This window comes from Solirubrobacter ginsenosidimutans (assembly GCF_027587205.1).
In genome coordinates, this window is the sequence record NZ_JAPDOD010000005.1 from 169537 (window position 1) to 284879 (window position 115343).

Annotated in this window: 101 protein-coding genes, 2 tRNA genes, 2 pseudogenes and 1 riboswitch (2 of these 106 only partly in view); of the genes and pseudogenes, 52 read left to right on the forward strand and 53 right to left on the reverse strand. The window is 69.6% G+C overall.

Going from position 1 to position 115343, the window contains the following annotated elements; all coding sequences use genetic code 11:
• The 3 genes from OM076_RS09015 to OM076_RS09025 all read right to left on the reverse strand — a co-directional run.
• Positions 1 to 132, reverse strand: partial view of a hypothetical protein gene (locus OM076_RS09015; RefSeq protein WP_270039233.1) — the 5' portion only. It extends 12 nt beyond the left edge of the window; only the first 132 of its 144 coding nucleotides appear in the window; its start codon is at positions 130 to 132; its stop codon lies off the left edge, out of view.
• Between the two features lie 39 nt (positions 133 to 171).
• Entirely contained in the window at positions 172 to 528 is a 357-nt protein-coding gene (locus OM076_RS09020) for a hypothetical protein (protein WP_270039235.1), read from the reverse strand.
• A gap of 112 nt (positions 529 to 640) precedes the next feature.
• Complete coding sequence (locus tag OM076_RS09025; RefSeq protein ID WP_270039236.1) at positions 641 to 2320, reverse strand: SulP family inorganic anion transporter; 1680 nt, start codon at positions 2318 to 2320, stop codon at positions 641 to 643.
• Between the two features lie 143 nt (positions 2321 to 2463).
• Between OM076_RS09025 and OM076_RS09030 the strand changes: the two genes are divergently transcribed.
• From OM076_RS09030 to cydB, 12 genes are all read left to right on the forward strand, one after another.
• Positions 2464 to 3696 (forward strand): DUF2254 domain-containing protein, encoded by a 1233-nt coding sequence (locus OM076_RS09030; protein ID WP_270039238.1) that lies wholly within the window; start codon positions 2464 to 2466, stop codon positions 3694 to 3696.
• A 273-nt stretch (positions 3697 to 3969) separates the two neighbouring features.
• Complete coding sequence (locus tag OM076_RS09035) at positions 3970 to 4935, forward strand: aldose 1-epimerase (protein WP_270039239.1); 966 nt, start codon at positions 3970 to 3972, stop codon at positions 4933 to 4935.
• A 33-nt stretch (positions 4936 to 4968) separates the two neighbouring features.
• Entirely contained in the window at positions 4969 to 5520 is a 552-nt protein-coding gene (locus tag OM076_RS09040) for a DUF1269 domain-containing protein (RefSeq protein ID WP_270039241.1), read from the forward strand.
• A 9-nt stretch (positions 5521 to 5529) separates the two neighbouring features.
• Positions 5530 to 6519: a PrsW family intramembrane metalloprotease gene (locus OM076_RS09045; protein WP_270039243.1), complete on the forward strand. Its 990-nt coding sequence runs from the start codon at positions 5530 to 5532 to the stop codon at positions 6517 to 6519.
• 48 nt (positions 6520 to 6567) lie between these two features.
• Positions 6568 to 7206: a helix-turn-helix transcriptional regulator gene (locus tag OM076_RS09050; RefSeq protein ID WP_270039244.1), complete on the forward strand. Its 639-nt coding sequence runs from the start codon at positions 6568 to 6570 to the stop codon at positions 7204 to 7206.
• Positions 7207 to 7267: 61 nt separating this feature from the next.
• Positions 7268 to 8890, forward strand: coding sequence for an MFS transporter (locus OM076_RS09055; protein WP_270039245.1), 1623 nt, complete (start codon positions 7268 to 7270; stop codon positions 8888 to 8890).
• Positions 8887 to 10317, forward strand: a complete 1431-nt coding sequence (gene zwf, locus OM076_RS09060) for a glucose-6-phosphate dehydrogenase (RefSeq protein WP_270039247.1) — start codon at positions 8887 to 8889, stop codon at positions 10315 to 10317. The genes OM076_RS09055 and zwf overlap by 4 nt, the downstream gene beginning before the upstream one ends.
• Positions 10314 to 12221, forward strand: coding sequence for a glycoside hydrolase family 15 protein (locus tag OM076_RS09065; protein ID WP_270039248.1), 1908 nt, complete (start codon positions 10314 to 10316; stop codon positions 12219 to 12221). Before zwf ends, OM076_RS09065 begins: the two co-directional genes overlap by 4 nt.
• Positions 12218 to 13798 carry a GMC family oxidoreductase gene (locus tag OM076_RS09070; protein WP_270039249.1) on the forward strand — a complete coding sequence of 527 codons (1581 nt, stop codon included), beginning with the start codon at positions 12218 to 12220 and terminating at the stop codon, positions 13796 to 13798. The genes OM076_RS09065 and OM076_RS09070 overlap by 4 nt, the downstream gene beginning before the upstream one ends.
• Positions 13788 to 15080: an NAD(P)/FAD-dependent oxidoreductase gene (locus OM076_RS09075; RefSeq protein WP_270039251.1), complete on the forward strand. Its 1293-nt coding sequence runs from the start codon at positions 13788 to 13790 to the stop codon at positions 15078 to 15080. The genes OM076_RS09070 and OM076_RS09075 overlap by 11 nt, the downstream gene beginning before the upstream one ends.
• A 7-nt stretch (positions 15081 to 15087) precedes the next feature.
• Positions 15088 to 16458, forward strand: a complete 1371-nt coding sequence (locus tag OM076_RS09080; protein WP_270039252.1) for a cytochrome ubiquinol oxidase subunit I — start codon at positions 15088 to 15090, stop codon at positions 16456 to 16458.
• A 1-nt stretch (position 16459) separates the two neighbouring features.
• Positions 16460 to 17422 (forward strand): cytochrome d ubiquinol oxidase subunit II, encoded by a 963-nt coding sequence (cydB, locus tag OM076_RS09085; RefSeq protein WP_270039254.1) that lies wholly within the window; start codon positions 16460 to 16462, stop codon positions 17420 to 17422.
• On the opposite strand, the pseudogene cydD reads toward cydB, so the two are convergent.
• From cydD to OM076_RS09100, 3 genes and pseudogenes are all read right to left on the reverse strand, one after another.
• A pseudogene (cydD, locus tag OM076_RS47110) lies at positions 17383 to 20678 on the reverse strand (thiol reductant ABC exporter subunit CydD). The gene cydB and the pseudogene cydD overlap by 40 nt on opposite strands.
• Before the next feature lie 166 nt (positions 20679 to 20844).
• Positions 20845 to 21477, reverse strand: a pseudogene (locus tag OM076_RS46800) (YqjF family protein); the annotation flags it as partial.
• Positions 21478 to 21736: 259 nt separating this feature from the next.
• Positions 21737 to 22120, reverse strand: a complete 384-nt coding sequence (locus OM076_RS09100) for a winged helix-turn-helix transcriptional regulator (RefSeq protein ID WP_270039257.1) — start codon at positions 22118 to 22120, stop codon at positions 21737 to 21739.
• 89 nt (positions 22121 to 22209) lie between these two features.
• Here OM076_RS09100 and OM076_RS09105 point away from each other — a divergent pair, with 89 nt between their 5' ends.
• Positions 22210 to 23193: a zinc-dependent alcohol dehydrogenase family protein gene (locus OM076_RS09105; RefSeq protein WP_270039258.1), complete on the forward strand. Its 984-nt coding sequence runs from the start codon at positions 22210 to 22212 to the stop codon at positions 23191 to 23193.
• On the opposite strand, the gene OM076_RS09110 is transcribed toward OM076_RS09105, so the two are convergent.
• Positions 23183 to 23620 carry an Lrp/AsnC family transcriptional regulator gene (locus OM076_RS09110; RefSeq protein ID WP_270039259.1) on the reverse strand — a complete coding sequence of 146 codons (438 nt, stop codon included), beginning with the start codon at positions 23618 to 23620 and terminating at the stop codon, positions 23183 to 23185. The genes OM076_RS09105 and OM076_RS09110 overlap by 11 nt on opposite strands.
• Before the next feature lie 61 nt (positions 23621 to 23681).
• Between OM076_RS09110 and OM076_RS09115 the strand changes: the two genes are divergently transcribed.
• A complete protein-coding gene (locus OM076_RS09115) occupies positions 23682 to 25760 on the forward strand; it encodes a DUF6421 family protein (RefSeq protein ID WP_270039261.1) in 2079 nt (692 codons plus the stop codon).
• The gene (locus tag OM076_RS09120) at positions 25757 to 26419 is read left to right on the forward strand and encodes an SDR family oxidoreductase (RefSeq protein ID WP_270039262.1); all 663 of its coding nucleotides are present in this window, start codon (positions 25757 to 25759) and stop codon (positions 26417 to 26419) included. Before OM076_RS09115 ends, OM076_RS09120 begins: the two co-directional genes overlap by 4 nt.
• Positions 26420 to 26451: 32 nt before the next feature.
• Here OM076_RS09120 and OM076_RS09125 read toward each other — a convergent pair whose 3' ends face one another.
• Positions 26452 to 29637: a BTAD domain-containing putative transcriptional regulator gene (locus OM076_RS09125; RefSeq protein ID WP_270039264.1), complete on the reverse strand. Its 3186-nt coding sequence runs from the start codon at positions 29635 to 29637 to the stop codon at positions 26452 to 26454.
• A gap of 149 nt (positions 29638 to 29786) precedes the next feature.
• Here OM076_RS09125 and OM076_RS09130 point away from each other — a divergent pair, with 149 nt between their 5' ends.
• A complete protein-coding gene (locus OM076_RS09130; protein ID WP_270039266.1) occupies positions 29787 to 30974 on the forward strand; it encodes a NosD domain-containing protein in 1188 nt (395 codons plus the stop codon).
• 50 nt (positions 30975 to 31024) lie between these two features.
• On the opposite strand, the gene OM076_RS09135 is transcribed toward OM076_RS09130, so the two are convergent.
• The 4 genes from OM076_RS09135 to OM076_RS09150 all read right to left on the reverse strand — a co-directional run bounded on the left by OM076_RS09135 (position 31025) and on the right by OM076_RS09150 (position 34271).
• On the reverse strand, positions 31025 to 31231 hold the full coding sequence (locus OM076_RS09135; RefSeq protein ID WP_270039267.1) for a hypothetical protein: 207 nt from the start codon (positions 31229 to 31231) through the stop codon (positions 31025 to 31027).
• Positions 31232 to 31407: 176 nt separating this feature from the next.
• On the reverse strand, positions 31408 to 32127 hold the full coding sequence (locus tag OM076_RS09140) for a hypothetical protein (protein ID WP_270039269.1): 720 nt from the start codon (positions 32125 to 32127) through the stop codon (positions 31408 to 31410).
• A gap of 6 nt (positions 32128 to 32133) precedes the next feature.
• Positions 32134 to 33558 carry a sensor histidine kinase gene (locus tag OM076_RS09145; RefSeq protein WP_270039271.1) on the reverse strand — a complete coding sequence of 475 codons (1425 nt, stop codon included), beginning with the start codon at positions 33556 to 33558 and terminating at the stop codon, positions 32134 to 32136.
• A gap of 20 nt (positions 33559 to 33578) precedes the next feature.
• A complete protein-coding gene (locus OM076_RS09150) occupies positions 33579 to 34271 on the reverse strand; it encodes a response regulator transcription factor (protein ID WP_270039273.1) in 693 nt (230 codons plus the stop codon).
• A 126-nt stretch (positions 34272 to 34397) separates the two neighbouring features.
• On the opposite strand from OM076_RS09150, the gene OM076_RS09155 reads away from it, so the two are divergent.
• Positions 34398 to 34583 carry a hypothetical protein gene (locus tag OM076_RS09155; protein ID WP_270039274.1) on the forward strand — a complete coding sequence of 62 codons (186 nt, stop codon included), beginning with the start codon at positions 34398 to 34400 and terminating at the stop codon, positions 34581 to 34583.
• Here the strand turns inward: OM076_RS09155 and OM076_RS09160 are convergent.
• The 10 genes from OM076_RS09160 to OM076_RS09205 all read right to left on the reverse strand — a co-directional run bounded on the left by OM076_RS09160 (position 34557) and on the right by OM076_RS09205 (position 50164).
• Positions 34557 to 35447 carry a hypothetical protein gene (locus OM076_RS09160; protein WP_270039275.1) on the reverse strand — a complete coding sequence of 297 codons (891 nt, stop codon included), beginning with the start codon at positions 35445 to 35447 and terminating at the stop codon, positions 34557 to 34559. The genes OM076_RS09155 and OM076_RS09160 overlap by 27 nt on opposite strands.
• Before the next feature lie 15 nt (positions 35448 to 35462).
• Positions 35463 to 38633: an efflux RND transporter permease subunit gene (locus OM076_RS09165; RefSeq protein ID WP_270039276.1), complete on the reverse strand. Its 3171-nt coding sequence runs from the start codon at positions 38631 to 38633 to the stop codon at positions 35463 to 35465.
• A complete protein-coding gene (locus OM076_RS09170; RefSeq protein ID WP_270039277.1) occupies positions 38630 to 39016 on the reverse strand; it encodes a hypothetical protein in 387 nt (128 codons plus the stop codon). The genes OM076_RS09165 and OM076_RS09170 overlap by 4 nt, the downstream gene beginning before the upstream one ends.
• A 56-nt stretch (positions 39017 to 39072) precedes the next feature.
• Entirely contained in the window at positions 39073 to 42327 is a 3255-nt protein-coding gene (locus OM076_RS09175) for an efflux RND transporter permease subunit (RefSeq protein ID WP_270039278.1), read from the reverse strand.
• Positions 42328 to 42684: 357 nt separating this feature from the next.
• Positions 42685 to 44571, reverse strand: coding sequence for a lytic murein transglycosylase (locus OM076_RS09180; protein ID WP_270039280.1), 1887 nt, complete (start codon positions 44569 to 44571; stop codon positions 42685 to 42687).
• Positions 44572 to 44637: 66 nt separating this feature from the next.
• A complete protein-coding gene (locus OM076_RS09185; protein ID WP_270039281.1) occupies positions 44638 to 44838 on the reverse strand; it encodes a hypothetical protein in 201 nt (66 codons plus the stop codon).
• A gap of 73 nt (positions 44839 to 44911) precedes the next feature.
• The gene (locus OM076_RS09190) at positions 44912 to 47986 is read right to left on the reverse strand and encodes an ABC transporter permease (protein ID WP_270039283.1); all 3075 of its coding nucleotides are present in this window, start codon (positions 47984 to 47986) and stop codon (positions 44912 to 44914) included.
• Positions 47979 to 48662 carry an ABC transporter ATP-binding protein gene (locus OM076_RS09195; protein WP_270039285.1) on the reverse strand — a complete coding sequence of 228 codons (684 nt, stop codon included), beginning with the start codon at positions 48660 to 48662 and terminating at the stop codon, positions 47979 to 47981. Before OM076_RS09195 ends, OM076_RS09190 begins: the two co-directional genes overlap by 8 nt.
• A complete protein-coding gene (locus OM076_RS09200; RefSeq protein ID WP_270039287.1) occupies positions 48659 to 49330 on the reverse strand; it encodes an ABC transporter ATP-binding protein in 672 nt (223 codons plus the stop codon). The genes OM076_RS09195 and OM076_RS09200 overlap by 4 nt, the downstream gene beginning before the upstream one ends.
• A gap of 6 nt (positions 49331 to 49336) precedes the next feature.
• On the reverse strand, positions 49337 to 50164 hold the full coding sequence (locus tag OM076_RS09205) for a hypothetical protein (protein WP_270039288.1): 828 nt from the start codon (positions 50162 to 50164) through the stop codon (positions 49337 to 49339).
• 87 nt (positions 50165 to 50251) lie between these two features.
• On the opposite strand from OM076_RS09205, the gene OM076_RS09210 reads away from it, so the two are divergent.
• The 6 genes from OM076_RS09210 to OM076_RS09235 all read left to right on the forward strand — a co-directional run bounded on the left by OM076_RS09210 (position 50252) and on the right by OM076_RS09235 (position 57929).
• Positions 50252 to 52102 carry a hypothetical protein gene (locus OM076_RS09210; protein ID WP_270039289.1) on the forward strand — a complete coding sequence of 617 codons (1851 nt, stop codon included), beginning with the start codon at positions 50252 to 50254 and terminating at the stop codon, positions 52100 to 52102.
• Positions 52089 to 52814, forward strand: coding sequence for a hypothetical protein (locus tag OM076_RS09215; protein ID WP_270039290.1), 726 nt, complete (start codon positions 52089 to 52091; stop codon positions 52812 to 52814). The genes OM076_RS09210 and OM076_RS09215 overlap by 14 nt, the downstream gene beginning before the upstream one ends.
• 139 nt (positions 52815 to 52953) lie before the next feature.
• Positions 52954 to 55029 carry a peptidoglycan-binding protein gene (locus OM076_RS09220; RefSeq protein WP_270039291.1) on the forward strand — a complete coding sequence of 692 codons (2076 nt, stop codon included), beginning with the start codon at positions 52954 to 52956 and terminating at the stop codon, positions 55027 to 55029.
• Between the two features lie 37 nt (positions 55030 to 55066).
• Entirely contained in the window at positions 55067 to 55750 is a 684-nt protein-coding gene (locus OM076_RS09225; RefSeq protein WP_270039292.1) for an ABC transporter ATP-binding protein, read from the forward strand.
• Positions 55747 to 56970, forward strand: coding sequence for an ABC transporter permease (locus OM076_RS09230; RefSeq protein WP_270039293.1), 1224 nt, complete (start codon positions 55747 to 55749; stop codon positions 56968 to 56970). The genes OM076_RS09225 and OM076_RS09230 overlap by 4 nt, the downstream gene beginning before the upstream one ends.
• A gap of 29 nt (positions 56971 to 56999) precedes the next feature.
• Positions 57000 to 57929, forward strand: coding sequence for a hypothetical protein (locus OM076_RS09235; RefSeq protein WP_270039295.1), 930 nt, complete (start codon positions 57000 to 57002; stop codon positions 57927 to 57929).
• Between the two features lie 110 nt (positions 57930 to 58039).
• Here OM076_RS09235 and OM076_RS09240 read toward each other — a convergent pair whose 3' ends face one another.
• The gene (locus OM076_RS09240) at positions 58040 to 60163 is read right to left on the reverse strand and encodes a discoidin domain-containing protein (protein WP_270039296.1); all 2124 of its coding nucleotides are present in this window, start codon (positions 60161 to 60163) and stop codon (positions 58040 to 58042) included.
• A gap of 496 nt (positions 60164 to 60659) precedes the next feature.
• On the opposite strand from OM076_RS09240, the gene OM076_RS09245 reads away from it, so the two are divergent.
• Entirely contained in the window at positions 60660 to 60797 is a 138-nt protein-coding gene (locus OM076_RS09245) for a hypothetical protein (RefSeq protein ID WP_270039426.1), read from the forward strand.
• Between the two features lie 1198 nt (positions 60798 to 61995).
• On the opposite strand, the gene OM076_RS09250 is transcribed toward OM076_RS09245, so the two are convergent.
• Together OM076_RS09250 and OM076_RS09255 are read right to left on the reverse strand one after the other, a co-directional pair.
• Positions 61996 to 62793: a potassium channel family protein gene (locus OM076_RS09250; protein ID WP_270039309.1), complete on the reverse strand. Its 798-nt coding sequence runs from the start codon at positions 62791 to 62793 to the stop codon at positions 61996 to 61998.
• Between the two features lie 775 nt (positions 62794 to 63568).
• Positions 63569 to 69364: a beta strand repeat-containing protein gene (locus OM076_RS09255; RefSeq protein ID WP_270039310.1), complete on the reverse strand. Its 5796-nt coding sequence runs from the start codon at positions 69362 to 69364 to the stop codon at positions 63569 to 63571.
• Here OM076_RS09255 and OM076_RS09260 point away from each other — a divergent pair.
• Both OM076_RS09260 and OM076_RS09265 read left to right on the forward strand, forming a co-directional pair.
• A complete protein-coding gene (locus tag OM076_RS09260) occupies positions 69348 to 69647 on the forward strand; it encodes a hypothetical protein (RefSeq protein WP_270039311.1) in 300 nt (99 codons plus the stop codon). The genes OM076_RS09255 and OM076_RS09260 overlap by 17 nt on opposite strands.
• 163 nt (positions 69648 to 69810) lie before the next feature.
• Positions 69811 to 70260: a hypothetical protein gene (locus OM076_RS09265; protein ID WP_270039312.1), complete on the forward strand. Its 450-nt coding sequence runs from the start codon at positions 69811 to 69813 to the stop codon at positions 70258 to 70260.
• Positions 70261 to 70432: 172 nt separating this feature from the next.
• Here OM076_RS09265 and OM076_RS09270 read toward each other — a convergent pair whose 3' ends face one another.
• Both OM076_RS09270 and OM076_RS09275 read right to left on the reverse strand, forming a co-directional pair.
• Complete coding sequence (locus OM076_RS09270; RefSeq protein ID WP_372518012.1) at positions 70433 to 70894, reverse strand: cupin domain-containing protein; 462 nt, start codon at positions 70892 to 70894, stop codon at positions 70433 to 70435.
• Positions 70895 to 70994: 100 nt separating this feature from the next.
• Positions 70995 to 71408 carry a VOC family protein gene (locus OM076_RS09275; protein ID WP_270039315.1) on the reverse strand — a complete coding sequence of 138 codons (414 nt, stop codon included), beginning with the start codon at positions 71406 to 71408 and terminating at the stop codon, positions 70995 to 70997.
• Between the two features lie 89 nt (positions 71409 to 71497).
• Here OM076_RS09275 and OM076_RS09280 point away from each other — a divergent pair, with 89 nt between their 5' ends.
• Positions 71498 to 71911 (forward strand): MmcQ/YjbR family DNA-binding protein, encoded by a 414-nt coding sequence (locus OM076_RS09280; protein ID WP_270039317.1) that lies wholly within the window; start codon positions 71498 to 71500, stop codon positions 71909 to 71911.
• 213 nt (positions 71912 to 72124) lie between these two features.
• On the opposite strand, the gene OM076_RS09285 is transcribed toward OM076_RS09280, so the two are convergent.
• The 3 genes from OM076_RS09285 to OM076_RS09295 form a co-directional block, all read right to left on the reverse strand.
• Complete coding sequence (locus OM076_RS09285; protein ID WP_270039318.1) at positions 72125 to 73156, reverse strand: GTP pyrophosphokinase; 1032 nt, start codon at positions 73154 to 73156, stop codon at positions 72125 to 72127.
• Between the two features lie 263 nt (positions 73157 to 73419).
• Positions 73420 to 74652, reverse strand: a complete 1233-nt coding sequence (locus tag OM076_RS09290; protein ID WP_270039320.1) for a RusA family crossover junction endodeoxyribonuclease — start codon at positions 74650 to 74652, stop codon at positions 73420 to 73422.
• A gap of 100 nt (positions 74653 to 74752) precedes the next feature.
• Positions 74753 to 75184: a hypothetical protein gene (locus OM076_RS09295; protein ID WP_270039322.1), complete on the reverse strand. Its 432-nt coding sequence runs from the start codon at positions 75182 to 75184 to the stop codon at positions 74753 to 74755.
• A gap of 210 nt (positions 75185 to 75394) precedes the next feature.
• Here OM076_RS09295 and OM076_RS09300 point away from each other — a divergent pair, with 210 nt between their 5' ends.
• Positions 75395 to 76183: an SMI1/KNR4 family protein gene (locus OM076_RS09300; protein ID WP_270039323.1), complete on the forward strand. Its 789-nt coding sequence runs from the start codon at positions 75395 to 75397 to the stop codon at positions 76181 to 76183.
• 273 nt (positions 76184 to 76456) lie between these two features.
• Here the strand turns inward: OM076_RS09300 and OM076_RS47115 are convergent, their stop codons facing one another.
• Both OM076_RS47115 and OM076_RS09305 read right to left on the reverse strand, forming a co-directional pair.
• Positions 76457 to 76993 (reverse strand): zinc finger domain-containing protein, encoded by a 537-nt coding sequence (locus OM076_RS47115; RefSeq protein WP_443732130.1) that lies wholly within the window; start codon positions 76991 to 76993, stop codon positions 76457 to 76459.
• 321 nt (positions 76994 to 77314) lie between these two features.
• Positions 77315 to 78145 carry a hypothetical protein gene (locus OM076_RS09305; protein WP_270039325.1) on the reverse strand — a complete coding sequence of 277 codons (831 nt, stop codon included), beginning with the start codon at positions 78143 to 78145 and terminating at the stop codon, positions 77315 to 77317.
• 415 nt (positions 78146 to 78560) lie between these two features.
• On the opposite strand from OM076_RS09305, the gene OM076_RS09310 reads away from it, so the two are divergent.
• A complete protein-coding gene (locus OM076_RS09310; protein WP_270039327.1) occupies positions 78561 to 79133 on the forward strand; it encodes a tyrosine-type recombinase/integrase in 573 nt (190 codons plus the stop codon).
• Between the two features lie 346 nt (positions 79134 to 79479).
• On the opposite strand, the gene OM076_RS09315 is transcribed toward OM076_RS09310, so the two are convergent.
• Positions 79480 to 80430, reverse strand: coding sequence for a hypothetical protein (locus tag OM076_RS09315; protein WP_270039329.1), 951 nt, complete (start codon positions 80428 to 80430; stop codon positions 79480 to 79482).
• Positions 80431 to 80582: 152 nt separating this feature from the next.
• Between OM076_RS09315 and OM076_RS09320 the strand changes: the two genes are divergently transcribed.
• Positions 80583 to 80825 carry a hypothetical protein gene (locus OM076_RS09320; RefSeq protein ID WP_270039331.1) on the forward strand — a complete coding sequence of 81 codons (243 nt, stop codon included), beginning with the start codon at positions 80583 to 80585 and terminating at the stop codon, positions 80823 to 80825.
• Positions 80826 to 80944: 119 nt separating this feature from the next.
• Here the strand turns inward: OM076_RS09320 and OM076_RS09325 are convergent, their stop codons facing one another.
• From OM076_RS09325 to OM076_RS09360, 8 genes are all read right to left on the reverse strand, one after another.
• Positions 80945 to 81145 (reverse strand): hypothetical protein, encoded by a 201-nt coding sequence (locus OM076_RS09325; RefSeq protein ID WP_270039332.1) that lies wholly within the window; start codon positions 81143 to 81145, stop codon positions 80945 to 80947.
• Positions 81146 to 81152: 7 nt separating this feature from the next.
• Positions 81153 to 82667: a tyrosine-type recombinase/integrase gene (locus OM076_RS09330; RefSeq protein ID WP_270039334.1), complete on the reverse strand. Its 1515-nt coding sequence runs from the start codon at positions 82665 to 82667 to the stop codon at positions 81153 to 81155.
• Positions 82644 to 82717: transfer RNA gene (locus OM076_RS09335), tRNA-Arg, on the reverse strand. The genes OM076_RS09330 and OM076_RS09335 overlap by 24 nt, the downstream gene beginning before the upstream one ends.
• 44 nt (positions 82718 to 82761) lie before the next feature.
• Complete coding sequence (locus OM076_RS09340; RefSeq protein WP_270039336.1) at positions 82762 to 83058, reverse strand: hypothetical protein; 297 nt, start codon at positions 83056 to 83058, stop codon at positions 82762 to 82764.
• Positions 83055 to 84305 (reverse strand): hypothetical protein, encoded by a 1251-nt coding sequence (locus OM076_RS09345; RefSeq protein WP_270039337.1) that lies wholly within the window; start codon positions 84303 to 84305, stop codon positions 83055 to 83057. The genes OM076_RS09340 and OM076_RS09345 overlap by 4 nt, the downstream gene beginning before the upstream one ends.
• 88 nt (positions 84306 to 84393) lie before the next feature.
• Positions 84394 to 85854 carry a putative metal-binding motif-containing protein gene (locus OM076_RS09350; protein WP_270039339.1) on the reverse strand — a complete coding sequence of 487 codons (1461 nt, stop codon included), beginning with the start codon at positions 85852 to 85854 and terminating at the stop codon, positions 84394 to 84396.
• Between the two features lie 36 nt (positions 85855 to 85890).
• Entirely contained in the window at positions 85891 to 86940 is a 1050-nt protein-coding gene (locus OM076_RS09355; protein ID WP_270039341.1) for an Ig-like domain-containing protein, read from the reverse strand.
• 55 nt (positions 86941 to 86995) lie between these two features.
• The gene (locus OM076_RS09360) at positions 86996 to 87664 is read right to left on the reverse strand and encodes an NUDIX hydrolase (RefSeq protein WP_270039342.1); all 669 of its coding nucleotides are present in this window, start codon (positions 87662 to 87664) and stop codon (positions 86996 to 86998) included.
• Positions 87665 to 87681: 17 nt separating this feature from the next.
• On the opposite strand from OM076_RS09360, the gene OM076_RS09365 reads away from it, so the two are divergent.
• A complete protein-coding gene (locus OM076_RS09365) occupies positions 87682 to 88071 on the forward strand; it encodes a DUF1801 domain-containing protein (RefSeq protein ID WP_270039343.1) in 390 nt (129 codons plus the stop codon).
• Here the strand turns inward: OM076_RS09365 and OM076_RS09370 are convergent.
• Complete coding sequence (locus tag OM076_RS09370; RefSeq protein WP_270039344.1) at positions 88053 to 89081, reverse strand: threonine aldolase family protein; 1029 nt, start codon at positions 89079 to 89081, stop codon at positions 88053 to 88055. The two genes, OM076_RS09365 and OM076_RS09370, sit on opposite strands and share 19 nt — an antisense overlap.
• A 17-nt stretch (positions 89082 to 89098) precedes the next feature.
• On the opposite strand from OM076_RS09370, the gene OM076_RS09375 reads away from it, so the two are divergent.
• Positions 89099 to 89671, forward strand: coding sequence for a hypothetical protein (locus OM076_RS09375; protein ID WP_270039345.1), 573 nt, complete (start codon positions 89099 to 89101; stop codon positions 89669 to 89671).
• 31 nt (positions 89672 to 89702) lie between these two features.
• On the opposite strand, the gene OM076_RS09380 is transcribed toward OM076_RS09375, so the two are convergent.
• From OM076_RS09380 to OM076_RS09390, 3 genes are all read right to left on the reverse strand, one after another.
• Complete coding sequence (locus OM076_RS09380) at positions 89703 to 90035, reverse strand: hypothetical protein (RefSeq protein WP_270039347.1); 333 nt, start codon at positions 90033 to 90035, stop codon at positions 89703 to 89705.
• A gap of 276 nt (positions 90036 to 90311) precedes the next feature.
• Positions 90312 to 90719: a type II toxin-antitoxin system VapC family toxin gene (locus OM076_RS09385; RefSeq protein WP_270039349.1), complete on the reverse strand. Its 408-nt coding sequence runs from the start codon at positions 90717 to 90719 to the stop codon at positions 90312 to 90314.
• A gap of 310 nt (positions 90720 to 91029) precedes the next feature.
• Positions 91030 to 91103: transfer RNA gene (locus OM076_RS09390), tRNA-Pro, on the reverse strand.
• 85 nt (positions 91104 to 91188) lie between these two features.
• Positions 91189 to 91263: riboswitch (cyclic di-GMP riboswitch) on the forward strand.
• An 84-nt stretch (positions 91264 to 91347) separates the two neighbouring features.
• Between OM076_RS09390 and OM076_RS09395 the strand changes: the two genes are divergently transcribed.
• From OM076_RS09395 to OM076_RS09410, 4 genes are read left to right on the forward strand one after another with little or no spacing between them, the layout of a single operon-like run.
• Positions 91348 to 92013 carry a CAP domain-containing protein gene (locus OM076_RS09395; protein WP_270039351.1) on the forward strand — a complete coding sequence of 222 codons (666 nt, stop codon included), beginning with the start codon at positions 91348 to 91350 and terminating at the stop codon, positions 92011 to 92013.
• 17 nt (positions 92014 to 92030) lie between these two features.
• Positions 92031 to 93254: a DUF1015 domain-containing protein gene (locus OM076_RS09400; protein WP_270039352.1), complete on the forward strand. Its 1224-nt coding sequence runs from the start codon at positions 92031 to 92033 to the stop codon at positions 93252 to 93254.
• Positions 93255 to 93283: 29 nt separating this feature from the next.
• The gene (locus OM076_RS09405; protein ID WP_270039354.1) at positions 93284 to 93676 is read left to right on the forward strand and encodes an OsmC family protein; all 393 of its coding nucleotides are present in this window, start codon (positions 93284 to 93286) and stop codon (positions 93674 to 93676) included.
• A gap of 53 nt (positions 93677 to 93729) precedes the next feature.
• Positions 93730 to 94260: an NUDIX hydrolase gene (locus OM076_RS09410; RefSeq protein ID WP_270039356.1), complete on the forward strand. Its 531-nt coding sequence runs from the start codon at positions 93730 to 93732 to the stop codon at positions 94258 to 94260.
• Here the strand turns inward: OM076_RS09410 and OM076_RS09415 are convergent.
• Entirely contained in the window at positions 94220 to 94666 is a 447-nt protein-coding gene (locus OM076_RS09415; RefSeq protein WP_270039358.1) for a Rossmann-fold NAD(P)-binding domain-containing protein, read from the reverse strand. The two genes, OM076_RS09410 and OM076_RS09415, sit on opposite strands and share 41 nt — an antisense overlap.
• Positions 94651 to 94905, reverse strand: coding sequence for a hypothetical protein (locus OM076_RS09420; RefSeq protein ID WP_270039360.1), 255 nt, complete (start codon positions 94903 to 94905; stop codon positions 94651 to 94653). Before OM076_RS09420 ends, OM076_RS09415 begins: the two co-directional genes overlap by 16 nt.
• 65 nt (positions 94906 to 94970) lie before the next feature.
• Between OM076_RS09420 and OM076_RS09425 the strand changes: the two genes are divergently transcribed.
• The gene (locus OM076_RS09425) at positions 94971 to 96599 is read left to right on the forward strand and encodes a S8 family peptidase (protein ID WP_270039362.1); all 1629 of its coding nucleotides are present in this window, start codon (positions 94971 to 94973) and stop codon (positions 96597 to 96599) included.
• On the opposite strand, the gene OM076_RS09430 is transcribed toward OM076_RS09425, so the two are convergent.
• The 5 genes from OM076_RS09430 to OM076_RS09450 form a co-directional block, all read right to left on the reverse strand.
• On the reverse strand, positions 96596 to 97132 hold the full coding sequence (locus OM076_RS09430) for a YbhB/YbcL family Raf kinase inhibitor-like protein (protein WP_270039364.1): 537 nt from the start codon (positions 97130 to 97132) through the stop codon (positions 96596 to 96598). The genes OM076_RS09425 and OM076_RS09430 overlap by 4 nt on opposite strands.
• A gap of 5 nt (positions 97133 to 97137) precedes the next feature.
• The gene (trxB, locus tag OM076_RS09435; RefSeq protein ID WP_270039366.1) at positions 97138 to 98151 is read right to left on the reverse strand and encodes a thioredoxin-disulfide reductase; all 1014 of its coding nucleotides are present in this window, start codon (positions 98149 to 98151) and stop codon (positions 97138 to 97140) included.
• A gap of 14 nt (positions 98152 to 98165) precedes the next feature.
• Positions 98166 to 99281 carry a lysylphosphatidylglycerol synthase transmembrane domain-containing protein gene (locus OM076_RS09440; protein ID WP_270039368.1) on the reverse strand — a complete coding sequence of 372 codons (1116 nt, stop codon included), beginning with the start codon at positions 99279 to 99281 and terminating at the stop codon, positions 98166 to 98168.
• Positions 99278 to 100213 carry a phosphatase PAP2 family protein gene (locus OM076_RS09445; protein ID WP_270039370.1) on the reverse strand — a complete coding sequence of 312 codons (936 nt, stop codon included), beginning with the start codon at positions 100211 to 100213 and terminating at the stop codon, positions 99278 to 99280. Before OM076_RS09445 ends, OM076_RS09440 begins: the two co-directional genes overlap by 4 nt.
• A 98-nt stretch (positions 100214 to 100311) precedes the next feature.
• Positions 100312 to 101052 (reverse strand): gamma-glutamyl-gamma-aminobutyrate hydrolase family protein, encoded by a 741-nt coding sequence (locus OM076_RS09450; RefSeq protein WP_270039372.1) that lies wholly within the window; start codon positions 101050 to 101052, stop codon positions 100312 to 100314.
• A gap of 132 nt (positions 101053 to 101184) precedes the next feature.
• Here OM076_RS09450 and OM076_RS09455 point away from each other — a divergent pair, with 132 nt between their 5' ends.
• The 15 genes from OM076_RS09455 (at position 101185) to OM076_RS09525 (ending at position 114834) form a co-directional block, all read left to right on the forward strand.
• The gene (locus OM076_RS09455; RefSeq protein ID WP_270039374.1) at positions 101185 to 101967 is read left to right on the forward strand and encodes an enoyl-CoA hydratase/isomerase family protein; all 783 of its coding nucleotides are present in this window, start codon (positions 101185 to 101187) and stop codon (positions 101965 to 101967) included.
• 50 nt (positions 101968 to 102017) lie between these two features.
• Complete coding sequence (gene coxB / locus OM076_RS09460) at positions 102018 to 102938, forward strand: cytochrome c oxidase subunit II (protein ID WP_270039376.1); 921 nt, start codon at positions 102018 to 102020, stop codon at positions 102936 to 102938.
• A gap of 25 nt (positions 102939 to 102963) precedes the next feature.
• The gene (gene ctaD / locus OM076_RS09465) at positions 102964 to 104673 is read left to right on the forward strand and encodes a cytochrome c oxidase subunit I (RefSeq protein WP_270039377.1); all 1710 of its coding nucleotides are present in this window, start codon (positions 102964 to 102966) and stop codon (positions 104671 to 104673) included.
• A 5-nt stretch (positions 104674 to 104678) separates the two neighbouring features.
• Positions 104679 to 105569, forward strand: a complete 891-nt coding sequence (locus OM076_RS09470; protein WP_270039379.1) for a heme o synthase — start codon at positions 104679 to 104681, stop codon at positions 105567 to 105569.
• A gap of 119 nt (positions 105570 to 105688) precedes the next feature.
• On the forward strand, positions 105689 to 105928 hold the full coding sequence (locus tag OM076_RS09475) for a hypothetical protein (protein WP_270039380.1): 240 nt from the start codon (positions 105689 to 105691) through the stop codon (positions 105926 to 105928).
• Positions 105929 to 106114: 186 nt separating this feature from the next.
• The gene (locus OM076_RS09480) at positions 106115 to 107545 is read left to right on the forward strand and encodes a PP2C family protein-serine/threonine phosphatase (RefSeq protein WP_270039382.1); all 1431 of its coding nucleotides are present in this window, start codon (positions 106115 to 106117) and stop codon (positions 107543 to 107545) included.
• Positions 107538 to 108434: an STAS domain-containing protein gene (locus OM076_RS09485; protein ID WP_270039383.1), complete on the forward strand. Its 897-nt coding sequence runs from the start codon at positions 107538 to 107540 to the stop codon at positions 108432 to 108434. Before OM076_RS09480 ends, OM076_RS09485 begins: the two co-directional genes overlap by 8 nt.
• A gap of 5 nt (positions 108435 to 108439) precedes the next feature.
• Positions 108440 to 108796: an STAS domain-containing protein gene (locus OM076_RS09490; RefSeq protein ID WP_270039385.1), complete on the forward strand. Its 357-nt coding sequence runs from the start codon at positions 108440 to 108442 to the stop codon at positions 108794 to 108796.
• Positions 108789 to 109211, forward strand: a complete 423-nt coding sequence (locus OM076_RS09495; protein WP_270039386.1) for an ATP-binding protein — start codon at positions 108789 to 108791, stop codon at positions 109209 to 109211. The genes OM076_RS09490 and OM076_RS09495 overlap by 8 nt, the downstream gene beginning before the upstream one ends.
• Positions 109204 to 109803 (forward strand): SpoIIE family protein phosphatase, encoded by a 600-nt coding sequence (locus OM076_RS09500; protein WP_270039388.1) that lies wholly within the window; start codon positions 109204 to 109206, stop codon positions 109801 to 109803. Before OM076_RS09495 ends, OM076_RS09500 begins: the two co-directional genes overlap by 8 nt.
• 98 nt (positions 109804 to 109901) lie before the next feature.
• Positions 109902 to 110312: a helix-turn-helix transcriptional regulator gene (locus OM076_RS09505; protein WP_270039390.1), complete on the forward strand. Its 411-nt coding sequence runs from the start codon at positions 109902 to 109904 to the stop codon at positions 110310 to 110312.
• Positions 110313 to 110441: 129 nt separating this feature from the next.
• Complete coding sequence (gene coxB, locus OM076_RS09510) at positions 110442 to 111461, forward strand: cytochrome c oxidase subunit II (protein WP_270039392.1); 1020 nt, start codon at positions 110442 to 110444, stop codon at positions 111459 to 111461.
• Entirely contained in the window at positions 111461 to 113395 is a 1935-nt protein-coding gene (ctaD, locus tag OM076_RS09515; RefSeq protein WP_270039394.1) for a cytochrome c oxidase subunit I, read from the forward strand. Before coxB (OM076_RS09510) ends, ctaD (OM076_RS09515) begins: the two co-directional genes overlap by 1 nt.
• Positions 113396 to 113398: 3 nt before the next feature.
• Positions 113399 to 114217: a hypothetical protein gene (locus tag OM076_RS09520; protein ID WP_270039396.1), complete on the forward strand. Its 819-nt coding sequence runs from the start codon at positions 113399 to 113401 to the stop codon at positions 114215 to 114217.
• On the forward strand, positions 114217 to 114834 hold the full coding sequence (locus OM076_RS09525; protein ID WP_270039397.1) for a cytochrome c oxidase subunit 3: 618 nt from the start codon (positions 114217 to 114219) through the stop codon (positions 114832 to 114834). The genes OM076_RS09520 and OM076_RS09525 overlap by 1 nt, the downstream gene beginning before the upstream one ends.
• A 120-nt stretch (positions 114835 to 114954) precedes the next feature.
• Here OM076_RS09525 and OM076_RS09530 read toward each other — a convergent pair whose 3' ends face one another.
• On the reverse strand, positions 114955 to 115343 hold the end of the coding sequence (locus OM076_RS09530; protein ID WP_270039400.1) for an endonuclease/exonuclease/phosphatase family protein. It continues 598 nt past the right edge of the window; 389 of the gene's 987 nt are visible here — the last part of the coding sequence; the start codon falls outside the window, past its right edge; its stop codon occupies positions 114955 to 114957.

The window sequence follows — 115343 nt, forward strand, 5'->3', positions numbered from 1 at the left end:
GGGCGCAGTGGGTGCCAGCCTTGCGTCCCGCTCCAGCGTCTCGAGCACGCCGCTTGGTTCCTCGGCCCGTTCGGGCTCGGGCTCGGCCGGCGCGTCGACGCGCACCTCCTCGGTCGGAGCGTCGGTGCCCACCGTCGGCCTCGTCGTCGCTTCGAGTCGCCGACGTAGAGGTCAATTGCAAGCGCGGCGCGAAGTCCAGCCTCGCCGGTCAGCGTCAGCACATCGAGCGCGAACATCCGCATCTTGACCGTGTCCGCAATGTCCTCGCGCAGTCGCAAGGCGCTCCACGGCCCGACGGCGGTCGACGGCCCGATCGACCGCATTCAACAGCGTGTCGAGCAGTGCACTCGGCCCCACACCGACGTCCTGGTTGCCGACTCGGGTCGTGAACAACGAACTGCGAAACCGCGCGGCGGCGGCCAGCCCGGCAACGATCACCTGCAGCGTGGCGACCGCGGTTTCCGAAGCCGTCGCGTCGAGGCCGAACCTCCAGCCGAAGGCTTGAATGACCCCGAATGCGGCAGCCATTGCTCCCGGGATGCGCGCCCGCCGCGCTGTAACGAGCCGGCCCTCGGAACGCCGAGAGAAAGCGCAGATACCACTCGCTGAAGGACGGTTCGGCCATTGCAATTCGACGGTCCTAAGGCAACGTGCGGGACTGCAACTGCGCCTCCACCGCCTCGTCGACATTGCCATGCAGGTGCTCCTCGCCGATCACGGCGAGCACCCCGTCGGCGGCGAGGACCACACGAATCCTCGGCTTCATGCGCGCCACGCGGAGCACGGCGCCGGATGCGCCGGTGAGTCGCTGGATCTCGCGCAGCTTCTCGGAGCCCTGGGAGTCGATGAAGTCCACGCCGGCGAAGTCCAGAACGACTGCGCGCAGCTCGTCCTCCAGGTCGATCAGCTCGCGGACGCGATCCTCGAGCGCTTCGGCGGTCGCGAAGGACAGGCCGAAGTCCAGGCGCAAGATGATGATTCCGGGGAACCGCTCGTCCTCGGGATGCTCTTTGGCGTCGCGGAACACCTGCGTGCCCGGCTGCCGGCTGAGCTTGGGGATGCTCGGCCGCGTGGCGACGCTGATGAGCCACAGCAACGAGAGCGCGACGCCGATGACGACGCCGGCGAGCACGCCCGCCGAGAGGACGCCGACGATGGCCGCGACCGCGATCCAGAAGTCGACTCTGGCGACACGGCGAAGACGACGGAGCTCTCCGATGTCGATCATCCCGAAGACCACCGCGTCGATGATCAAGGCGGCGAGCACGGCCTTCGGCAGATCGGAGAACAGCGGCGCCAGGACCAGGAGGGTCAGGAGCACCAGGCCCCCGGTCACGAGCGAGGCGATCGGCGTGCGGGCCCCGGAGGACTCGTTGAGCGAGCTGGCCGACAGGCTCGTCGAGACGGGCATCCCCTGGAACACGCCGGCGCCGGCGTTCGCCATGCCCTGGGCGATCGACTCCTGGTTGACATCGACGCGGTAGCGGTGACGGGCCGCGAACGCGCGCGCGTCTCCCGCCGTCTGGGAGAACCCGATCAACAGCAGCGCCATCGCGGCGATCCCGATCGTCGCCGCATGGTCCGCGAAGACGTCGGCGTCGGGCAGCGCCGGCGACGGCAGGCCGCTCGGGACGTCGCCGACCAACGCCACCCCGTGGCTGCCGAGGTCGAACAGTGCGGAAGCGAGCAGGCCGCCGACGACCAGCACGAGCGCTCCCGGAACCTTCGGCGCGACGAACCGCAACCCCAGGATCAGCGCCAGCGATGCGAGCCCGACGAGCAGCGTCGTGCCGTGGGTCTCGGCCAGACCGCCCACCCACGACCCGATCTCCTGCCATGCGTTGTCTCCCTCGGACGACGTACCCGTCAACTTCGGCAGCTCGCCGATCACGACATCGATCGCCGCGCCCGCGAGAAACCCGGTGATCACCGCCTTGGAGAGAAAGCGCGCGATCCATCCGAGCCGCAGCAGCGCCATCAGCAGGAACAGCGCCCCCGTCGCGAGCGTGATCGCGGCCACCAGCTGCGCCGCCTCCTGGTCGCCGGCGCCGACCACGAGCACGGCGCCGCCCGCGACGGCGGCCAGCGACGAGCTCGGTCCCGTGGAGATCTGCCGCGACGTGCCGAACAACGGATAGATCAACGCTCCCGCCGCGGCCGCATAGAGCCCGTTCTGCAGCGGGATCCCCGCGATGCCCGCATAGCCCAGGTTCTTCGGGACGACAAGCGCGGTCACCGCGATGCCGGCGATGAGATCGCCACGCAGCAGCTTGCCCGAGTATCGAGGCAACCATTCGAGGATCGGCAACCACTTCGCCACAGCGCGACGTTCTACGGGAGCCGCCGCGGCCGCATCGCCTCAAACGGGTGATGCGACCGCCACACGTGGCGGCGAGGCTACGTCGCATGGCGTCATGGGCCACGCGCTTCCGGCGGCGGCAGAGGCTGAAGGGAAGCCTTTGGATGGTGCCGCTGGTCTGTGCCGTGGCCGGCCCGCTGCTCGCGGAGCTGACGGTGGCGCTCGAGACGCACATCGACATCCCGAACGGCTGGATGTACTCCGAGTCGACGGCGAGCGCGGTCCTGGCCGCGATCGTCGGCGCGATGGTCGGACTCACCGGCTTCGTGGTCGCCTTCGGCGTCCTGATCGTGCAGATGGCGACGCAGACCCTCTCTCCCCGCTTCATGCGGCTGTGGTTCCGGGACGGGTTGCAGAAGACCGTGCTCGGCACGTTCGTCGGCACGTTGACGTTCGCGCTGGCGCTGCTGCGCCGCGTCGGTCCGGACACGGTCCCGGACATCGGCGTGACGATCGCCGGGATCGCGGTCACCGTGAGCGTCGTGCTCTTCCTGGTCTATCTCGACCGCTTCATCCACCGCCTGCGCCCGGTCGCGGTGGGGTGGATCGTCGCCCGCGCCGGAGCACGCGTGTTCCAGGAGATGCAACCGACCGGCCCGCACTCCGAGCTCGGCGACGCCAGGCCCGAGGGGCCGCCGTCGCTCGAGGTTCATAGCGGCGCGGCGGGTGCGATCCAGGCCATCGACCGGCGCGGGCTGCTGGAGACGGCGACCCGGCACGATTGCGTCCTGGAGCTCGCGCACGCGGTCGGCGACATCGTCCCGCACGGGAGCGTTCTGCTGCGGGTCTTCGGCGCCACCCCGCCCGACGCCGAGCATCTGCGCGGCCTGCTGGCGATCGGCGAGGAGCGCACGATCGAGCAGGATCCCGCCTTCGCGCTGCGGATCCTCGTCGACATCGCGATCCGGGCGCTGTCTCCCGCGGTCAACGATCCGACGACGGCCTGCCAGATCCTGGGGGCGATCGAGGACCTGCTGCTGGTGATCGGCGAGAGCGACCTGCGTGACCGCGACACGATCTGCGACGGCAGCGGGCGCCCGCGCGTGCTGATCGTGACGCGGCGCTGGGACGACCTGCTCGCCCTCGCGCTGACCGAGATCCGCGACTACGGCGCGACCTCGACCCAGACCACGCGCCGCCTGGCCGCGCTGCTCGACCACCTCGCCGCCCGCGTCCGCCCGGAGCATCGCGCGGCCGTCGAGGAGCAGGTCGCCGAACTGGCGGCCGCGCTGGAGCGGTTCGTCCCGGACCCGCGCGCTCGCGCGTTCGCGAGCCGGCCCGACGCCCAGGGCATCGGCGGCGCGTCCAGCGCGGAGGTGACCTTCAGTTCGTCGTGAAGCGGCAGGCGCGAGCCGACCCTCCTGTCGGCTCGCGCCACACCGAGCCCTCTGCGGCACGGCCCACACCTCGAGGAAAGCCGTTGCCGGGAGAGGTCCTTCCGTGCCACCGGCGCCGCGCGCACCCCGCCGGCGTCAGCTACCGCTCCTCCGCGACACGCCAACCATGGTGGCGCCGCTGGGCGCCGTGTTCCATCCCACGGTTGCGCGATCTCGAGGATCACCCCGATCGGACGATTCCGCCCGGCCGCGGCGGCTGGACGATGCGCTGACATGATCGGCGAACGGACGATCGAAGGCTTCACCGCGCTCACGCTGGCGACGCCCGACGGCGTACTCGAGGCCGCGTTCGTCCCGGACGCCGGCATGGTCGGCTGTTCGCTGCGCCATCGTGGCCAGGAGCTGCTCGGCCGGCGCGGCGGCCTCGCCGCGTACGTGGCCGAGCGCAAGACGATGGGCATTCCGCTGCTGTACCCGTGGGCGAACCGGTTGTCGGCGTGGCGCTGCGCGGTCGCCGGCCGCGAGATCGTCATTGACCCCGTCGCGACGCCGCTGCGCCGCGATGCGAACGGGCTGCCGATGCATGGCCTGCTGAGCGCGGCCGCGGGCTGGCGCGTCGAGCGCCACGAAGCCACCGCGGACGGCGCCGTGCTCACGTCGCGCTTCGACTTCTCCGCCGACGACGTGCTGATGGCGGCGTTCCCGTTCGCCCACGAGTTGGTGCTCGAGGCGACGCTGAGCGGCCCGACGCTGCGCGTCGCCACGACGGTGCACGCGTCGCGCGAGGCGCCCGTGCCGATCGCGTTCGGGTTCCATCCCTACCTCCGACTCGACGGGGTCGAGCGTGAGGATTGGCGCGTGGAGATCCCGGTCCGGGAGCGGTTGCGCCTCGGTCCGGACATGCTGCCGACCGGCGAGCGCGAGCCCGTGCGGATCGCGCCCGGGCGACTCGGCGCGCGGACGTACGACGATGCCTACGCCGCGCCACCCGACGGGGCCGCGTTCGTGCTCGAGGGCGGGGGCCGGCGGATCGAGCTGGCCTTCGAGGCCGGCTATCCGTACGCGCAGGTGTTCGCTCCCGCGGACGACGCCGTGATCGCGTTCGAGCCGATGACCGCGCCCGCCAACGCACTGGTGACGGCGGGGCCCGAGCTGACGCTGCTCGCGCCGGGCGACAGCTACCGGGCGGCGTTCTCGATCACCGTCCGAGAGCGCGACGCATCACCCGGATCGGAGTAAGCGGACCCGGACGGCGTCTGAGACGGTGCGCGCATGAGCCTCGATCTCGCACTTCTGGTCTTTGAACGCGTCGAGGGCGCCGAGCGGGCCTACGCCGGCATGCTGGAGACCTCCGGATCGCAACCGTGGGTCCACGAGGTCTCGTTCGTCGAGCACCACCGGCACGATCGCATCGTGGTGCGGGGCACGTTCGCGGGCCGCTACGTCGACCTCGACGAGCGCGGGGACGTGATCGGCAAGCGGACGGGCGAGGGTGCTCTCACCGGCGCACTGGTCGGCGTCCTCTTCGGGCCTGCCGGGTTGGCCGTCGGGCTCGTCGCCGGCGGCACCGTCGGCGGGCTGAAGGAGTCCGAGCACGCGCCGCATCTGCACGATGCGTTCCTGGACGAGCTCCGCGCGGAGGTGCCCGTGAAGTCCTCGGCCCTGCTCCTGCTCGCCGGGCCGGAGCACGTCGACGCGATGATCGCCGTGCTCGAAGGGAGCGGTGGGCGGCTCGTGCGCCACCACCTGACGCCCGACGCCGCGCTCGCGCTCGAGGCGGCCGTCGCCGGAGCCCCTCGCGTCACGCCGTGGACCGGCGAGTAGGCGCAGAGCATGGCGATCAAGCTGACCCGGGTCGCGCGGGCTGAGCGTACCGCCGAACCGCACGAGCACTTCGTGCATCTCCCGACGCGGCTGTGGAAGCTGCTGCTGGCGGGCGGCCTCGTCACGTGGCTGATCGCGGCGGTCGTCACGGAGGCCACCAACGACACGATCCTCGTGCCGACGGTGATCATCGTCGGCAGCTTCATGGTCCCGGTGACGATGGCCGCGTTCGCGCTCTCGCGCCGCCGCGAGGGCTACCTGACGACCGAGGAGGTCGTGCTCGGATTCCTGCTCGCGGGGACGCTCGGGGTCGTGGCCACGGCGCTGCTGGAGACCTACCTCCTCCCGTCCGCGAGCGGCACGTTCATCGCCGTCGGCTGGATCGAGGAGTTCGGCAAGGGCGCCGTGCTGCTCGTCGTAGCCCACCAGGTACATCACCGCGAGCCGCGCGACGGGATGGTGCTCGGCGCCGTCGTGGGCGCCGGGTTCGCCGCCTTCGAGAGTGCCGGCTACGCACTCCAGGTGGTGCTCGAGAACGCCGACCGCATCTCGGTCGTCGCCGTGCTCGAGATCGAGGCGTTCCGCGCCGTTCTCGCGCCGTTCGGCCACATCACCTGGACGGCCCTGATCGGTGGCGCCCTGTTCGCCAGCTCGCGTGGCGGTCGCTTCCACCTGACCCACGGGCTCGTCCTGACGATCGTCGGCGTCGTCACGCTGCACGCGCTCTGGGATCAGTCGTACGGGTGGGCCGTGATGCTCACGCGCGGCATCGTGATGGACGTCGGTTGGCAGCTGCTGTGGCCCAACGCGCAGTTCTGGGCGATCCCGCCGACCGGCTCCGACCTGTTCTGGTTCAACACGATCTACGACGTGCTGCTGGCGATCTGGTCCGTGATCGGCGCGACCTGGGTCGTCGTCGCCTGGCGCCGCTACGCCGCCAAGCGCGACGATCAGCCTTCGTCCTTGCCCTCCGGCGCCGAACGATCGATGACGGCATAGAGGTCGATGGCGAGCACCCCCCACGGCCGGCATCCTCCGCCTCGGACGATGTCACGGGCGGCGGCGTCCGTGACGGTCCCGCGCGTGTCGCTCGGCGATGGATGGCCGGCGCTGTTCGAGAGCGCGTTCCGTCAGTCGCGCAACGCGATGGTGCTGCTCGACGAGCGGCGGCGTGTGGTGGACGCCAACGCGGCCATGGTCGGGCTCGTCGGGCACTCGCGCGCCTGGCTCGTCCGCCGGCCGATGGCCGAGATCGTCGCCGACGGCCCACTGGTGACCGAGCCCGAATGGCAGCAGTGGCTGGCCGCCGGGCGCTTCGCGGGCGAGGCGACGTTGCTACACGCGGACGGCCACGCCGTGACCGTCCAGTGGGGCGCCACGACCGAGGCCGTCACCGGCCGCCGCCTCGTGCTCGTCGCGGCACTGCACACGTCGCGCTGGGGTCCGCGCTTCCGCCGGACGCCGGATGCTCGCCACGACCCGCGGGCGCTCTCGGCGCGTGAGGCCGAAGTGGTGCGCCTGGTCGCGCTGGGACAGACCGGGCCGGAGATCGCGGACGATCTCGGGATCGCTCATGACACCGTCCGCACCCACGTCCGCCACGCCATGGACAAGCTCGGAGCCCGGTCGCGCGCCCATCTCGTGGCCAAGGTGTTCGGCGGAGACCTGATCATGCGATCCGGGTGATGCCGACCACCGTGCGGCGCTGGATCCTCGTCCGCGAACGGGAACGAGGAGGTCGGTCTTCGTGACAAAGGTGGAGGGCGGCGAAGCGCCTGCGCGCGCAGGGCTGGTGCTCGCCGCGCTGATCCTCGTCGCGGGGGTCGCCAATCTGAACCTGTCGGTGGCGAACGTCGCGCTGCCCGACATCGGCAAGCACTTCGACTCGTCGCAGACGACGCTCGACCTGATCGCGGTCGGCTACTCGCTCGGCCTCGCCGCTTCGGTGCTCTACCTCGGTGCGCTCGGCGACCGGTATGGGCGCAAGCTGCTGTTGCTGCTCGGCATGGCGTTGTCGGTGCCTGCGTGCCTGCTCGCCGCGTTCGCCCCGACCGACGGGGTGCTGTTCGGAGCTCGTGTCCTGGGCGGGCTGTCCGCGGGCATGGCGTACCCGACGACGCTGGCGTTGATCGCGGCGCTGTGGTCGGGGCCGGGGCGCACGAAGTCGATCGCGCTGTGGTCGGCGCTCGGGGGCGCGATCGCGTCCCTCGGCCCGCTGGTCGCCGGCGCGCTGCTGGAGAGCTTCGACTGGGGATCGGTCTTCCTGATCACCCTCCCGCTCGTCGTCATCGCGTTCCCGATGGCCGCCAAGTTCGTCCCGGCGCACGTGAACGAGACGACCGAGCCGGTCGACAACCCCGGCGGAGTCCTGTCCGTGGTGCTGGTCGCGGCGCTGATCCTCGCGATCAACTTCGCCCCGGTTCCGAACAAAGGGACGCTGACGCTCGGGCTGACCGCGATCGCCGTCGCCGCGCTGATCGCGTTCCTCATCCGTCAGCGCCGCGCGGCCAACCCGCTCTACGACCTGCACGTCGCCTCGCGGCGGATCTTCTGGGTGGCGGCGCTCGCCGGGATCATCGTCTTCGGCTCGCTGATGGGCGCCGCGTTCGTCAGCCAGCAGTTCCTCCAGAACGTGCTCGGCTACTCGACGCTCGAAGCGGGCGCCGCGTTCCTGCCCACGATCGTGTTCATGGTGCTCGTCGCGCCGCGCTCGGCCAAGCTCGTCGAGACTCGCGGCGCTCGCTTCACGCTGCTGTGCGGCTACGTGTTCCTGCTGTTCGCGTTCGCGACGATGCTCCTGTTGTGGGAGCCGGGCATCCCCTACTGGAAGATCGGCCTGGCCTACGCGTTCATCGGGATCGGCGTGGGCTTCGCCGGCACGCCCGCGTCGCACTCGCTCACCGGCTCCGTGCCCGTGCGGCGCGCGGGTATGGCGTCCGGCACCGCCGACCTGCAGCGCGACCTCGGCGGCGCGATCATGCAGTCGATCTTCGGTGCGCTACTGACCGCGGGGTACGCTGCCGCCGCCACGGCGGCGATCGCCGCGGCGCCGAACAGCGCGCAGATCAACGGTGACGTCGAGAACCAGCTGACGAAGTCGTTCGCCGGGGCGGAGTCCGTCGCGCAGCAGTACCCGCAGTACGCGAGCCAGATCACCGCCGCGGCCAAGGAGTCCTTCCTCAACGGCGACCAGTGGGCGTACACGGCGGGCATCGTCGCGGTGGCGCTCGGCGCGGTGCTCGTGTTCTTCATGTTCCCGAGGAAGGACGAAGAGCAGCGGGCGCTCGCCGATTACCAACTCGAAGACTCCGCCTTTCACCCGGACCGGGTGACGACGGAGGCCGCATCCGAGAGGAGCTTGCGGGTATGAGCACGGCAGTCAGACCGCGCCCCGACGCGGGCGCGTCCTCCGATCAGACGACCGACGTCCTGGTGGTGTTCGGCATCAGCGGCGATCTGGCGCGGGTGATGACGTTCCACTCGCTCTACCGGCTCGAGCGCCGCGGATTGCTGCACTGTCCGATCCTCGGCGTCGCCGCCGATGATTGGACCGACGACGATCTGCGCGGGCACGCCCGGGCGGCGATCGCGGCGTGCGGCGAGACGATCGACGAGGCGACGTTCGCGCGCTTGGCGGCGCGGTTCTCCTACCTGGCCGGCAATTTCGCCGAGCCCGCGACCTTCGAGCGTGTGGCACGAGCGCTGGAGGGGAAGGAGCGCCCGGTCTTCTACCTCGAGATCCCTCCGTCGCTGTTCGGGATGGTGGTCGAGGGCCTGGCCGGCGCGGGCCTGACCGAGCACGCTCGCGTCGTGGTCGAGAAGCCGTTCGGCCACGACCTCGAGTCGGCGCGAGCGCTGCAGGCGGAGCTCGAGGTCCATCTGCGCGAGGAGCAGCTGTATCGGATCGATCACTTCCTCGGCAAGATGGGCCTCGCCGAGGTGCTCTATCTGCGGTTCGCGAACGCGATCTTCGAGCCGATCTGGAACCGCAACTACGTGTCATGCGTGCAGATCACGATGGCCGAGGACTTCGGCGTCGACGCCCGCGGCCACTTCTATGACCCGGTCGGCGCGCTGCGCGACGTCGTCGTCAACCACATCATGCAGGTGGTCGCTGCCGTCGCGATGGAACCGCCGGCGGGCGCCGACCCCAGCACCCTCAAGGACTCGATCGCGGGCGTGCTGCGCGCGATCCGCCCCGCGGACCCGGCCAACTACGTGCGCGGCCAGCACGAGGGCTACCGGTCGATCGACGGCGTGGCCCCGGATTCACAGACGGAGACCTACGCCGCGCTGCGCCTGGACATCGACAGCTGGCGCTGGTCCGGTGTGCCGTTCTTCATCCGCACGGGCAAATGGCTCCCGACGACCCAGACCGAGGCGCGGCTCGTGTTCCGTGAGCCGCCTCGGCTGGGGCTGCTTCCGGAAGAGACGCGCCGGCCCGAGCGAAACCAGATCGCCGTCAAGCTCGACCCGTCGACGGGCATCCGCATGGTCGTCGACGCCCGGCGCGGCAATGTGAGAGCGCCCGAGCGGATCACCATGGACATGGAGTTCGCCGACGAGGGCGGCGAGGACCCGACCCCGTACGAGGTCCTGCTCGATGCCGCGATGCGCGGCGACTCGATGCGCTTCAGGCGCCGGGACAGTGTCGAGCAGCAGTGGCGGATCATGCAGCCGCTGTTGGTCGACCCGCCGCCGGTGCATTCCTATGCCAAGGGCACCTGGGGTCCGGAGGCCGGTGACCGGCTGCCCGACGAATACGGCGGCTGGCACGGTCCGTGGGTGGCGTCATGACCGCCGTCGATGGAGCCCGTGCCGTCCCCGCCGCCGAGCCACAGAGCGCCGCCGCGCCCTCGCCCTTCCCCCCGATCGAGTCCTTCGGCTTCCTCTCGAACTGCCATACCTCGGCACTCGTCGCGCCCGACGGCGCGATCGCCTGGCTGTGCGTGCCGTCCTTCGACGCGCCGAGCGTGTTCGCGACGCTCCTGGATCGCCAGGCCGGCTACTTCCGCGTCGGGCCGTTCGGCCTCGGCGTCCCGGCCGCGCGCGCGTACGAGCCCGGCACCAACACGCTCGTGACCACCTGGCACACCTCGAGCGGCTGGGTCGTCGTGCGCGACGCGCTCACGATGGGCCCGCGCCGAGGCGAGGACACGGTGACGCCGCACACGCGCCCGCCGGCCGACGAGGACGGCGACCACCTGCTCGTGCGGACGATCGAGTGCATCGAGGGCAGCGTCGAGATGGAGCTCGTGTGCGAGCCCGTCTTCGACTACGGGCGCACCGCCGCCGAGTGGAGCCTCCATGACGGTCGCGGCATCGCCGACGCGAGCGGCGCGGGCGTGACGCTGCGCCTGTGCACCGACATGGCCATCGGGATCGAGGGCGGGCGCGCGCGTGCCCGCCACACGCTTCAGGCGGGCGAGCTCGCCTACTGCTCGCTGTCGTGGGCGGAGGAGCTGGCGTCGCCGGCCAACGACGAGGAGGCCCAGGAGCGGATGGCCGCGACCACCCGCTTCTGGCGGTCGTGGGTCGACGGGGCGCGGCTGCCCGACCATCAGTTCCGCGAGGCGATCGCGCGCTCGATCCTCGCCATCAAGGGTCTCACGTACATGCCGACCGGCGCGACCGTGGCCGCGGCGACGACCTCGCTGCCCGAGACGCCCGGCGGCGAGCGCAACTGGGACTACCGCTACGCGTGGATGCGCGACGCGACGTTCACCCTGCGAGCGCTGCACTGGCTCAACCTCGACTGGGAGGCCGAGGAGTTCATGCAGTACGTGGCCGACCTCGAGCCCAACGCCGACGGCGCGATGCAGATCATGTACGGGATCGACGGGCGCCGCGACCTGACGGAGTCCACGCGCGACGACCTCTCCGGCTACGCGGGCGCGCGGCCGGTGCGGATCGGCAACGGCGCCTTCGACCAGCGCCAGAACGACGTCTACGGCGCGGTCCTCGACTGCATCCTGCTGCAGACCCGCCGCAGCCAGCGGCTGTCCCGGCGCCTGTGGCCGATCGTCGAGAGCCAGGCCGAGTGTGCGACGCGCGTCTGGCGCGAGCCCGACCAGGGCATCTGGGAGGCGCGCGGCGCGCCCTGCCACTACGTCTCGTCCAAGCTCATGTCCTGGGTCGCGATGGACCGGGCGGCCAAGATCGCCAACATCCGCGGCGACGGGGACAAAGAAGTCCGCTGGCGCGCGGTGGCCGAGGAGATCCGCGCCGACATCCTCGAGCACGGGGTCGACTCGCGCGGGTCGCTGCGCCAGCACTATGAGACCGACGCGCTGGACGCCTCGAACCTGCTGGCCGCCGTCTTCGGGTTCTTCACGGACGACGATCCGCGGCTGCGCGCGACCGTGCTGGCGATCGCGGACGAGCTGACCGAGAACGGCTACGTCCTGCGCTACCGCACCGAGCAGACCGACGACGGCCTCGCCGGTCGCGAGGGAACGTTCCTGATCTGCTCGTTCTGGCTCGTCTCGGCACTGGCCGTGATCGGCGAGCTGCAGCGGGCACGCGACCTGATGGAGCGCCTGCTGCACAACGCGTCGTCGCTCGGCCTGTTCGCCGAGGAGCTCGACGCCACCACCGGGCGCCACCTCGGGAACTTCCCGCAGGCGTTCTCACACCTGGCGCTGATCGAGGCGGCGGCGCGCATCATCGTCGCCGAACGAGCGGAGGAGTACGCGGTATGAGCCACTACGACGTGATCGTGATCGGTAGCGGCGCCGGGGGCGGGACGCTCGTTCACCGGCTCGCGCCCTCCGGCAAGCAGGTGCTGCTCCTCGAGCGTGGCGACTGGCTGGCGCGCGAGCCGCAGAACTGGTCGGCGTCGGATGTCTTCATCGACAACCGCTACGTCTCCGAGGACACCTGGTACGACGAGGGCGGCAACGCCTTCCAGCCGCAGATCCACTACTTCGTCGGCGGTGCCACGAAGCTCTATGGCGCCGCGCTGTACCGGCTGCGCGAAGAGGACTTCGGCGAGCTCGCGCACCACGACGGCAGTTCTCCCGCGTGGCCGGTGGGCTATGACGAGTTCGAGCCCTACTACACGCAGGCCGAGCAGCTCTACCAGGTGCACGGCGCGCGCGGAGAGGACCCGACCGAGCCGCACGCGAGCGCTCCGTACCCACACCCGGCCGTCAGCCACGAGCCGCGCATCCAGCAGCTCGCCGACGACCTGCAGGCGGCCGGGCTGCACCCGTTCCACGCCCCCTGCGGCGTGATGCTCGACGAGGCCGACCCGCCCAATAGCCGCTGCGTGCGGTGCGCGACGTGCGACGGCTTCCCGTGCCTGGTGCACGCGAAGGCGGACGCCGAGGTGCTGGCGGTGCGCCCGGCGCTGACGCATCCGAACGTGACGCTGCTCACCCGCTCACGGGCGCTGCGGCTGGAGACGAACGCGACCGGGACCGCGGTCACCGGCGTGGTCGTCGAGCGCGACGGCGAGCAGGAGATGTTCACCGCCGACGTCGTCGTCGTCGCGTGCGGCGCCGCGAACTCGGCGGCGCTGCTGCTGTCCTCGGCGAACGCCGCGCACCCGCACGGCGTCGCGAACGCGTCCGGCCAACTCGGACGCAACTACATGTTCCACAACAGCCAGGCCGTGCTCGCGCTGTCGAAGGAAGAGAACCCGACGGTCTTCCAGAAGACGCTCGGGCTCAACGACTTCTACTTCGGCACCGACGACTTCGAGTTCCCGCTGGGGAACATCCAGATGGTGGGCAAGTCCTCCGCCGACATGTACCGCGGCGAGAAGCCCCTGCAGACCAGGCTGGCGCCGCAGCGGACGCTGGAGAACGTCGCCCGGCACGCGGTCGACTTCTGGCTCTCCACCGAGGACCTTCCGCGACCGGACAACCGGGTCACGCTGCGCCACGACGGGAGCCTCCAGCTCGCGTACGAGGCGACCAACCAGGTGCCGAAGGCCCGGCTGCTCGCCGAGCTCAAGGATCTGCTGAAGCACATCGGCCTCGACGAGCACCATCTGATCCCGCGCCACGCCTATCTCAAGAACGACATCCCCGTCGCCGGCGTCGCGCACCAGGCCGGGACGTGCCGGTTCGGCTCGGACCCGGCGACATCGGTGCTCAACACCGACTGCCGCGCCCACGAGGTCGACAACCTCTACGTCGTCGACACGAGCTTCTTCCCGAGCATCGGCGCCGTCAACCCGGCACTGACGGCGATGGCCAACGCGCTGCGCGTCGGCGATCACCTGCTCGCGCGGCTGGGCGTCACGAGCCACGAGGTCGCCGGTGTCCACTGAGCGCAGACGGGTCGCGATCGTCGGCGGCGGCTTCGGCGGGCTGGCCGCCGCGCAGGCGCTGAGCAAGGCCGACGTCGACGTCACGCTCGTCGACCGCACCAACCACCACCTGTTCCAGCCCCTGCTCTACCAGCTGGCCTCCGGCATGTTGTCGATGGGCGAATGCGCGGCACCGATCCGCGGCATGCTGCGCAAGCAGTCCAACGTGCGCGTGTCGATGGCCGAAGTGACCGAGGTCGACGCCGAGCGGCGCGAGCTGACGCTTGACCGCGGCGAGAAGGTCGGCTACGACAGCCTGATCGTCGCCTGCGGCGCCGACACGTCCTACTTCGGGCACGAAGAGTGGCAGGAGCCGTCGTTCGCGCTCAAGACACTGGCGGACGCGGTCGGGCTCCGCGATCAGGTCCTGTCGGCCTTCGAGGAGGCCGAACGGGCGACGGACGACGAGGCGCGCCGGCGCTTCCTGACGATCGTCGTGATCGGCGGCGGCCCGACGGGCGTCGAGGTCGCCGGGCAGCTCGCCGTGCTCGCGCGCCACCACCTGAGCCACCAGTTCAGCGGCTTCGATCCGAGCGACATCCGCGTCGTCCTGCTCGACGCCGGCGAACGCGTGCTCACCGCCTTCAGCACGAAGCTGTCGGCGAAGGCGGCACGTTCCCTGGCGTCGCTCAGCGTCGACGTGCGCGAGGGCGCGCGCGCCACCGCGATCGACGCCGCCGGCGTCACCTACGACCATGGCGGCGCCACACAGCGCATCGAGGCGGCCACGGTGATCTGGGCGGCCGGGGTGCACGCGGCGCCGTTCGCCGGCGCGCTCGCCGAAGCCACCGGCGCCGAGCACGACCGCGGCGGCCGCCTGCAGGTCCTGGCCGACTGCACGCTGCCCAGGCACCCGGAGATCTCGGTGATCGGAGATGCCGCATCGCATGCGGGATCCGACGGCAAGCCGCTGCCCGGGCTGGCGACGGTGGCGATCCAGCAGGCGCGCCACGTCGCCCGTGCAATCGCCGCCGGGGGCCCCGGGGCGACGGAGCCGTTTCGCTACTTCGACAAAGGGGCGCTGGCCGTCGTCGGCCGCGGGCGCGCGATCTGCGCCGTTCGTGGCCTCGAGCTGTCGGGGCCGATCGCGTTCGCGACCTATCTCGGCGTGCACCTCTTCTATCTCGGAGGCGTGCCCGGCCGGCGCGTGGCGGTGATCTCCGCGTGGGCGTCGACCGCGATGGGACGCGAGCAGAGCCGGGTGATCGAACGCGAGCTGCCGCGCCCGCGCGTCAACGTGTGAGCCGGTCGTGAACGTCGACCTGGCGCGAGCCCAGTTCGCGCTCACGAGCATCTACCACTTCCTGTTCGTACCGGTGACGATGGGGCTCTCGTTCCTCGTCGCAGTGATGCAGACCCTGTGGCATCGCTCCGGCGTGGAGGCCTGGCGGCGGCTGACGCGCTTCTTCGGCACGCTGCTGCTGATCAACGTCGCGGTCGGCGTCGTCACCGGGCTCGTGCAGGAGTTCGAGTTCGGCATGAACTGGTCGGCGTACTCGCGCTACGTCGGCGACGTGTTCGGCGGGCCGCTGGCGATGGAAGGGCTGGCGGCGTTCTTCCTGGAGTCCACGTTCCTCGGCCTGTGGGTGTTCGGCTGGGACCGGCTCTCGCCGCGCGTGCACCTGTTCTGCATCTGGATGGTCGCGCTCGGGTCGTCGCTCTCGGCGGCGTTCATCATGGCCGCGAACTCGTGGATGCAGCACCCGGTCGGTTACGCGGCCGGCAATCCTCCGCGGTTGGATGACATCGGCGCCGTGTTCGCGAACCCGGTCTTCCTGTGGGGCTACTTCCACGTGCTGCTGGCCGCGCTGGCCACCGGGACGCTCGTGCTGCTCTCGATCTCCGCGTGGCATCTGCGGCGGGCGGTCGAGGTCGAAGCGTTCCGGCGCAGCGCGGCGCTCGCCATCGCCATCCTCGTGCCGCTCAGCATCGCGCTGGTGCTGGTCGGCAGCCAGCTCGGGGTGATCGAGACCCGCTATCAGCCGATGAAGATCGCCGCCGCCGAGGCGCAGTGGGAGACCTGCCAACCGTGCTCGTTCTCGGCGTTCCAGGTCGGCGGCGGCAAGAACGACGAGGACCCCCAGAAGGTGATCGCGATCCCGCACCTGCTGTCGATCCTGGCCACGCTGTCCTGGAACGGAGAGGTCGTCGGGCTCAACGAGTTGCAGGCGCAGTACGAGCAGCAGTACGGGCCCGGGAACTACGTCCCGAACGTGTTCGTGCAGTACTGGTCGATGCGGGTGATGGCCTATCTGGCGACGGCGATCGTGCTGCTGTCGCTGTGGGGCGCGTGGCTGCTCCACCGGCGCCGTCTGGAGACCGCGAAGTGGTTCCTGCGCGCGTCCGTGTGGGCTGTGTTCACGCCGTTCATCATGAACACCGCCGGCTGGATGCTGACCGAGAACGGCCGCCAGCCGTGGATCGTCCAGGGGCTGATGAAGACCGCCGACGGCGTCTCGCCCTCGGTGAGCGCGACCGAGATCTGGATCAGCCTCGCCGTCTTCGCCTCGCTGTACCTCGCGCTCGGCGTGGCCGACCTCGTCCTGATGCTCCGCTACGGCCGGCGCGGTCTGCCCGAGGCCGAGACCGTGCGCGAGCCGATGCCGGCGCTGACCTACTGAGATGTCGCTCGAGACCTTCTGGTTCGTCGTCGTCGCGTTCTTCTGGACCGGGTTCTTCGTCCTGGAAGGCTTCGACTTCGGCGTCGGCGTGCTGCACACGGTCGTCGGTCGCGACGAGCGCGGACGTCGCACGGCGCTGGCCGCGATCGGCCCGTTCTGGGACGGCAACGAGGTCTGGCTGATCGTGGCGGGCGCGTCGATGTTCGCGGCGTTTCCCGCGTGGTACGCGACGCTCTTCTCGGGCCTGTATCTGGCGCTGCTCCTCGTCCTGGTGGCGCTGATCGCGCGCGGGGTCGCGTTCGAGTTCGGCGAGAAGGTCACGTCGCCGCGCTGGCGGCGGACGTGGACGTGGGCGGCCACCCTCGGCAGCGGCGCGATCCCGCTGCTGCTCGGGATCGGGCTGGGCGGCATGGTCGCCGGGTTCCCGATCGACGCCGACGGTGAGTTCACGGGCAACTTCGCCGACATCTTCACCGCGTACGGCGTCTGGACCGGGCTGACGCTGCTCTCGCTGTCCACGCTGCACGGCGCGGCGTTCCTCGCGCTGAAGACCCACGGCGCGGTGCGCGAGCGCTCGCGCGCCGTCGGCGTCCGCGTCTGGCTCGCGACGCTCGTCGCCTCGGTCGTCTTCGCCGCGTGGTCGCCGGCGGTGCTGAGCGTGCTCGCGGCCGTGGCCGTGCTCGCTGCGGGCGCGCTGCTGCGTGCGGGCCGCGAGGGCTGGGCGTTCTCCGCGACGGCCGCGGCCATGGCCGCGACGCTCAGCTCGCTGTTCGTCGACCTGTACCCGAACGTGCTGATCTCGAGCACCGACGCCGCGTACAACCTCACCGTCTCCGGTGCCGCGTCGGGCTCCTACGCGCTGAAGGTGATGACCGTCGCCGCCGCGGTGTTCGTGCCGCTCGTGCTGCTCTACCAGGGCTGGACCTACCGCGTGTTCCGCGCGCGCGTCCACGACTCGGCGTAGCGGCCGCCGCGGTCCAGCAGGTCGTCGTGGGTGCCGCGCTCGGCGACGCGGCCCGCTTCGAGCACGACGATCTCGTCCATCGCCTCGAGGCCGGTGAGCCGGTGCGTGATCAGCAGCGTGCCGTGGCCGCCTTCGAGCGCGTCGGCGACGACGGCATCGGCGGTCTTCGCGTCCAGGTGCTCACCGGGCTCGTCGAGGATCAGGAGCGGGAACCGGGCGAGGTCGGCGCGCGCGAGCGCGATCCGGCGGCGCTGGCCGCCGGAGTACCGGTGCCCGGCGGTGCCGCCCTCGGTCGCGAGGCCGTCCGGGAGGGTGTCCGTCCAGGCGAGCAGCCGGGCGCGGTCGAGCGCGTCGTGGAGGTCGGCCTCGCTCGCGTCGCGGCGAGCGAGGAGCAGGTTCTCGCGCAGCGTCGTGTCGAACACGTGCGCGTCCTGCGCCACGAGCCCGACGACCGTGCGGACGGCGTCGCCGTCGAACGCGTGGATCTCCGTGCCGCCGAGCGTCACCGAGCCCTCGTAGTCGAGGAAGCGCAGCAGCACCGCGGCGAGCGTCGACTTGCCCGCCCCGCTCGGGCCGACGACGGCGACACGCCGGCCGGGCGCGAGGTCGAGGTCGACGCCGTCGAGCACCCACGTGTCGCCGTAACGGGCCTTCAGTCCGCGGACGCGCAGCACCGGCGCTGGCGGGAGCGGGTGCGGTGTCGCGGGCTCGTGCACCGGGACCGGAGCGTCGAGCACGGCCTGGACGCGCTCGGCGCTGCGGCGCACCCGGGACAGGTCCGACGTCACCGCGGGAAGGCCGCCGACGAGCTCGAAGGTCGCGAGCGGGACGAGCGCGACGACTGCCAGCAGCACCGGGTCGAGGTTTGCATGGATGGCCACGAGGACGGTTCCCCACAACGCCAGGCCGGTCAGGAGCGTCACCAGGGCGCGCCCGCTGCCCATGGTGCGCGCGGCCGCGGCGTCGTCGCGGGTCAGCTCGGCGTCGAGGCGCGCGAGCGTGTGCAGACGTCCTGGCAACGCGCCGTTGACGAGCAGCTCCGGCGCGCCGTCGAGCATCTCGACCGTCACTGAGCTCAGGTTCGCCTGTGCCGGCGCGCGCCCGCTCTCGCGCGCCGTCAGCCACGGCACGACGGTCGCGGCGAGCAGCAGCGCGACGAGCACGATCGCGCCCGCGGCGGGCAGCAGCCACCACAGCAGCGCGACCGTGGCGGCGCCGGCGATCAGCGCGATCGCGAACGGCTGCAGGACCCGCAGCAGCAGGTCCTGCAAGGCGTCGACGTCGTGTACGAACCGCGCCAGCAGGTCGCCTTCGCGGAAGCCGGGCAGTGCGGCGGGCGACAGCGGCTCGAGGCGCTCGTAGACGCGGACGCGCAGCGCGGCCAGTGCCTCCAGTGCCGCGTCGTGGCCGGCGAGGCGCTCGGCGTAGCGGAGCAGACCGCGCGCGAGCGCGAAGAACTGGACGCCGGCGATCGCGACGCCGAGCGCCGACGCTCCCGGCTGCTGAGACGCGCGCGCGATCAGCCACGCCGACGTCGCGAGCAGGCCGACCGACGCGCATGCGGCCCCTGCGCCGAGCAGCGCGGAGAGCGCGACGCCGCCGGCCGCGGGCCGCACGAGCGTGAGGGTGCGGCGCACGTCGCCGCGGTCCGCCGAGGCGCGCCTCACGCCGCCACTCCAATCGGGTCCAGGTCGACGACGCGGTCGGCGAGCGCGAGCAGCGCCGGGCGGTGCGCGACGACCACGACGGTGCGACCGCGCACGAGCCGGCGGATCGCGCGCACGACCTCGGCCTCGGTGGCGCCGTCGAGGCCGGCGGTCGGCTCGTCGAGCAGCAGCAACGGCGCGTCGCGCAGGAACGCGCGGGCGAGTGCGAGGCGCTGGCGCTCCCCCGCCGACAGGCCGGCGCCGTGGTCGCCGAGCTGGGTCTGCAGGCCGTCCGGCCGCGCGGCGATCGCCTCCGTGAGCTGCGCGTCGGCGACCGCCCGCCTGACCGCCTCGGCGGGCGCGTCCGGGCGGCCGAGCCGGACGTTCTCGTCGATCGTCCCCGCGAACAGGTGCGGGCGCTGCGGAACCCAGGCCAGGTGGGCGTGCCAGGCCTCGAGGTCGAGCTCGCGCAGGTCCATGCCGCCGACGCGGACCGAGCCCGCCGTGGGCGTCGCGAGCCCGAGCAGTACCCGCAGCAGCGTCGACTTCCCGCATCCGCTGCGTCCGGCGATCGCCACCACCTCGCCCGGCTCGACGGTCAGCGACAGCCCGTCGAGCGCCGGGGCGAGCGAGAGACCGGCGACCTCGAGCGGGCCCGCGGGGATCTCGGTGCGTGTTCCGCGGACGGGCAGCGGCTCGTCCAGCACGTCGAGGATCTGGGTCGCCGCGGCGGCGCCCTCCGCTCCCGCGTGGTAGCTCTCGCCGAGCCGGCGCAGCGGCAGATAGGCCTCCGGGGCGAGCACCAGCACGAACAGCGCGGTCTCGAGGTCGAGCGAGCCGCTCAGCGCCCGCAGGCCGATCGCCACCGCGACGAGCGCCATCGCCAGGGTCGCCAGCAGCTCGAGCACGAGCGAGGAGAGGAACGCGATCCGCAGCGTCCCCATCGCGTGCTCCCGATACGCCGAGCCGACCGTCGCGATGGCCGCGGCCTGCGGCTTCGCGCGCCCGAACACCTTCAGCGTGGGCAGACCCGCGACCACGTCCAGGAAATGGCCGCCGAGCCGCTGCAGGCTGTGCACCTGCGCCTCCATCCGATCCCGTGTCGTCGCGCCGACCAGCGCCATCAGCAGCGGGACCAGCGGCAGCGTCACCAGGACGATCGCCGCCGAGATCCAGTCGCGGGCGAGCAGGACGGTCACCACGACCACGGGCACGATCGCGGCCAACACGACCTGCGGCAGGTAGCGAGCGAAGTAGCCGTCGAGCGAGTCGATCCCCCGCGTGGCCAGCGTCGCCAGCGCACCGGGCGGATGCTGCCGGCCGCCGGCGGTGGCGTGCGTCAGCAGCGCCGCGCGCAGCTCGGACTTCACCCGCGCGCAGCAGCGGGCAGCCACGGTCTCGCCGAGCCACGCGGTGGCGGTCCGGACGAGCACGACCGCCAGCAACGCCGCCAACGCGCCGCGCGAGCGATCCGTGCCCGAAATCAGCACCGCGAGCAGCCACGCCTGCGCGACCAGCGCCAGCGCGGCCACCATCCCGAGCGCCACGGCGGCCGCCACAGATGCCCGGACGGACCGTGCGCACCGGAGCAGCCTGCGGTCGAGGACCACGCAACAACGCTAAACGCGGTCCGCCCCAGCCGCATCCCCCGAAGCGGGTGATGGAGGGGCGGCTACGCCGTGGCCGGGCGCGAGACGGTGATCGACGAGCCGACCGCGAGCGACGAGTGGCTCGGTGTCGCGTCCTGCAGCCACGCCCACTGGGCCCGTAGAGCGCGCCGAAGTCCACCTCGAGCGCGAGGTCGTCGACGGCGCGCAGCGCCCACGCGGGATGCGCGACGTTGTAGAGCAGGGTGGTGCCGTCGCGACGCCGGCCGACGCCGAGCGAGTGATCCGTGAGCCAGTGGGCGGCGCTCCCGGGTTCGGGGACGGCGGCGTCGGCCGATCCCCGCACCGACATGGAGTAGCCGCGCCCGAACCGGTGCCGGACCAGCACGCCGCCATCCGCGGTCGCCTGCACGCCGCAGCTCATCGGCAAGCGTTGATACGGCTCGTTGTAGAGCAGCCGGGCGACCGTCGCGATCGCCCACCTCGGCACGAGCTCGCGGATGAACACGACACCGCGCTCACCCCGGTGGCGCACGTAGAAGCGCAGGTTGATCTCCGGGAACGCGATGTGGCGCGGGATCGCCAGCCCGAGCACACGCGTGCGCCGGAACTCGAACGCGACGAAGCTCACCCGCGGCGATCCCTCAAGCGTGTCGATCGTGACGCCACGCGGGAGGTACGGTCGCAGCCGTTCCTCCTCGACGGCGAACGTGATCACCGCCACGTTCAGCCACTCGGCGGTGAGAAACGGGCGATCGCGCACGCGGGCATCTTGCCAGCCGCGCCGAGGGCGCCGGCACACCGACAGGTACGGGCCACGGAGACAGAAAGTGCGTTCTCACGCGCGCCGATTGCCTCCCCGGCGAGGGGGTGTGTAACCAGAGCTGCCTGTGAGGCAGCTGTGGTTACGCACCCCCATCAACGCGCCAGATCGAACAGTGCGAACCTGATCGAAACCCGCGAACGGACCGGCAAACGCGCATGGTCGACCATGGCAACCGGGACGAAGCGCGCGTGAGACGTACGCAGCCTCGCTGCGGAACACAAGGCTCGCACCCCGGTCAACTCGCCGCGCGAGCCCGAGCCGTCGTAGCGGCTTCGGCCGCCTCTTGGAAGTCGACGATGGCGCCGCCGTTGTCTCTTGCCCAGTTCGTCAGGACTTCGATGGGTTCGACCAGCGTCTGGCCGAGGTCGGTGAGGCGGTACTCGATCTGCCGTGGTCCTTCGGCGTGGCGTTCGACCAGGCCGTACTGCTGGAGCCGGCGCAGCGTCTGGGTGAGGACCTTGCGCGAGATGCCGCCGATGAGGTCGACGAGCTCACCGTGCCTGCGGGGCTGCTGGCTGAGCCCGAAGAGCACGAGCACGGCCCATTTGTCGGAGATGATCTCGACCGCCAGGCGCGTGGGGCAGTCGGCGAGGAAGGCTGGTCCAGCCGTGTTCTGCATGCAAAATCGAAGGTACCAGGAGGTAACTCACGGCTCCGTAGCGTCCTTTGCAAGCAACGAAACCAGCACCAGATGCGAAGGAGTCACCCATGCCACGAGTCGTCGTGTTCGACGAGTTCGGCGGGCCGGATGTCATGCACGTCGTCGAAGAGCCGGTCGTCGAGCCCGCAGCGGGAGAGGTGCGGGTCAGGATCGAAGCGTTCGCGGTCAACCCGCTCGACCAGATGATGCGTTCGGGCGCCTCGCCCGCACCCGTCCCCCTGCCGCACGCTCGCCTCGGCGTCGAAGGGACCGGCGTCGTCGACGCGCTCGGCCCCGAGGTCACCGAAGTGGCGCTCGGCGATCCGGTCATCCTCACGGCCATTCCGGACGCGAGCGTCAGGGGCAGCTACGCCGAATACACCACGCTCCCCGCGAGCCGGGTCGTCGCCCGCCCGGCAGGGCTCGGGATCACGGAGGCGGCGGCGATCTGGGTCGCGTACTCGACCGCCTACGGCGCGCTCGTCGAGAAGGCGAGGATGCGGCCCGGCGACCACGTCCTGATCACTGCCGCATCCGGCGGCGTCGGCCGGGCGGCGATGCAGATCGCCAATCAGATCGGCGCCGTTCCGATCGCCGTCACCCGGCACACCGCGAAGCGGGACGAGCTGCTCTCCGCCGGTGCCGCCGCGGTCGTCGCCGTCGATGACAAGGGCTTCGTCGAGGCCGTCCGCCACCACACCGGCGGGACCGGCGCCGACATCGTCCTCGATGTCGTCATGGGCCCCGGCCAGCTGGACCTCCTGAAGGCCGCGCGCCCCGGCGGAACACTGGTCGCCGCGGGCTTCCTCGACCCTCGGCCGACGCCGTTCCCGAGCGGCCCGCCGCTGACGATCTTCAGCTACCGGAGCTTCGAGCACACCCTCGACGCCGTCGTGGTCAAGCGCATGGCGGCCTTCATGAACGCCGGCGTACGCCTCGGTGCACTGCGGCCCGCCATCGACACGGTGTTCGCCCTCGACGACGTCGTCGAGGCGCACCGCCACCTCGAGAACGGGCCCCGCGCCGGGAGGAAGATCGTCGTCACGCCTTAGCCGCTCGCAGCAGGTCGCTCATGATCACCTGCGAGCGCGTGCGGATTACCTGCCCGTCGAGCTGCAGGTCGGCGATGAAGCGCTCCAGGTCCGCGTTGTCGACGGTCCGTACGCGGGCGATCGCGTCGGCGTCGCCCGTCACGCTCCAGGCCTCGACGATCTCAGGGTGCCGGGAGAGCGAAGCCGCGACCTCGTGCAGCTGCGTCCCGGGTGCGTAGAAGAGCTCGACCAGCGCTTCGGTGCGCCAGCCGAACGCCTCCGGGTCGACGATCGCGGAGAAGCCGCGGATGGCGCCGTCGGCGCGCATGCGGTCGATCCGGCGCTTGACGGCGGGCGCGGACAAGGAGACGCGGCGAGCGATGTCGTCGTAGCTGCGGCGACCGTCCTCAGTCAGCAGCGCAAGGATCTGACGTCCAACGTCGTCCATCGTTGGATTCTTGCGCACAGACGCGGCAAATTGTCACTGATCGGCCCATACCGTATTTGGCATGACCCTGCTGCACCCGCGCAAGCCCGCCACGCTCCTGTTCGACGAGGCCCACAGCGAGGCCTGGACGATCCGACCCGACCTCGCCGCACGGATGCAGCCCGCGCATCCAGAGGACGTCTCCTACGCGGAGGCCGCGAAGCTCCTCACCCAGCGCGACTTCACGGTGTCTGCTCACGTCGACGGCTCATTGGTCGACGCGCTCGCGGAGACTGACGTGCTCGTCCTGGCTCATCCTGCCGACGCGCGCTGGGAGGTAACCACGGGCATCGGCAGCCCGCGCTTCAGCGACGCCGAGATCGAGGCGATCGATGCCTTCGTGCACCGCGGCGGTGGACTGATCGTGCTCGGCGAGTGCGACCACGACCGCCACGGCAACAACCTCAACGAGCTGCTCGGGCGCTTCGGCGTCGAGATCGAGACCGCGACGGTCCAGGACTACGAGGAGTCCGAGGCGGCGCCGACCTGGATCCGCCCGCGCCTGTTCTCCAACGGCCGCGGCCGCTCCGCCGACGTCCTGGCTCGCGTGAACGAGATCCGGCTCTATCGCGCCGGGACGCTCGCGCTCACCAATGGCGCGCGGGTGATCGCGCGGGCGTCCGCGTCGGCGACGAAGCCGAACGCGCCCCTCGCCGTCGTCACCGAGCACGGCGAGGGCCGCGTCGTCGTGCTCGCCGACTCCGATCTCTTCGGCGACGACGGCATCCACCAGCACGACCACGCCGACCTGTGGCAGAACCTCGTGTACTGGGTCGCCGGCGCCGCGTTCGCGCACGCCGAGGACGTCGCCGACTCACCCGCCGGCAACGATCCCGCGTGGGCGACGCTGAAGTCGGAGATCGAGGCGCTGCGCCTGCTGCAGGCCGCGGACGGCTCGATCGAAGGCGCGACGCCCGACCTGACGCCGATCCTCGATGCGCTCGCCGCGCTCGCGCCGCACTTCCCGCACCAGGCCGACTACCTGGAGGCGCTCCGGGGTGACCTGGACACCTGGGCCGACGGCGGGTTCGGGACGCCCGACTTCACCGCATCGCTCGAGGCCTTCCGGCCCGACCAGCACCGCGTCGACGGGATCGAGCACCTGGTGGTCTTCCCGATGTACAAGCAGAACGGCCCGTCCGAGCGGGTGTTCGAGGCGCTGATCGTGCGCGTGCCGTGGCCCGAGTGGCTCGCCGAGCTCGAGCGCACCCGTTTTGAGAACCCGAAGTTCGTCCCGGTGTGCTTCGTCGATCGCACGAGCGGCTACGAGTCCAACTCGGCCGTGCTCTTCCCTGAGACGGTCAGCGTCGCCGGCAAGCCCGCGAACCACTTCGGCGCGATCTTCTGCGACCGCGAGGCGGCTCGCCTGCGCGCCGTCGCCAAGGAAGCCGCGGATGTCCTGTCGCTCAATCTCGCCCCCGACGCCGCCGCGCTGCTGGCCTCCCCCGAGCTCTCGCGCCAGGCGTTCGCGCTCTGGGATCTGATCCACGACCGGGCGCACTCCCGCGGCGACCTGCCGTTCGACCCCTTCATGATCCGCCAGCGCGCGCCGTATTGGATGTACGCGCTCGAGGAGCTGCGCTGCGACCTGACCGCGTACGTGGAAGCGATGCAGCTCGAGCGCGAGGGCTTCGCGTTCGCGCGCTACGTCCAGCACGCGATCCTGCTCGACCGCCTCTTCCGCTTCCCGATCACCGGCCCGCGCGTCCGCAACTACGACGGGCTCGGCGGCCAGCTGCTGTTCGCCTACCTGCACCAGCGCGAGCTGCTGCACTGGACCAACAACGAGCTGACGATCGAGTGGGACCGCGTCGGGGAAGGGGTCGCGCAGCTTCGCGCGGACGTCGAGGAGCTCTACCGCTCGGGCATCGACACCACCAAGACGCAGTACTGGGCCGCCGCGCACGACCTCGTCTCGACCTACGTCAAGCCGGCGGCCGACTCGGCGTGGAGCCGCGACCGACGTGAGCTCTCCGACTCCGGGGACCCGCGCCGCTTCATCGACCTCGTCCAGCCCGACGAGTTCCCGCTCTCGCTGTTCTACACCTCGCTGCAGGCGAAGCTCGCGCCGACCGTCGAGGCTGCCGGAGTGGCGGCATGAGCGGCGTGGTGGCCATCGCGGGTGCCGGCGGCGGGCTCGGCCCGTCGGTCATCGCCCGCCTCGACGGCCCGCTCGCCGGCGCCGACGTGAGCGCGCAGCGGCTGTCCGACGGCCTCGACGACGCGCGCGCCGTCGACCTGCTCGACCCCGCCGCCACCACAGCGTGGGCGAACGATCTCGAGGCGCGGTTCGGCGAGGTGCGCGCGCTCGTGCACCTCGTGGGTGGGTGGCGTGGCGGCAAGCCGCTCGGCGAGGCCGACCCGTCGGACTGGACCGTCATGGAAGGCCTCTTGATCCGGTCGCTGCAGAACACCTCACGTGCCTTCCTCGACCCCCTGAAGCGCTCCGGCGGCCGGCTCGTGATGATCTCGGCGGCGGCCGCCAAGCGACCGACCTCCTCCAACGCCGCCTACGCGGCCGCCAAGGCGGCGGCCGAGGCCTGGACGCTCGCGGTGGCCGACGAGTTCACCGGAACCGGCGCGACCGCGAACATCCTCGCCGTCAACGCGATCCTCACGCCGGAGATGCGTGCCGCCAAGCCCGACGCCAAGTTCGCGACGTTCACCCGCGCCGAGGACATCGCGGACGGGATCGCGTTCCTGCTCTCAGACGCCGCCGCGAAGATGAACGGGCAGCGGATCGCGCTGCATCCTGCCTAAGGGCTGCACATCGGCACGACCGAACCAGCCGACTAGCGGAGGCACATGGCGACGAGGTCGACGCCGAAGCGTGGCGAGATGCGGCAGGACAGCCGGGCGGAGAAGCGCTGTCCCATCGCGGGGTGGCCGAGGGCGGCGACCGGCGCGTCGTGTTCGGCGAGTCGGGCGGCTACGTCGACCGCGGCGGCGTCGCGGGCAGGGCCCTGGAGGCGGCGCAGCCGGCGAACGGCGGCGCGCGTGCTGGCAGGTTGCCACGCACTCGGGATGGCGACGGTCAGCATGCGGGTGAGGAAGGTCGCGGCGTCTGGGTACTCGAGCGCCACGCTGGTCAGGAGCAGATCGAACGCGTGCGGCCGGCGACGGACTGCGGAAATGCCGGCGGTGCGCCGCCGGAGCGTGATCCCGACGCCGGCGAGCGCGGTGCGGGCGAGCTCGTAGGAGCGCCGGCACGTGGCGCAGCCAGGGGTCACCGCCATCACCGCGGTCGCGGACGGGAGGGGATGCGGCGGCGCGGAGAGCGTGACCGGTCGGCTCGTGGCAATGCCCGGCGGAACCAGGCTGCTGGAGGGAATCAAGTCCCAGACGGCGGCGAGCCCGCTGCGCGACAGCGCGTACGCGGCCGCCCGGCGCGTGCGCGCCGAGGCGAACGCGCCGCGGCGGGCGTTGAACGCCATGAAGCGGGTCTCGGGGAGCACCGCCGGGGTGTCCGCGCCGGCCGGCGCAAGCAGCGGGTCCGCGAGCGTGACCCCATCGAACGTGCCGTCCCGGACGCGCTGGATCGCGCGGGCGGCGTCGATGCCCTCTCGCAGCACGATCGCATCGAGCGCATGCGGGCGTGGCCCGCGGTAGTACGGATTGCGCTTGAGCAGCATGTACTCGCCGTTGATGAATTCCGCCGCGTAGTACGGGCCGGCCGCTGGTGGTGGATGATCGGGTGTGCCCCCGGCGACGTTCGCCACGCCCGCGGCCAGCGGCGCGAAGTAGGGCAGCGAGAGCCGTTTGAGGAAGTCCGGCGACGGCCGCGTCAGCGTGATCCGGAGCGTCGCGCCGTGGACGTGTAGCCCGCGGATGTGTGGAGCGCGACCCGCGATGTAGGCGCGTGCGCCGAGGACATCGCCGAGGACCCGGCGACCGGGGGCGCGGTCACCGAGCGCGGGCGAGAGGGCGTGCTCGATACTGCTGCGGAAGCTCTCTGCCGTGACCGGTTGGCCGGAGGGAGGCGAGAACCGGTAGCCCGGCCGGATAGTGAACGTGTAGGTGCGCCGGTCGGCCGTAAGCGCGGGCATCGTGGCGGCGATCTCGGGCTGCAGTCGCAGCCCCGCCGGCGCGGGAGCGTCCGGATAATTGAGCAGTCCGGCCAGCGTCGCCTGCTCGGCCTGGAGCGCAATCGGCTGGCGCGCGAGCGCCGGGTCTGGCCAGTCGAAGGAGTAGATCGGCACGACCAGCCTCGCCACGTCGCCCTTGAGCGCATCGAGGGCCTCGACGAACGAGCGCCGGTGATCGACGACGACAAGCACGCGCCCCGCTGCGGCGAACGCGGAGGAGACCGTGTGGTGCGTGGCCAGGTTGCGCTGCGCGCCGGTCGTCGCGTCGATCCGCGTCACGGTCCCGACGTCCTGGTTGGTCACCCAGGCCGCGCTGGCGGAGAAGCTGACATTGTGGGCGCCCTCGCCTGTGACGTACGTGGCCACGACGCGCCCCTGCTGGTCGACCTTGTACGCCTCGCCTCGCAACTCGTTGGCCACCCACGCGAACCCGCCGCCGACAGCAGCAACGAAGAGAGGCTGCGGCAGCGCGGCGGTGGCCGTCACCGTGTTGGACGCGGCGTCGATCCGCGAGAGGCCGGCCTTGCTCGACACCCACACGGCGCCGTCTGCGGTGGCGCCGCCCCACACGTCCGAAAGGCCACGGAACCGGTGCACCACGCGCCCGCTGGCGGGATCGATCCGGAGGATCAGGTCGTGGCGAGGTCGCGACACCCAGAGCGACCCATAGGCCACGCCGATCACGGTTGTGAGCTCCGTGTCGTGTGGGTCGGTGCTGACCCGCAGGCGGCGGACCACGCGCCCGGTGCGCGAGTCGACCTCGACGACCGTCGGGCCCAGGCCGTCCCCGACCCACAGCCGGTCACGCGAGACGGCCCAATAGCCGATGTCCTCCACCGGCGCGGCGAACTGACGGACCACACGCCCGCGACGAGGGTCGATGGCGACGAACGACGCCGGCGTCAGGTTGAGCACCCAGAACCGCCCGTCGCCAAACACGATGTCGGCAGGCTTGCGCAGCGAATCGACATGGCCGACGACACGGCCGTCGGCTGGATCGAGGAGGACCACCCCAGGGGCGATGCCGGCGCCGGGACCGCGCGTGCCGCCCGGAATCGCTGCGAACGCCGCCGCAACGACCAGCCCCAGTACCGCGAGCAGAACCGCTCGCGGGCCCCTCCGACGGCGACGATGGGGCGGGCCACGCTGCACGCGGCGCGTGGGAGCGAGCGCCGGGTCCTGGCGCAGGATCGCGCCCTCCAGCTCGCGCAGTCGCGGTCCGGGCTCCAGACCAAGCTGTCCCACGAGCTGGGCTCGCGTGTCGTGATAGACCGCGAGCGCCTCCTGCTGCCGCCCGGCGCGATACAGCGCGACCATCTGCTGGGCGCGGAGTCTCTCGCGCAGTGGATGCTCGCGCGCGAGGGCATCGAGCTCGGCCACCAGCTGGTCATGGCGGTCGAGGCTCAGCTCCGCCTCGACCCGCTCTTCGACGGCGCAGAGGCGCAGCTCCTCCAGCCGCTCGAGCGCGATCCGCGCGTGGCCGTCGAGCTCGACGTCGGCGAGCGCGCGTCCGCGCCACAGCGCCTCGGCTTCAAGCAAGCGCGTCGCCGCGAGTTGCGGATCACGGGCGATCCGGCCGGCGTCCAGCAGCGCCTCGAACCGATCGCAGTCCAGCTCGCCGGGATCGACCCGCAGCCGATAACCGGGTGCCTGCGTGAGCAGACGTCCCTCGCCGAGCACCTTGCGCAGGCGCGAGACCTGGTTGGTGAGCGCATGGCTCGCCGTCTCGGACGACTCCTCGCGCCCCAGCTCCTCAAGCAGCCGCTCGCGCGCGACGACGCGGTTGGCATGCAGCAGCAGGACGGCGAGCAGCGCGCGCTGGCGCGGTCCACCGACCAGGAGCCGCCGACCGTGCGCGCGCACCTCAAGTGGCCCCAGGATGAGAAATTCCACCGCTGCGCGAGCATCTCAGAATCCACCCCAGCCCGCGGGGGATCGAGCTGTGACCCGATTGTGACCCGCCAGACGCATGCTCAGAGCGTTCACCGAGCCAGAGCGAGGATCACGTGCCGGCACATACCAAGGTCGTGGCAGCAGCAGCGATGAGTTTCATCGCCATCGGCGCCCCGCCCGCGCAGTCCGCGGGGCCGGGATGCGGGGCCGTCGTGACGAAGTCCACCACGCTGCAGCGCAACCTCACGAACTGCCCAGGCGACGGGCTGGTGATCGGCGCCGACAACCTCACGCTCGACCTCGGCGGCCACACGATCGACGGCACCGCGGTGCCTGCCACGGCCGGCATCCGGCTCGCCGGCCATCACGACGTCACGGTCCGGCGCGGAACGCTGCAGGAGTTCGGCAACGGCGTGCTGCTCGACGCCGCCGACGGCAACGCCCTGGTCCGCCTGACCGTCGCGCGCAGCATCGGCCGCGGCGTCCAGTTGCAGAACGGCTCGGACGGCAACCGGCTCGAGTTCGACGTCTCCAGCGACAACGGCAGCTCGGGGTTCGTCCTGCTCGCGTCCGATCGCAACGTGATCACCCACGCGGCCGGTTCCGGCAACGCGTTCAGCGGCCTTCAGGGTTTCGGGGCCAGCGGCAACCGAGTTGTCGGCGGCACGTTCACCGCAAACAAGACCGGGATCGGTCTGGAGGAGGGCTCGAACGGCAACCTGGTGACCGGCAACGTGCTCTCGGGCAACCGGGAGCCCGCGGTGGGGATCGATGGCAACGACAACGTGGTCAGGGGCAATCGCGCGGACCACAATGGATGGGGCATCATCTTCGGCGGCGATCGCAATCAGATCGTGGCCAACGTCGTGACGGGCACGCTCGGCTGCAGTCCCGACGACTGCGGCACGGGGATCGAAACCCCGGGCGGAGCCGACAATCTGGTCGCCTTGAACCTGGTCACCGGCACGGCCGACCAGGGCATCCGCCTGCGCGAGTTCGAGGCCGACGGCGGTCCGCCGACGATCGGGAATGTGATCCGCGGAAACGTCGTGCGCGACGCCGGCTCGGACGGGATCGTGCTTCAGGACAAGACCAACGAGGTCACCGGCCACGGCACCGTCAAGGACAACCTCGTCGCGAACAACCTCGTGACCGGCTCGGGCCACGACGGCATCGCCGTCAACCGCCCCGCGAACACGGTCTCCGGCAACATCGCGCTGCGCAATCGAGCCTTCGGGATCGAGGCGGTGAACGGCGTGATCGACGGCGGCGGCAACCTCGCCTTCGGCAACGGCGATCCTCGCCAGTGCCTGCGCATCGCCTGTCACCGACGGTAGCCGCCCGTGCCGTGACGGCGTGCTCCCCGCGACTGGTCCTGCACCCGCGGCTAGTGGGCGAGGAAGTACCGGTTGTCGAAACGCAAAACGTCCGCGCCCGTGCGCCGCTCGACCCGCACGGCAAGCATGGCAATGCAGAGATGCAACAGACCGATGACGAGGAGGGCGACGGCGACGATCCAAGTACTCGGCGACGGGACCGTGGCGACGAAAACAGCCACGGCCGTGGACATCACGGCGCTCAGGAAGTGGCTCAAGCCGACGCCACAGTCGCGCGGGCAGCCTTCATCGCGCGAACCTTAGACGCGAGGCGCCAACCCGCCGGCACCCTTCGACGAATGGCTTAGTGAAGGTTTGCTTCTCGGGCAGACAGGGGTGACGGCTTCGTCGGAGCGAGCTGCGGCGGCGCGTCGGTGACCCGAGTCGTCGGGGTTCATCGGTTCGAGATGGAGACGAGTTCCCATCGCTCGTCGCCGCCCGTGACGGTCTCCTCGAGAACGGTCCCCTTGCCACGTACGTAGTATTTGGCGTCGCGTACGCCCGGCTCGAGCGGCGTCCATTCACGCGTGCGCATCGCTTGGTGAGAGGAGACGGCCGGCACCTTCACGGACGCGTGGAGGCTGACGATCTTGAAGTGGTCCTCGGCGTGGCCCTTGTAGTTCTCCTGGCGGAAAGTCTGGCCGACGCGCGGATCGGCGGGCATGAAGATCCCGGCTTCGGCGCCGTCGACGCCCGCGCGCCAGGTGCCCTCGCGGCTCTTGACGTTTCCCCGGCGATCGAGCTCCTTCGTGTCCTCTCCGAGGTACCACACGTTGCCGTCCTTGTCCTGCGCGTAGTAGTCGAGCGTGTCCTCCACTGTCCTGCCATGCAGGATCACGCGATCGTGGACGACGGTCGCGCGCACGCCCTGGATCGTCTTGGTGCGGTGGGTGACGGAGAAGACGTCGTGGCCCGGGGTGCCGTCGGTCTCGCCGCGGTAGCGCAGCGTCGTCCCCGGGCGCAGGGGGAACCACGGGTTGGTTACCTGACGGACGAAGTTCGCGGGATCGAGCGCGGCGGGCGGTTGGACGGGCGGTGCCGAGCCGTTCGCTTCGGCACCGAGCAGCGCCGCCGCTGCGGCGACCCCTATTGCGAGACCGGCGAAAGCGAACATGGCCGGCTACGCCCGCGGTCGCTCGTGCACGCTCTCGCGCGCGGTTTCGACGTCGTCTTGCAGGCGGGCTTCATCGGTGTCGTCCACCGGTAGGACGATCGACACCCTCGCCCCGCCGTCCGGGTCGTTGGTGGCGCGCGCCTCTCCCCCGTGCGCGTGGGCGATCGCCTGCACGATCGAGAGCCCGAGGCCGGCTCCCCCGCGTGAGCGCGCATGATCGGCGCGGGTGAAGCGCTCGAACGCCTGCGCGACGAACTCGGGCGGGAAGCCCGGTCCCTCGTCGCGCACGAACAGCGCGATCGTGTCGCCCGCGGCTGTCGCTCCGAGGTGGATGTCGCCGTCGCCGTAGCGCAGGGCGTTCTCGACGAGGTTGCCGAGCGCCTGCTCGAGGCGGTGCGGGTCGGCGATGATCTGCGCGCTCTGGCCCTGGTCGACCACGAGGCTTCGTCCGCTCGCCCGCACGCGCGCCCCGAACCGCACGCTCACCCCGTCGAGGAGGTCGGCGGTGTCGAGCTCGGCCGTGGCGAGGTGGAGTCTGCCGCCGTCCGCACGCGCGATCACGAGCAGCGCGTCGGCGAGCTCTGCGAGGCGGTCGGTCTCGTCGGAGGCGGACTGCAGCGCGTCGCGCAGCATCTCGCGTGGGCGGTCGCCCTTCAGCGCGAGTTCCAGCTCGGTCTTGAGGACCGCCAGCGGCATCCGGAACTCGTGGCTCGCGTCCGAGACGAACGCGCGCTCGCGTTCGACGGCGTGCTCGAGCCGCGCGAGCATGCCGTTGAGCGTCCTTCCGAGCCGTGCGATCTCGTCGTCCGCATCGCCGACGGGCAGGCGGTCGCCCGGGTGGTCCTCGGTGATCTCGTCGGCCTTGCGGCGCATCGCCTCGACCGGCCGCAACGCCGCCGAGGCGACCCCGTAGCCGGCGAGCGACGCGAGCAGGAGCGCGACCGGCCAGCTGACCGCCAGCAGGAGCCCGAGGCTGTGCAACTGCGAATTGCGGTCGTCGGCGCCGGCTCCGACCACGACGACGAGCTCGCGCCCGCGCGCCGTGACCGGGGTCACCAGCAAGCGCGCGGGCTCGCCCAGCTCGAACGGGTTGGGCCGCGTGAAGATGAACGTCTCGCGCGCGCCGCGGGCGAGCAGCGCGGGCGTCAGCAGCGACTCGGCTTTGAGCTTCGGGCTGCCGTCGACGACCGCCCCGTCGGAGGCCAGCAGGATCTGGGCGAAGCTCTCGCCCCGCTCGACGAGGACGCTGCCGCCCGGCGCGTCGAGCGCGCTGCCGCTGCGCTGGATCAGCGCGCTCACGTCGCCCGCGCGCGAGCGCAGGCCCTGGTTGAGCGTCTCATCCAGCTCGGACTCGAAACGCAGGTACAGGACGATCCCGACGAACGCGAGCACGACGGCCATCACGCCTGAGAACGCGAGGGTGACCTTCACGCGGATCGGGAGCCGGCGGATCAGGAGGGTTCGCTCACCCTGGCCGGTATTCGCATCCGGTAGCCGGCGCCGCGCACCGTCTCGATCGACCTCTCGCCGAACGGCCGATCGATCTTCTCGCGCAGATAGCGCACGTAGACGTCGACGATGTTCGAGCGATTCTCGTAGTCGTAGTCCCACACCTGCTCGAGCAGCTGGAAGCGCGACAGCACCTCCCCCGGCCGGCGCATGAACATCTCCAAGATCGCGAACTCCTTGGCGGAGAGGACGATCTCGGTGTCGTCACGCCATGTCTGGCGGGTCGCCGGGTCCAGCCGCAGGCTGCCGACGCTGAGCACGGACGGGCGCTGGACCACCTGGCGGCGCGACAGTGCGCGCAGGCGCGCGAGGAGCTCCGCGAATGAGAAGGGCTTGACCAGGTAGTCGTCCGCGCCGCCGTCGAGGCCCGCCACCCGGTCCTCGATGCCGTCGCGCGCGGTCAGCATCATCACGGGCGTCCAGACGCCGTCGGCGCGCAACCGTTTGCACGTCTCGATGCCGTTGATCCCTGGGAGCAGGACGTCCAGGACGATCGCGTTGTATTCGATCGAGCCGGCCATCCAGAGCGCGTCCTCGCCCTTGCTCGCCACGTCGGCCGCGAGTCCTTCTTCGCGGAGCCCGCGGCGGATGAGGCTCGCCATCTTGAGGTCATCCTCGACGATCAGCACACGCACGGCAATCAGACCCTTCCGTCCGTAAATGAAAACAGAATGAAACGTCCGGCACGCTGCACGGCCGGTTTTCGCGCCCTGCGTGCGGGGGTAAACTCGGCTGCGCCGGTTCTCGAAGGGGGATGTCGTATGACGCTGCCGATCTTGCTGTACGCGTTGATGGTCTGCTCGCTCTTGGCCGTCATCGGCCTGCTGGTGTTCGATGGCGCACAGCGCCGCCTGAAGCGCTCGCGCCCCGTGCCGGTCCGGCCCTGCGTGTCCGAGCGCACGCGCATCACCTGGCTCGGATCAGCCTCGAGCCTTCGCCGCCGCTGAGCGGGCCCACACGTTCTTGACGGTGCGGTACGCGCGCCGGTCGAGTCGCAGCGCCCACCGGTCGAGCTTCGCGAGCGTCTTCGGGCGCAACGTCTGAACCTTGACGAGCTCCAAGATCTCGCGCTCCTTGCCGCCTTTGCCCGGGGCCACGCTGATGTTCCCGACTCCGTCGGCGTAGTACTTGAACTGGTGGCCGTCGCCTGGATCGAGCGGGTTGTTCTCGTCCACCACGAGTACGTTCTCGAAGCAACCGACTGGCACGCAGTGCCTCGGCTCGTAGTGCACGACCCGCGCCGTGTCGCCGAAGCCGATCTTCGGCGCGCTGCCCTGCATGTACGGCGGGGTCCCGGGCTGGGGATCGCCGCGCATCAGGACGCCCGCCTGGGCGCCGAGGCGGCCGGACAGCCAGGTCGACGGCGCCCCGTCGAACGAGCCGTCCTCGGCGTACTCCTCCGGGTACTCGCCGAAGTTCCAGACGTTGCCGTCGTCGTCCTGCGCGAAGAACGTGATCTCGGCCTCCAGGAGCTTGTTGCGGTTGATGTCGCGATCGAAGAGCACGACCGCGTCGACGCCGTCCACCCGCTTCGTGAGCCCGGTGACGGTGAAGATCACCCGGTGCGGGCGCGGCCCGAGGCCGCGGTTGGAGCGGCCCTCGAACACGAACTGCGTACCCGGCGCGAGCGGGTGCCAGCGGTTGTCGACCCGGGTCGGCGCGGAGAAGTTGCCCTTCGGATCGAAGTCCTTCTCCGTCACCGTCCGGTTGTCCGGATCGGCCTCGGTGCCCGCCAGCTTCGCTCCTTCGACACCGCACGCGCCGAGAGCAAGACCCGCCAGGAGCAACGCGGCGACCGATCGAGGTGACATCAGCGTCCCGCCTTCCTAGACCGAGGCCGGGACGGTCTTGTCGCCGGCCATCGGGATCTCGGACGCCACCCGCTCCCGCCGCTTGCGGGGCGCGAAGCGCAGGTACAGCGACGGCATCACGAACAGGTTCAGCAGCGTCGAGGTCACGAGTCCGCCGAGGATCACGACCGCCATCGGATACTCGATCTCGTGGCCCGAGATCGGGCCGGCGAGCACGAGCGGGACGAGCGCGAGACCGGTCGCCGAAGCCGTCATGAGGATCGGCGCGAGCCGCTCGGTCGCACCGCGCATCACGAGCTCGGGACCGAAGGCCTCGCCCTCCTCGCGCTCGAGGTGCTGGAAGTGGCTGAGCATCAGGATGCTGTTGCGGGCGCAGATCCCGAACACCGTGAGGAACCCGACCAGCGAGCCGAGCGAGAGCTCGTCGCCGGACAGCTTCGCGGCCAGCACCCCGCCCACGAGTGCCATGGGCAGCGTGAGGAACGTCAGCACGGCCAGCCGCGCGCTCGAGAACACGGCCTGCAGCAGCAGGAAGATCACGAGCACCGCGGCGAGGCCGAACAGACCGAGGTTCGACTGAGCGGCCGCGAGCTCGGTCGACTCGCCCCCGACCTCCGCGTGGTAGCCCTGCGGGAACGACACCTTGGCGACGCGCGCCTGGATGTCGCTCACCACCGAGCTGAGGTCGCGCCCGGAGACGTTCGCCCCGACCTGGATCAGCCGCGACTCGGATTCGCGCTCGATCGTGTTCGGCGTCGGGGCGACCTTGATCGTGGCGACATCGGCGAGGCGCACGTGCCCGCCGCCCGGGATGTCGAGCGGCAGCCTGCGGACGTCGTCCACGCTGCGGCGCGCCGACGGGATGCTCCAGACGTGCACGTCGTAGGCGCGGCCGCCGCGGAAGATGTCACCGACCTCCTCCGACGCGAGCAGCGTCGCCGACTGGCGCCTGATGTCACCGGGCTTGAGCCCGTAGCGGTGGGCCTGCGGCAGCTTGACCTCGACCTGGATGTGCGGCACGTTCTCGTGCAACTCGGAGTGGGCGTCGACGACGCCGGGGATCGTGGAGATCGACTTGGCGACCTCCTTGGCCTTCTCGCCGATCACGTCGAGGTCCGGGCCGAAGATACGCACGACCACGGCGTTGCTCGTCCCGGTCAGCGACTCGCTGATGCGCTCGCGCAAGTAGGTCTGGACGTTGCGGTAGATGCCCGGATAGCTGTCGGCGGTCTTCTGGACGGCCGCGATCGTCTTGTCGTAGTCGGCGTCGGGCTTGATGCTGATCCAGTTCTCGCCGAAGTTGACCCCTTCGGTCTCCTCGGCCAGGAACGCCTGCCCGATGTGCGAGCCGCAGTTGCGCACGCCCGGCACCTTGCGCAGGTCGTTGCAGCCTCGGGCCACGATCCGGGCCTGCTCCGGCTGGGAGGTGCTGGGCTTGTTGATCCAGTGCAGGAGGAAGTCGCGTTCCTTGAACGAGGGGAACAGCGACGAGCCGAGCGTCGGCGCGACGAGCACGCCGGCGAGCAGCAGGATCGCCGTGCCGACGAGTGCCGGGCGCGGCGTCCGGATGACGCGCGACAGGATCGCGCCGTACGCGCGCTTGAGCCCGCCCAGCAGCGGCGACTGGCGCTTGAGCGGCGCGTTGCGCAGCAGGATGAAACACAGCGCCGGAGTGATCGTCAGCGCGACGAGCATCGAGACCAGCACCGCCAAGCCGTACGCGAGGATCAGCGGCCGGAAGAACGAGCCCGACAGCCCGCTGAGCAGGAGCACCGGGACGACGGCGACGAGGATGATCAGCGTCGCGTAGGTGATCGAGCTCCGCACTTCCAGCGACGCCTTCAGAATCACCTGCGCGACCGAGCCCTCACCGCCCTTCGCGCGGTGCTCGCGCAGCCGGCGCGTGACGTTCTCCACGTCGATGATCGCGTCGTCGACGACCACGCCGACGGCAACCACCAGCCCCGCCAACAGCATGACGTTGATCGTGGTTCCGTAGAGGTCCAGGAAGACGATCGCCGCGACCAGTGACAGCGGGATCGCGATCAGGCTGATCATCGCCGTGCGCCACTCGAAGAGGAACGCGGCGAGGATCGCGACGACGAGCAGACAGCCGAGCAGCAGCGTCGTCGTCAGGTTGTGGATCGCGGTCTCGATGAACGTCGCGGGCCGGAAGATCGTCGTGTCGATCTTCACGTCCGGCAGACCGGGGCGCATCGCGTCCATCGCGTCCTCGAGGCCCTTGGTGAGCTCCAGCGTGTTGGCGCCCGGATACTTCTGGACGACCAGCAGCAGCCCGGGCCCGCTGTTGACGACCGCGTCACCGCCGAGCGGCTGGTGGTCCTCCTTGAGGGTCGCGACGTCGGAGACGCGCAGGCGCTTGCCGTCGCGGCGCTCGATGACGATCGTGCCGAGGTCGGCGGGCGTGTCGATGCCGATCTTGTTGCGCACGTTCAGCCGCACGCCGCCCGTCTCGACGAAGCCGCCCTTGCCGATGAACGCGCCGTCGGAGAAGCGCAACAGCCCGGAGTCCAGCGAATCACTGGTGGCGTTCATGACTTCATCGAGCGTGACGCCGTTGCGAGCGAGCTTCTTCGGATCGACCTGGATGTGCTCCTGTTGCAGGCGCTCGCCCCAGATCGCGACGTTCGCGACGCCGGGCACGCGCAGCAGGCGCTGACGGATCTTCCAGTAGGCGATCGTCGAGAGCTCGATCGGCGAGACCGTGTCGGAGGTCAGCCCGATCTTCATCACGCGGCTGGCCGCCGAGACGGCCGGCATCATGAAGGGCGGCGCCGCGAAGGTGGGCAGCGAAGGCGTGACGGCGGCGATCCGCTCCTGCACGAGCTGGCGGGCGCGGACCTCGTTGGTGCCGCGCTTGAAGATCAGCTCGATCGCGGAGAGGTCGGCGATCGACTTCGAGCGCAGCTCGGCGAGTCCCTCGATGCCGTTGAGCTGCTCCTCGAGCGGGATCGTGATCAGCTCTTCGACCTGCGAGGACGAGTTGCCGGTCGCCAGTGTCTGGATCTCGACGCGCGGCGGGGCGAACTCGGGGAACACGTCCACCTGGGCGCTGCGGATCTGCGCGGCGCCCGCGATCAGCAGCGCGATCGCGGCGAACAGGACGAGCCAGCGGAACCGCAGGCTCGCGGCGACGATCCATCGCATCACACCGGAAGAGGTCATTCTTCGACTCCGAACTCGGCGCTGTACACCTCGGGCGCGCCGGTCGTGACGACCGTCGTGCCGGCCGGTGGCCCGTCGCGCAGGACGACGCGGGAGCCGCCGATGCGCAGGACGTCGATCGGCTCGCGCACGAACACGAGCGGCTCCGGGCTCACGTACGTGAACGTGGCCCCTTCCTCGTCGTAGATCAGCGCGTCGTACGGGATCGACGTACGTCGCCCGTCCGGGCGCACGGTGGCGGTCTTGAGGTCCGCGCGGCGCGCCGCCTCGGCGGTGAAGGTCACACGCTGGACGTCGTCGTCACGCCCCTTGATGGGCTCGACGGTGGTCGAGGAGTACGTGCTCTCGAACTCCTCGACCTGGGTGCAGGCCGCGAGTGGCATCGACAGCGATCCCAGCGTCAACGCGAGGAGGAGCGATCGGCTCGAGCGCGACATGGTCAGCTCCCCTCCGCGGTCGCCGTCACCCGCACCGCCGTCGGGGTGGGCGCCGGCGCGGGTTCGGCGCCGGCCCACCGGTGGAGCAGGCCGTCGGCCGGATCGCGTCCGGTCCCGGCCGCGAAGCGGGCGTAGAGCGTCGGGAGCGCGAACAGGGTCATGAGCGTCGCGGTGAGCAGGCCGCCGAGAAGGACGGTGGCCATCGGGTGGACGATCTCCAGGCCGACCGGCGAGCCGAGCACCACGAACGGCACCAGGAACGCCGCGGTGGCCAGCGCCGCCGCCACGAGCGCACCGAACTGCTCGCGGGCTCCGCGCCGGACGAGATCCGGGCCGGGTTCGCATGCCGCTTCGTCTTCGAGCTCCTGGAAGCGGCTCACGATCAGCAGCGCGCCGCGCACGGCGATCGCGAGCGTGCCCAGCAGCCCGAGCGCCGCACCGAGCGACAGCGTCGCCCCGTCGACGATTGCCACGAGCACGCCGCCGGCGAGCGCGGCCGGCAACGTCAGGAACGTCAGTGCCGCGACGCGCCAGCTGCGCAGTGCGGCCTGCAGGATCAGGAACATCGCGATCAGCACGGCGATCGCGGTCGCAACGATCGCCGGCGTGCGGATCTCGCTGCTCGTCGAGTCCTTCAGGACCTCGGCGTGATACTGCAGCGGGAACTGCATCGCCGCCAGACGCGCCTCGACCTCCGCCTGTACCGCCGACTCGCTGCGGCCGCGGACGTCGGCGACAACGTCGATCCGGCGCGACACGGCGTCGCGCTCGATCGCGGCCGGCGCCTGCTTGACGCTGACCGTGGCCACGTCGCCGAGCCGGACGAACGTGCCCCGTGGCCCGTCGATCAGTAGATCACGAACGCTCTCGACACTCGTGCGCGTGGACGGCACACCCTGCACCACGACGTCGAAGACCTTCTGCTTGCCGAAGATGCTTCCCACCTGAATGCCCTGCAGCAGCGCGGCCTCCGCCCGGCGGACGTCGCCAGGCTTGATCCCGCGGGCACGGGCGGCGTCGAGCTTGGTCTCGATCTCGATCGTCGGCTCGGTCGGTGCCAGCTCGACCTTCGGGTCGGCGACGCCGTCGACGCCGGCCACGACGCCGCGCACCTTCTCGGCGGTCGCCCGCAGCGTCTCGAGATCCTCGCCGAACACGCGCACCACGAGCGGCTTGCGGGTGCCGGTCAGCTCGTTCAGGGCGCCCGGCTCGCCGGCCTGCCCGCCACTGATGAGCGTGCCGACGTCGCGGATCTTCTGCTCCGTGTACGGAATCACGCTGCCCTTCACAGCGCGGAGCCCGGCGACCGTGCGCCGCACCTGGGCGATGGTCTTGTCGTAGTCGGCGTCGCGGTCGAGGTTGACCCAGAGCTCGCTGGAGTTCACGTCGACGACCTGGTCGCCGGTGACGGCGCGGCCGAGGTGCGCGCCGACGTCGCGCACGCCGTCGATCGCCTCGAGCTTGCTGGTCGCGTCCGTCGCGAGCTGGGTCATCACCGGCTGCGCCGTGCCCGGCTTCGCGTCGAGTTGCACGAGCAGGTCGCGATCCTTGAAGGACGGCACGACCGACGGGTCGAGCAGTGCGAGCGCCGCGAGCGCGGCGACCGCGCACCCGCCGACGGCCGCCAGCATCGCCCGCGGGCGTCCGACGACCCGCGCGAGCGCGGCGGAGTGCAGCGCGGCGAGGCGGCGCAGGACGGCCGGTTCGCGACCGCCGCGCGGAGCCCGTCCCGCCAGCACGGTGCTGAGCGCCGGCGTCACCGTCAGAGCGACCAGCGTCGAAGCGAGCACGGCCGCGACGTAGGCGACGGCGATGGGTGAGAAGAACGCGCCCGGTCGGCCCTGCATGACGACGAGCGGCAGCACCGCGATCAGGGCGATCAGCAGTGCGTAGACCAGCGGGCGGCGAAGCGCCGTCGTCGCCTGCAGCACCTGCGAGCGGATCGAGGGCCGCTCCCCGTCGGGGTATCCGGCGCGCAGGCGCCGCGCGATGCTCTCGGCGCCCATCACGGCGTCGCCGATGACAATCGCCAGTGCCGCGGCCAGGCCGGCGAACGAGATCGCGTTGAAGGTCTCGCCCAGCAGCTCGATCACCAGCGCGGCCGTGACCAGCGACAGTGACAGCGCCACGAGGCTCGTCAGCACGGTGCGCCAGCGCATGACCAGCGCGGCGAGCACGAGCACCAGGAGCCCGGCACCGATGATGATCGCGAGCGTCAGGTTGGAGATCGCGTCGGAGACGACGCTCGCGGGGCGGAAGACGTTCGTGTCGGTCTTCATTCCGGCGAGGCCGGGGCGCAGTTCCTCCAGGGCGTCCTCGACGGCCCTGGTGACCGCGAGGGTGTTGGCGCCGGGGAGCTTCTCGACGACCAGCATGAGGCCGCTGCCGTCGGCCACGACGGCGTCGCCGATCAGCGGCTGGTGGTCCTCGGAGATCGTGGCGACGTCGCCCAGGCTCAGGTTGGGCCGTGAATCCTCCAACGGCACGCTCGCGAGTGCGGCCGGCGTCGACAATCGGTCGAACACGTGGCGGACCTGCAGGCGCTGGTTGGGGGTCTCGATGAAGCCACCGGTCCCGGGGGTCGACGCCTCGAGGAACGTCAGCGGCGAGACGAGCTGGGCGTTGCCCGTCGTCGCGATGATCTGGTCGAGCGTGACGTGCTTGGAGCGCAGTCGGCGCGGATCGACCTGGACCTGCAACTGCTGCTCGCGCTGGCCCCAGATCGCGACGTTCGCGACACCGGGGACGCCGAGCAGGCGCGGCCGGATCGTCCAGCGGGCGAGGATGCCCTGCTCGATCGGCGAAAGGTTCTTGGCGCCGTTGGAGAGCCCGATCATGAGCACGCGGCTCGAGGACGACTTCGGTTGCAGCATCAGCGGCGGCTTGGAGACGTTCGGGAGCGCGTGCGCCTGCGTCAGGCGTTCCTGTACCAGGGCCCGTCCCTTGTAGATGTCCGTGCCAGGCCGGAACACCATCACGATCGAGGACAGGCCTGGAACCGACTCCGACCGGATCGTGTCGACGCCCGCGACGCCGTTGAGCAGATCGGCCTCGAGCGGGACGGTGATCAGCTGCTCGACCTCGTTGGCCGAGAGGCCGAGGGCCTCGGTCTGGATCTCGACGTACGGCGGCGTGAATTCTCCGAGCACGTCGACGGGCGCGTCGTGCAGCCGTGTGACACCGAAGGCCAACACGCCCGCAGCGACGACAAGAACGAGCAGCCGGAATCGCAGACTAATTCCAATAATCCAACGCATGAGCTATGGCCCTCCAAGAGGTGGGCGATCTGGGTACGAATGGCTTGCACTACCTGGGGGGTGCGCGCAGCTCAGATTGCGCGCACCGAGCCTGAGAGGGGCGTTCTAAATGAAGCTCCGGCGGTACTCATTAAGCTCTCAGGGCTACGGCGAGTAGATAGGAATGGTTCGACGGTGTCAAGTCGCCAAATGACCGAAAACCGTTTAACCCAATTTTCATCTTCGCCGCGTGCGGCGCGACGGTGTGCGGCGGCCGGATCCGCGCCACCGCGGCGACGGCCGCGCGCTATTACGGTTAATCGTGACGCACTTCACGGTCCGGATCCCACCGTGGGTGATGTCACAGCGACTGATCGATCAGTGGCCGTCGCGCGCGTTCACTTCGAGCGCGTACTTCGAAGGCGTGGCGGCAACCGTCGGATTGTCCATCGCACTGAGTCGCCTCAGGAGTTTGGTCCATTGCTCAGGCTCAAGTGCGGTCGGGAACTCGGCAGGTCCGCGCTGAGCGCCGGGGCGGAAGCCCACGTGGATGTGATCGTCGTGATCGGCCATCGCGAACGTGTTGTCGGTGCCGTCGACTGTCATCAGTGAGATGATTTGATGTGGTTTCAGCACCCCTTGGAGAGTGAGCAGCCGTCGCACGGTGACATCGGTGACCGACCCGTCGCCCTGGTGTCCGAGGACCGGGATGCCGTTGATTGCGGCGATGTCGACCGCGTTGCCCGACACGTGCTCGGACACGTTGCCCGAGGACGTCAGGTACCCGTGGCCGCAGACGAGCGACGACACCGTGGGCTCCAGGCCCGAGGCCGCGAGGAACGCGAGCGTCGCGAGCACGCGGCGGTCGATCTGGCCGGTCTGGATGTCGTGACGGCCGCAGGCATAGATGTGGATGCGCCGGTCCGCGAGCACCCGTCGCGCGAGTGCGTCCTTGCTCATGAGGATGACTTCGCCGATTGAGGCCGGACCGGCGTCGCGGGGGAGCAGCGTTCCGCGCGCGCTCGACTCGAGCAGCTTCCAGCCGTCGAGGATCGGCTTCGGGTCGATCCGCGGTGCGCCACGCCCGGCGGGCCGGATCTCGAACCGCAAATGGGGCGTCCGCCCACCGATCCGACCAAGCTCGGTGCCCGCGATCACTTGCGAGCCCACGCGCAGCCGTCGGGGCTCGAAGTGCGCGTAGGTGTACGTGTTCCCGAAGACGTCCCGCAGGCGCACGGAATTCTGGCCGAGCTTGCTGACGCGGCCGTCGGCCGCGGCGATCACCGGGGTCCCCGCGCCGGCGTAGACGTCGATGCCACGGCGGGTCGCGCGTGTGCGCCGGCCGCCATAGGTCGTGCGGCCGCGAACCGGGAAGACGCCCTGCGTCAGCCCGGTGAGCGAGCTGACGAGGCCTTGCGGAAGCCCGCCGACGACACGCGCTCGCATCAGCACGGAGTCGACGTACCAGTCGGCGTGGTTGTAGGCGAAGATCGCCCGGCGCAGGTCGCGTGCGGCGCCGGCCGCGCGCAGATAGCGCGCGGAGGCGAAGATCGCGTCGACCGGATTGAACGGGTCTTTGACGCCGTCGCGATTGGCGTCCACGCCGTACTGCTTCCAGGTGGCGGGCATGAACTGCATCCAGCCCACGGCGCCGGCGGAGGAGACGTTGAGGTTGCGCCCGTAGTCGGTCTCGATCTCGTTGATCGCGGCGAGGATCTCCCAGCGAATCCCGTACTGCGTGCCCGCGGCCTGGTAGATCGGCAGCAGGAACGGCGGGATCCGGAACCGGTCGATGAAGAAGTTCGGCACCGCGACGGCGACCGGGCCGAGCGTCGCGGGCGCGATCATCGGCGTGTGCGGGGTCGTCGTCGCGCCGGGCGTCGCGGTCGTGTGCGGCTCGACCGATCCGGTGCGACGCTCCGTGTTCGGTGCGTGCGCGGGCCGACGCGCCGGCGTGGGCGCGCGGTCAGCGCGCGGCGTCGTGACGGCGCTGGGGAGCGTGGCCGCCGGCGCCGCGGAGGCTGCCGGCACGGCCGTGGGTGCCGCCGTCTCCTCGGCGGCGGGGGCGGCCGGCACCGGTTCGGCCGGCACCTGCGCCGGGGTCGCGGCCTCCGTGGCCGCCGCGGTTGCGGTGGGCGTCGGCTCCGGGGTCGTGGCCGTGGGCGTCGCCGTGACCGTCACGGTCGCGGCCGGTTCCTGCGCGTCCGCGCGTCCGCTCCACATGCCGGTACACACCGCAATCAGGACGATGATCGGGACTCGCATGGGCCGAGTGTTCGGCCGATCGATGAGGTTTTGATGAGGTGCCCATGTGTGCGCGAGCGCGCGATTTCAGCGGCCGGCGGCGACGAGGATGCGTCGCGCAAGCGCGATCACGAGCTCGTCGAGGCAGTCGCCCACGGCCGACTCGAACTCAGCGTCGCGGAAGCATTCGTTGACCGCTTGCCAGACTTCATCGTCGGTCAGACCGAACTGCTTCGCCGCGTCGAAGATCGCTTGCAGCGGCGCTGTCGGGGCGTGGTGGGCGGACATCCTTCGGGACCGGTGGTCTGTCCTGCTGATGCCGAGCGTTCCACCGCCGAGTTAGATTCGGATGAGAGCGAGACTAGGCCTCTCGCAACAGTTCCGTGGGCTTCAGGCGGCGCAGAAGCGCCGTGGCCGCGAGCGCGGATGCGAGCGTCGCGGCGCCTGCGAGCGCGGCCAGCGTCACGATGTCCGTCATCGGGAAGCCGAGCGTCGGATCGAGGATGAAGAGCGGCCGCAGCACGCCGACCAACAGCACCGCCATCCCGGCGCCGACGAGGAGTCCGGCGACCATGCCAAGGCCCACGACGACGGCCGCCTCGCCGAGCACGAGCGCGCGAACCTCGCCGGTCCGCATCCCCTGCGCGCGCAGCGCCACGTACTCGCGACGGCGGTCGAGCAGGAGGCCGAAGACGAAGATCGCGACGACGACCGCGCAGATCAGCAGCGTGTACACCGAGTCGAGCTGGACGAGCCCTCCGACGTTGAGCGCGGTCAGGCTCGACTGATCCTTGTCGAGCGCCGCGGCCCGCGTCTCGACGTCGATCGGGTCCTTCTTCCCAGGACCGGATCGCAGCACGGCCTCCGTCCGTGCCAGCCCCTCGTCGCTGCCATCGGCGGCGCGGACGAGAAAGCTGTCGACCTCGCTCAAGTGTGTCGCCGCCGCGTAGTCGCGGAGATTGATGACCGCGTCGGTGCCCCTCGGGAAGCCGGGGAGTCGCTCGAACAGGCCGGCCACGCGAAACGTCTCGAGCGTCTGGCGCTTCGTCCCGCGTGCCAGGAGCACCTTGACGTCCTCGCCCGGATCGATCGCCAGCGCGTCGGCCGCGTCGACATTGACGAGCGCAGCCCGTCCTCGCCCCTCCAGCGGCGCCACCGCCGCGCCCGTCACGCGCGCGAAGCGAGACGGCTCGATCGCCGTCAGCGTGGCGCGATCCTGGTCGTTCGGGCCGATCAGCACGGCGTTGTCGAGCCTTGAGACGACCGCGGTCACCTCCTCGACCCCGGGAACCCGGAGCTTGGCGGCGTAAGCGGGCGGATGCGAGCGCGGGCTCAACGCGCTCGGCACGACGCGCAGGTCCGCCCCGACGACGAACCTCGCGTCCGCGGCCTTGGCGCGATCGTAGGTGCTGCTGAACACCGCGAGCGCGGCCCCGAAGGCGACGACCAGGCCGACGCCCGCGATCCCCGTGCCGAGCGATCGCGACCGGCGCCGCAGACTGCGCACGAGCGTGCCGGGGACCGGCGAGCCGAAGTGCGGCGCGGCGGGCAGCCGCAACCGCGCCAGTAACCCGACGGAGGCCCGGACGGCGAGGGCCATGCCGGCGAACCAGGCGGTCAGCGGCGCGAGCAGCAGGTACGACGGCACAACCACCGATTCGCCGGCCGAGACCGACGTGCTCGGTGGATCGAACGCCGCGGCGCGCCAGGCCAGCAGCGCGACGATGGCCGCGGCCATCACGGCCGGGCCGGCGAGCGCTCGCGGACGTCCACGGGCGTGCGGCGCCAACTCCGCCCGTTCCTGGCTGATCTCACGGCGCAGCGCGCGCCGGCCGGGCACATAGAGCGCGAGCGCCGTCGTGGCCATGCCGATCACTCCCGCGATCAGTGCCGAGCGGGCGAGGTCGCCGACGGCCGTGGCGCGCAGCGCATCCGGTCCCACGACCGCGGCCGCGGAGAACACCCCGAGCGCGACGCCCAGCGCCGTCCCCACGCCGGCGATCGCCAGCGTCCGGTGGACGAGCAGCGTCCGCAGGTGGCCGCGATGCGCGCCGCGCATGCGCAGGTTCGCGTGCTCACGACGCTGCGCGCCCGCGAGGATGCTGCCCGCGTACGCCGCGAGAAACGCCGCCAACAGCACGCCCGGCAGCCCGAGAAACAGGAACATCCGCGTGGCCACGGCGCTGTCCGCCTTGGCCACGGCGAGCGTATTGGACAGGTTGTCGATCAGGTAGTCCTGCCCCGGCGCCACGGCTCCGACGGACTGCGCGATCGCGTGCGAGCGCACCAGCGCGCGCCCCGGGTCGGTCTCCAGCCGCGACCGGTCGACGCGCACGTCGACCTCCGAGACCGGCAGGCTCTTGAGCTGTCTGCCGATTTTCGCGGACCCTTCACGGAACGCCGGGACGATCACGCGCCGGAAGGTCTCCGGGCTCACGACGACGGAATGCGGTACGTAGATGAAGTCCTCCAGGCGAGCCGTCCTGCGGCTGTAGAAGAGCGGCTTGGCGCGCGCCAGGTCCGCGATGCCGCTGACGGGTAGCGACAACCTCAGGCGGCGACCCGGGAGCCGCAGCGAGAACCGCCCGCCGGTCCCCAGCGCCAGCCCGCGCGCCGCCTCCGCGCTCAGCAGCGCCGCGCCGGGCGCGATCGCCCCTTCGACGATCCGGATCGACGGGTAATGCCGCGCGTACGCCGCGCCGAACGCGAACACCCGCACCGGGTCGCGAATCCTCATGCGGCCGGCGCCGACCGACCCCGGCGGCAGGTCCGCGAACGACAGCGCGTCCGCCGATGCCACTCCGGGCAGCGCCGCGATCGCGCGCCGCAACCGCTCCAACGCGACGGGCGACGGGGCGTTCGCTCGGGTCGGGACGACGTTCTCCCGCGTCGAGATCGTTCCGCGCACCGGCAGGGCAGCAGGGGCACGCACGGCTCGCGCGGCGCGCGCACGGTAGGTCAGGCGCACCGTCTCGCCAGGGCCGATGGTTCCGAGGTTGAGCCCGGTGCGCGCGAGCCCCTGCGCGAGCGGGCTCTGACCGGCCTTGTCGCGCAGCGGGCGGCCGTTGAGCCGCGTCGAGGCGTGCACGTAGGTCAGCCGCGGTGGCGGCTCGTCGTTGACGACGACCTCGTTGGCTGCGACGGGGTCGCGATTGGACACCGTCAGCGCGATCGTGGCGGTCTCCCCCTCCGCAAGCCCCGACGGCGATGCGACCACACGCTGCCGCAAACGCGGCCCGGCGCCGAGCGGAGCGGAGCGCACGCGCTGCAGGTCGAGCGCCAGCGGGGCGAGCGCGCGCCGGGTCATGGTCGCGCGCGAGCCGTCGGCGAAGAACAGCACCGCCGAGAACAGTGCGATCCCGAGCGTCACCCCGACGAGCGAAGCGAGCGTCCGGCGCGGATTGCGCACGAGCTCGCGCCAGACGTACCTACGCACTGACGCACCCCTGCTCAGCGACCAGCCGTCCGTCGCGCAGGGCGACGGTGCGGTCCATGCGCGCGGCCACCTCCGGATCGTGCGTGACGACGACGAGGGTGGTGCTCGCCGCGAGCAGGAGCTCGACGACCGCGGCGGAGTTGTCCGCGTCCAACGAGCCGGTGGGCTCGTCGGCGACGATCACGGCGGGGCGGTTGATCAAGGCGCGGGCGATCGCCACGCGCTGGCGCTGGCCGCCGGAGAGCTGGTCGGGGAGCTTGCCGGCCTCGTTGCCGAGTCCGAGCTCGACGAGCAGCTCCAGGCAGCGCTCGTACCCGTCACCGGTGCCACAGAGCGCGAGCTGCAGTCCGACGTTCTCCTGCGCGCTCAGGTACGGCTGCAGGTTGTCGGACTGGAACACGAGCCCGAGCCGGCGGCGGCGCAGCCGCGCCCGCGCACGCTCGGAGAGGCGCGAGAGCTCCTCGCCGCCGATCGTCACGCGCCCGGAGGTCGGTGTCTCAAGCCCGGCGATCAGGCCGAGCAGCGTCGACTTGCCGCTCCCGCTGAACCCGGTGATCGCGATGCTCGTGCCCGCCTCGACGGCCAGCGTCACGCCGTCGACGGCGCGGACGGAGCCCGCCGGCGTGGCGTAGTGCTTCGTCACCGCCTGCAGGTCGATCGCGGCGGGCCGGATCACGCCGCGCGCACCTCGCCGTCGACGAGCTGCAGCCGGTGGTGCGCGCCGCCGGCGAGCTCGCGGTTGTGCGTGACGAACAGGACCGTCAGCCCGCGCTCGCGACAGGCGTCGAAGATGCGCCGCATGACGTCGCCGGCGGTATCGGAGTCCAGCTGGCCCGTCACCTCGTCGGCCAGCAGCAGGTCCGGGTCGTTGGCCAGCGCCACCGCGATCGCGACCCGCTGCGCCTCCCCGCCGGACAGGCGCCGCGGAAGCTGGTCGGCCCGATCGGCGAGCCCGACCCTGGCGAGCAGGGCCCGTGCGCGCTCGGCACGGCGATCGCCGCCACCAAACTCGATCGCGAGCTCGACGTTCTCCGCCGCCGTCAGGAAGCCGATCAGATTGTCCTTCTGCAGGACGACGCCGATCCGCCGCGCCCGCAACCGCGCCAGCCCCATCTCGTCGAGGTCCGTGAGCGCCTGGCCGTCGAAGCTGATCGTCCCCGCTTCCGGGCGCATCAGCCCCGCGATCAGCGCGATCAGCGTCGACTTCCCACTGCCTGAAGCGCCGACGAGGCTCGTCGTCTCGCCGCGCACGAGCGTGAGCGAGGCGGCGCGCAGCACGCGCGTCTCGGTGCCGCCGGAGCGGTAGGCCTTGCTCACCGCGTCGACCCGCACGAGCGCCGACATGCGCGGTCAGCGCAGTCGTGCCGCGGGCTGGGAGGTCCCGAAGACGTCCGGCACGGTCGAGGCGGCGTGGCGATCGAGCTTCAGCGCCTCCGCGCTGAGCTCAGCGAGGCCGCGAGGGCTGAGCTGGGTGAGGTTGATGAGCTTCTCCGTCTCCTCCTCGCCGCCCTTGGACTTCGGCTCGGTCAGGATCCCGCCGACGCCCGGAGCGAAGTACTTGTTCTCCGACCCACCCTCTTCGATGACGAGCACGTTGCTGTAGCACTTGAACGGAACGCAGGTCCGGACGCCGGACTTGACGACCTTGGCGATCGTCGGGTCGTCGCCGGGGGCGTGCTCCTGGGCGTACGGCGGCATGCCGACCTTCGGCTCGGCGGGCATGTAGATGCCGCCCTTGCCGCCCTTGACGCCGTCGAGCCAGCCGTCATTCGCGTTGACGAACCGGCCGCCTTCGTAGGCCTCGGTGTAGGAGCCGAGATACCACACGTTTCCGCGCTCGTCCTCGGCCAGGTAGTCGAGCGCCTGCTCGCCGATCTGACCGCCGTCGAAGTCCTGGTCCAGCGCGATCACCGTGTGCACGCCGCTGATCACCTTCGAGACGTCGGTGACCGTGTAGACGCGACGGTGTGGGAGACGCCGGCTGCCGCGGTTCACCGCACCCAGCCGGACGGACTGATAGCCGGGCTTCAGCGGGAACCACTGGTTCGTGCCGGTCGCCGTGCGCGCACCGAAGTCGTGGGCCCGCACCGGCGGCGAATCGTGGCGCTCACCGGCGCCGCCACAGCCCGCGAGCAGGCCCGCGCACAGCGCGCCGGCGAGCATGCGAACACGCTTCATGCCGTGAGCTTTCGGCCGCTGGATTAAACAAAAATGAGACGCTTCGAGCTTCACTTGGATTTCATTTAGCGCCTCTCTTCTCTTCATATGGAGAGCGCCTTCAAAGCCCTGATCTGGCTTTCTGCGCTGCTGACCGGAGTGGTGCTCCTGCCGGCCGGGAGCGCAGCGGCCGCGGTCGGTGACCTGCTGCTGGCGAGCCGCGCCGGCGGCGCGACCGGGGTGAAAGGCGACGGGGACTCGTTCGAGCCCAGGCTCTCCGCCGACGGCCGGTTCGTCGTGTTCGCGACGACCGCGACGAACCTCGATCCGGCCGACACCGACGCGGCGGTTCCCGATGTCTATGTCCGCGACCTCCAGGCCGGTGTCACCACACTCGTCAGCCGCGCCGTCGGGCCGGACGGAGCGAAGGGCGACGGCGCGTCCGACGCGCCGGCGATCTCCGCCGACGGGCGCTACGTGGCGTTCGTCTCGGAGGCGGCGAACCTCGACCCGGCCAAGACGGACGCGGCCGTGCCCGGCGTGTTCTTGCGCGACCTGCGCGAGCACACGACGACGCTCGTCAGCCGCGCGAGCGACGGAGCGACCGCCAACGCCGATGCAGCCGCACCGGCCATCTCTGCCGACGGTCATGTCGTCGCGTTCGAGTCCGATGCCACGAACCTCGCCTCGGGTGACACCGACGAGCTGACGGACGTCTTCGCCCGCGACCTGACGGCCGGGACGACGGTGCTCGTGAGCGGCCCGGGCACCGACCCGCGGACGGGAGCGTCGACCCAGCCCGCGATCTCCGCCGACGGCGCCACGGTCGCGTTCAGCTCCACCGTGACCGGCCTCGTCCCCGAGGACACGGACCCGCTCTCGGACGTCTTCATGCGCGGCCTCGCAACAGGCGCCCTGACGCTTGTGAGCCGCAGCGACGGCGCGGACGGAGAGAAGGGCAACGCCGCGTCCGACTCCCCCGCGTTCTCCGGCGACGGACACCTCGTGGCCTTCAGTTCGGCGGCCGCGAACCTCGACCCGGCCGACCTCGACAACGTGTCCGACGTCTTCGTCCGCGACCTCGCGCGTCACACGACGGCGATCGCCAGCCTGAGCGACGGGCCAACGGGCGGCAAGGGCGATGCTGACTCCACCGCCCCCGCGCTCTCGCAGACCGGCCGGTTCGTCGCGTTCGCTTCGCTCAGCGCCCTCGACCCCGCCGACGCGGACGCGCTCGCTGACGTGTACTCGCGCGACAGCGTGACCGGCAGGACGAGGCTGCTCAGCCGCGCTAGCGGCGTGCTCGGGACGAAGGGCGACGGCGCCTCGGACTCGCCGTCGATCTCCGCGGACGCGCGCTTCGCGTCGTACGCCTCGGCGGCCGCCAACCTCCATCCCGAGGACGCCGACGTGCTCACCGACGTCTTCGTGCGCGACGTGCTCGGCACGCTCGTGCCGGTGGCCCCGCCGGCGCCCCGCGCGCCCGCCCCGGTGACCTTGCCCGGACGGTTCCCCGTCGCCCCCGCGAGTTGCCCGGTCGACGGCACCCTGGTGGTGCTGACCGACGCCGGCGACCGGCGCCGCGGCGGCCCACGCTCCGACATCCTGCTCGGCGGCGGCGGACCGGACGTCCTGCGCGGGCTGGGCGGCCGCGACTGCCTGTACGGCGAGCGGGGCGCCGACCGGCTCGACGGCGGCGCCGGCGACGATCTGCTCAGCGGCGGCTCCGGCGCGGACCGGCTCATCGACGTACGCGGGAGCGACCGCTTCTCCGGCGGCGCCGGAAACGACGTGATCGATGCGCGCGACCACTCGCGCCGCGGCCGCCTCGGCCGCGACCGGGTGAGCTGCGGTGCCGGCGCGCGCGACCGCGCCCTGATCGATGTCCACGACACCGTCGCCCGCGACTGCGAGCGCGTGTCACGAAGGAAGGTGAGGACAGCTCATGCCATTCGGTAGCGGGCGCTATGCCAATGTCACCTCGACGCTCGCGCTGGTGGTGGCGCTGGGCGGAACGAGCTACGGGGCCGCGAAGCTGGCGCCCAACAGCGTCGGCACGGCCCAACTCAAGAACAACGCCGTCACGACGGCCAAGGTCAAGGACGGGACGCTGCTGGCCACCGACTTCAAGGCCGGTGTGATCAAGCCCGGCAAAGACGGCGCGCAAGGTCCTGCCGGTCCCGCGGGCGCCGCCGGGCCCGCCGGCGCCACCGGGCCCGCCGGCGCCAAGGGAGACGCGGGCCCCAAGGGCGATCCGTGCGTGTCGAGCGACCCGCTGTGCCGCGGCCCGAACGGCGCGGCCGGGTTCTCGGCCGTCACGACGGCGCCGGTCGCGTTCCCCGGCTCGACGGCGAGCATCACCGTGCAGTCGCTGAACCTGCAGGCCGGAAAGTACGTCGTCGACGGCAGGGTCAGCGCGCACGACACGGGTCTGGACACGAGCGTCGCCTGCTCGCTCACCGCGGGTGCGACGACGATCGACAACATGGGCGGGGCGCTGGGGATCGACGCCACGGCGACGATCGATGCCGCCATCTCGCTGCACGGCGTGCTGACGCTGGGGGCGCCCGGCACGGTCGATCTCAAGTGCAACTTGGCCGACGCGGTGGCGGGCACCTACACGCCGCGAAGCATCACGGCCATCCAGGTCGGAACGCTCAACGGGGTCTGATCCGGCGGCCACGGCGGCCCGCTCTCAGCGGGCCGCTCGGGCTGCTCGGCGCTTCGCCCGTGACCGGAATCACGGGCCAATTGACCTCATTTTTCTTTCATTCTGCGGGCGCACAGTCGCCAGCCAAGGAAGCAGCTTGATGAAGTCCCGGAGGAACATCCACGTCGTGATCCTGGCGCTGACGGCCGTCGTGTTCTTGGCCGGCGGTGGCTGGGTCGCCGCGCAGCAGATCAAGTCGCCGGCCCAGGTCGCGGCCGACACCGCGCCGCCGACGCCGTCGCTGATCACCGCGCAGGTGGAGCGACGCTCGCTGTCGAGCGAGGTCATCGTCCGCGGGACGGGGCGCTACGGCGAGCCGCAGGTGATCGGCCTCCCGACATCGGCGCTGAAGACGAACACGCAGCTGATCTCGGAGATCGCCAAGCCCGACAAGGTCCTGCGCGAGCGTTCGATCGTGATGACGGTGTCCGGCCGGCCCGTGTTCATCCTCAAGGGCGACGCGCCGATGCACCGGGATCTCGGTCCGGGCGACAGCGGGAAGGACGTCGCCCAGCTGGAAGGCGCGCTGCGCCGCTTCGGGTACAACCCCGGTGCCCAGGACAGCGTCTACGACGGCGCGACGGCGGCGGCGGTGGCGCGGATGTACCGCGCCGCCAACCAGGCGCCATTCGGGCTCACCGACACCCAGATCGAGAAGCTCAACGCCGCGGCCGTGGCCGTCGGCTCGGCGACCGACCACCTGCTGCAGCAACGGCTGGCCCTGCGCACCGCGCAGCGCGGAACGACCCCGGCCGAGATCAACCAGGCCCGGCTCGACGCCTCCGCCGTGGCCGAGCTCCTCCCGCCGGCACGCTCGGCGATCGACGCCGCACGCACGCGCATCGCCGAGTCCCGCGACCTCGTGTCGATCGCGAAGCGACTCGAGGCCGAGGGCGACGGCACCGCGCGCCGCGACGTCGCCGCCGCGGGCGTCGACGTGACGACGAAGCAGAACGCGCTCGACGATGCCATCACCGCGCAGGCCGAGGCCCAGCGCGCCGTCGACACGCTCCCGCCCGATGCCACCCCCACCGAGGTCGAGGCCGCAGGTTCCGCACTGCGGATCGCGGCGGCCAAGGTCCCCGGCGCGCGCGCCGAGCTCGACTCGGCGCGCGCGGCCCTCGGGACCGCCCAAGAGGTGCTGCGCCAGTCCAGCGTGAAGGCACGCGACGACGGCCGCAAGGCCACCCGCGACCTTGCCCTCGCGCGCTCGGACCTGCGTGAGGCCCGGCGGACGCTGTCGACGCTCGAGGCCAAGTACCGGCTCGCGCAGTCGCGCGTGAGCATCCTGCGTCAGCCGTCGGGCACGCTCGTCGAGCGTGAGATCGTCGCGGCCGCCACGCGCGAGCTCAGCCGCTCCAAGGCCGACCTGGCCCGAGTTGCAGCGCGCAGCGGCGTCCAGGTCCCAGCCGACGAGATCCTCTTCTTCCCGAACACGCCGGTGCGCGTCGACAAGGTCAGCGCGACGCGCGGCAGCCCGGTCGGCGGCGACCTGATGACCGTCAGCAATACGACGCTGGCGATCGACGCCGGGCTCACGCCGCAGGACACGAAGTTGGTCCGGACCGGTCTCCGCGTGCACATCGAGGACCCGGAGACCGGCATCGACCTGGTCGGCCGCGTCACGCGGGTCGCGGACCGGCCTGGCACGAACCCGCAGATCGCCGACCCCACGAAGACGGCCATCGAGGTCACGCCCGAAGGCGCCGACGCGCGCCTCGTCGGGACGTCCGTGCGGCTCACGATCGCGGTCAAGAGCACGCGGGGCAAGGTCCTGACCGTCCCGGTGAACGCGCTGTCCGCGGGCGCCGACGGGCGGACGCGCGTGCAGGTCGACTCCGGGGCCGGCCGGCCGCGGCTCGTCGCCGTCAATCCGGGTCTCGTCGCCTCGGGCAACGTCGAGATCGAGCCCGCCCGCCGCGGCGCGCTCAAGCCGGGCGATCGCGTCGTCATCGGAGCGGTGACCACGTCGATCGCGTCGAAGGGGCCGACCGATTCCCAAGCCCCCGTGGCGCCCACGACCGTCGGGACCGAGCAACCGGCGGGCTCGGCTTCCGGTTCGGCCTCGCCGGTCCCGTCGCCGTCGCCGACCGGCGGCGCCGCAGCGACGCCGAGCGCCGGCGGCGCGACGGCGACTCCCGGAACCGGGGCGGCAGGTGGCACCGGTGGGCCGTAACGTGAGGCCGCTGGCGATGCCGCGCGAGCCGCGCCCGGTGAGCGTCGACGTACCCGTCGTGGAACTGGACCAGGTGAGCCGCGCCTACGGATCCGATCCGCCGGTCCACGCCCTGCGCGGCGTCGATCTCGTCGTCGAGCGCGGTGACGCGATCGCGATCGTCGGCCCGTCAGGGTCGGGCAAGTCGACGCTCTTGAACATCGTCGGCTGCCTGGACCGCCCCACCGCGGGCACCTATCTGATCGACGGCAACGACACGGCGACGCTCGGCGAGAGCGAGTTGTCGGCGCTGCGCGGCCGGCTCATCGGCTTCGTCTTTCAGACGTTCAACCTGCTCGCGCACCGCACGGTGCTGGAGAACGTGATGCTCTCCGAGGTCTACCTCGGCCGCCCGCGCGAGGGCCGCAGGCAACGTGCGATGGAGGCGCTCGAACGCGTCGGCATCGAGCACCGCGCACACTTCCTGCCGGTCAAGCTCTCGGGCGGCCAGCAGCAGCGGGTCGCGATCGCCCGCGCGCTCGCCGGGTCGCCGAGCCTGCTCCTGTGTGACGAGCCGACCGGCAACCTCGACTCGGTCAACACCAAGACCGTGCTGGCGCTGTTCGAGGAGCTCGTCGACGACGGGATGACGATGCTGCTGATCACGCACGACGACCACGTCGCCGAGCGGATGCCGCGCCGGACGAGCATCACCGACGGTCAACTGACGGAGCACACATGAAGCCGGCCAGCGCGCGTCCCCGGCTGCCGTTGCGCGATCTGCTCGGCGAGTCGATGGCCGGGCTGGTCGCACGCCCGGCGCGGGTCGCGCTGACCGTGCTCGGGACGGTCGTCGGCGTCGCCGCGCTGGTCGCCACGCTCGGCCTGTCGAAGACCGCCTCCAATCAGATCGTCGGGCGCTTCGACAGGATCGCGTCGACCGACATCGTCGTCTCCCCCGGGCGCCGCGGTGCCGTGACCAAGTCGAGCGTGTTGCCGTTCCGGGTGGAGGACTCACTCCAGCTGCTCAACGGCGTGGTGGCGGCCGGCAGCCTCTCCGACATCAATGTCGGACGCGATCTCGCCAGCTCGGTTCCGGTCAACGACCCGCTCAACCGCACGCAGTTCCAGCTCCCCGTCAAAGCGGCCTCGCCCGGATTGTGGCGAGCGGTGCGGGCGCGCCTGCGCACCGGACGCTTCCCCGACGCGGGCAACTCCGCGCGCGGCGACCGCGTCGTCGTGCTCGGGCCGAACGCCGCGCGGCAACTGAACATCACGCGCATCGATCAGCAGCCGGCGGTCTTCCTCGGCGACCGCCTGTATCTCGTCGTCGGTATCTTGGCCGGCGTCGAGCGCCAGCCGTCGCTGCTCGGCGCGATGATCATGCCCGAGGGCACGGCCGCAGTGGAGTACGGGCTGCGAGCGCCGGCGCTCGCCCAGATCGAGACCCGCGTGGGCGCGGTCGAGCTGATCGCACGCCAGGCACCGCTCGCCCTGAGCCCGACGCAGTCCGCGCAGCTGAAGGTGTCGGCGCCGCCGAACCCGCGCGATCTCAAGGGCGCGATCCGCAACGACCTCAACGCGCTCTTCGTCCTGCTCGGCGGTGTCTCGTTGCTCGTCGGCGCGATCGGGATCGCGAACGTCACGCTCGTCTCGGTCCTCGAGCGCGTCGGTGAGATCGGGCTCCGGCGCGCGCTCGGCGCGGCCCGCCGCCACATCGCCGCGCAGTTCCTCGTCGAGAGCTCGGCGATCGGAGCGCTCGGCGGGGTCGTCGGCGCGAGCATCGGCGTGCTGGTCGTGGTGGGGATCTCCGCGGCGCGCACGTGGACGCCCGTGCTCGACCCCCAGATCCCGCTCGCCGCACCGTTGCTGGGCGCCCTGATCGGGCTCATCTCGGGCACGTATCCCGCGCTTCGTGCGGCACGCATGGAGCCCGTCGACGCGCTGCGAGCCGGCACGTGACGTCACCCACCTGAAAGGACGAGAACCTCATGCAGCTCACTCCCTTCCTGCTCGCATCGATCGCCGGCGTCGTGCTGCTCGCCGGCTGCGGTGGATCGCACCAGAACGCGTCGTCGACGATGACTCCGGAAGCCGCGGCCGGCGGCGGCACGATCGAGGATCAGCTCGGCTTCACGCGCAAGGGCGTCGCCGCCGCATCGGCGAAGGTCGAGAACTCGATCGCCGCCTGCATGAAGGCCGAAGGCTTCGACTACGTCCCGACGGACCCCGTCGCACAACAGGCCGCTCTCACCGGGAAGGCCAACATGAGCGACGAGGAGTACGAGCAGCAGTTCGGCTACGGCATCACCACGCTGTACGGACGCGGGAACGCGCAGACCGACCCGAACGACACGATCCGCTCCGGGCTGGGCGAGGCCGACCGCGCCGCCTACGATCGCGCGCTCTCCGGCGGCAAGCCAGAGCAGACGTTCGTCTTCGCCGTCGACACCGGCGACTTCACCGAACTCGGTGGCTGCACCAAGAAGGCCACCGACGCGGCCTTCGGCGGCTCCCAGCTCCTCCAGACACTGCAGCGCAAGCTCGACGAACTCGACGACTCGATCGCCGCCGACCAGCGCATGGTCCACGCGCAGGAGGCGTGGCGCGCGTGCGTCAAGAACGCCACCGGCGAGCAGTACGAGGACGCCGAATCGATCGAGGAACAGCTCACACAGCAGTTCGAGAAGATCGTCGGAAGCATCGTGCCGCCCGGTCAGGTCGCGACCGACGGGACCCAGGTCGACATGGCCGCGCTGCACCAGCTCCAACAGACTGAGATGGACCTGTTCAACAAGGACCGCGCGTGCGAGAAGCAGCAGATCGATCCGGTGGAAACCAAGGTCCGCCAGGAGAAGGAGACGAAGTTCAAGAGCGACAACGCCGATCTGCTGAGCAAGGTCAAGCCGCTGGGGAGCTGACTCCAGAAGCTGTGCGCTGCGTCACGTCGCCCTATAGACGGTCTGGGACGGACGGCCGGCCGCGCGGTCCGAGGCTGATTCCGGATGGCGCCCCGGCGATGGTGATGCACCTAGTTCACCGGTTGGACCGCGAAGGTGACGGCGGCGGTCGATGGCAGCCAGTAGGCGTAGCCGAAGCCACTTAGCGGGAGGTCGACCTGCGCGTCGTTGCGACCCGCGTTGTAGACGGCCGTTACCTGCGTGCCGTCTGACAGGGTTCCCGAAGCCCTGACCAACTTCTGGCCGGGCGGGGTGGCGGGGACGGGTCCGGCGGTGCTGGTCCGCAGGTTCAGCTCGTGGATCGACCACCAACTGCCCGAGGACGCCTCGCTGGCGATGCGCAGATGACGTGTCGTCGTGGGCGGCAGCGGGATGACCATCTCGTCGGTACTGCCCTGTCCGCGGGCGATCGGAGTCCAGGTCACACCGTCGGGAGACGTCTCCACCTGATACGTGCGGACGTAGTCGCCCGGGCTGGTGCCGGAATTCATCACGACCTGGTTGAACTCCTGTGCCGCACCGAGATCGATGCCGACCCACGACCCAGGCCCCTGCCCGGTGCCCGAGCTCCACCGTGTGCTGAGATCGCCATCGGTCATGTTCGCCACCGGGCTGGCCGGATCACTCGACGAGGCGGCTACCGTCCAGCCGGCGCGGGACAGGTCCTGAGCCACAGCGGCGCTGCGCAGCTCCGCACCGAACGGCTTTGAGTACGTCAGCCATCGGTCGCCGAGCCGAACACTGTTCAGCGAGCCGATCAGCCCTGCGCTGACGCTCTGCACGAGCCGGCCACCGGGCGTTCCGGCGGGGCCGCGACCGAGGTCGAGGTCGATCCAACCGAGCCCAGCACCAGTCGCGGCGGTCCGCCCCGGATCGGTCCAGCGATAAGTCGCCGCGGCGCCGGCTGCCAGTGTCTCGCTGACGTGCCGCGTCCCGACCTGCACGGAGAAGTGCTGCTCGGTTCCGGTGCCGTTGTAGGCGACCAGGACCTGGGACCCGTCGCGATTCTGGTAGGCCACGTTCGATACCGGAGCATCGGCGGGCACGGAGGAGGCGATCCGGACGGCGCCCGGACGCAGGAACTTGCTGGCGTGGCCTAGGGCGTAGTACTCGACCTCCTTGGTGACGGTCCCGTCATCGTTCACGGTTACCACGCCACGGCAGGTCTGGCAGCCGCCATTGGTGGGCCCGTTGCGCTGGTCGAGGGCGAGATTCCACAAGACCACCGATTGGCCCCAGTTGCGCGGCACCCCGATCGCCAGGGCCATCGACTGCTCGAACGCCGCGGCCGTGCCGCCCTGCCATGTTCCGCCGGAGCATTCGGTCAGGAAGGCTTGCGCATGCGGATAGTCGTTGTGGGAGACGGTTTGCGCCGTCACATCGCCTCCATAGCAGTGCCAGGCCGTCCCGGGCACATAGCGGGCCGCGGCCGCGTCGTGGTAGATCTCCTCCGGGTAGGCGGGGACATCCCAGTTGTGGTCATAAGCGAGGATCTGGGTGTTCATCCCGCTCTTGGCGACAGCCGGTCCGAGGTTGCTGCCGATGAACGCGGCTGAAGCGCTGGCCGGCACGGACATTCCCGGGTAGTCCCCGGGCTCGTACAACGGCTCGTTCTGCACCGAGATGAAGTCGGTTGGCAGTCCGGCGGCGCGGTAGCCCTTGAGAAACTTCACGAAGTACCGGGCGTAGGCGTCGTAGAACTCGGGCTTGAGCGAACCGGTGATCATCGAGTCGCTGGTCTTCATCCACCCCGGAGCGCTCCACGGGTTGGCCATCATCGTGAGCTTGGGATTGATCGCCAGGGCCTGCCGCAGCCGCGGGATGATGTATGCCTTGTCATGATCGATGCTGAACGCCGCCAGGTTGGGGTCCGTCTGGCCGGCCGGCATGTCGTCGTACGAATAGGACCCATTGACGGCGAAGTCCGACGCCCCCATCGGCTGGCGCAGCATGCTCAGCCCGATTCCGTGGTCGGCGGAGAACAGCTCGGTCATCGTCTGGCGCCGAGCCGCGTCGCTCAGTTTGTTGGTCAGCACCCAGGCCGACGTATCGGTCATGGACGCGCCGAAGCCGGTCATCGTCTGATATCGCCGGGTGGGGTCGACGACCACCGTGCTGCCGGTCGGACCCGCCCCGGACGCCCATCCCTGGACCGGTTGTGGAGTGAGGCGCTGGGCGGTGTTGAGGTCGGTCACCCAGGACTCGACCCCTCGGCCCCCGGACCCCCCCGGCGCCGACGCGACGCTAGGGCCCGACCGCGCACCGAGCGCGGGGCTCCCGACCGCCAGCACGCCGACGGGCGCGAGCAGGCCGAGCGCGACGACAGCCGCCAAGACGCGATGACCGGGGCGCCGCTCGGACTTGCGGCAAGGGCTGGTCGGCTGGACGAACATTGGACCGGTCACTCCTCAGTGAGGCACGGGGTCGTTGGGGCTACGCCGCACGGACCATGGCCAACTCGGTAAGGGCACCGACGGTGCTAGCTCGAAACCCACAGGAGTCCGGCTCGGCACAGCAAATCCGGTCCTACCCACTATCCGTCACGAAGTACCAGGGGTTCAGGCACGATGGCTGCCCCGAAGAAGTACAGCGACGAGTTGCGCGAGCGCGCGACGCGACTGGCGTTGGAGTCCGGTCGTCCGATCGCGCACGTCGCGCAGGATCAAGGCCGACGCGGCCGGCGGCACGCCGATGGTGCTCTCCAGCGCTGAGCGCGAGCGTTTGAAGGAGCTCGAGCGTGAGGTCCGCGAGTTGCGCAAGGCCAACGAGATCCTGCGGGCGGCGAGCGCGTATTTCGCGAAGGAGCTCGATGGAATCCCGCGGAGGTGAGCGAGCGATAGGCGCATCGAGAACCGGCTGCGACAACGCCGCCTCGAGGTCCGCGCCGAAGAGATCGTCCTGCGACGCTGCCCCGACTGCGACGCGTGGATGCAGCACGCCAGGGGCTTGTGGGCGGAGTGTCATTCCTGCTGCCTCGTCAGCTTCGGATACGCAGAGCCGCGAACTCGACGAGCTTGCGTCCGTGCGGCCGGACCGTGGGCGAGTACGCGTTCGGAAAGGGCGTGTATTCCACGCCTGTTACTGGCCTGTGGAGACAGAATCCCTAGGAGGGCGAGAGGCGAAATAGGCGCAGAATGCCGAGTGACTAACCTACGGGTATGCTTCAATTTACAGGGGAAATAGGAGCGCCGTTCCGTCCGACCCGCCTGTTATGGCGTTCAGTTTCCTACCGAGGCGCTTGCTTCACTTGATGTGTGCTAGACGACCTTGTCCCCTACCTCCCCGAGGCCCTGGCGAGCCTCGGGATTGCTCGGGCCTTGTGGAAGCTCCCGGAGTGGTGCAAGGAGTGGGCCGAGGTGGGCGAGGCGTGGTTGGGGTTCTACGGTAAGTACCTCGACATCAAGGACCGTCGTCAAGAGGCCCGATCCGCCAGGAGAGTAGATCCGCCATTGGCTCCGGCGCTTCCTCAGGCTTCAGGTCAGCCTTCTCCCGCTGATACGCCGTGAGCAGAAAGGGCGCCGCCGAGCTTCAGTGCCATGCCATGTTCTCCGCCTTGTGAGCTTCGGCGAAGAGCTTGCTGGCCACCATGCGACCAGTGGAGTCCTCGATCATGGGCTCCTAGGTGCCGCGCGACAACTAAGGGCGACGGGGACGGTGCGTGCGAGGCGGAGTGGGCGTCGTGACCTACGCGCCGTCACGCGGCAGTTCGATGATCCGCGGTCGGGCACGACGCCGCGGAGCGCCCGCTGGCTTGGGCAGCCGCATCGTCATCCACTCCACCTGCAAGCTCCCGGTGCTGACGGCGGCGCGGAGTTGTGCTTGGCGGGCGCTCAGGCGCTTGTCGTTCCCGCTCTGTGGAGTAGCGACAGCCGATCGTCGCCGCAGCAAACGAAAGCGGGAGGGCGTCGGGTTGGCTGCCCCGCTTCCCGTCGCGTTCTTCGTGCCTCATCGCTGGGGACCTGAGGGATCACGGGCGGCAGCGAAAATACGCTGTCGCTCTCATGACCAGCGCTCAGCAGCCTGCGAGCTACCGGGCGTCGCGATCCGACGACGCCGCCGCGACCGCGAGCCCGAGCGCTTCGAGATCGGCGACAAGTTCGTGGGCGCGCGTCGTGAGGCGCTCCACCTGGCCGCCGAGATCGTCGGACGCCTCGGCTTCGACGGCTGCGATGTGTTCCTCCTGCCCGCGCTCGATGAACCGCTCCGCGATGGCGGCCGTCACGACAGCGAAGTAGCCGATGCCGACCAGCATCAGCACCATCGCCACCACCTTGCCCTCGACCGTCGTCGGAAGCTCGTCGCCATACCCAACGGTAGTCATCGTCGAGACGGTCCAGTAGATCCCGTCGAAGTAGTCCTTGTCGGGCTCTAGATTCTCGAATGCCGACGCTCCGGTGACGACGACCAGCAGCGTGAAGAAGCTCGCGTACCGGAAGCCGCGCAGGCTGAAGGCAACTCGGAAGATCGGCGCGAGCCGGAGCAGTCGCGCCAGCCGCAGCAGTCGCAGCGCCCGCAGACTCTGAAACAGCGCCGGGAGAAACGGCGGCGTCAGGACCACGATCGCGATACTCAGCAGGTTGTGGCGGAGGTACAAGCGTCGGTCGCGCACGACGGCGAGCATCGCGACCAGTTCGCCCAGGAACGCGAGCCAGATGACCCAGTTCAAGACGACCGCGGCCGTCTTCCCGGCGACGCGCACAGCCGCGCCTTCCAAGATCAGCGCCGGGATGACCAGCGCGGCGACGACCAGCATCGGCCGCTCAAGCCGCCGCTCACGGCGCTCAGCGCGCTCGCCCATCCACGGGCGATCCCCAGTGGAGGCCACGGCGACAGGGTTCGCTGCTATGCCCGCACCTCCTCTCGCGTGGAATCGCTCGGAGCCGACCTCCGACGGTGCCCGTCAGATCGTCATGCATCACGGATCACGTCTCCGTTCTTCTTGCTCGCCCGAGCCCGAGCAGCAGCACGGCGAGCACCGCGGTGTACAGGCCCCAGCCGAACGGCCCGCTACCTGACGCGAAGTTCAGCGCCGCGAGCACGACGGCGAAGACCAGGGCGATGAACAGGATCGCGCGTCTTCATCCGCGAAACGATGCCACGAAGCTGCTCGGACTCCGCGACTGCCCGGCCTGGCGGATATCCATGGCCGCTGGCGGCCACGCGAGACGGCGGCCGGGACGAATCGAGACCGGAGATCGACCATGACGCGGTCAGGCTGGATCGAGAGAGTTGCTTGACCTTTGCTTGACCTAAGCCGATTCTGACAAGGCTCAAGCCATCCGAAGTGGGCAATAATTGTGCCTATTTACAGGCTATTCGCGAGCGCCCCCGGTTGGATTCGAACCAACGACCTGCGGATTAGAAGGACCGTGGAAACCGCTCCGCTACGGTCCAGCAACGTCCCGTACGGCCGAACCAGCCGACCCGATCCCAGCGAATCCGACGAGTTAAGAGTACGCAGAGAGTACGGTCGCGCCCGATGTGTGGGCGCTCGCCCTCCGTCGAACGTGAGGTGCCGCTACGCCGCCGTCTTCGTCACCGCAAAGAATGGGTTCGGGTAACGGAGCCGCGGGTCGTTATGCCTGACGTCGTGAGCGACGCTATCGATCGGTGCCGGGACGGCGAACGACGACGATCTTCCATGACGACAGCGTGCCCCTTGCCGCGAGTCGATACGCGAAACGACCCTCGCGGCTGCTGCGGCGCAGGGAGCCGCGCACGAAACCTCGGGCGTCGACTCGCAATCCGCTGACGTTGTGCTGGCCGCCCGGACGCAACTGCACTCGTCCTGCGCCCTTCACGCGTAGCGCCAACGCCCCGTTCGCGCGACTCATCACGACAGATGGGGTCGGTCGGACGACAGGCTGAACTTCGTCTCGGAAAGCAGGATCGGTCGGTGCTCGTTCCTCGACGGTCGCAGTCGGTGCTGGCGCGATCCCGGTCGACTTATCCATGCGCGAGTCGGCGGTCGTCGAATCTGCCGCGTCCAGTGTGACGGCGTCCGTGCCGGCTGTAGGAGCGTCAGGGCTTGCTTCCGAACCGTTGACGATGACCAGGTCGACGCCCGCCGCCGCACTCTGGTCAAAGCCAAAACGTGGATCGGCGGCCGGCGAGAACTCGCCGTCTCGGGTCCCGCCGGAAATCACCCGCAGGCGTGCTCCGGACGCGATGGTCGGGGTTCCGTCGTAGGTGGCCCGAAGAGCGCCTGCTGTTCGGGCGGTGCCGGAGAGGGTGAGACGTCCGAAGGCGTCGACCGCACCGACGTGGAAGACGGTTGAGCCGTCCGTGGTCTGCCGGAACGCGGTGACCTGAAGCTCGCCGCGGTTGAGGTCAAGGACACCGTTGTTCTCGAATGGGGCCGAGATTGTGGCGCGCCCAGAGGTCGCCGGCTTCCGGATGGTGCCCAGGTTGAACAACAGCGCGTCGGCAGAGCCGGCGATCGTGCTTGAGTCGTTGACTAGGACAGTGCCGGTGTTGCGCAGCCGTGCGCGGCCAGAGAGGTCTACGAAGTACGTACGTCCGGGCGCGTTCTGAAGCGTTCCGCGGTTGTCCAAAGTGGCGTTGATGACCCGTAGGGTGCCGTCGAGCTCGGTCACGGCCGTCTCGGCGGTCCGGAGGACGCCGCGCAACTCGAGTTGTCCGCCGGTCGCATCGAAGCGGTTGCGGATCTCGAAGCGTCCGCTGCCGGTGATCCGTCCGGCGCTCAATCGCAGCGATGCGGCCGAAACAATTCCGCTGACGTCGACAGTCCCACCGTCGAACGTGATCGCGCCTTCCAAGGCGCTGTTCTGCAGCGCGAAGGCGCCACTCGAGAACGCGAGCTCCGATCCGGTGGGCGCGCTGAACGTCCCCGTACTGACGCCGCCACCGCCAGCGAAGCTCACACGACCGTCGCGGCTGGTGACGGTGCCGTCGTTGTCCAAGCCCACGTAGATCAAGGCAGCGCTCGTTCCGGCTGTACGAGTGATCGTCCCCGTGTTGTGAACGAGCGCCGGAGTGTTGGCGACGGCGCGGCGGATGTCGGCTCCGTTGCCGAGGGTGAGCGTGCCCGCGTTCTCGAGAGTGGTGTCGAGATAGCCGATGTTGCTCGTGGGGACATTGGCCGTCGCGCCGGCGGCAACGGTCAGCGTGCCCGTGCCGTCTACTCGTCCGCCGCTCCAAATCAGAGCCCCGGTGACGGTCGCGTTGGTGTTCAGCAACGAGAGCCAGCCGCCGCTCAGGCGCAGCGTGCCGGCAGTGACGATCGGTTGCCCGCTGACATCGACGTCACCGCCATCGATCGTCACATTGCGAGTCAGAGTCGCGTTCTGCAGCTTGAAAAGGCCACCGGAGAACGCGACCTCGGCGTCGTCAGGGGCGGTGAAGGTGCCGGTGCTGGTGCCGCCGCCGGCGGTCAGCGTCACGCGCCCGCCGGCACTCGTCAGCAGTGCATCGTTGTCGACCGGGACGTACAAGCTGGCGGCGCTCGTTCCGGCGGTGCGAGTGATTGTGCCGGTGTTGTGGATCAACGACGGCGCGTTGGCGGTGAGGCGGCGGATGTCGGAGCCGTTGCCGAGCGTGAGCGTGCCGGTGTTCTCGAGCGTCGTGTCAAGGTAGCCGCTGTTGTTGTTGGTGATGGTGGCCGTCGCGGTGGGGGCAACGATGAGCGAGCCGGTGCCGTCGACGCGTCCACCACTCCAGCTCAACGCGTCCGTGACGGTCGCGGTGGTCTCGAGCAGCGAGAGCCACCCGCCTGTAAGGCGGAGGGTGCCGGTGGTGGTGATCGGCTTGCCGCGAACGTCGACGTCTCCGCCGTCGATCGTGACATTGCGAGCGAGACTCGCGTCCTGGAGCGTGAAGGTACCGGCGGAGAACGCGACCTCGGACCCGTCGGGAGCGCTGAAGGTACCGGTACTCGTCCCACCCCCGACGGTCATTGTCAAACGGCCTCCGGCACTCGTCACGAGGCCGTCGTTGTCGATCGGCACGTAGAGGCCGGCGCTGCTTGCGCCGGGGGTTCGAGTGATCGTGCCGGTGTTGTGGATGAGGGCGGGCGAGTTGCTCGTGGAGCGGCGAAGGTCGGCACCATTACCGATGGTGATCGTCCCGGCGTTCTCAAGCGTGGTCTCAAGCGAGGCGCTGGTGTTGTTGGGTACGGTCACGGTCCCCGGCCCTGGCACGACGAGCGTTCCGGCCCCGTCCACGATCCCGCCTCCCCAGACCATCGCTCCGCCGATCGTCACGGAGCTGGCCGTGGTCATGCGCCCACCGGTGACCCGCAGTGTGCCCGTTGGGGTCACGCCGCCGCCGCTCACGTTGACCGTGCCGCCGTCTACGGTGACGTTGCGTCCGAGGATGGCGTCCTGGAGCGCAAAGACTCCGGCGGAGAAGGCGACCTCCGAGCCGTCGGCGGCCGTGAAGCTACCGGTGCTGGTGCCACCCCCTGCCGTCATGGTGATGCGACCGCCGCCGCTGGTTACCAGGCCGTCATTGTCGATTGGCACGAACACGCTGGCGGCGCTGGGCCCTGCGGCACGCGTGAGCGTGCCCGTGTTATGGATCAGCGCCGCAGACGTCGACGACGGGCGGCGAATGTCGGCCCCGTTGCCGATCGTGATCGTCCCCGCGTTCTCAAGCGTCGTATCCAAAGTGGCACCCGCGTTGTTGGCCACCGAAACTGCGCCGTCCTTGGCCACGATCAACGAACCCGTCCCGTCAACCGTGCCGCCGCTCCAGGTGAGGCTCTCGGCGACGGTCGCGGTCGTGTCGAGCAACGAGAGCCAACCGCCGCTGACGCGCAGGGTGCCCGTGGTGGTCACGGGTCGGCCGCTGACGTCGACGTCGCCGCCGTCGACGGTCACGTTGCGTCCCAGGGTCGCGTCACGCAGTTTGAACACCCCGGCGGAGAAGGCAATCTCCGAGCCGTCCGGCGCAGTGAAATTCCCGCTGCTCGTTAGGCCGCCAGCGGCCATGGTGACGCGACCGCCGCCGCTGGTTACCAGGCCGTCATTGTCGATTGGCACGAACACGCTGGCGGCGCTGGGCCCTGCGGCACGCGTGAGCGTGCCCGTGTTATGGATCAGCGCCGCAGACGTCGACGACGGGCGGCGAATGTCGGCCCCGTTGCCGATCGTGATCGTCCCCGCGTTCTCGAGCGTTGTGTCCAGAGTGCCAGCCGCGTTGTTGGGCACCGACAGCGCAGCGTCGTTGGCCACGATCAACGAGCCCGTGCCGTCGACCGTGCCGCCACTCCAGGCCATCGTCCCGGCAACCGTGATTGTGGTCGTCGTCGTCAGGCGACCGCCGCTGACCCGCAGGAGGCCCGTGGGGCTCACGCCGCCGCCGGTGACACTGACCGTGCCGCCATCCACCGTCACGTTGCGCCCAAGGGTCGCCTCCTGGAGCGCGAACGTGCCGGCGGAGAACGCAACCTCGGCACCGTCGAGCGCAGTGAAGGCGCCAGAACTGGTCGCGCCACCACCGATCAGGCTCAGCCGTCCACCAACGCTCGTGACCGTCCCGTCGTTGTCGACCGGGACATATACGCTGGCAGCGCTGGTCCCAGCGCTTCGCGTGATCGTGCCGGTGTTGTGGATGACGGCGGGGACATTCGTGTTTCCGCGCCGCAGGTCGGAGCCGTTTCCGAACGTGATCGTCCCGGCATTTTCCAGCGTCGTGTCGAGGTATCCCGACGTGTTGGCCGCGACGCTCAGCGTGCCGTCCTTGGAAACGATGAGCGATCCGGTGCCATCGACCGTTCCACCGCTCCAGACCATCGTTCCGCCGACAGTGATCGTCGTCGCGGTCGTCACCCGCCCGCCGCTGACGCGCAGCAGGCCGGCCGGATTCACGCCGCCACCCGCGATGTTGACCGTGCCGCCGTCGATTGTGACGTTGCGGCCGAAGGTGGCACTGGCGAGTGCGAAGCTGCCGCCCGAGAAGGCGACCTCGCCGCCATCCGGCGCGCCAAAAGTGCCGGAGCTCGTTCCGCCGCCCGCCACGAGGCTGAGGCGGCCGCCGTTGCTCGAGATCGTGCCGTCGTTGCCTACGGCGACAAAGATGCTCGCACTACTGGTCCCTGGTGAGCGAGTGACAGTGCCGGTGTTGGCAAGAAATGGTGTGATGCCGGTGCCCGACGGCGCGCGAATGTCGCTGCCGTTGCCGAGGCTCAGCGTGCCGGCGTTTTCCAGACGTGTAGCGAGATACGCCGAGGTATTGGGGTTGATCTCGAGCGTGGCGTCGGCGCTCACGCGCAATGCTGCGGCTCCGTTGAGCGTGGCGCTCGACCACGTCACACGACCTTCGACAGTGCTCGTGCTCGTCGGCGCGATGATTCCGCTCTCGATGCTGGTGCCCGTGGCGAGGGTGGCGCCGTCGAGAGTGAAGGTGCCACCGCTGAGGGCAACGGTCCCCGCGGTCGAGCCGAAACGGCCGGTTGTGATGCCGCCAGCGCTCAGGTTCAGGCGACCGCCGTTGCTGGAGATCGTCCCGGCGTTGTCGAACGGAACGTAGAGGGACGCATTGCTGGTGCCGCTCGGTCGGGTAATCGTGCCGGTGTTTGCGATGAGCGGGGCGAATCCCGTACCCGAGGGGGCACGCAGGTCGGCGCCATTGCCGATGCTCAAAGTGCCGGCGTTCTCGAGCCGGGTGGCGAGATAGCCCGTGCTGTTCGGGTTGACCTCGAGCGTGCCTGCGGCAGTGACCCGCAGGGCTTTCGGGCCGTTCAGCGTGGCGCTGCTCCAGGTCACGCGCCCTTCAACGAGGCTCTCGCTGGTTGGCTGAAGCGTTCCCCCTTCGATCGCGGTACCAGTCGCGAGCGTCGCACCACTCAGCGTGAACATCCCAGCGCCGAGGACAACAGTGCCTGCTTCGGTGGCGAAACGCCCCGTCGACGTACCACCGGCCAGCAACGACAACCGGCCACCACCACTGGCAACCACGCCGTCATTGTTGACCGGCACGATCAAGTTCGCGTTGCTCGACCCATTCGCACGCGTGACCGTGCCCGTGTTCGCGATCACAGCGTCCGTCGCTCCCGATGCCGGTCGCACGTCGGCGCCATTGCCGACACTCACCGTCCCGGCGTTTTCAACCCGTGTTGCCAGATACGAAGTCGAATTCGGGCTGAACTCGAGCGTGCCCCCCTGCTTGACCCGCAATGGCGCGACACCATTAAGCGTCGCGCTGCTCCACGTTGCTCGGCCCTCGATAAAACTTGCGACCGCCGGGCTGACCGTTCCGCCCTCGACTGCCGTCCCGGTTCCCAGCGTCGCCCCGCTCAACGCGAACGTACCCGCTCCGAGAACAACGGCGCCGATGTCCGTGGCGAACCGACCGCTCGACGAACCACCCGCAAGCAACGACAACCGGCCACCACCACTGGCAACCACGCCATCATTGTTGACCGGCACGATCACATTCGCGTTGCTCGACCCATTCGCACGCGTGACCGTGCCCGTACTCGCGATCACGGCATCCGTCGCTCCCGATGCCGATCGCACGTCAGCGCCATTCCCGATACTCACCGTCCCGGCATTCGCGTGGGTAGTCGGATCGAATGCCGCCTACATGACGTCCAGCGAACGCCCGTTCACGCTCGAGGGCGAGACTCTGGCGTGGTGCTGCACCTGGGCAGTCATTTTCACCGCGGTGATAGCCGCCATCACCGGCAGTGTTCGTGCCTGGCAACTCCGCCAGTAGTCCACGGACAACCATCGCCAGGAACCTGCCGCAGTTGGACTGTGCCGCTTCTCGACGAACGCGGGCAGGTTCTGTCCGCGTCTCTTGCGCTTGGTTAGCCTCCGACGCTGTGCGCGCAGTATTCGCAGTTGGGAGGGCCGATCCGGGGTTCCCGTTTGACGTCTTGGCTTTGTTCGCCAGCCAGCGCGAAGCGCAGCGTCACGCCGATGCTGCGGCGTACGTGTTCGAAGTCTTCGCGCTTCCGGTCTATGAGGACTGCTCCGAACTACCGCGATGGCTGCGACACCCGTGGAGATCCCAAGCGCGTTGGCGCGAGCGGATAACGGATGAGGTGACGCTGACCGCGGACGCGCTCACGGCGGGCGAGATCGAAGTCGTGGAGGCCGGCACCGTCGCCGCGGTCGTCGACTTCGATCCGCCAGAGCCTCAGGAGGTCCGGCTGCTGTTCACGCACGTCTCGGTTGCCGCTCCTTACCTTCGCGAGGCTGCGGATTGGAACGTGACGCTGCGGGCGGAAACCACGCCTGTTTACGGCAGCTACGACGATTGCCCGCCAGAGCAACGCTTCACCGCGCCCGGACTTATGCCCTTTCAAGGGGTGCATCCCCGGTAGGTCAGGGCGCGGCAGAGGATAGTGCTGCGTTTCGACGCTATCGAGACTCTGCGCATCAAGTCGGCGGCACAGCCGGCACCGCTCGCTGTTGTGTCTCGCGCAAGGGAGCAGCGCAAGTCCGCCAGCGGCTGCGGGACGGCATCACGCCAGGGGTCCGTGACCCCGGCTGCGATCAGGGCGATCGGTGGATGTCGTCGACCCAGTCGACCCGCTGCGGGTTCGGCTCGACATCGGGCAGGTCGAGGTTGACCACGACTGCTTCCTGCCCGGACCGCACGACGACGCATGACAGCGGCTCGGACGCCTCGGCGTTGATTTCCTGGTGCGGAACGTACGGCGGCACGTAGATGAAGTCGCCGGGGCCGGCCTCGGCGACGTACTCCAAACGATCGCCCCAGCGCATCCGCGCGCGCCCGGACACGACATAGATGACGCTCTCAACCGGCCCGTGATGATGCGCCCCGGTCTTGGCGTCCGGCTCGATGTCGACTGTGCCCGCCCAGAGCTTCTCCGCGCCCGCACGCGCGGCGGTGATGGCGGCGGCGCGCGTCATGCCCGGGGTCTGCGGGGTATTGCTATCCAGCTCGCCGGACCGGACGACGCGAACGCCACGAGTGCGCCAATCAGGCGACATGTTCACAGTATCTCGCGACTACCAATCGCGCCGAGCAGGCCCCGGCACGCGACTCGAGTTCGGCACTGCAATAGCGCAGGGGAGCGGCCACGCTGGCGGGCTACGGTTGTTCGGGTTGGCGGCCGAAGTCGACGCGGCCGGCGAAGTGTTCGTAGACCTGGGGTCGGGTGAGCTCGTAGACCCCGAGGCGCTGCCCGCCAGGGCACCGAAACGTCGCGCACGAACCGATCGGCAGCTCGACGCGCGCTTCGAGTCGCAGCCCGCGTGCCTCGAGCTCGGCCAGCGTCTGGTCGAGCGCAGGTACGCAGTGCAGGAGCACCGCCCCGTCAGCGGGGAGGTGCTGCGCGAGCAGTACATGCGGTCCCTGTTGAGCGAGCGCGACCTCCGCCACCCGCGTGCCCATCGCTTCGATCGCGAAGATGACGCGGCCGCCCAGTGTGTCGCGGTAGAACCGCACGTCGGCCTCGACGTCACGGCTGGGCAGGTAGAGCACGTCGAGCGAATCGATGGCCATCGCACCATCGTCCCAGCCGCGGCGAGCCGGCGAACCTGCGCGCGTCGCGACGCCCTCATCCCGTGTCTGTGGCGTGCGACGATTGCAAGATGGACGCTGCCGGTTTGCGAGCTTGGTGTCTGCAGCAACCGGGCACCGTCGAGGACTTCCCATTCGGCCCCGAACATTCCGTGTTCAAGGTCTCCGGCAAGATGTTCGCCGTGAGCGCGCTCGAACGCAGGCCACTGGAAGTCAGCGTCAAGTGCGAGCCGGAACTCGCCCAGGCATTTCGGGGCAGCTATCACGCCGTCCGACCCGGATATCACCTCAACAAGCGCCACTGGAACACGGTCACGCTCGACGGCAGCCTGCCGGAGCAACTCGTCCGGGACATGATCGAGGACTCCTACGATCTCGTCGTCAGTTCGATGTCGGCACGCGTGCGCAAGGCACTCGCGTGGAACCCCGAACGCGAGCAGCCGGAGTCGGCCGCGGCCGCCTCCGAGCGCCCCGTCGAGTCGTAGCTCGCCGCTCCTTTTCGCGCAAAGCAGCAGTGCGGAGCGGATCGGTTGCCCTGCAGGAGCAATGATTCGATCGCGCCATCGAACGGAGCAGTATCGACGGTCCCGTCCCGTTCGGCGAGGTTTCGCGCGAGTGCGGGGCTAGAGAAGGTCGGCGTCCGGTTGGGGCGGCGCAACCACTGCCGTATGCGTCCTCGGCACCGCTCGCTCGCTGCGCTACTCGGGCGCTAGTCGGCGCAGCAGCACGCGCTGGATCTCGGGCCGGAAGTTCGACTCCCGGATCAGCTCTGGCGTGCCGACGAGGCCGAGGATGAGCAGTGCGAGCACGTCGCCCGGGAAGGCCCAGAACCGCGCTTGTCCAGGTCGGAGGCTCAGGCTGGCGAGCACGTCGCGAAGCACCGTGTCGCCGACATCCGGGTCGCCGGGTAGAAGCGCCGCGACATCAGCGACCCGCGCCAAGCCGAGCCCTCGCACCACGCGCAGCAGGCGCTCAAGCGCCTCGCCGCCGCCTTCGCCCGGGTCGGCCTGGTCGTAACCGATGGTCACCGCCCGTCGGACCCAGCGCGGGCCGATGTCCTCACGGTTCACCAGCGCCCGGAGCGAGAGGATGTCGATGGTCACCCCGAGGTCGCCGTGCTCGACCGCGTCCGCGTACTCGGCGCTGCGGTCGAGGCTGGCGTGCTGGAGTCCCGCGAACTGCTCGTCCGCGATCTCGAGGAGCGCGTTGAGGCGGAACAGTCGGCGGCTCAGGTCACGCGGCAGGTCCTCGGCCTTGTAGCGGATGCGATGGTCGACGGCCGCCCAGGCGTGCTGCATGACCGTGCGCACCTGGATCTCCGCACTCAGCTCGGCGAACCGTTCGTCGGCCGCGGTGCGGACGATGTAGTGATCGGACCGGTATCCGAAGCGGTCGGGCGGATCGTTCTCGCCGCGTCGGGACGAATTCGCCCAGTCGATGTCGAACTCGCGCTCGATCAGCGTGCCGACGGCGCGCACGTCGTCCGGGTAGTAGACGATCACGCGCAGCCCGACGAGGTCGGTCATCTCCTTGAGCGGATCGGCGTACTTGCCCTTGCTCGTGACCTTTTCGATGAAGCTCTTGACCGTTTTGGTGCGGGACTCGATCTGCGAGAGCGCGATTGCCTCGCGGTCGATCGACGCGCCGATTCGGTCGCTGAGCGCGACGCGGAACGCGTCGTAGATTTCGCGTCTGCGAAGGAACTCTGCACTCCAGTCACGATCGGCCATCGGGGACCCACCCTAGGCGAACCCTCCGCGATTCCCCGGGTCTACCGTGAAGTGATCTGAGCGCCGAGGGAACGGAAGGCGCGTCAGCGTCAAAGAGATCCGTTTCGACGGGTTCCGTACGTTCGCCCCGACGACCGGCAATCGCAAAGGAGCTGTGACGCCGTTGATCGGTGAAGCTGCTCCCTCTCGCGCAAAGCGGCAGCCAATATTGATTGGCTTGTACGCCGCCTCTCTAACGAACCGTAAGGACGTCGGCCACTCGGCTATAGGTCGCGGAGGTCTCTTGACCCGGCTCGGACCACCAGGCCTCGGGCCGCTTCGATCCCAGCGTCGAGCTGTCTGAGCCTCTCCTCGGTCATGACCTGGACTCGCACCCCCAATGTGTCGCCGAACCGGCGATAGACCCGATAACGAACTACGGTCCCGCGGCGCTCGCCACAGTAGATCGACTCGAACGCGGTGAGCACGGCGTGCGCCGTATTGTCGACGTCGCGACTGTTGCCACCGGCTCCGTCGATGGAGATGTCAAGTGCGAGCGGCTGGTCGAACACCTGCGGGAGCATCGTCCATCGCTCGCGATGTCTCGCCATCGTCGATCGGACGGTCTGCTCCCACGGGGGGCCGCCTGAAAACTCAGGCGGTAGAGGGAGCCAGAACCGACCCGGTGACTCGTAGCGACTTATCGGTCTAGGACTTGCCAGCGCCACGCCAGCCGGTAAACGCGTTGTGTCGGACTTCCCGGGCCCTGGGCGATCGTCGCGGTCGGGTCGCTGGTCAAGCAGTAGCCGTCCTTCGAGCTCGGCGATCTCCCGCTCTCGTGTCTCCAGAATCCAAGCCGTGAGGTCGTCGTCAAGAATCGCAGCAACTCCGCGGCCGTGCTGTTCCCGCCGCCGTTCGTCGCGAAGTTCGTCAAGGCGCAGATCGTCGTTGGGATCCCACGCATCCTCGAAGAACGCCGTCGCTTCGTCATCGAGATCCCACTCCGATGCGAGCCGCCTGAGATCTCTTCCCAGGGCGAAGAAGCGGTCATGGTCACGGGCATACAGGCGTGCCGGCACAACGGTTAGGTAGACGTCACGCCGCGGCGTCGTCGACACGGGCGCGACATCGAGTGACCCAAATCGGCGGAGCATCGGATGATCGCCGGTGAAGCGATTTACCGAAAGATGCGCAACCTGACGATCGTCAAGATAGGCGATTCCCGAAAGAGCGTCGAGATACCTCTTGACGCTCTTAGGGGCGCTAGGCGGCGCAGCGTCGTCGCCAGCGAAGATGCTGACTTCCACGCTGACATCAGCCCGAAACGGGCGGCGACGGCGCGCACGCATCTGCTCGCGGAGTTGCTCGCGAGCTACCGCCAACATCTTCTGCTGCCGGGCCTTGACGTGACGCGATCCGCCTTGCCGCAGAAGCTCAGGCGTATCGATCGTCAACCACAGGCCTCGCTTCCACACTGCGATCGCGTCCAAGTAGTCGGCGAGCTGCGAACTCCACATCGACTTGAGCCTAGGCGGGCAGCGCTCGCTGATCGCGCAAAGCAGCACCGAGTGCGAGCCCTTTGGCAGCTCCTCGTTTCGGTCGAGGAGCGAGCGGCGGCTAGCGAATCCGATCGGACAAGCCCGACAGCGGGACCTTGTAACGCCACGGCCGTGCGCGACGAACGACCTCAGCTGCAGTCAGGGTCAATCGCTGAATGTCGCCCGCGCCTGAGCGAGCAGCGGTCAGGTTGGCGACGATCTCGAGCCGCCAGTTGGGATCTCGCGAGGCGCGGGCGAGCTGCTCTGCATTGACGTCGGCGTCGTAGGTGAAAGCGCCGTCCGGGCGCTTCAACGGCTCGCCCCAGCCCTTGACCTCGACAGGGTGGGGCGTTCCACCATCGGGCGGCTGGCTGAAGAAGTCGCAGCCATGGCGCGCCTCCTCGGACTTGCTGAGGTTCGGCGCGGGGATCCAGCCGCGAGCGTGCTCCTCAGCCCGCACGACGCTGACCGCTTCGCGTTCCGTGCTCAGACCTGAAGGGCTTCGCGGCATGCAGCCACGCTACCGCGCATCGCGCAGAGCAGCAGCGCCCAAGAGTCTTCAGATTCCACAAACTCGACACGTTCCGAGTGCCTACGTTTGGTAACGATTGGCCTAGGGATCGACTGCGCAGTCCCCTGTCGGCGACGCGGCGGATCGCGTCTGCTGTAGATACGGTCCTGAGCGGTAGTCGACCCGAGGAACGCGGAATACTTGGTAGCCATGGAGGGGCTTGACCAAGTGATCGCGCTCGTGCGTCCGCCGGCCGCGCCAACGGGCGCCCCGGTCGATTGGGCTGCTGCGGAGTCAGCGCTCGGGACGGCCTTGCCAACCGACTACAAGGCATTCTGCGACCGATACGGGCACGGGGAGTTCTTCAACGGCTGGGGATGGTTCCCGCTCACACCGTTCGCGCATCACTGCCACGAGGACCTCGTGTCCACGTTCTGGCGCGACATCCTTGCCGACGACGATTGGGGTCGGCGGCCCTTTCCGGAGCCCGGAGGCGTCCTGCCGTTCGCGACCTCTGAGCTCAAGTATCGGTTCTGGTGGCTCGCTGAAGGACCGCCCGACGACTGGCCCGTGCTCGTCGAGGACGACGGTGGGACCTGGCACCAATTCGCGCTGACCGCTACCGAGCTGCTGGCCGTCGCGCTCCGGGACGAGTTGTTCGGTCCGCCCGAAGCCGATCTCGATCCGGTCAAGTTCTTCTCCCGCCCCACGCCTCGTGAGCGCAACCTGCATCAGCCGTTTGTCATCAACGTCTATGGCACGAACCCGCAAGGCCATCACATCGATCTGGATCTCGCCGGGGCGCTGGGCGGAACACGTCAGGCGCGTCTCGACGCGCTGCTCGACGAGCTCAATCCCGAATTGCGTGCGTCGATCGTCCGGGCCGAGGCCAAACGCAGCAGGGAGGAACTCTGGGTGATCTCGCGAGACGACATCGATCCCCTGCGTACCGCAATTCAAGCGTGGGCTGATCGCGTCAGCGGGTGGTCGGGCCAATGAGCCGGACAGCAAGTTGCTCGCTGTGGTGCCGGGGCAGGTTGCTGTCCGAGCTCGCTGCGCCGCCAAGGCGCAAGGAACAGACGCAAAGTGCTGTTTGTCGACGATCTCGAGAGCGTCGGGTCTTACGGCGTAGAGCTCCGGATCGCCGCCCCCGCGAGGTGAAAGCGCCGGCGCGGAGCACGCGACGGAACATGATCTTTGATCGACCGGGGGGCGAGGTCCGGCGAGCTGCAAGCGACCCCGGCGTCGTGGTCGACCGTCCAGTAGCGCGCGTCACAAATCTTGGTCGACGGCAAGGACAGCGAGCTGGCGCGTGCGATGCACGGCGCGGCGCGGCATTCCGTCAGACCCCCGACAGGGCTCGCCCACTGCCACTCCGCAAGTTGGACAGTCAACCTCCTGCGCCTCCGCGCGTGACGTCATCCGCGCCAAGCTGCGCGAATCGATCTGGCGGGCACCGAGTTCGATCGCCCGGTGATGGCGCTGGATGTGCATACAGAGACGCGCCGTCCGGCGCAGCGTTCCGAGGCACGGCTTCTGCGCCACAGCACCGCACCTCGGACAATCGACCGCCAATGCCGCCTCGCGGGTCGTGGTGAGTTGGACCCTTGGCTCCCGCGCGTCGCGCCCAGTCGGGTCTTGCTCGATGCTCGGGGCTCCAAGATCGATCGCGAGCCCATGGCGCTGTAGATGAGCCGACCGCGGCGTCGAAGACGAGTCCCCCATGCAAGGCGCATCCGCATCGGCGCCGCAGACGGGACAAATCACCGCAAGCGCATGCGATCGAGTTGTTACGGCCCCGTGTGCCACGTCGACAAACGTACCTCGACGAGAGGCGGAAGCCCGCCTCGGTCCGGGTACGTCGGCACCCTCATCCTCTGCTGCTTTGGAGGTGAGGAGCGATCAGCGGAGCCAACCGCGTGACTGATGCTTTGCGCGACCAGCGACAGCGCGACGAGGAACCGACCACGCGAGCTTCGCAACCGCATCGAGGCAAGGCAGTAGCGCTGGAGCTGCGGCAGAGTGCTTCTTGTCGACGAAGACGCGTCGTCGTGGTACTGGCGATTGGGCAATCAAGCGGCGAGGATCGGCTCGGTTGTCGTCGTAATGTCGATCGCGTTCGCGGCGCGATCAGCAGTAAACGTCGATCCTGGCCCTCGCGTTCGCGATGCTGCGCTTGGTCGTCTCGAGCTGCTTGGTCAGCGCCCGCTTACGCTGGCGCGTGCGAGCCGTCCGCCGCTGCGCGGTGAGCTTCTTGGCTTGCTGCTTCTTCTTGCGAAGCGCGTCCCGCGCCGTGCCGCAGGGATCAGTCGCCGTGACGGTGGGCGTCTGTGTCGCCGTCCCCTCAGGTTCCGGGCTCGGGATCGCCGGCGTCGCGGCGTCGATGCTGAACGAAGTCGTGTCGTCGGTGATGGCTTTCTCGAGATCGGTGCAGGTGACGACGGGATAAGCGTCGCAGTGGAACGGCACCTTGTTAACACGCCATAGCGAGATCAAGTGCACGCAGCCGTAGTCCCTGTTCGCGAGCGCTGGTGCTGATGCCTGAACCGTGATGGCCCGGTGGTCCGCCGACAGGGTTCTGGTTGTTGGAATGGACCCTTCGTATCCGCTGAGGGTCATGGAGGCTGGGCTGTACGCACTGCTCGACGGAGGCAGGAGCAGAAGGGCCGTCCCCGCGGCATAGGTGCAGGAGGCGGCAGAGAAGGACGCCTGCAACGTATCGGCCGTCGAGGCGGGCACCGGATCGAGGAAGTAGAACGTCATCGTGATCGACCCTGCGGTGTCGTAGGACGCCGTGACGCGCTGAATGTCCTGATCCCGGTAGGACGTGCCGTCCACGTTCTGGTGCAGGGCGCTGTCAACCGGATCGGCGACCGATCCCGAGCGGACTTCCGCAGATGCGGAGCCCACCGGGGACATAGCAACGACCCCGAGCGCGACGGCCAGTCTCTTCAAACCCATGGCCCGACTATCGGCCAGATCCCGGTCTGTCTTGATCGTGTCGCGTCCACCAGGGCGACGACTTGCCTGCGCATGAACTGATCCTCGGCGAACCGTTCGATTGAAATAACCCGACCAGACTCTGCACTTGCCGCGTGAGGCAGAGGGAGAGTGGCGCTTCTCGACGCTTCCGGCACACTTGGGGTTGCGGCCGGTCGTGAGGTGTCGTCCTCATCGGTGCGTAACCAAGCGGCGGTAAGCGTGGATTGCGCGTCGAGTGATCGGAGAGATCGTGACCGCTTCAGCGTCGTTGGACTCGCTCGGGCGGCGTCGTTCGCCGGCCTCGGTCCCGGGCTATCTCGCAGGACGACCCTCGCGAAACCGGGGGCGGCGCTACCCGCCTGATCCGCCGCGCACGGAAGAGATCATCGCGGTCATGCGCTGCTCCGGCGACGGCCTTCACGGCGCTCGCGCGCGAGGGTTGATCGCGGTGCTCTGGCGCGCCGGGTTACGGATTCAGGAGGCGCTCGATCTCAACGAGCTCGATCTCGACCGTCGCCGCGGCTCGGTGCTGGTCCGGCGCGGCAAGGGCGGTCGCCGCCGCGAGGTCGGCATGGACGACTGGGGTTTCGAGCAACTCGAGCCGTGGCTGAAGGCCCGCGAGCAGATGCCCGTCGGACCCCTTTTCTGCGTGATCGACGGACGGACACGCGGGCGAGCCTGGTACGCCTCGGCCGCGCGCGCCGCCCTGCGGCGGCGCGCAGCGCGAGCCGGCGTGCGACGACGCTTCGCCCCGCACCAACTGCGACACGCGCACGCCATCGAACTCGCGCGCGAGGGCGTGCCGCTGAACGTCATCCAACGCCAACTCGGCCACCGAAACCTCGGCGTCACATCGATCTATCTCCAAGGCATCGACCCGGACGAGATCATCCAGACCGTCCACAGCCGCCGGCCGCCGATGATCCCGGCCAGCGTTGGGCTCACCCTGCCTCGCAGCCGATCGTAGCCGGGAGATCCAGCCGTCCGAACGAGCCGCTCATGCTCATCCACAGAGAACGACCGTGACGACTCCGGCAGGACTCGCTCGATACAGACGATTGCTCACAAGCTCTCACGCATGCGCCGGAGCCGACCACGCCTGGGCGTCCTGCCCGAAGCGGGCGCTGCAGGCACCGTGATTCCGAACGGCACGCCATCAACCGCGCGGGGCGCGGCTGGTCTGGCGATTCAGGAAAATCTCAATCGCACGGACGTGCACCAGCGGCAGGAGTTGGCGGACGGCCGCGCGGAAGAGCAGGGAGTTGAAGTGGTCGCACTCGTTGGCGAAAGCATCAACAGCGCGAGAGCGGTCGTCACCGCCGAGTCGGCGCGGCGGGCTGAGTGGCCATCCACTGGGCCAACGCCACGCCTCCGCATTCCAGGGTTCCGAGCGAGGAGATCTCGCCAGTGGATGGGTTCATTAGCCCGAGAGCACTATGTTCGCCGATCGCCCCGACGAGCAATTGACGCTCGTCGGGGCTCCAGGCCAGCGGGTACCAGTCGACGGCAAAGCTCTTGGGGTGTTGCGCGTCGGTGCCGGTCACGCGCAGCCTGCGATGCCTGCTGTCACCGCCGTTGTATGCGATCCGGCCACTGCGCGAGCTGATCACACGCGTCGGACGATCCGTCAACAAGCGACGGCTCGTCACGGTCCGCTCGCCCACGCCACGCACGATGCGGAACTTCTTGCGCGAGGCGGCCACTACGTCGAGGCGACCGGTGGCGTAACTGAGCCCCCAGACACTCGCGTAGGTCGCAACGCGACGCGCCGAGCGACCCGGACGCTTTATCCAGACGGCGCTGACCAAGCCTCCATGTTGACTCGTGGTCACGTCCCAAGCGATCGTGCCGTCGGCTTTAAGCGCGACACCCTGTCCGTCAGCGACCCGGTGAGTCCTGACCAGTCCTTGGCCAAGTTGCCCGACGCGGATCTCGTCCATCGTCGCTCCCGAGCCGACCAGCGCGATACGAGCACCCGCTACGGCGAAATTGTCCACTACTCCGTCCGGCGCGGATTGCGTGCGTCGGCGCAGCCGATCGGCCGTCAGCTCATACACGTCGGTGGACCGCTCGTCACGCCCACAGAGCACGAACACGCGCCCGGGCAGCGACACCGTCAGCGGGGTCCCCGCTCCGAACGCGGTCGCGTCACTGGCTCGGCCGTCGATCACCCAGCCGACCAGCACCAAACCGCACGCGACGCCCGCCAGTACAACCCGTGCGTATGCACGGCGCGACCAGATTCCGCTCGACCAATCAGCCATGACCGCGCAGATGGTAGATGCAAGATTGTGCCGCGGCTAATCGTAAAACCCAGAGTCTCTCTTCTCGACGGAAGCGCGTATCCACGGTTCCGGCCACGGGGGTCCTTCGCGACGCCGAGCGACCGCACGGCCCGGCTAGTAGGTTCGCCGTCATGAACGTGCCGGCGAACGATCCGCGAGACCAGTGGTCGGTCTTCCACTTCAGCCAGGCCAATCCCGAGGGTGACGGACAAGACGACGTGCCGGCCTTGCTGCGGCGAGTCGCGGACACGATCGAGGGACGTGGCGCAATCGATGTCATGGACATCACCTTCGAGAAGGAGATCACGGCGGAGGGGCCGTGGCCATCGCTGACGGTCTATTACGACCGCCGCGACCACCGGAGCAACGACTAGGAAGATCGGCGGGAACGTGGCCGCCGCGGTCCGCCGAAAGTGCTGTTTCTCGACGGATTCGAGACTCTGCTGCGTCGTCAGAGGAGGTGGCTCGCGGACGCGAGCCGGCCGCGGATGACTCACACGCGAAGAAGTCTCCGCAGGTCGCTGACGAGGTCGTCGAGGTCGTCCGGGTCGCACGCGTCCAGGTCCTCGTCGGCGACGGCGGCCATCGCGTCTGGGTACCGGCGCTCGAAGTCGGCGACCTTCTCCGGATGCGAGAGCTCGAGCTCCTCCACGAGCTCGGCGACGGCCATGTCATCTCGTCGGTCGTTGATCATGCGGCGATCAGTGTGACGCGACGGTTGGCTGGGAGAGTGCTGAGTCCAGGTAGGCGCCAGCAAGGTCGGCGTCCTCGGCCTTCGCCTTGTGATGCACGTAGCGTCGGGTGGTTTTGACGTCGGTGTGGCCGGCGTAGTCCTGGACCCTGGTGATGTCCCAGACGTTGACCGCCCATGTGCACCAGGAGTGCCGGAGGTCGTGGATGCGGATTGGCTGCTGCGGGTTGCCGCGCAGATCCTGCTTGGCGCGACGGTGGCCGAGGCCCGCGCGGACAAGCGCGGCGTAGAACACATCACGAGCGCGCTTGTCGGTCACACGCCCTCCGATCGCGGTCGAGAACACGTAGTCGTCATCGCGCGTGAACCGGTCACGCGTCCCGAGCGCCGCAAGGCGTTGGGACAGGGTCGGCACGAGTGGCGTCGATCGTGCCCGCTTGCCCTTGGTCGTCGACCGCCGGCCCTCGGAGAAGCCCGTCTCCGCACGGATCATCGCCCCGGCGAAGTCGACGTTGCGCCACGGCAGATCGCGAAGCTCGCCCAGACGCAGACCGGCGTAGAAGGCCGTCGACAGAAATGCTCCGAAGAGCTCGCGCTCCGAGTCATCGAGCTTGTCGATGGCATCTTCCTTGCGCTGACCCGGCGGGCGGTCGTCTTGCTGGAGCAGGACAGCGCGATAGACAGCCTCGAACTCCACGGGGTCGAGGACGTTGAAGATCTGGGAATCCGGAACCGACACCCGCTCGGCATCCGCGGACGGATTCGCCAGGATCATCTTGCGGCGCTTGGCGAGCTTGAAGACGCCGTGCAGCAGGATCAGGATCTTTTGCGCCGTCCGCGGCGAGGGCTTGGTGCTCAGCAAGTGGCGCCGGAACGCATCGATGTCGTCGGTCGTGAACGTGTCGCGGCGTTCGGCTTGGACCTCCGTGAACCGCCGACCGCCGCGCTGGAGAACCGCCTCTTCGCGCACCATCTTCGTCAGCGGCGTGTCCTTGCCGAACCAAGGGAGGAACTCCGCCTTGGCGACGTTGCGCGCGTCTCGCAGTGTCCCGTACTCGCGACGCTTCTCGATCTCGAGGTACTCGAGCCACGCGTCAACGGCGTCACCGAACGTCGGACCATCAGGCTCAGGCTCGAGCTCGGCCGCCATCGATGCCCATGCCACCCGTGCGCCGTCGAGCAGTGCTTCGAGCGCCTCCTCGGCCATCGCCGGCGTCAAGTGCCCAGGCGGGCAGGGACCAGGCGCGGTCCGCCAGATGATCGCGCCGCGCGGCGTCCGCCGGCCGCTGTCCTTGACGTGCGCCGGACCAAGCGCGGTCGTGCGTCGGCTGCCGGTCTCGTCCCACCAGCTCGCGTAGTACCGGCAACGGTTGCCCTTGCCCCGCACCTGCAGGTGGCCGCTGATCGGTGGGCGTGTCGAGGCGGGAGCCATGGACACGTTAAGAGTAAGCCTTAAGAGTACGGAACGGACGCGACGAGCCTGATTTGGCTCTGCATATAGCGCCCCCGGTTGGATTCGAACCAACGACCTGCGGATTAGAAGTCCGCTGCTCTATCCAGCTGAGCTACAGGGGCGGGCCTGGTCAGCTTATTCAAGCGGGCAGGCGCCCCGCGCGGGCTCAAGGACGCACGCGCACGTGGACCTCGCGCGACTTGCCGGCGGCGTACGGGAAGTCCGGGTCGGACGGGAGCACCGCTCGGAACCGGTACGTCGTCGGGGAGAACGTGCGGGTGAACGTGTAGCTCGAGGCGAAGGCACCGTTGCGCACGGTTGCGCTCGCGAACGTGACCCAGCGTCCCGCCCACGCTTGCAGGTCCACGCGCGCACGCGCATCCTTCGGTGCGCCGGGAACGCTGCCGGTGAACTTGATCGACCGCTTGTTTCGCGTCGAGCTGCGGTTGGTCTTGAGCTTCACCGGGGCCGCGACCGTGACTCGCAGCATGGCGACGGAGGCGGAGTCGCCGGTCGTCGCGGTCGCCCGGATCTCGCGTGAAGTGCCACGCGGGAGCCGGTACGCGAACTCGCCGTTCTTGTCCGTCTGAATCGTCTTGACGAGAGCGAGTCGCCGCCCGTGACGAGCGGCCGGGTGTCGATCTGCACGCTGGTCCCGGGAATCGCGGCACGGGACGTATCGCGCACTGTGCCGGTGATCGTCGGCGGTGCGTCGTAACGGGCAGCGAGCTTCGTCTTGCTCGTGCCCTTGAACGCCATCGAGAGGACACCTCGCCGGGTCGGCACGGATTGTTGTTGAGGGGCCGACGACGACCCGTAGTGCCCGAAGGTCCAGAACGGGACAGGGGCGGTCCGCGTCCGGTTGCCACCCGCATCGATGGCCTCGATCTCGAACTGCCCTTCGCCACCCTCAAGGACGGACGCTGCGATCGGCACGCTGATGTGACCGGTCAGCGGACAAGGACTGGGCACGGAGAACGGCGAAGCCGAGCACGTCCCGCTGGTGTTCGTAACTGCTGCCGCGGGCTGACCATCGATCAGGATCGTCATGGACTTGATGCCGGCGCCCTGGTCGACGACGTCGGCGTTGATCGCAAACGTCGACGGTCGCGCACGGGGTGCCTGATCGGTCGTGACCGCGTACTGGATCGTCGGGGCTGCCACGTCGAGCATGTCCGCCTCGAATCCACGCACGAATGCGTACTGATCTGGCTGCGGCCCGCAGGGAAGGTAATTGGGACACGTCATCGAGACCGTGACACCCTGGGTGTCGCTGAGGGTAATCTTTCCCCATCCTTCTGGGAATGGGACGGGTGACGGGTCGGTCCATACCTCGTAGGCGATATCGGCGCCCAGGAGTGCGTAGTCAAAGCCACTACTTCTGTGAATTCGCCGCTCGAAACTGAGCTTCGCGATCCGGGTTCCGAACGGCGCTCGAAAGGCCCACTGCGCGCCACTGTTTCCTGGCACCGTCATGTCGCTCATGTCGATACCGAAGGTTCCGGTCGAGTCGCAACTGGACAGAGCCCGCAAGGGTGCGCCGGCAGACAGGGTCCACGTCCACCCACCGTTTGAAACGTCGTGAGCGGTCTTCGTCAGAGGACACGACCGAACCGCGTATTGGCCGGGCGAGAGTTCGTCTGCGTGGACAGGTCGCGCGCCTGCCAGGCCCCACGTCAGCACCACCAGCGCAGCAACCAGCAGTCTCATGACCCTGAATAGTGCACGAAGGCGAAAGTTCGCCCCTGGTCCGCCCGACTTTCGTTCAGCCAGGCGGACCGTGAAACCGCGCGACGGTTCAGCAGGCGACCGGGGACTTCGCGCCCGGGGGCATGCACTTGGTGGTGATCAGCGGCTTCTTCGACGCACGGACGGCGAGGATCTTGACCGCGTTGATCGCGTCCGGCTTGGAAACGACCACCGTGATCACGTCACCTGCCTTCAACGGCTTCTTGATGAACTTCGCCAGGGTGACGGTGCCGAAAGCGTTCGTCTTCGTGAGGCCCTTGCCTTTCAGGCCCGACGGGCAGCCCTTGCCTTTGCAGGTCACCGAGACGGTGGCGCCGAACGGGACGTTCTTGACCTGAAGCGTCGTGAACTTGGTCGTCTTCTTGCTCGCGGTAGAGAAGAAGGCGACGGTCACGAGCACTTGCTCAGGAGCGTGCGCGGCGCCCGCAACGATTGAACTGCCGCCCGCACCTCCGCCGGCCGCGGCGGGCGTGTCTGCGCCGTCGCAGTTTTCATCCACGCCGTTGCCCGGGATGTCGTTGGCGCCTGGGTGAACCGACGCGTCGGCGTCGTTGCAGTCGATGTTGGCGTTGAAGCCGTCGGAGTCGTTGTCGGGGATAGCGATGGTCCAGGTTCGACTCGCGGCGGTGGCATCGACGTTGCCGGCGCGGTCGATCGTGCGCGACCGGAAGGAGTGCTTGCCTGACGCGAGGCCGGTGAGGGTCACCGGGCTCGGGCAGGAGGTGAACGGGGCGTCGTCGAGGCTGCATTCGAAGGTCGCGCCGGTCGGCTCGGAGGAGACGGGCTTGAAGGTCTCGGAGGTCACGGTCTGAAGGGCGCCCTCGCCGGGGCCGACGGTCGGGTCGAGCGTCGTGTCCGGGGCGATGTTGTCGACGGTGAACGAGTAGGTGCTGGGCGTGATGCTCGGGTTGGTGTTGTGCGTACCGCTGACGGCGAAGGTGTGAGGGCCGTCGAGGAGTGAGGGGAGTGTCACGGCGGCGCTCCCCGTTCCCGGGCAGGCCATGGTGTTGCCGTCGATCTTGCAGGTGAAGGTGGTGCCGGCTTGGCTCGAGAACGCGAAGTGGGGTGTCCTGGACTGAATGAAGGCTGCCGGCTTGTCGCTCAACGTCACCGGGACGATCTCTTGGAAGAACGCTCTGGGCGTGGTGGTGGTGTCAGCTCCCCCCACGAGCACGGTTGACGTGCAGGTCGAGCCATTGATCGCGGGGCAGCCGGTCCAACCGACCAGCTTCCAGCCGGCGGCGGGGACGGCGGTCAGCGGGACGACCGCGTTGTGGACGATGATTCGGGTGCCGATGACGAAGAGCGTGGCGGTGTCGCTCGTCGTGCCGCAGGCTTGGGCATCGGAGTTCTTGGGCTCGACGTTGATCGGGAGCGTCAAAGTGCAGTTGTACCCGGTCGTGGTGAGCGACCCGGCGCCCTGCAGGCTTGGCGTGACGGTCAGCACCCCAGTGGCATAGGCGGGGCCTGCGAGAACGGCGGCCCCCAGCAGCGCACCGAACGCGGTCACGAGAGTCGAGCGAAGACGCATCCCTTTTGGCTCCATTCAGCAGGCGGCGGGCTTGGACGAGCCCTCGGGCTGGCACAGCGTGGTGACGAGCGGGGCCTTCCGGGCCCGGATCGTCAGGACCTTGACGGCGGAACTGAAGCCGGGCTTGGAGACGATCACGGTGATCTCCGTTCCGACCTTGAGCTTCTTCTTGAGGACGGGCTTGAGGAGTAGCCGGCCTCCGACGGCCACCACCTTCGTGAAGCGCTTCTTCGCACAGCCGCTCGGGCAGAGGACCGTGACCCGCGCTCCGGCCGGCACGTTCTTGACGACGAAGTTCGAGACTTTGGTCGCGCGGGCGGTCGAGGTGAAGCCGAACCCGAGCGCGACCAGGATCTGGGGCGCAGCGACCGGCTCACCCGCCGCCGCCGACGCGATCGCAGGGTCGACGATCGGCGCGACCGGGGCGAGCGGAGCTGCAGTCGACACGGTCGCCGCGGCCGCGGGCACCTCGATCTTGAAGTCACGCGCCTTCCCCAAGAAGTTGCCGACCTTGTCGACCGCCCGCACGCTGAACGTGTACGCGCCCACGGGCTGTCCGCTCAGCACGTGCTCGGCGGCGCCCGTGCAGGCGCCGAACACGGGCGGCGCGCCCATCGGCACGACACTGCAGCGGAAGTGCGAGAAACCGGCTCCGGCGTCGCTCGCGCCGAAGGTCCAGCGCTGCGTCGACCCCGGGGCGAAGCGCTCCCGGTCCGGCCCGGTCACGGTCAGCGCCGGCGGGGTGTTGTCGATCAGCACGTCGAGCGTCGCGGTGGCCGACTCGCCACCCGCGGAGAACGCGGTCGCGGAGATCGTGGCCGGGCCGTCGTCGACGTTCGTCGTGTCGAAGGTGCCGCCGTAGGGCGCGGTGTCGTCGTCGAACTTCAGCTCGCCGCGGACGCGGAACTCGACGCGCACCACGTCGTCGCTGACGGACGCGCTGACCGGGATCTGATGTGTCACGACAGAAGCGACCGGCTTGTCCAGCTTCACCGTCGGCGGCGCGGCGAACGCGCTCGAGGCCGGCAGGAGCAAGAACAGGATCAGGGCGACAACGGTGCGCACGCCCACAGAGAACCCGCCTTGCCTTGGCGGGCGCTTGGCGGATCCTTGGGGTGCTTCAGGCGCGCCGGTACAGCCGACCCGGCCGCCCCGGGCCCTCCGAACGCAGCGCGCCCGTGTCTTCCAACAGTCCGGTGGCTCGCACGTCGCGGCGGAAGTTGGCCGCGTCGACCTCCTCCCCACGCAGCGCCTCGTAGAGCTGCTGCGCCTGGCGCAGGGTGAACGGCTCCGTCAACAGCGCCAGCGCCTTGCGCACGAACCACACCTTGTCGGCCACGCGCGCGTGCAGCCGCCAGAGCCCGTCGTCGACGATCACCGCGTGATCCAGCGCCAGCTCGGGGAGCGCGTCGAGGGGATGCCAGGAGGCGTCGCGGTCGACGGGACGTTCTTCGGGCAGCGTCTCCGGCCGGACCAGCGCCATGTAGGCGATCGTCGGCAGCCAGCCCCTCGGGTCCCGCACAGGGTCGGCATAGGTCCGCAACTGCTCGAGATGCACCGAGCCGACGCCGGTCTTCTCGCGCAGCTTTCGCTCCGCGGTCTGCTCGGGCGCCTCGGAGGAGCCGACGAACCCGCCGGGGAGCGCGAACAGCCCGCGCTGCGGCTCCTCCAAACGGCGAGCCAACAGCACGCAGAGGCGCCCGTCGAGGAGCGTGAAGACGACCGGGTCGGCGGTCAGGCCGATCGGCGCGTCGTATCCGGCGGTGTTGGTGGCCTGCATGCCGGCCATCAGGTTACGATCGCGGCGTGGACTTCATCGAGCGACTCGACGAACCGCAGCGCACCGAGATCCGGCGGGTGCACGACTTGATCACCACAGTCGCGCCGGACCTGGAGGTCGAGGCGGGGGAGAAGATCATCGGCTACGGCCCGTATCACTACCGCTACGCATCTGGCCGCGAGGGTGACGCCCACCTCATCGGCCTCGCGCCCCGCAAGGGCTCGATCTCCCTGTACGTCTCGTGTACCAAGGACGGCGCCTACCTCGCGGAGAGCTATGTCGACCGGCTGCCGAAGGCGAGCATCGGCAAGAGCTGCGTGCGGTTCAAGCGCACGAGCGACCTCGACCTCGCCATCCTGCGCGAGCTGATCGCCGAGGCCGCCCGCCTGGGCCCGCCCTACGTGGCGACGCCCTGAACCACGCCGAGGATGGCTTCGACGAACGCGTCGACGTCCTCCTCCGTCGTGTCCCACGCGCACATCCAGCGGACCTCGCCGGTATGTGGGTCCCAGACGTAGAACTTGAAATCGCGCTGCAGCTGCTCGGCGGCTCCCGGAGGGAGGATCGCGAAGACGCCGTTGGCCTGGACGGGCTGCGTGATCGTCAACGCGTCACCCACGCCGGACGCCAGCCGCGCCGCCATCGCGTTCGCGTTGCCGGCCGCGCGGCGCCACAGATCGCCCTCGAACAGCGCGAGCAACTGCGCGCTGACGAACCGCATCTTCGATGCCAGCTGCATCGACTGCTTCCGCAGGTACACCAGCGACGGGGCGAGCTCGGGGTTCAGGACTACGACGGCCTCGGCCGCGAGCAGGCCGACCTTCGTCCCGCCCAGCGACAGCACGTCCGCGCCGACGTCGGTGGTGAACGCGCGGAACTCCGCGTCCAGCGACACCGCCGCGTTGGCGAGCCGCGAGCCGTCGATGTGGAACAGCATCCCGTGTGCGCGCGCGTGCTCGCCGAGCGCGCGCAGCTCCTCGATCGAGTAGAGCGTCCCGAGCTCGGTGGACTGCGTGACGGAGACGACGCCCGGCTGGATGGCGTGCTCGTCGCCGATCCGGACCATCCATCGGTCCACCAGCTCCGGGGTGAGCTTGCCGTCGGGCGTCGGGACGGTCAGCAGCTTGATGGCGCCCATGACCTCCGGGGCGCCGCCCTCGTCGACGTTCAGATGCGCATTCTCGGCGCAGATGACGCCCTGCCACGGCCGTAGCATCGACCGCAGGCCGACGACGTTGGCGCCGGTGCCGTTGAACACCGGGAACGCGGTGGCCTGCTCGCCGAAGTGCCGGCGGAGCACAGTCTGGAGGTGGGCGGTGGTCTCGTCGGCGCCGTAGGAGACGGCGTGACCGTGGTTGACGGCCGCGATGGCGTCCAGCGCCTCGGGCAGGATGGGGGCATAGTTGTCGCTCGCGAAGGCACGCACGGCGCACGACGATAGCCATGGATCCCCTCCGCATGTACATCGTGATCCGCCGCGGGGCCTTCGAGACCATCGACGAGGGCGGACGACTGGCGGGCTTGGCGGCCGTGCGCGCGCTCGCCGAATACGAAGCTCCCGAGGAGTGGCTCGCGCGTCCCGGCAAGGTCGTCCTGCGCGCACGCTCGCCCACGCAGTGGGCCAAAGTGCTCGAAGAACCGCACGCGGCGGCCTCCGACGGCGTCGTCGCCCTGCCGCCCCGCCGGCGCTCCGAGCGCGGGGACGCGCTGACGAAGATCCAGGCGATGTCGACCGAGCTCGAGCCGCCACCGCCCAGCGTCACGGGGCCCGGACTCGTCTATGCGTTGAATCCCAAGATCGAGATGAGCAGCGGAAAGACGCTGGCGCAGATCGCCCACGCGGCGGTGATGGCGGACGCGCTCGGCTACGACGTCTCGCGCGCGCGGGTCATCGCCCCGCCCACGTTCGACCTGCCGGGCTGCGTCGCCGAGGTGCGCGACGCGGGGCTGACCGAGGTCCCACCGGGCACGATCACGGTGCGAGTGCTCGTCCGCGAGGGGGGTTCGTACTCCTAGTCCGGTCAGGCCGGACTAGACGTACGCACCCCTAGTGCGCGAGCGCTAGCCCGAGCCAGACGATCACCAGCGACACCACGAAGATGGCGCCTTGGAGCCAGTGAGCGGCGCCGTTGCGCAGGTGCCAGAGGATCAGCGCGCCCGCCAGCACCACCAGCGCGAGCTTGGCGTGCAGCGTGCCGGAGTCCCACAGCGAGTAGCGCGAGGCCATCCAGACGCCCGTGACCACCAGCACGCCCAGCGCGGCCAGCGACGCCCACCCGAAGCGCCGCGCCACGGCCCGCAGACCCTCCGGATCGCGGCCCCGCAGCCCAGGCACCACGGCGATCGCCAGCACCAACTGCCCGCCGACGAACAGCGTCATCGCCAACACGTGGAGGTAACGCAGGATCAAATCGGGGCGCCGGGATTTGAACCCGGGACCTCGTGCTCCCAAACTCCAGGCAGCGGCCGAGGTCAGCCTTTATTCACTCCGTCCGCCGCAGCCTAGCTGGCCTCTCGCTCGACAAGGTCACGGCCTTCGTCAAGCAGCGCCACCCCTACGCCGTCCCGAACGTCACCGCAAGACTCGACGCCGGCAACGCGGACTGCTTCGCCGAGACATCGGCCGGGAAGCAGCGGTCCTAGGTCCGATCAGTGCTCAAGGCTGCGGCGACAACATCGGCAGGCCGATGCCCTGACCATCGGCGAGCATCCGACGGTCGTAGGTGATGAGTACGCCAAGTTCCGCGGTGATGCTGGCTGCGGTGGCGAGATGGATCGCGTCCAACGAGCGCAGAACGTTCGAGCCGATTTGCATCGCTGCCGGAGCGATCGGGTCGATCGCAAGCAGATCCAAGCCGGCGAGGACACGCTGAGCGAGCGGAACGGCAAGCGGGCCGAGTCGGCGCGCGACACGCGTCAGCTCGATCGCGGCGAGCAGACTCGACACCCGGCGCGGCCAGCGCAGCAGTTCACGCCGCAGGGCCGCGGTCTCAGCCTCCACGGCAATCAACTTGACGAGTGCCGAAGAGTCCAGATACGCGACGCTCGGACTACTGCTCGCCACGCGCCGCCGCGTCACCAGGCCGAGGTCCGCGCTCCAGCTCGAGAGCCGCCGTCGCCGGCGCCCCCGGCCCGAAGCTCAGCGGCTCCGCCTCGAGCAGGTCGCTCGTTGCCGTCCGAACGACCAGATCGGCGAGCCGATGCTGAGCCGGCGGCTCAGGCAGAGACGGATTCGCGGCCACGACGGAAAGTATGTCGCACTGGGCAGAGGCCACTTTCCCAACGGCAGGCAGAGCCTGACCGAACGTCGACCACCGAGGCACCGCGGCCACGCAGAAACGCCCCCGACCGCTCTGAACGCGGTCGAGGGCACATCGGGGCGCCGGGATTTGAACCCGGGACCTCGTGCTCCCAAAGCACGCGCGCTACCAAGCTGCGCCACGCCCCGTCTGGACCAGTATCGCAGCGGATCGTCCAGTGCAGTGAAGGTTTGGGCGCTGCTGCCGATGAAGGGGACAACAACAGGTTCTACTTCCCGATAAGGGCAAACCGTCTGCGAGGACGGGGCGCAAAGCCACGGGGCTCTCCGAGCCAGCCGGGCTACCGAAGGAAACGTGCCACGGAACGGCGCGTCGGGTCGATCGGAACCGCATTTGACCCGACAGCAAGCGATCGACACGGAGGTCGCCGCGATGTCCGTAGCACGCAGGTTCTTTACCCGAATTCTTCCCACCGCCGCCATCGCGGCCGGTCTGCTCGTCGCTGCTCCCGCCGCGGACGCGAAGGCCAAGAAGAAAGACAAGCCGGTGATCGCCAAGATCGCCCTCGGGGACCAGCGCTCCAAGAACGCGAAGGCCTCCGTCAAGCCGAAGGCGAAGACGTCGCAGGCGCCGATCACGTGCCAGAACACGGATCTGATGCCGACGCCCGACAACGTCGAGCTGGTCCGCGCGGCGATCCTCTGCCTGCACAACCAGATCCGGGCGCAGAACGGCCTGCCGTTGCTCAAGGACAACGCGAAGCTGCGCAAGGCGGCGACGGGTCACTCCAACGACATGGTCACGCAGGGCTTCTTCGACCACACCAGCCCGGACGGCGACTCGTTCGTGGACCGGATCATCGGCGCCGGCTATGCCAAGCGCAACGACGGCTGGACGCTCGGCGAGAACCTCGCCTGGGGCACCGGCGACCTGAGCTCCGCGACCGGCGTCATGAACGCCTGGATGGGCTCGGCGGGGCACAAGGCCAACATCCTCAAGCGGGCCTACAAGGAAGCCGGCATCGGCATTCGCCTCGGCGTGCCCACGGACAATGGTGTAGGTGCCACGATCACGGCGGATTTCGGGGTCAAGCTGTAGCTCTAGACTCGGCTGAGATGGCCGACGTCGAACCCCTCTACGCCCTGCACTACGACCTGTCGAAGGTCGGAGGCCTCCAGCCGGTGGCCGCCCCGCCCTACGACGTGATCGACGCGGCCCAGCGAGCACAGCTCCTGGGCCGTTCGCCGTACAACGTCGTCGAGATCGATCTGCCGCAGAACGGCGCGGACATCTACGGCCACGCCGCCGAGGTCCTGAAGAGCTGGAACGACGAGGGGATCGTCGTCCGCGACGACACCCCCTCGCTGTGGGCGCTCGCGCAGGACTACACCGGCCCGGATGGGAAGCTGCGCACCCGCCACGGCGTGTTCGCGCGCGTGAAGGTCGAGGACTACGGCCCCGGCCGCATCCGCCCGCACGAGCGCACCCACCCGGGTCCCAAGGAGGACCGGCTGCGGCTCACGCGCGCCACACGCGCGAACCTCTCGCCGATCTTCAGCCTCTACGACGACCCGGGCAACGCCGCCTGGAAGGCCGTCGAGCCGTTCACGCACGACGCCCCCTGGGGCGAGGTGACCGACGAGGACGGCACCGTCCACAAGCTCTGGCGGATCGACGACGCCGCGGCCATCGACGCCTTCAAGGCCGCGCTGAACGGGACCGAGCTGCTGATCGCCGACGGCCATCACCGCTACGAGACCGCCCGCGTCTATCAGCAGGAACAGCCCAGCGCCGACCACGTGCTGATGTGCCTGGTCGCCCTGCAGGACTCCGGGCTGACCGTCTTCCCCACCCACCGCCTCGCGATCGGGCTCGACGAGGACCAACGCGAAGAGCTCGCGACCACGCTCGAAGAGGACTGGACGACCGAGCCCCAGGACACGCTGAGCATCGGCTACTACGCCAATGGCGAGGAGCAGACGCTCTACCTCAAGGACTGGGCGATCGCCGACGACGCCCTGGAAGGCAAGCCCGAGCCCTACCGCCGCCTCGACACCGCGGTGCTGGAGGCGCTGATCCTCAAGGGCGCCCTCGGCATGACCGAGGACGACATCTCGCACTTCAACGGCCTCAATTACGCCCGCACGCCCGAGGAGGCCCGGGCCAAGGTGGACGCCGGCGAGGCCGACGCCGCGTTCCTGATGACCGCGACCCCCGTGGAGCGGGTCCGCGACGTCGCGGCGGCAGGGGAGAACATGCCGCCGAAATCGACCTACTTTTTCCCGAAGGTGCTGACAGGGATGGTGTTCAATCCCTTGGAGGAGACATGGCCCTCATAAACCGATCACAGCAAGCGGTATCCGGTGCGATGCGCGCGATCGCCCGCAAGCGCGAGCGCTACACGCATGACGTGAAGGCGGGCCGGCACACGATCACCGTCGACGAGCCCGAGAAGCAGGGCGGGCAGGACCTGGGGCCGAGCCCGCAGGAGCTGCTCGCGGCATCGCTCGCCTCCTGCACCGCCGTGACGATGGAGATGTACGCCGAGCGCAAGGGCTGGAACGTGGACGGCCTCGAGGTCGACTGCCGCTATTCGCCCGCCGAGCGCGGCTGCCCCACCCGCTTCGAGCTGGTCATGCGCATGCCGTCGCACCTGAGCGAGGAGCAGGTCGAGCGCCTGCAGGTGATCGCGGCCAAGTGCCCGGTGCACCGCACCCTCGAGGGCGAGGTCGCCTTCGACGAGCGGGTCGAGCTCACCTGACCCGCAGCGAGGATCTGGCCGCCAAGCTCCTCACCCCCGAGGAGTCCTTGGCGATGGAGGTCCGCGGCGGCCGGACCGACTCCGCCGTGCTCGTCCCGCTGTTCACCGACGCGGGCGGCCGCCTGCACGCCGTCTTCACCCGCCGGCGCGACGACCTCAAGCGCCACGCCGGCGAGATCTCCTTCCCCGGCGGGCGGCGCGATCCCGGCGAAGGCCTGGTCGACACCGCCCTGCGCGAGGCGCACGAGGAGGTCGGCCTGCCGCCCGACCACGTCGACATCATCGGCGCGCTCGCGCCGGTCGGCACCTTCGTCACCAACTACGCGATCTATCCCTTCGTGGGCGTGATCGAGCCCGGGTTCGAGTGGACCCTCCAGGAGACCGAGGTCGCCGAGGTGCTCGAGTTCTCGCTCGAGGACCTGATCAACGGCCACTCGCTCAAGCGCCTGGTCCGCCGCGGGATGACCTTCAAGACCGACGTCTATGAGGTCGACGGCCACATGGTCTGGGGCGCCACGGCCCGGATCCTCGGCGATCTGCTGTTCAGGACAGGAGACGGTCCACCGCTGCGACCGCTTCCGTGACCCACCCGGGACCGAGCGGGTCACCGGACAGCACCTCCAGCGGGATCTGCCAAACGTCCGACGCACCGCGCGAGATCGCCTCGCCCTCCGGGAGCATCCCCTCGTAGACAAAGCCGCGCACGGGAGTGTCGACGAGCTTCTCCCACAGCATCCGCAGCCGCCCGGCGTGCAGGTCGGGGTCCGGGATCGTCCCCATCAGCCAGCACACGATCGTGACGCCGTGCAGCGCGTCCATGAGCGTCGCGATCCGGTCGGGATCGCCGACGTAGGGCTCGGCGCCGGTCGCGGCGATCTCGGCCACGTGGGCGCCGCGCGTCGTACCGCGCACGGCGTGCCCCGCGGCTCGCAACTCGCGGGCCAGCGCCTGCCCGCGTGCGCCGCAGGGGACGATCAGGATCCGTGCCACTCGTTCTCGACGTCTTCGAGGGTGCGCTCGGGCTTGCCGCGGCGGCGGCGGATCTCGTTCTGCGCCTCCATCATCTGCGCGAGGTCGTCGATCTCGTTCTCGGCCTCGACCTCGGGCGAGCGGGTCGGCTTCCAGTCGAGAATGTCGAGCGCGGAGCGCTTCGAGAAGACGCCGAGCAGGATCGTCGTGGCCACCAGGCCGAACACGATCAGACACGACACGAGGGTGAAGACGTCCACCCGCCGAGTGTAGGCTCGAGGGGAGGCGCCGCACCGATTGCGGGTCTCGCGTGTTGCCTTCACTCGTGACCCGAGCTTTCGCCGTAGCCTTCGCCGCCCTGCTGTTCCTCGCGCCCGCCGCGGGTGCGCAGGATTTGCCGATGGATCTTCCGGGCGATGCTTCCGCTTCCTCAGTGCGTGCGGATCCTGACACCTGGATCGTCGGCGCGGTGCCCAACGCGGCGTCGGCAAAGGTCGCCGGACGGTTCGCGACGCACCACATCGGGCTGCGCGGGACCGGCGGGTACACGGTGGCGCGCAGCCAGGCGCGGGCGTTCGCGAACGCGCTGAAGGCGAAGCACCTGCTCGTCTACGCGCAGGCCAACGTCCTGCGCAAGACGCTGTCGATGCCCGACGACCCACTCTCCGGCCCGCCCAACAACTGGCGCGCGACCGTCGCCGACCCGTCGCTGATGCCGCCGCCGGTGACGCCCCAGAGCCCGCTGATCGCGCTCGTGGACGCCGCGGCGGACATGACCCACCCGGAATGGACCGGAGACCCGAACGTCGCGACGCTGCCCGGCACGCCGGTCGACAACCCGCACGGCACCGCCACGATGTCCGTGGCCGTCGCACCGCAGAACGGGATCGGCATCCTCGGCGTGTGGCCCGGGGCGCGGGCGCTCAACGTGCCGCTGAAGACCTCACCTGGCACTGACGGGGAGATCACCTGCGCGGAATCCGGCGACGGCATCGCCAAGGCCGTCGCCAACGGCGCCTCGGTGATCAACATGAGCTACGGCTCGCCCTCGCGCTGCGCGGCGGAGTGGGTGCAGATCTATTTCGCGGTGGCCAAGGGGATCATCCCGGTCGCGGCCGCCGGCAACGAGTTCGAGGACGGAAACCCGCTGGAGTTCCCGGCCTCGCTCCCCCACGTCGTGACCGTGGCGGCCACCACGCCGCAGGACAAGAGCGCGGAGTTCTCCAATGCCAACGACGCGGTCGACCTGAGCGCGCCGGGCGTCGACATCATGACCGCGGTCCCACCGGCCCTCCCGGACCCCGACAAGGCCCAGGACGGCTACTCGCTGCAGTCGGGGACGAGTTTCAGCGCGCCGATGGTCTCCGCCGCGATCGCGTGGGTGCGCGCCGCGCGGCCCGATCTCACGCCCGACCGCGTGGTCCAGGCCATCCGCCTCGGCGCGCGCGACGTCGCCAAGCCCGGCTGGGACCCGCTCACCGGCTTCGGCGTCCTCAACGTCGGCAACTCGCTCAACCTCCCGGCCGACAAGCTGCCGATCCCGGACCCGCTCGAGCCCAACGACAACATCGTCTGGGTCAAGGGCAAGCTCTTCAACGGCAAGCGCGCGCCGGCGATCTGGTCCGGCGGCGCCCCGAAGCGCCTCAACGCGCTGCTCGACGAGCAGGAGGACCCGGTCGACGTCTACCGGATCGTCATCGCGGGCGGCAAGTCGGCCAAGGTGTCGGTGATCCCGCGCTTCGGCGACCCGTCGCTGGAGGTCTTCAACTCCTCAGCGATCGGCGTGTCCGACGAGGCCGGGCGCGTGGCGGTCTCAGAGCACGCCGGGAGCAAGAAGACCGAGCGGGTGACGGTCAAGAACACGGGCACGAGCTCGCACTCCTACTACGTCGCCGTCAAGCCGCAGGGCGACTCGCGCTATCAGGAGCGCGAGTACACCCTGCGGGTCGGTTAGGAGGCCCGCTGGTAGGTCCCGGTGAAGGTCCCGCGCCCGAGCGCGCCCTTCAAGACGGCCGTGACCGCCTCGGGTGAGGCGCCGGGCTCGAGCGTCAGGCCCTTGTCGAGGGCGTAGAGGCTGAACGTGTAGTGATGGGCGTCATCGCCCTTGGGCGGGCACGGCGGCGTCCAACCGACCTTCCCGGCGGAGTTCTTGCCCTCTTTGAGGCCGGCCGGGAACTGCCCCTCGGGCGCCAGGCCGGCGCCCGTGGAGGCGGAGATGCCCCACGCGGTCCAGTGGGTGAAGGTGCCGTCGGACGCGTCGGGGTCCTCCACGACGAGGACGAGCTCGATCGCGCCGGCCGGAAGTGCGCGCCAGACGATCGTCGGCGGCTTGCCGGCCCCGTCGCACGTGTTCGCCGCCGGGATCGCCCCGCCGTCCTTGAAGGTCGGCGTGGAGAACTCGATGTTCTCGGGCGCGGCCGGGAGGTCGGATTGGTTGTCTTTGTCGTTGCCGCCGCCGCAGCCCGCGAGGGCAGCGGCGACGACCACGGACGCTAGGAGCGAGCTGCGGGCGCCCACTGCTGCTCCGCCAGGTCGCCGGTTCCTTCGAGTACGGCGGGGGTGGGAACAGCGGGGTTGTCGCGCAGGTACCACTCGGCGTCGAGCGCCGCCTGGCATCCGGAACCGGCCGCCGTGACGGCCTGCCGGTAGGTGCTGTCGCAGAGGTCGCCCGCGCCGAAGACGCCGGGGACGTTGGTGCGCGTGGACTTGCCCTCGGTCAGGACGTAGCCCTCGGCGTCGGTTGCGACGAGGCCCTGGACGATCTCCGACTGCGGCTCGTGCCCGATCGCGATGAAGGCGCCCTTCATCGGCAGCTCGCGCTCCTCGCCCGTCTCGGCGTTGCGTAGGATCGCGTTGCAGAGCAGGCCCGACTCGTCCGGGCGGAACTCGGAGACCGTGTACGGCGTCAGGAACTCGATGTTCTCGGTGGCGCGGGCGCGCTCGAGCATGATCTTCGACGCGCGGAACTCGTCGCGGCGGTTGACGATCACGACCTTCGACGAGAACTTGGCGAGGAAGATCGCCTCCTCCATCGCGGAGTCGCCGCCGCCGACGATGATCGTCGCGCGGTCCTTGTAGAACGCGGCGTCGCAGGTCGCGCAGTAGGACACGCCGCGGCCGCCGAGCTCCTCTTCGCCCTTGACGCCGAGCTTCTTGTGCTCCGCGCCCATGGCGAGGATCACCGAGCGGGCCTGGAACTTCTCGTCCTCGATCCACACGGTGTGCGGCTCACCGTTCTCGCCGGGCTCGAACTTCGTGGCGTTGTCGGTGATGAACCGCGTGCCGAAGCGCTCCGCCTGGTCGCGCAGGTCCTGCATCATCTCCGGGCCCATGATCCCCTTCGGGTAGCCCGGGAAGTTCTCGACGTCCGTGGTCTGCTGGAGCAGCCCGCCCCAGAGGAAGCCTTCGATGACCAGCGGGTTGAGATTCGCCCGTGCCGTGTACAGCGCCGCCGTGTAACCGGCCGGCCCGCTGCCGATGATGATCACGTTCTCGACGTCTGCCATGGTTGCCTTTCCGCTTACGCTTTACTTTGTATAGTAGCGCCAGGGGCCCGTTCGTTACGCCATTCCTCAACGCGCGCCCGCAAGCGGAAGAACGCGATCACGCCCGGCACCAGCGGCAGCCAGAACGTGAACGCGCGGAAGACGAGAACCGCCACGACGGCGAGCCCGGCATCGACGCCGAACGCGGCGAAGGCGCCGATCATGCCACCTTCCACCCCGCCCACGCCACCGGGGATCGGCAGCAGGTTGCCGAGCATGCCCACGAAGAAGGCCTGGATGAGCACCGCGAGCGGCGGCGCGTCGCCGAACGCCCTGAACGCCGCCTCGAGCACCGCGATCTGGAATCCCCAGAAGAGGATCGCGCCGAGCAGGGCGGGGTTCCTGGAGCGGATGTGGGAGATCGCGTCGTGCAGGCCGGCGGAGGTCGCCGCGGGGACCAGGGCCAGGCGCTTGGTGATCCGCCCGATCGTCCCGGTGCGCTTGGCGAAGCCGTCCAGCCGGCGCTGCAGGTCGGTCGGGACGAGCAGGATCAGGCTCGTGAGACCCATCAGCATCAGGGCGATGACGGCCGGGATCACGGTCATCGTGAACGGCGCCTCGCCTGGGAAGATCCCCAGCCGCAGGCCGAGCCCGAAGATGATCACCGCCGCGGCGTAGGGGAAGTAGGTGAGGACGAGGAAGCTGATCGTCTTGTCGGCCACCTCGCGCTTGCGCATGCCCGCCTGGCGCAGCGCCCAGGCCTGCAGGACGAGGCCGCCGGCGCCGCCGGCCGCGAAGATCCGCGACGCGGCGAGGGCGGCCATCGTGATCAGGTAGCTCTCGCGCCAGCCGATCCGCTCGACATGGCCGAAGACGCCCCGGAACATCGCCACGTAGCCGCCGAACATGCCGAACGTCAGCAGGAAGGCGAGCACGATCCAGCCCGGCGAGCCGTCCTCGATCCGGTTCCACGTGTCCTCCAGCCCCGTCAGGTGGGGCAGCAGGAAGTAGAGCCCGGCGATCATCGCGACGAGGAAGCCGCACAGCGTCAGGATCGTGCGGGCGTTGAGCTCGAGACCGCGATCGTCGTCCTCGTCGTGCACCTCGCCGGGCGGCGGTTCGTCGACCGTCTGCCCCGGCGCCCGCGTCATGCGCGTACCTGCGCCTTGGCCTCGATCGTCTGCAGCACGCGCGACAGCCGGCGCGCGGCGGGCGTCAGCCGCGGCTGGGCAGCCTGGATGGTTTCGGCGAGGGCGAGGCCGGCGGCCAGATCCACGACATAGTGCTCCCCGAGATAGACGAGCGCGAGACCTAGCGTGGCCGCGTACGCCCACCCGAACGCCCCCGCGACCTTCCCGGTGTCACTGAGGACGTGGGCGGCCGTCACGGACGTGGCGAAGTGCAGCGAAGGCATTGCGGCCAGGGGATTCCCTCCCAGAACACCGTACAGAGGCGCCCATCCCTGCTTCCAGAACTGCTCGCCGTATTCGACCATCATCCGGCGCAGCTCGGGCGTGCGCCCGTCCTCCATCAAACCGCGCTGGGCCGCGAACCATGGGGGCGCGGTGGGAATCGCCCAGTAGCCGATGACGCCGAGGTCGAACGTGGCGTAGATCCGCGCGGCGGCGACGGGGAACTGGTCACGGTGCCTGAACAGCGTGTAGGCGACGGTGCCGTGCGGGAACGCGAACCAGACCCAGTGCGACCAGACGAGCACCTTCTCGAAGCGGTTGAAGCGCGCGGGCGTGCTGAGGGCTCGCTGCAGGCGAAGCGTGGGCGTGGTCCCGCGGCCGAGGAAGCGGTCGGCCTTGACGGGATACTCCACGCGCACCCGCGCCATCAGCTTCTCGGGGTCGTCGTTGGGCATCTTGTACGTGACGACGTAGGCGTACATCTGCAGCACGCACATGCCGACGTCCCGCGCGCGCCCGCGTGGAAATGCGGCGAGGGCGAACGGGGTCGCGGCTGCAGCGGCGATCACGACTGGTGGCTTTAGGCGGAGCCGGCGGCGGAGCAACGGCGCCGCGAGGCCGGCGGCGAGCACCGTGCAGGCGGCCGCGCGGATGGCGGTCGAACGGGGCACGGACGCGGCGAATATATCGGGGCGCGCGGACGAGGCGGGTACGGGCAGCCGCCCTACGCGCCTGAGGTCCGCCCGCGGACGCCGAATTCGCGGGGTGGCTAGGCGCGGGCCGGGGTGCGGGCCGCTTCGGCCGTGAAGGCGCGCACGACGCGCGAGCGCGGGTCGACTTCCGGGTGCCACTGGACGCCCAGCGCCCAGCGCGAGTCCGGGATCTCGATCGCCTCGACGAGGTCGTCCAGCTCGCTCCAGCCGCTCGCCACCACCCCGTCGCCCAGCTTGGCGACCGCCTGGTGGTGGTGGGACTTGGTCGCGTGGCGGAGCTCGCCGCACGCCGCCGCCGCGAGCGAGCCCGGCTCCAGACGCACGTCATGGTCGGCGTTGTCGAAGGAGCCGAGGGCGCGGCGGTGGTCGGTGTGGCCGAGGTCGTCCGGGAGGTGCTGGACGAGGGTCCCGCCGAGGGCGACGTTGATCAGCTGCATACCGCGGCAGATACCGAGCACCGGCAGTTCGCGCTCCAGCGCCCGCGTCGCCAGAGCGATCTCGGCGTGGTCGCGGTCGGGTCGCGTGTTGGTCGTCTTGGCGTGGCGGGATTCGCCGTAGGAGGCGGGATCGATGTCCGCCCCGCCGGCCAGCACCAACCCGTCGAGGCCGTCGAGCACGTCATCCGGGTGCTCGGCCACCCACGCGTCGGGCGGGACCATCAGCGCGACCGCGCCGGCGACCTGCAATGCGTCGACGTACGCCCGCGAGAGCAGGAACGCCTCGCGATCCCATACCGTCCAGCGAGCCCGCTCCAAAGCGGTGCAGAGGCCGATCCGGGGTCGTCTTCCGTCTCCCATCGACGATGGACGTACCCAGCTTCACAACTTGATCACACACAAAGGAAGATTCCTCATGAGGACCCTGGCAACACGCCGACGAGGGGCCACACCCGGATGCCATCCCCACCCACCCACGGACCGGTGCGGGGCATGAGCGTTCAAGTCCAGCGTCGCGGCGCGGTCGCCACGATCGTCCTCGACCGCCCGCAGGCGATGAACGCCGTCGACGCCGAGCTCGGGGACCAGTTGCTGGCCGCCCTCCGGGAGGTCGCCCAGGACGACGGGGTTCGCGCCGTCGTGCTCACCGGCAGCGGCCGCGCGTTCTCCTCAGGCGCCGATCTGCGCGCCGGCTTCGAGCCCAACGAGTCCGGGCGGCCCAACCTCCAGAAGGCGCTCAACGAGCGTTTTCACCCGATCATCCTCACGATCCGCGAGATGCCGAAACCGGTGGTGGCGGCCGTCAACGGGGCCGCGGCGGGCATCGGGTGCTCGTTCGCACTGGCCTGCGACCTGATCGTCGCGGCCGAGTCGAGCTACTTCCTGCTCGCGTTCGTGAACATCGGGCTGGTCGCCGACGGCGGCTCGAGCCTGTTGATCCCCGAGCGCATCGGCTTCGCCCGCGCAGCGGAGATGGCGATGCTCGGCGAGCGCGTTCCGGCGCCAAAAGCCCTGGAGTGGGGCCTGATCAACTTCGTGGTCACGGACGAGACACTCATGAGCGAGGCCGATCGGCTCGCCGACCGCCTCGCCGCGGGCCCCACACGCTCCTACGCGGGCACCAAGCGCCAGCTCAACGCCTGGCAATTCGCCCGCATGCAGGCGCAACTGGAGCTCGAGGCGGAGATCCAGCAGGAGATGGCGCAGTCACACGACTTCTTGGAAGGCGTCGGCGCGTTCGTGGAGAAGCGCACGGCGAATTTCGAGGGTCGTTGAGGTGACCGCGCCGCGAATGCGCCCCCTCCGTCCTTATACTCCCGGCCCTCGTGCCTGAAGGACGATTCCGCCGGCTCCTGCTCGCGCTGCCCCCAGCGCTGGCCGCAGCCCTCATTGCCGCCCCGGCCGCGCACGCCGGCCTCCTGTTCCCCGAAACAGGCGGCTCGCCGAACGCCGACAGCATTCACACGCTGTACGTGATGGTCTTCGTGCTCGCGCTGTTCATCTTCGCGGGCGTCGAGGGCGCGCTCTTCTACTCGCTGTGGAAGTACCGCGCCCGCAAGGGCCGTCAGGCCGCGCAGATCCACGGCAACACCAAGCTCGAGGTCGGCTGGACCGTGGGCGCGGCCGTGATCCTGATCTTCATCACGTTCTTCACGTTCCTCATGCTCGGGTCGATCAAGAACCCCAAGCCCTCGGTGGTGAACGAGAACGGCCAGCCGGTCGCCATGACCGATGGCAGCGGCTACGAGGTTGCGTCGACCGACATCACGATCCCCAAGAAGGGCACCGTGATGCACATCGCCGTCAACGGCCAGCAGTACGTGTGGCGCTACGGCTACGTCGGCAAGGAATCGGGGAGCCAATCCGCCCTGCTGGCCTACACCGACATGGTCGTCCCGGTCGGTCGCACGGTGATCCTGGACATCACGGCCGACGACGTCGTGCACTCCTGGTGGATCCCGAAGCTCGGCGGCAAGTTCGACGCCGTCCCCGGCTACACGAACAAGACGTGGTTCCAGATCCCGCCGGACGCGATCAAGCCGGGCCAGAAGCAGGTGGTCTTCACGGGCCAGTGCGCCGAGCTCTGCGGTCGCAACCACGCGAACATGTACGCCCGCGTGATCGGCATGCGGATGGACGACTACAAGAAGTGGTACGCGGACAAGGTCGCGGCGGTCAAGGCCGCCCGGACGAAGGTCGCGGCCCAGCAGAAGGCCCTCGTGGCCGAACAGACTTCAGGCCAGTAACCAGCAGCACCTGACGAGGACCGACTTGGCAGCCACGACCGAACCCACCAGCACCGGCCTGCGAACGCGCCCGCGTCCGCAGATCATCGCCCACCGCGCCCAGCGCGAGGCGACCGGCTGGACATCGTGGATCACCACGACCGATCACAAGAAGATCGGGATCATGTACCTGGCCACGGTGCTGGTGTTCTTCGTGCTGGGCGGGGTCGAGGCCCTGCTCATGCGCACCCAGCTCGCAGTGCCGGACAACACGCTGCTCACGCCTGAGCGGTACAACCAGATCCTCACGATGCACGGGACGACGATGGTCTTCCTGGTCATCGTGCCGGTGTGGGCGGGCTTCGCGAACTACCTGCTCCCGCTGATGATCGGCGCGCGCGACGTCGCCTTCCCGCGGCTGAACGCCTGGTCGTACTGGATGTACCTGTTCGGCGGCCTGGCGCTCTACATGTCGATGTTCTTCTCGCCGCCCGAGGCCGGCTGGTTCTCCTACGTGCCGCTCTCCCTGAAGCAGTACAGCGGGACGAACGGCCAGGAAGCGTGGATCTACATGGTCCACCTCACCGGTCTGGCGTCGATCATCGGCGCGATCAACTTCATCGCCACGATCCACAACATGCGCGCGCCCGGCATGGGCTGGGGCCGCATGCCGCTGTTCGTGTGGACGATCCTGATCTACTCGTACCTGATCATCATCGCCCTGACGTCGCTCGCCGCGACCGTGACGATGCTCCTGCTGGACCGCAACTTCGGCACGGCGTTCTTCGACCCTGCGCAGGGGGGCTCGGCGCTGCTCTGGCAGCACCTGTTCTGGTTCTTCGGGCACCCAGAGGTCTACATCCTCGTCCTGCCGGCGTTCGGCGTCTTCTCCGAGATCCTGCCGGTGTTCGCCCGCAAGCCGATCTTCGGCTACAAGGCGATCGCCGCGGCCACCGCCGGCATCGCCTTCCTCGGCATGCTCGTGTGGGCGCACCACATGTTCGCCACGCCGATGTCGACCGTCGTGCTCGCGTTCTTCATGCTCTCGAGCTTCATCATCGCCGTCCCGACGGGCGTGAAGATCTTCAACTGGATCGCCACGCTGTGGCGCGGCACGGTCGAGTGGACGGTTCCGCTCCTGTACTGCGTCGGCGGCATCGCGACGTTCACGATGGGCGGCATCACCGGCATCTTCCTGGCCGTCTTCCCCATCGACTGGCAGCTGACCGACACGTACTTCGTCGTCGCGCACTTCCACTACACGGCCTTCGGCGCATCCGCCTTCGCGATGCTCGCCGCGCTCTACTTCTGGTTCCCGAAGATCACGGGCCGGATGCTGAGCGAGAGCCTGGGCAAGGTCGGCTTCGCGCTGATGTTCGTCGGGTTCCACCTGACGTTCCTGATCCAGCACTCCGCCGGTCTGAGCGGCATGCCGCGGCGCATCTACGAGTACTCCAACCACAGTTGGACGGCCTACAACTTCATCTCCACGGTCGGCGCGTTCATGATCGCCCTGAGCGTGGCCATCACGGTCATCGGCATCGTCTACGCGCTCAAGCACGGCGCCAAGGCCGGCCCGGACCCGTGGAAGGCCAACACGCTCGAGTGGTTCACGCCGTCGCCGCCGCCGGAGAACAACTTCGACGTGATCCCGCGCGTGCGCTCGGTTGAGCCGATGAAGGACATCCGCCGCGAGATCGAGCAGCGGACCGGCGTCGAGCAGCGCTACCGCTCCGGACAGCCGCTGCAGCGGTAGGCCCGATGGAAGCGTCACAGGCATCACTCGCGGTTCCCGGCGTCAAGCAGGTCGTCTCCGACTACGTCACGCTGACGAAGCCGAAGGTGCAACTACTGCTGCTCCTGACGACGATCACGACGATGTACGTCGCGGGGGATCCGTCGGTCGGCCTGGTCGCGATCACCGTCGTCGGCGGCTTCCTCAGCGCGGGCGGAGCGGGTGCGTTCAACCACTTCTACGACCGCGACATCGACGCGGCGATGCCGCGCACGGCGTCGCGGCCGGTGCCGAGCGGGCGGATCTCCCCGCGCGCGGCGCTGATCTACGCGTTCGCGCTGCAGATCGCGTCGTTCGCGATCCTGTGGTCCGCCGCGAACCTGTTGAGCGCGTGCCTCGCCCTCGCCGGTTTCTTCTGGTACACGGTCGTCTACACCGTCTGGCTCAAGCGCCGCTCGCCGCAGAACATCGTCATCGGCGGCGCCGCCGGCGCGGTCCCGCCGCTCGTCGGCTGGGCCGCGGTCACCGGCGGCGTGGCCCCCGCGGCGCTCTACCTGTTCGCGATCGTCTTCTACTGGACGCCGCCCCACTTCTGGGCACTGTCGCTGCTGATGAAGGACGAGTACGCGCGCGTCGGCGTGCCGATGATGCCCGTCGTCCACGGCGAGGCCGAGACGCGCCGCCAGATCGTCCTCTACACCCTGCTGCTGACCGTCCTGACGCTGCTGCCGTTCGTATTCGGCTTCTTCGGCGTGATCTACGCCGTCTTCGCCGTCGGGCTGGCCGGAGCGTTCATCACGCTGTCACTGCGCCTTCAGCGCCGGGCGGATCGCAAGAGCGCCCTGCGCACCTATCTGTTCTCCCTCGGCTACCTCGCGGTGCTCTTCGTCGCGATGGTCCTGGACGCACAGCTGTAGACTGGCCGCCCGATGGATCGCAAGCTCGCCCGCCGGAACCTCCGCACCGCCTACTTCGCCGCCACCGTCGGCGTCCTGATGTTCGCCCTGACCTTCGTCGCCGCCTGGGTCTACAACTCATGAGCGAGCTCGACGACAACGGCACGGTCCCTCCCGTCGGGGAGGAGATCCACATGCCCGCTCCGAGCATCCTGCCGCTGATCAACGCGGCGGCGCTCTCGCTGACGATCGTGAGCGTCACGCTCACCCCGTACCTCGTGATCTTCTTCGCGATCATCTTCGTGTGGACGACGATCCGCTGGATCGCCGACACGCGGCGCGACATCGCGGATCTCCCACTGGATCACAGCTCGCATTAAGTACGGGCCACCGCGCCTATGGCGGATTCTGGCGGGCCCCGCCCGCCTCTGCCGGGCCCCGGCAGCCGCACACGTACAACCAGTATGCGAGCGGCTACCGGTGCTCGGCAGAGACGACCGGTGATCTGGCCAGCGATCCGCCATAGGCGCGATCGCCCGTACCGTGACATAGAGTCCCCCGCGATCGTGGGGACCGGGGACGTCACCAACGGCCTCGCTGCGCGTTATTCCGCGGCGTTCGCCGTCTATCTCGCAGACCGCTCCGAGCTCGCGCTCGGCGCCGCGTACGACCTCGGGCGCGAGGCGGTCAAGGCGCAGCTGAGCGTCCTCGACGTCGCCGACGCCCACCACAGCGCGATGCGCGACGTCAGGGCCGGCGACGACGCGACGCTGAGCGCCGCCGCCGACTTCCTGCGCGAGAGCCTGTCGACCTTCGAGACCGTCCATCGCGGCTACATCGAGGTTCAGGAGGTCGCCCGCCTCGAGCATGAGTACGTGCAGCAGCTGCGGGCGCTCGCGGATGCCTCGGTGGCGATCAACTCCTCGCTCACCGTCGAAGCGATCCTGCAGCTGACCGCCGACACCGCCCGCGGCGTGGTGCACGCCGGCCGCGCCACGATCGCGATCCTGGCGCAGGACCCGCGGCACCGGCCGCTGACGGCCACCTCTCCCCCGCGGCTGAGCGACGGCGACGCACACCCCGCCCGGATCTCGGCCCACCTCACGGGCCGCGGCAAGGAGCTCGGGGTGCTCGAGGTCGTCGACGAGCACCACCGCGTGTTCTCGGCGCGCGACGAGGCGATCCTCACCCAGCTCGCGCAGCTGGCGAGCGTCGCGATCACGAACGCCCAGCTCTACGAGCGCGAGCGCACGATCGCCCGCACGCTCCAGCGCTCCCTGCGCCCGGGCGCGCTGCCGCCGGTGCACGGCCTCAGCGCCGCGGTGCGCTTCCGCCCCGCGGGCGAGGGAATCGAGCTCGGCGGCGACTTCTACGACCTCTTCGCCGCCGGCGACGGCGCCTGGACGGCCCTGATCGGGGACGTCCAGGGCAAGGGCCCGGACGCCGCGGCCGTAACCGCTCTCGCCCGCCACACGATGCGCGCCGCGGCCGCCTACGAGAGTCGCCCCTCCGGCGTGCTGCGACTCCTGCACAAGGCGCTGCGCGACCAGACCGGCGACGAGGGTCGCTTCTGCACCGTCTGTTACGCCCACCTGCGGGTGGGCTGGGGTGAGGTCGAGCTCGACCTCGCCTGCGGCGGCCACCCGCTGCCGCTGGTCGTGCATCCCAACGGCCGCGTCACCCCGGTCGGCCAGCTCGGCACGCTGCTGGGCTCGGACATCGAGCCGCAGCTGACTGACGTCACGGTGACGCTCGGCCACGGTCAGGTGCTCGTCCTCTACACGGACGGCGTCACCGAGGTCCGGCGGCGCCGCCAGGAAGTCTTCGGCCACCGCGAGCTGGTGGCCCTGCTCGAGACCTGCGCAGGGCTCCCGCCGGACGCGGTGGCCGAGCGCGTGGAGACGGCCGTGCTGGCCGCCTCGGAAGGCCGGCTTCGCGACGACGTCGCGATCCTGGCCTTCGGCCCCACACCCCAACCCAAGGAGACCGATGGCTGACCCCACGGACACGGTCACGAACGGCCGCCAGGAGGCAAGCGACGAGCTCCTGCGCGAACTCGTCGCGCACCTCCGTGCCAACCGGACCGACCTGCGTCAGGAATGGGCGCGCCGGATCGGCGAGGCGCGCTTCCTGAGCGCCCTGACCGAGGAGGAGATCTTCTCGGAGGCGACCTCGGTGTACGACAACTACGTCGAGGTGCTCGAGACGGGCTCCGTGGAAGCCCTCCAGGACTACGCGCGCAACCTCTCCGAGCGCATCATCCCGCGCGGCGTGGAGACCGACGAGGTCCTGGGCATCGTGCTGCTGCTGCGCGACGTGCTCGCTCGCTCGCTGTTCAAGAAGTACCAGGCCGACTTCGAGGTCCTCAACGAGGTCCTCGACGCCTACGAGCCGGCCGCGAACCGGATCGCCAACACGGTGGGCGTGAACTTCGTGCAGGAGCGCGAGCGCATCATCCGCCAGCAGCAGGAGGCGATCCGCGAGCTCTCGACCCCGGTCCTGCAGGTGCGCGAGCGCCTGCTGATCCTCCCGATCATCGGCGTGCTCGACGGCCAGCGCGCCCGCCAGCTCACCGAGCAGCTGCTGCGGGGCATCCGCACCAACCGTGCCCGCGTGGTCGTGATCGACATCACCGGCGTCCCCGCGATCGACTCCACGGTGGCCAACCACCTCGTGCAGACCGTCGACGCGTCGCGCCTGATGGGCGCCTCGGTGATCATCACCGGCCTCTCCTCTGAGATCGCGCAGACCCTCGTGACGCTCGGCGTGGACCTCTCCAAGGTCAACGCGGTCGGCGACCTCCAGGGCGGGATCGAAGAGGCCGAGCGGTTGCTGGGCTACACGGTCATCTCCGGCGCGGTGGACAAAGCCGACGACAGGGTCTAGCGGGCATGGCCGTCCCCATCCTCAAGCAGGGCCCGTTCCTGATCGCGTCGATCCAGTCCGCGCTCACGGACACCGACGTCCTGCAGCTGCGCGACGACGTGATGGCGCAAGTGACGCGTCACCGCTCGCGCGGGATCATCGTCGACGTCACGTCGCTGGACGTGATGGACTCGTTCGTCTCGCGCTCGCTGCGGGGGATCGCGATGATGACCCGCCTGCGCGGCGCCGAGACGGTGATCGTCGGCATCCAGCCCGAGGTGGCGTTCGCCATGGTCCAGCTCGGCATGAGCTTCGAGGACGTGCAGACGGCGCTCGATCTCGAGGAAGGGCTCGCGCTGCTGCAGGCAGGTGACCTTGGCTAGAGACACGTCGGAGCGGATCGCGATCGAGTCCGACGCCGACGTCGTCACCGCGCGCCAGCGGGCGCGCGCGCTGGCGATCGGCCTCGAGATGCCGAGCACGGACCAGACGCTGCTCGCGACCGCGATCTCCGAGATCGCCCGCAACATCACGACCTACGCGGTGGACGGGCGGGGCGAGGTCCTGATCGACCTCGTGCGCGACGCCCGCGGGCGCCGGGGGGTCCGGGTGATCGCCCGTGACGAAGGCCCGGGGATCGAGGACCTCGAGCGTGCGCTGACCGATGGCTACACGACCGGCGGCGGGCTCGGGCTCGGGCTGCCGGGTGCGCGCCGGCTCGTCGACGAGTTCGACATCGACACCGGCCCGGGGAAGGGCACGACGGTCACGCTGATCAAGTGGGCGCAGCGTGGCTGAGGAGTGGCCCGGAGCCTTGGACCGCGGCCTCGCCGCCGCGACGCACGCGGGCGAGACGCGCTCGGGCGACCTCGCGGTGTTCGTCCCCACGAAGGTGGGCGGGCTCGCCTGCGTGATCGACGGGCTCGGCCACGGTCCCGAGGCCGCGGATGCGGCCGAGACGTGCGCGGAGGTCGTGCGCACGCACGCGGAGGCGCCTGCGCAAGAACTCTTGCAGACGTGTCACGAGGCGTTGCTGACGACGCGCGGCGTGGTCATGACCGCCGCCTGGTTCGACCTCGAGCGCTCGCAGCTCTCGTGGGCGGGCGTGGGGAACGTCGACGCGCGGCTCGTACGCTCCGGCCCGGAGCTGCGCGAGGAGGTCGCGCTGGTCTTCGGCGGCGTGCTCGGCTACCGGATGCCGCGGGTGCGACCCGCGACGATGCCACTGGCGCGCGGTGACCTGCTGGTGATGATCACCGACGGCATCGACGGCGCCATCTCCCCCGCGCTCGCCGGCGGCGGCGCGGCGCAGGCGCTGGCCAGTCGGATTCTGGACACGCATGCAAAAGGGACCGACGATGCACTAGCCGTGGTGATCCGCTACCGGTAGTTTCCCAGATGAAACCGATTACAGAGCGCCAACGCGCCAGTTCTGGCACATCGGCGGTTTGTGGTCATCCTCCAAGCCACTTCACGCGTAACAGATTCGTGCCCACGCAACGAGCCTCAACCATCCGCCTGCGCACCTCGCTGTTCCAGGAGGCCGCCGAGATCGTCGACCGTGAATACGCCTCAGACCTCTCGTTGGATGACATCGCCCGCCGCGTCGCCTCGTCGCGGCGGCAACTCCAGCGTGCGTACGCGGAGATCGGCCAGACCACGTTCCGCGATCACCTGACGCGCGTACGGATGCAGAAGGCGGCCGAGATGCTGGCCACCCGCGCGCTGACGGTGCGCGAGGTCGCACACCGCGTCGGGTACCGCCAACCCGCCCAATTCGCCAAGGCGTTCCGGCGCTACCAGGGCGTTGCGCCGTCAGATTTCCGCGCCAACGGGCGGGCCCCGGTGCGCCCTCCGGGCACGCAGTTCAGCGCGCGTCCCGCGTACCGCGCAGCCTGACGTTCTTCTGCTGACGAGACGTTCGTCGGCGCGCTCGCATAGGATGCCGCCTCCATGGGCCTTGAGGAGAGGACTCAGACCGCCGGGCCTCGGCCCGACCGTCCGCATGCACGCATCGACTGGCGCCAGATGGTTGGCGTCGGCGTCATCGCGTCCGCGCTCGGCATCGCCGCCGGGCTGCTGATCGACTGGTTTCCCGTCTCGGCTTCCAAAGAAGCGAAGTCGATCGACACCCTCTGGGACGTCCTGATCATCTTTTCCGTCCCCGTGTTCGTCGGGGTCACGACGGTCGTCCTGTTCTCAGTGCTCAAGTTCCGGATGCGCCCCGGCGAGGAGAACCTCGACGGGCCGCCGATCCACGGCAACACGCGCCTGGAAGTGATCTGGACCGCGATCCCCGCGATCATCCTGGTTGGGTTGTGCACCTACGCGTTCGTGGTGCTCGAGGACGTCGAGGCCGCCGCGCCCAACCCGGTCAAGGTGCGGGTCGTCGGCGAGCAGTTCGCCTGGACGTTCTTCTACACCGGCGCCGACGGCAAGGAGATCAAGACCGCGTCGCACCAGCTGCACGTGCCGATCGATCGCCAGGTGCAGTTCACGCTCCAGTCCAAGGACGTCCTGCACGACTTCTGGGTTCCGGCGTTCCGCATCAAGAAGGACGCGGTGCCGGGGATCGACGTCACGTACTCCGTCACGCCCAACCGGCTCGGCGCGTACCCGATCGTCTGCGCGGAGCTGTGCGGGCTCGGGCACGCGGTGATGCGCTCCAGCGCCGTGGTGCAGTCCCAGGCGGACTACGAGAAGTTCCTCTCCGGCCTGGGCAAGCCCGCCGCGCCCGCCGGCGGCGCGGGCGGCGGTGCCGCGCCCGCGGAAGACGGCAAGACGGTCTTCAACTCGTCCGCCGGCAACTGCAAGGCGTGCCACACGCTCGCCGACGCGGGAGCGACCGGCACGATCGGCCCTGACCTCGGCACCGTGCTCAAGGGCAAGGACGAGGCGTTCATCAAGGACTCGATCGTGGACCCGAACAAGGTGATCGCGCCCGGCTATCAGGCCGACATCATGCCGCCGGACTTCGGTCAGACCTTGACGCCGGCCCAGGTCGACGCTTTGGTGAAGTACCTTTCTGATGTGACCAAGGGGGGCTGATGGCAGTCCGACTGCGTGCACCTGGTATCCCACGGGCGTTTGCGTTCCTCGTTCTCGGCGTGCTGTTCTGTGCCGCGATCATCATCGGCATCCGGGAGGCCTATGGGTGGCCCGTCTTTGTCGACGGGGGGATCGTCACCAAAGCCCAGAACGGGATCCTGCTGCTGTCGCTGCTGATCGCGCCGCTCTGGTTCCTGGTCGGCCTCGGCGCCTTCGACTACTGGTTCCGCTGGGCGGTCGGCAAGCCGACGATCCCCGAGGATCACTCGGGCCACGGCGCGACGTCCTGGCGCGACTACTTCCGGGTCAACACCGATCACAAGGTGATCGGGATCCAGTACGTCGTCACGTCGTTCTTCTTCATGCTCGTCGGCGGCCTGCTGGCGATGATGGTCCGCGCCGAGCTGATGGCCCCGGGCCGCCAGTTCGTCGACGCGGGCACGTTCAACGGGCTCTTCAGCGTCCACGCGTCGCTGATGATCTTCCTGTTCATCATCCCGGTCTTCGCCGGGCTGGCGAACTTCGTCCTGCCGCTGATGATCGGCGCGCCGGACATGGCCTTCCCGCGCCTGAACGCCCTGTCGTTCTGGATGCTGCCGATCGCCGGCATCATGATGGCCTCGTCGTTCTTCGCGCCCGGCGGCTCGTTCGCGACCGGCTGGACGGCGTACACGCCGCTCTCGACGAGCGCGCCGATCGGCCAGATGTTCTTCACCATAGGGGTGCAGTTCGCGGGGGCGTCATCGATCGCCACCGCCCTGAACTTCCTCGTGACGATCATCACGATGCGCGCGCCCGGCATGTCGTTCTGGCGCATGCCGCTGCTGGTTTGGGCGAACTTCTCGACCTCGCTGCTGGTCGTCATCGCCACCCCGTTCATCGCCGCGTCGCAGTTCTTCGTGCTCTTCGACTACGCGCTGCACTTCAACTTCTTCCGCCCCGAGCGCGACGGCGACGTGCTGATGTACCAGCACGTCTTCTGGTTCTACTCGCACCCGGCGGTCTACATCATGATGTTGCCGGGCTTCGGGATCATCTCCGAAGTCCTCAGCGTGAAGGCCCGAAAGCCGATCTTCGGCTACCGGATGATGGCCTTCTCGCTGCTGGCCATCGTGCTCCTGGGCTTCACGGTGTGGGCGCACCACATGTTCGTCTCGGGCATGCAGGACTGGATCCGCATCCCGATGATGGTCACGACCGCGATCATCGCGGTGCCGACCGGCATCAAGATCTTCAGCTGGCTCGCGACGCTGTGGAAGGGCGTCCTGCACGTGGACACGCCGATGCTGTGGGCGCTCGGCTTCCTGACGATGTTCACGCTCGGCGGCATCTCGGGCGTGGTGCTCGCGATGGTGCCGATGGACATCTACGTCTCGGACACCTACTTCATCGTCGCCCACATCCACTACGTGCTCTACGGCGGCTCGCTGTTCACGATCTACGCGGGCGTCTACTACTGGTTCCCGAAGATGACCGGGCGGATGTTCGACGAGCGCCTGGGCAAGCTGCACTTCTGGCTGACGTTCGTGTCCTTCAACGCGACGTTCGGCCCGATGCACCTGATCGGCGTGAAGGGCATGCCCCGGCGGGTGTCGGACTACGCCGAGCAGTTCGCGGCGTGGAACCTCTTCATCTCGCTGAGCTCCTTCGTGCTCGGGCTCTCGACGCTCGTGTTCGTCTACAACATGGTCGCGTCGTGGCGCGGCGGGCCGCGCGCCCCCTCGAACCCGTGGAAGGCGCTCACGCTCGAGTGGCAGGTGTCCTCGCCGCCGCCGATCTTCAACTTCGATCGCGTCCCGACGGTGGTCGGCGGCCCGTACGAGTACGGCGTGCCGGACGCGGTCCACGGCATCTTCAAGCCCGCCGAAGAAGCGCGGCCGAAAACACCCGCAGGCGCCACCGGCGCCGAGGCGGAGTCGGAGCAGGGGGTCTAGCCAGTGCCGACGGTGCTCATCCTCGCGAACGAGACGATCGCCGGCAAGGCGCTGCTCGATCGCATCCGCGAGCGCAGTGAGGAGGGGGCGCGCTTCTTCGTCGTCGTCCCCCAAACCCGGCCGCGGCATGGCAACGTGATCTACGACGAGGTCGTGCGCGACTCCGCGCAGGTCCGCGTGGACCTTGCCGTGGAGTTCATCCACGACCTCGGCGCGGCCGCCTCGGGCGAGGTCGGCGACGCCGATCCGTTCAACGCCGCCATGGACGCCACGCGCGCCCAGCCGATCGACGAGATCCTCGTCTCCACGCTGCCCGAGACGGCCTCCGGCTGGCTGCGGCGGGATCTGATCGAGCGCTTGGAGGAAGCGACGAACGTGCCGGTCGAGCACGTGGTCGTGGACCTCGCGGCCGAGGGGCTGCCGTTCGGCGTCACGCTCGTGGTTGCCAACCTGACCGCCGCCGCGCCGGAACTGGTCGAACGCTTGAAGGCGCTCGCGCAGGAAGGGCCGCGGCGCTTCATCGTGGTCGTTCCCCAGAGCGGCCGCCAGGGCCACCGGGTGCGCGAGGCGCGCCAGCGGGCGCGGCGCCTGCTCGCCGGGCTCGACGACGCCGGCATCGTCGCCGCCGGGATGATCGGGGACCCCGATCCCTACACGGCGGTCATGAACGCCGTCCAGTACTTCCACATCTCGGAGATCGTCATCTCGACCCTCCCCGAGGGCAGCTCGCAGTGGGTCGCGGACAAGCTCGTCGACCGCGTGCGCGGGGCGACCAACGTCCCGGTCGAGCACATCGAGTCGCGCGCGAAGGCGGAGGCGTAGTGGCTGCTGCCGCCGTCGGGGCGCACGACGCCCACGACGACCACCATCACGGCCCGCCTGAGGCCAACCGCTCCTCGCGGGTCGAGCCCGCGTTCCTCGGGATGCTGCTTTTCATCATCTCGGAGGTCATGATCTTCGGGGCCTTCTTCACGGCCTACTTCTTCATCCGGGTCGTGGGCGGCGCCGAATGGCCGCACGCCGGCGACACGCTCCCGAAGCTGATCGCCGGCTTCAACACGGCGATCCTGGTCTCGTCCTCCTTCACGCTGCATTACGCGCAGGAGTCGATCAAGAAGAACAACCGGCTCGGGCTGCAGCTGGGAATGGTCACGACGTTCCTGCTCGGCCTGACGTTCCTCTTCATCCAGGTCAACGAGTACGTCCACATCGGCTTCGCGCCGCAGGACCATGCGCAGGGCTCGATCTTCTACGGCTTGACGGGCCTCCACGGCGCCCACGTGACCATCGGCCTGATGCTGCTGCTCTTCGTCACGATCCGCTCGTTCCGCGGCCACTTCTCCGCCGATTCCTACCGCGGCATGGAGATCCCGGGGATCTACTGGCACTTCGTCGACGTGATGTGGATCGTCGTGTACTTCACCGTCTACATCATCTGAGCCGGTGGCGCTGAACCCGCTGCGATCCGAAGGCGAGGCGTTCCGCCTCCTGCTCTACGTCATCGCCGTCTTCCTGGCGGCGATGGTGATCTTCTTCGTCGTCAAAGCGCTCTAGGCCCGCTAGCGGGCGGGCAGGGCGAACTCCACCCACAGCGGGTAGTGATCGCTGATGCGGAAGGTGCTGTCACCTTCCGCCGGGTCGCGCTCGAGCAGCGCGTCCCACTGGATGGTCCCGGCGGACGTGCGATCGAAGCCCAGCGCGCCCTCCTGGCCCTGGGCGATCCAGGCCACCTGATCGAAGGCGGTCACCTCGCCCGGCTTCTCCCCCACGGTGCGCGGGAGGCCGGCGAGGCTCGGGTCGGGCGTCAAGCCGTTGTTCACGAGGGCCTGGAAGCCGAGGTCGCCCTGCTCGGCGATGTTGAAGTCCCCGAGCGCGATCAGATTGCGGCGGAAGTCGTCGGGCGTCTTCGGAGACGGGTCCTTGACGCTGAGCCGCAGGAGATCGGCGA

Coding starts and splice junctions, on each gene's coding strand:
- trxB (WP_270039366.1), bottom strand. CDS start 98,151: ATGGCAGACGTCGAGAACGTGATCATCATCGGCAGCGGGCCGGCCGGT.
- OM076_RS09115 (WP_270039261.1), top strand. CDS start 23,682: ATGACCCTGCTGCACCCGCGCAAGCCCGCCACGCTCCTGTTCGACGAG.
- OM076_RS09405 (WP_270039354.1), top strand. CDS start 93,284: ATGCGCGCGATCGCCCGCAAGCGCGAGCGCTACACGCATGACGTGAAG.
- OM076_RS09235 (WP_270039295.1), top strand. CDS start 57,000: ATGCAGCTCACTCCCTTCCTGCTCGCATCGATCGCCGGCGTCGTGCTG.
- OM076_RS09130 (WP_270039266.1), top strand. CDS start 29,787: ATGAGTTTCATCGCCATCGGCGCCCCGCCCGCGCAGTCCGCGGGGCCG.
- OM076_RS09375 (WP_270039345.1), top strand. CDS start 89,099: ATGGATCCCCTCCGCATGTACATCGTGATCCGCCGCGGGGCCTTCGAG.
- OM076_RS09245 (WP_270039426.1), top strand. CDS start 60,660: ATGGTGCTCTCCAGCGCTGAGCGCGAGCGTTTGAAGGAGCTCGAGCGT.
- OM076_RS09045 (WP_270039243.1), top strand. CDS start 5,530: ATGGCGATCAAGCTGACCCGGGTCGCGCGGGCTGAGCGTACCGCCGAA.
- OM076_RS09215 (WP_270039290.1), top strand. CDS start 52,089: ATGCCATTCGGTAGCGGGCGCTATGCCAATGTCACCTCGACGCTCGCG.
- OM076_RS09315 (WP_270039329.1), bottom strand. CDS start 80,430: ATGGCTGATTGGTCGAGCGGAATCTGGTCGCGCCGTGCATACGCACGG.
- OM076_RS09490 (WP_270039385.1), top strand. CDS start 108,440: ATGGCCGTCCCCATCCTCAAGCAGGGCCCGTTCCTGATCGCGTCGATC.
- OM076_RS09140 (WP_270039269.1), bottom strand. CDS start 32,127: ATGTTCGCTTTCGCCGGTCTCGCAATAGGGGTCGCCGCAGCGGCGGCG.
- OM076_RS09050 (WP_270039244.1), top strand. CDS start 6,568: ATGTCACGGGCGGCGGCGTCCGTGACGGTCCCGCGCGTGTCGCTCGGC.
- OM076_RS09300 (WP_270039323.1), top strand. CDS start 75,395: ATGGAGGGGCTTGACCAAGTGATCGCGCTCGTGCGTCCGCCGGCCGCG.
- coxB (WP_270039392.1), top strand. CDS start 110,442: ATGGTTGGCGTCGGCGTCATCGCGTCCGCGCTCGGCATCGCCGCCGGG.
- OM076_RS09440 (WP_270039368.1), bottom strand. CDS start 99,281: ATGACGCGGGCGCCGGGGCAGACGGTCGACGAACCGCCGCCCGGCGAG.
- OM076_RS09400 (WP_270039352.1), top strand. CDS start 92,031: ATGGCCGACGTCGAACCCCTCTACGCCCTGCACTACGACCTGTCGAAG.
- OM076_RS09305 (WP_270039325.1), bottom strand. CDS start 78,145: ATGGGTTTGAAGAGACTGGCCGTCGCGCTCGGGGTCGTTGCTATGTCC.
- OM076_RS09410 (WP_270039356.1), top strand. CDS start 93,730: ATGGAGGTCCGCGGCGGCCGGACCGACTCCGCCGTGCTCGTCCCGCTG.
- OM076_RS09165 (WP_270039276.1), bottom strand. CDS start 38,633: ATGACCTCTTCCGGTGTGATGCGATGGATCGTCGCCGCGAGCCTGCGG.
- ctaD (WP_270039394.1), top strand. CDS start 111,461: ATGGCAGTCCGACTGCGTGCACCTGGTATCCCACGGGCGTTTGCGTTC.
- OM076_RS09345 (WP_270039337.1), bottom strand. CDS start 84,305: ATGAGACTGCTGGTTGCTGCGCTGGTGGTGCTGACGTGGGGCCTGGCA.
- zwf (WP_270039247.1), top strand. CDS start 8,887: ATGAGCACGGCAGTCAGACCGCGCCCCGACGCGGGCGCGTCCTCCGAT.
- OM076_RS09310 (WP_270039327.1), top strand. CDS start 78,561: ATGCGCTGCTCCGGCGACGGCCTTCACGGCGCTCGCGCGCGAGGGTTG.
- OM076_RS09295 (WP_270039322.1), bottom strand. CDS start 75,184: ATGCCGCGAAGCCCTTCAGGTCTGAGCACGGAACGCGAAGCGGTCAGC.
- OM076_RS09160 (WP_270039275.1), bottom strand. CDS start 35,447: ATGTCACCTCGATCGGTCGCCGCGTTGCTCCTGGCGGGTCTTGCTCTC.
- OM076_RS09395 (WP_270039351.1), top strand. CDS start 91,348: ATGTCCGTAGCACGCAGGTTCTTTACCCGAATTCTTCCCACCGCCGCC.
- OM076_RS09020 (WP_270039235.1), bottom strand. CDS start 528: ATGGCTGCCGCATTCGGGGTCATTCAAGCCTTCGGCTGGAGGTTCGGC.
- OM076_RS09065 (WP_270039248.1), top strand. CDS start 10,314: ATGACCGCCGTCGATGGAGCCCGTGCCGTCCCCGCCGCCGAGCCACAG.
- OM076_RS09175 (WP_270039278.1), bottom strand. CDS start 42,327: ATGCGTTGGATTATTGGAATTAGTCTGCGATTCCGGCTGCTCGTTCTT.
- OM076_RS09450 (WP_270039372.1), bottom strand. CDS start 101,052: ATGGGAGACGGAAGACGACCCCGGATCGGCCTCTGCACCGCTTTGGAG.
- OM076_RS09170 (WP_270039277.1), bottom strand. CDS start 39,016: ATGCCACTCGCGGCCTGCACCCAGGTCGAGGAGTTCGAGAGCACGTAC.
- OM076_RS09270 (WP_372518012.1), bottom strand. CDS start 70,894: ATGTCGCCTGATTGGCGCACTCGTGGCGTTCGCGTCGTCCGGTCCGGC.
- OM076_RS09280 (WP_270039317.1), top strand. CDS start 71,498: ATGGACGCTGCCGGTTTGCGAGCTTGGTGTCTGCAGCAACCGGGCACC.
- OM076_RS09070 (WP_270039249.1), top strand. CDS start 12,218: ATGAGCCACTACGACGTGATCGTGATCGGTAGCGGCGCCGGGGGCGGG.
- OM076_RS09120 (WP_270039262.1), top strand. CDS start 25,757: ATGAGCGGCGTGGTGGCCATCGCGGGTGCCGGCGGCGGGCTCGGCCCG.
- OM076_RS09230 (WP_270039293.1), top strand. CDS start 55,747: ATGAAGCCGGCCAGCGCGCGTCCCCGGCTGCCGTTGCGCGATCTGCTC.
- OM076_RS09360 (WP_270039342.1), bottom strand. CDS start 87,664: ATGGCCGGCATGCAGGCCACCAACACCGCCGGATACGACGCGCCGATC.
- OM076_RS09455 (WP_270039374.1), top strand. CDS start 101,185: ATGAGCGTTCAAGTCCAGCGTCGCGGCGCGGTCGCCACGATCGTCCTC.
- OM076_RS09105 (WP_270039258.1), top strand. CDS start 22,210: ATGCCACGAGTCGTCGTGTTCGACGAGTTCGGCGGGCCGGATGTCATG.
- OM076_RS09290 (WP_270039320.1), bottom strand. CDS start 74,652: ATGTGGAGTTCGCAGCTCGCCGACTACTTGGACGCGATCGCAGTGTGG.
- OM076_RS09180 (WP_270039280.1), bottom strand. CDS start 44,571: ATGCGAGTCCCGATCATCGTCCTGATTGCGGTGTGTACCGGCATGTGG.
- cydB (WP_270039254.1), top strand. CDS start 16,460: ATGTCGCTCGAGACCTTCTGGTTCGTCGTCGTCGCGTTCTTCTGGACC.
- OM076_RS09285 (WP_270039318.1), bottom strand. CDS start 73,156: ATGGCCGATCGTGACTGGAGTGCAGAGTTCCTTCGCAGACGCGAAATC.
- OM076_RS09220 (WP_270039291.1), top strand. CDS start 52,954: ATGAAGTCCCGGAGGAACATCCACGTCGTGATCCTGGCGCTGACGGCC.
- OM076_RS09380 (WP_270039347.1), bottom strand. CDS start 90,035: ATGACGCTGTTCGTCGGCGGGCAGTTGGTGCTGGCGATCGCCGTGGTG.
- OM076_RS09325 (WP_270039332.1), bottom strand. CDS start 81,145: ATGATCAACGACCGACGAGATGACATGGCCGTCGCCGAGCTCGTGGAG.
- OM076_RS09205 (WP_270039288.1), bottom strand. CDS start 50,164: ATGAAGCGTGTTCGCATGCTCGCCGGCGCGCTGTGCGCGGGCCTGCTC.
- OM076_RS09210 (WP_270039289.1), top strand. CDS start 50,252: ATGGAGAGCGCCTTCAAAGCCCTGATCTGGCTTTCTGCGCTGCTGACC.
- OM076_RS09275 (WP_270039315.1), bottom strand. CDS start 71,408: ATGGCCATCGATTCGCTCGACGTGCTCTACCTGCCCAGCCGTGACGTC.
- OM076_RS09475 (WP_270039380.1), top strand. CDS start 105,689: ATGAGCGAGCTCGACGACAACGGCACGGTCCCTCCCGTCGGGGAGGAG.
- OM076_RS09035 (WP_270039239.1), top strand. CDS start 3,970: ATGATCGGCGAACGGACGATCGAAGGCTTCACCGCGCTCACGCTGGCG.
- OM076_RS09030 (WP_270039238.1), top strand. CDS start 2,464: ATGGTGCCGCTGGTCTGTGCCGTGGCCGGCCCGCTGCTCGCGGAGCTG.
- OM076_RS09320 (WP_270039331.1), top strand. CDS start 80,583: ATGAACGTGCCGGCGAACGATCCGCGAGACCAGTGGTCGGTCTTCCAC.
- OM076_RS09200 (WP_270039287.1), bottom strand. CDS start 49,330: ATGTCGGCGCTCGTGCGGGTCGACGCGGTGAGCAAGGCCTACCGCTCC.
- OM076_RS09110 (WP_270039259.1), bottom strand. CDS start 23,620: ATGGACGACGTTGGACGTCAGATCCTTGCGCTGCTGACTGAGGACGGT.
- OM076_RS09100 (WP_270039257.1), bottom strand. CDS start 22,120: ATGCAGAACACGGCTGGACCAGCCTTCCTCGCCGACTGCCCCACGCGC.
- OM076_RS09470 (WP_270039379.1), top strand. CDS start 104,679: ATGGAAGCGTCACAGGCATCACTCGCGGTTCCCGGCGTCAAGCAGGTC.
- OM076_RS09185 (WP_270039281.1), bottom strand. CDS start 44,838: ATGTCCGCCCACCACGCCCCGACAGCGCCGCTGCAAGCGATCTTCGAC.
- OM076_RS09155 (WP_270039274.1), top strand. CDS start 34,398: ATGACGCTGCCGATCTTGCTGTACGCGTTGATGGTCTGCTCGCTCTTG.
- OM076_RS09040 (WP_270039241.1), top strand. CDS start 4,969: ATGAGCCTCGATCTCGCACTTCTGGTCTTTGAACGCGTCGAGGGCGCC.
- OM076_RS09485 (WP_270039383.1), top strand. CDS start 107,538: ATGGCTGACCCCACGGACACGGTCACGAACGGCCGCCAGGAGGCAAGC.